Consider the following 113,861-nt stretch of genomic DNA (forward strand, 5'->3'; position numbering starts at 1 on the left):
ACCACGATGTCCTTGCCGACCTTGCGGAAGATGCCGGCGCCGGTCTTCTGGCCCAGTGCACCCTTGGCAATCAACGCATCCAGCCACTTCGGCGACTTGAAGAATTCATGCCACGGGTCGTTGGGCAGGGTGTCGCCCATGGTCTTGATGACGTGGGCCATGGTGTCCAGGCCGACCACGTCGGAGGTGCGGTAGGTGGCCGACTTCGGGCGGCCGACCAGCGGGCCGGTCAGGCCGTCCACTTCATCAAAGCCCAGGCCGAACTGCTGGGTGTGGTGGATGGTGGACAGGATCGAGAACACGCCGATGCGGTTGCCGATGAAGTTCGGGGTGTCCTTGGCGTACACCACGCCCTTGCCCAGGGTGGTGACCAGGAACGCTTCCAGGCCTTCCAGCACGCTGGCGTCGGTGGTGGTGGCCGGAATCAGTTCGGCCAGGTGCATATAGCGCGGCGGATTGAAGAAATGCACGCCGCAGAAGCGGTGGCGCAGCTGTTCCGGCAGCACGTCGGCCAGCTTGTTGATGCCCAGGCCCGAGGTGTTGGAGGCCAGCACCGCGTGGTCAGCCACGAACGGGGCGATCTTCTTGTACAGGTCCTGCTTCCAGTCCATGCGCTCGGCGATGGCCTCGATGATCAGGTCGCAGTCCTTCAGCTGTTCCAGGCCGGTCTCGTAGTTGGCCGGGGTAATGGCCTCGGCCAGCGACTTGCTGGCCAGCGGTGCCGGGCTCAGCTTGCCGAGGTTGGCGATCGACTTCAGCACGATGCCATCGGCCGGACCTTCCTTTGCGGGCAGGTCGAACAGCACGGTGTCGACGCCGGCATTGGTGAGGTGGGCGGCGATCTGGGCACCCATGACGCCGGCACCCAGCACGGCGGCGCGGCGGACTAGCAGGGAATTGGACATGGTGTAGGGCCTTTGTTGGTCAGCAGTTACTGGGTGGAATCAATGGAGGCGGGCAGGGTGCTGCCGCTGCGGGCGGCGGCGCGGAATCCGGCCTCGGCGAAATGGATCAGTTCATGCGCGGCATGGGCACGATGCGCCGTTTCGGTGACACCGGCGGGTCGCTTGATCAGCCCGAAATCGGCCATGGCATAGGTCAGCGAGCCGGCCAGGAAATCCAGGCGCCAATAGAGCTCCTCTTTGCTCAGGCTGGGCACGCAGGTGGCAATCGCCTTGCCGAACTCACGCAGCACGTGGCCATAGTGGTCGGACAGGAACTTGCGCAGGTTGTCGTTCTTTTCAGCGTAGGCACGGGCGATCACGCGGACGAAGGCGCCGCCGTTCTGGCGGTCCTGGGCCAGCGCCAGGGCCGGCTCGACGAAGGCGGCCAGCACCGGCCGCAGTTGCCCGGGGTGTTCGTTGCGGGCGCGCTCGAGCTGGGCCAGGCGGGCGCCGGTCATCTCGTCCATGCGGCGGCGGAACACCTCGTTGACCAGGTTTTCCTTGGAGCCGAAGTGGTAGTTCACCGCAGCGATGTTGACGTCGGCCTGGCTGGTGACCTGGCGCAGCGAGGTGCCGGCAAAGCCGTGCTGGGCGAACAGCTCCTCGGCGGCGCCGAGGATCCGGTCCTTGGTCGAGAAGTGGGCGGGCTTGGCCATCGGGCGGGCGGACCTTAATCAAACGATTGTTTGATACTAGAACCAGACGGTAGCGTATGGCATTTTGCAGTGCAGCAAAAATGCCTGGGCGGTTACAGGGGATTCAGTAGTGCCAGCCCATGGCTGGCAGCTCGCAATCCTGAATGGGAGCCCCAGGCCCGAAACGACCGGCATGAGGCCTGCCAGCCATGGGCTGGCACTACTGAGTGGGATCTTTTACAATCCGCGCACGTTTATCAGGCTAAGCCCGCGTTTCGACGCGGCTTTTTTTTTGTTACCCTTCGGGCCATCAGCGGCCCGATTCCATTGGAGACATCCCATGGCGCTGGAGCGCACCCTTTCGATCGTCAAGCCGGACGCCGTTGCCAAGAACGTCATCGGCGAAATCTACGCCCGCTTTGAAAAGGCTGGCCTGAAGGTCGTGGCCGCCAAGTACAAGCAGCTGTCGCGCCGTGAAGCCGAAGGCTTCTACGCCGTGCACCGCGAGCGTCCGTTCTTCAACGCACTGGTCGAGTTCATGATCTCCGGCCCGGTGATGATCCAGGCCCTGGAAGGCGAGAACGCCGTCCTGGCCCACCGCGACCTGCTGGGCGCCACCAACCCGAAGGAAGCCGCTGCGGGCACCATCCGCGCCGACTTCGCCGAATCCATCGATGCCAACGCCGCCCACGGCTCGGACTCGGTCGAGAACGCCGCGATCGAAATCGCCTACTTCTTCGCCGCCACCGAAGTCGTTTCGCGCTGAGAGTGATGCCGTGAACGAGGTCGTACAGCCAACCGCCATCCCTTCCGTACTCGTTGCGGGTCCGGTTGTGGCAAAGCAGAATCTGCTCGACCTCGATCGCGAGGGTCTGGAGCGCTTCTTCGCCGAGACTCTCGGCGAAGCGCGCTACCGCGCCCATCAGGTGATGAAGTGGATCCACCATCACTACGTCACCGATTTCGATGAGATGACCGACCTGGGCAAGGCGCTGCGCGCCAAGCTGCACCAGCACGCCGAGGTCCGCGTCCCCAACATCGTGTTCGACAAGCCCTCCGCCGACGGCACCCACAAGTGGCTGCTGGCGATGGGCACCGATGGCAAGAACGCCATCGAGGCCGTCTACATTCCGGACAAGAACCGCGGCACCCTGTGCGTGTCCTCGCAGGTGGGCTGCGCGCTGAACTGCACGTTCTGTTCAACCGCCACCCAGGGCTTCAACCGCAACCTCTCCACTGCCGAGATCATCGGCCAGGTGTGGGTCGCTGCGCGTCATCTGGGCAACATCCCGCACAAGCAGCGTCGTCTCACCAACGTGGTGATGATGGGCATGGGCGAGCCGTTGATGAATTTCGACAACGTCGTGCGCGCCATGAGCGTGATGCGCGACGACCTGGGCTACGGCCTGGCCAACAAGCGCGTGACCCTGTCGACCTCCGGCCTGGTGCCGCAGATCGACCGCCTGTCCGCCGAAAGCGACGTGTCGCTGGCGGTGTCGCTGCACGCGGCCGACGATGCGCTGCGCGAGACGCTGGTCCCGCTCAACAAGAAGTACCCGATCGCCGAGCTGATGGCATCGTGCGCACGCTACCTGCGCGCCAACAAGCGCCGCGAGTCGGTGACCTTTGAATACACCCTGATGAAGGGCATCAACGACCAGCCCGAGCATGCCCGGCAGCTGGCGCGGCTGATGCGCCAGTTCGACAATGCCGTGCAGGCGTCGCACTCGGGCAAGGTCAACCTGATTCCGTTCAATCCGTTCCCGGGGACGCGCTACGAGCGTTCCGAAGAAGCGCATATCCGTGCCTTCCAGAAGATCCTGCTCGACGCGAAGGTGCTGACCATGGTCCGACGGACCCGTGGCGACGACATCGACGCTGCCTGTGGCCAGCTCAAGGGCCAGGTGATGGATCGCACCCGCCGCCAGGCAGAGTTCAACAAGACGTTGCAGGCAGGGAAGGGGAGCGATGCGGCGGCCTGATCGCCTGCCGGTGGCCCTGTTCGCAGGCGCGCTGGCACTGGCAGCGGGCGGTTGCACGACCACAAGTGAGATTCCGATCGGCCCGGGCGGGGTCGCGCCGATCCACACCGTCCGCGATGCGCCGGGCGTACGCCAGAAGTTCCACTACGAGGATCTGCTGGCGCTGGCCGCCCGCGACATGCAGGTGGGCAATCTGGACGAGGCCGAGCGCAAGGTGCGCCGTGCGCTGAAGCTCCAGCCCAACGGGGTGGATGCGGTGATGCTGCTGGCCGGAGTCGAAGACCGCAGGGGGCGCGAGCAGCAGGCGGGGGATGGTTTCCGCCGCGCTGCGGAGCTGGCGCCGAAACGCGGTGACGTGCTCAACAATTACGCGGCATGGTTGTGCCAGCACGGCCACTCGGCCGAATCGCTGGTCTGGTTCGATCGTGCCCTGGCTGCCCCGGACTACGCCACGCCCGCCGCTGCCCTGGCCAATGCCGGTGGTTGCGCGTTGGACGCTGGCCAGCTTGATCGCGCCGAACGCAACCTGCGTGCCGCCCTGTCCCAGGTGCCTGGCAACCCGGTCGCGCTGGAGGCAATGGCCCAGCTGAGCTTCCGTCGCGGCCAGTTCATGGAGGCCCGCGCCTTCGCCGAACGTAGGATTGCGGCTGCACCGGCCACGCGTTCCGTGTTACAACTTGCGTCTGAAATCGAGGCGCGGCTGGGTGATCAGGCAGCATCTGATCGCTATCTTCAGCGGATTCGACAGGAATTTCCGCAGGACGCGGGCTCCTAACTCCAGGGTTGATGCATTGTGATTGATGACCAGACTGTGAGCGATCTCGAGACTGTGGCCGGCTGCGGCACCCGCCTGCGCCAGGCCCGCGAGGCCGCCGGACTGACCCTCGAAGACGTCGGCCAGCGCCTGCGCATGCCGGTTCAAGTGGTGAAGTCGCTCGAGCAGGAGCAGTGGCAGAAGCTGGGGGCGCCGGTGTTCGTGCGCGGCCAGCTGCGCAGCTACGCCCGCCTGCTCGGGGTCGATGTCAGCGAACTGCTGGAACAGGCCCAGGTCGGCCCGGTGGTTCCGCCGACCCTGGTCAGCCACACCCATACCCCGCGTGCGCGCCGCATCGCCGAGAATCTCGGCCGTCGCGTGCTGTATGTCGGTATTACCGCCGTGCTGGCGGTGCCGGTCTGGTTCGCCACCCGTGGCCACTTCGATGGCACCGCGCCTTCGCCGAACACCGCCTCGCTGGACGTGATCCCGGCCGCCGTACCGGTTACCCCGGCCGGTCTCGGGTCCGCCGCTGCCGCGCCCGCCGAAGTGGCGGCCGCGCCCGTCATCAAGCCGACCGCTACCCCCTACGTCGCCTCGCTGGCCCCGGTGCCGCGGGCTGCGCCGGCGCCAGCCGCCAACCTGGACATGCAGTTCAGCGGCGACAGCTGGGTCGATATCGGTGGCCCCGATGGCGCCACCGTGGAGAAGGCGCTGATCAAGTCCGGTGAGAGCCGCAGCTTCACACCGGGCCAGGTTGCCCGCGTCACCTTGGGCAATGCTTCGGCGGTCCAGGTTCAGCAGAACGGCGCTATCGTCGATCTGACGCCCTATCAGCGAGCCAACGTGGCACGCTTTCAGGTATCCTCTGAAGGCTCCGTTGTCCCGGTTTCACACTGAGGCGCGGTTTCACCACCTTCGATAATCCCAATGGTCCCTCCCGACGGGCGGGGCGAGAGTACGCATGGCGATCGACGACCTGCTCGACGAGCACGAACAAAGTGAACGCGTCCGCAGCTGGCTGCGGAAGAATGGTGCCAGCATCCTCGGTGGCGTAGTCATCGCCATCGGTGCCATTGCCGGCTGGCAGTGGTACCAGAAGGACCAGGGCGGCAAGCTGGCCTCGGCCAATGTCGAGTACCAGAAGGCCCTGGTGGGCCTGCAGCAGAACAAGCTCGACGACGCGGCCAAGGCGGTCAAGGCGCTGGAGGCTGGTCCGTCCAGCATCTACGGCGACCTGGCGGCGCTGCAGCTGGCCAAGGCCCAGGTCGATGCGGGCAAGAATGAAGAAGCGCTGGCTACCCTGCGCGCGGTGAAGGTCGAAGGCGACCTGCAGCGCGTGGTCGACCAGCGCGTGGCACGCCTGCTGGTGGCTACCGGCAAGGGCGATGAAGCGATCAAGCTGCTGGGCAGCGCCACCGACAGCAGCAGCCTGGAAATCCATGGCGATGCGCTGATGGCGCAGGGCAAGCGTGACGCGGCCCGCGAACAGTATGAGAAGGCGCTGAAGACGCTGGACGTGGCAGCGCCGCAGCGGCGACTGCTGGAAACCAAGGTTATGGACGCCGGCGGCACCGTCGCCGCCCCTGCGGAGTCGGTTTGATGAGTCAGAAGGTCATGATCACGCGCGTCGCCACCGTACTCCTGCTCGGTATGGCGCTGTCCGGTTGCAGCACCATGAAGGGCTGGTTCGCCGGCAAGGACGCAGCAGCGAAGAAGGCACAGGAGCCGGCTGAACTGGTGAAGTTCGAGCCGACCCTTAAGGTCAACAAGGCCTGGTCGGTCAACCTCGGCAAGGGCGAGCGCCGCATCGGCGTGCGCCAGGGCCCGGCAGTGGCCAACGGTCACGTGTTCGCCGCGGCGATCACCGGTGGCGTGCACGCCATCGACCTGCAGACCGGCAAGAAGGTCTGGACCTGGGAGCCGAAGAAGGAAAAGAAGAAGGCCAAGCTGCGGCTGTCTGGTGGTCCGGGCGTCGGCGAGAACCTGGTGGTCATCGGTACTCTTGATGGCCAGGTGATCGCGCTGGACATCAACGATGGCAGCGAGAAGTGGCGCGCACGCGTGCCGAACGAAGTCATCGCCGCGCCGGCCATTGCCCAGGGCATGGTCTTCGTGCGCAGCAATGATGGCCGCGTCACCGCCTTCGATGCCGGCAACGGCACCCAGAAGTGGTTCAACCCGAGCGAGCTGCCGGCGCTGACCGTGCGTGGCAACGCGGCGGTGGTGGCCGGTCCGGGCGTGCTGTTCATCGGCAAGGACGAGGGCAGCGTTGCTGCGCTGGCCATGCAGGACGGCCGCACGCTGTGGGACCAGAACGTCGGCACCGGCGAAGGCCGTACCGAGCTGGACCGCATGGCCGACGTTGATGGCGCCCCGGTGCTCGACGGCAATACGCTGTTCGTGAGCAGCTTCAAGAACCAGACCATGGCCATCGAAGGCCCGACCGGTCGCCCCCTCTGGGCGCGCGACCACGGCGGTGCCGGCGGTGTGGCGGTGTCTTCGGGCAATGTTTTCGTTACCGACAACAAGGGCGGCGTGTTCGGCCTGGACAAGGCCAGCGGCGCGGCGATGTGGTCGCAGACCGCACTGGCCCGGCGCTCGCTGACCGGTCCGGCGCTGCACGGCGACTACGTGGTGGTCGGTGACTACAAGGGATACCTGCATTGGCTGCAGGCCTCCGATGGCGCGATGGCGGCGCGGGCGAAAAGCGGCGGTGATGCGCTTCTGGCCCAGCCAATCGTCGTCGATGGGGTGCTGCTGGTGCAGAACGTTGATGGCAAGCTGACCGCATTCCGGTTGGCAAATTAATACGGAGTAATCGCGATGCTGCCTTTGGTCGCCCTGGTTGGACGGCCGAATGTCGGCAAGTCGACCATATTCAATGCACTGACCCGTACACGTGACGCCCTGGTCCATGACCAGCCCGGCGTCACCCGGGACCGCAACTATGGCGTCTGCCGGCTTGACGAGGACAACCATTTCCTCGTCGTCGATACCGGCGGCATCGCAGAGGAAGAAGAAGGCCTGGCTGGTGCTACCACGCGCCAGGCCCGCGCTGCCGCTGGCGAAGCTGACCTGATCCTGTTTGTCGTTGATGCCCGCGAGGGCACCTCGGCGATGGACGATGAGATCCTGGCCTGGCTGCGCAAGCTGTCGCGCCCGACGCTGCTGCTGATCAACAAGATCGACGGCACCGACGAGGACACCGTGCGTTCGGAGTTCGCCCGCTACGGCTTCAGCGAGATGCTGACCGTGTCGGCCGCCCATCGCCAGGGCCTGGACGACCTGCTGGACGAGGTCATCCAGCGCCTGCCGGAAGAGGGCAGTGGCGAAGAGCTGGACAACGATCCGAACCGCGTGCGCATCGCCTTCGTCGGCCGCCCGAACGTGGGCAAGTCGACCCTGGTCAACCGCATCCTCGGCGAAGAGCGCATGATCGCCTCGGACGTGCCGGGCACCACCCGCGATTCGATCTCGGTGGACCTGGAGCGTGACGGTCGTGAGTATCGCCTGATCGACACCGCCGGCCTGCGTCGCCGTTCGCGCGTGGACGAGGTCGTCGAGAAGTTCTCGGTGGTCAAGACCATGCAGTCGATCGAGCAGTGCCAGGTGGCCGTGCTGATGCTCGACGCCACCGAAGGCGTGACCGACCAGGACGCCACCGTGCTCGGCGCCGTGCTGGATGCCGGCCGCGCGCTGGTGATCGCGATCAACAAGTGGGACGGCCTGACCGACTACCAGCGCGAGCAGGCGGAAACGATGCTGTCGCTGCGTCTGGGCTTCGTGCCGTGGGCCGAATCGGTGCGCATCTCGGCCAAGCATGGTTCGGGCCTGCGCGAGCTGTTCCGTGCGGTGCACCGCGCGCACGAGTCGGCGAACAAGACCTTCACCACCAGCGAAGTGAACAAGGCGCTGGAAGTGGCCTACGAGACCAACCCGCCGCCGACCATCCGCGGCCATGTCTCCAAGCTGCGCTACGTGCACCCGGCCGGCGCCAACCCGCCGACCTTCATCGTGCACGGCACCCGCCTGAAGGAACTGCAGGAGTCGTACAAGCGCTACCTGGAGAACTTCTTCCGCAAGCGCTTCAAGCTGATCGGTACGCCGGTGCAGTTCATCTTCCGCGAGGGTGCCAACCCGTACGAGGGCAAGAAGAACGTGCTGACCGAACGGCAGGTCAAGGCCAAGCGGCGCTTGATGAAGCACGTCAAGGGCAAGTGATTCACAGGAAGGCGGCCGCAGGGCCGCCTTTTTCGTTGTGGCGCGTTACGGCGCACTTTCTCAGGCGCTGCCCCACGGCAGCAGCACCCCGCGGAACCTCATCCTGCCCGATGCCAGGCGGTCATAGGCCTCGGTCGCGTGGTCCAAGTCAAACGTCTCGACCATCGGCTTGACCTTGCCGGTGGCGGCAAGCGCCAGCACTTCGCCAAGGTAGTGCTGGCCACCATGGGTGGCGCCGATCACGCGCTGGCGCATCATGTGGAACGGTACGCCGTCGGACGAGATCGAGAAGGGCTGGCTGAAGTCCAGCCCACACAGCACGACGCGTCCATCGACACGCAGGCCGGTCATGGCTTCTTCGGCCGAGCTGAATTCGTTGGTGGTCACCAGCAGCACGTCGGCGCCGCCGATCGCCTTCAGTTCCTTGCCACTGGCAACGACCTGGTCGGCGCCCAACTGCAAAGCAAGTGCATGCTTGTCCGCAGAATGCGTGATGGCGATGGTCTCGAAGCCACAGGCTCTGGACAGCTGCAGGGCGACGTGGCCAAGCCCGCCGATGCCAAGTACCGCGATCTTTTCCCGTGGCTGGGGTGCCGCATCGCGCAGCCCGCTCCAGGTCGTGTAGCCGGCACACATCATCGGCGCCGCATCCACGTAGGAGAGTCCGTCAGGCAGCAGTACCGTGCCTTCGGCGGAGATCGCGATGTACTGGGCATGGCCGCCCTGCGCGGCGAAGCCGGTGGTGCGAGGTGCATCGCAGTTCATCGCCGTCTGTCCGGACAAGGGACGGTTCTCGCGGCAGTAGGGACAACGCCCGCAGGAGGACTGGACCCACGTGGTGCCCACGCGATCGCCCACTCGGCGCGAGTGCACGCCGGCGCCCACCTCCACCACTTCTCCGACTACTTCGTGCCCGGGCGTCTGGGGATAGATGTCGCCACCGTAACCCTGGGTTGCCCATACATCGGTGTAGCACATGCCGGACGCGTGAACCTTGACCAGTACCTGGCCCGCTTCGATCACGGGTACCGGGACGTCCTGTACCTGCCACGGCTTGTTCGGCCCGGTCATCACAACCGCCTTCATCATCTTCATCGTCTTGATCCTGTCTCGGTGGATGAGCGCCGAGGGCCTGCGCCCGCGACAGCGCTGAGCGTAGAATCCGCTGACTATCAAGACAATCGCTTCAATATCTGACGATATGGTGAATCTCATTCAGCAATCGGGTGGGGGTGATCTGGCGGCCTTCACCGCGTTCCTCGCAGTGGCAGCGCACCGCAGCTTCCGCAGTGCGGCGGCGGAGTTGAACATCACCCCGTCGGCGATCAGCCATGCCATCAAGACGCTGGAGCAGCGGCTGGGCGCACGCCTGTTCAATCGCACCACGCGCAGCGTCTCGCTGACCGACGCCGGCGAGCGCCTGGCGGAAAAGCTGCGGCCGGCAATGGCGTCCATTGAGGAGGCGCTGCAGTCGGTGGATACCGAAGCGGGCACGCCGCGTGGCACCGTCCGCATCAATGCCAGCGAAGGGGCCATACGGCTCGTGCTGAAACCGGTGCTTGCACGGTTCCTGCGCCAGTACCCGCAGGTGCATCTGGACATCGTCAGTGACGGCAGGTTGGGCGATATCGTTTCGGACGGTTTTGATGCGGGTATCCGCCTTGCCGAAGCCGTGCCGCGGGACATGGTGGCGGTAGCGGTGACGCCCCCCATGCGGTTCGCGGCGGTTGCCTCACCGGCGTACCTGCACGCGCGTGAACGGCCACTGCGGCCGCTGGATCTGCATCAGCACGACTGCATCCGCTTCCGGTTCGAGAGCGGGGCGATCTATCGCTGGGAGTTCGAGCGCCAGGGCGTCACCGAGCGGGTGAACGTCTCCGGGCCGATCACGCTGACGGACCAGCCGTTGATGGTCGACGCCGCCGTTGACGGCATCGGTATTGCTTTCGTTCCCGAGCATCTGGCGCTGGAGCCGTTGGCCGATGGTCGCCTGCTTCGGTTGCTTGAGGACTGGTGTCCCGAGTTCCCCGGTCTTTCGCTGTACTACCCGGGCCATCGGCATGTTCCTCCCGGGCTGAAAGCGCTCATCGGTGTTCTTCAGCAGCAGGTTGGAAGCAGGCAGCCGGCATAGCGCCGGGCAGGGGTCAAGCCAAGGCAGGGCCGGGCGGCCTGCGCGATAATGCGGCCATGAGCATTCCAGAGCTTTCCCCCGAACAGGCGCGTGCGCGCGTGGCCCATGGCGCGGTGCTGATCGACGTGCGCGAGGCGCATGAGCGGGCCGGCGGCATGGCCGAAGGCGCGCGCGGCGTCGCCAAGGGCGAGCTGCTGGCTGACGCGACCGCGTACCTGCCGCGGCCGGAACAGGAGATCCTGCTGATCTGCCAGAGCGGCAAGCGCTCGGCCGATGCGGCGCAGGCGCTGCTGGATGCGGGCTACACGAATGTGAGCTCCGTCGCTGGCGGCACCGTCGCCTGGCGCGAGCTGTCGCTGCCGCTGGTGCAGCCGCTGACCAGCGCCGCCGACCGCGATTTCTACGACCGCTATTCGCGCCATCTGCTGCTGCCGCAGGTAGGCGAGGCCGGCCAGCGCCGCCTGCAGCAGTCGCGGGTGCTGGTGCTGGGTGCGGGCGGGCTGGGTGCACCGGCCGGCTTCTATCTGGCGGCGGCCGGGGTAGGGCACCTGCGTTTCGCCGACCACGACCGTGTCGAGCGCAGCAACCTGCATCGGCAGATCGTGCATACCGAGGCCAGCGTTGGCCAGCTGAAGGTGGATTCGGCGCGCGAGCGTCTGCTGGCATTGAACCCGTCCATCGAGGTCGAGGCCGTACCCGAGCGGGTGACCTCGGAGAACGTGGATCGCCTGCTGCAGGATGTCGATGTAGTGCTGGACGGTTCGGACAACTTCCCGCTGCGCTACCTGCTCAACGACGCCTGCATCAAGCACGCCACGCCGATGGTCTACGCCGCCATCGAACGCTTCGATGGCCAGGTGAGCGTGTTCGATGCCGGCCGCCAGCGTGGCGTGGCACCGTGCTATCGCTGCCTGTTCCCGGAGCCGCCGCCGCCGGAGTTCGCGCCGAACTGCTCCGAGGCGGGTGTGCTGGGCGTGCTGCCGGGCTTGGCTGGGGTGCTGCAGGCCACCGAGGTGCTGAAGCTGCTGCTGGGCATCGGCGAGCCACTGGTGGGGCGCCTGCTGCGCTTTGATGCGCTGGGCATGCGCTTCCGTGAGACCGGCATCGGTCCGGACCCGCAATGCCCGGTGTGTGCGCCGGGTGTGCCGTTTCCGGGGTATATCGACTACGCCGCGTTTTGTCGGGACGGGTGAGCCGGTCGGCGCGTCATCCACGCATGGCGTGGATCTACTGGGGTGGGCGAACCCGGTTGGGCCTCATCCACGCATGGCGTGGATCTACTGTAGAGCCGAGCCTGCGCTCGGCTGCTCTTCGCGCTGAGGCCAGAATCAGCCGAGCGTGGGCTCGGCTCTACAGGTCATGGCTTCGGGATTGTGCCAACCAAGGTTGGCACCTACCGAAGCATGTGCATGGTTTCGGGATGATGCCAGGGGCTAGTCCGGGCATCGTTCCATCTCCAAGACAATAAAACGCAACGTACATGCTATTGCCGTCATCGGTGTTGCTCTATCGTTAAGTCCGATTTCGATTTCCGGGGAACCCACCGCATGGCGGTAGAAGCAGCGACCAGCGAGCTGGTCAAGGTCGTCGCCCTCTTGGGCGCAGCGGTGGTGATGGTGCCGCTGTTCCGTCGGCTCGGCCTGGGCTCGGTGCTGGGCTACTTTGCCGCCGGCCTGGCGATCGGCCCGTTCGGGCTGGGCTGGTTCTCCGACCCGCAGGCGATCCTGCATACCGCCGAACTCGGCGTGGTCATGTTCCTGTTCGTCATCGGCCTGGAAATGCGGCCTTCGCACCTGTGGAGCCTGCGCAAGGAAATCTTCGGGCTGGGCACGCTGCAGATCGTCACCTGCGCGCTGGTGCTGACCAGCATCGCCAAGCTGTTCGGGCTGCCGTGGCAGATCGCCTTCATCGGAGCCACCGGTTTCGTGCTGACCTCCACCGCGGTGGTGATGCAGTTGCTGGCCGAGCGCGGTGACATCGCGCTGCCGTCCGGGCAGAAGATCGTCTCGATCCTGTTGTTCGAAGACCTGCTGATCGTGCCGTTGCTGGCGCTTGTTGCATGGATGGCGCCGGCTGCAGGCAGCGCCGATGGCGAGGGCTCGCGCTGGATGTCGGTGGCGATCGGCGTGGGCGCCATCGTCGGCCTGGTGCTGGTGGGCCGCTTCCTGCTCAATCCGCTGTTCCGCGTACTGGCCGAATCGAAGGCGCGCGAAGTGATGACCGCCGCCGCACTGCTGGTGGTGCTGGGTGCGGCGCTGCTGATGCAGCTGTCCGGCCTGTCGATGGCGATGGGCGCGTTCCTGGCCGGCGTGCTGCTGAGCGAATCGACCTTCCGCCACCAGATCGAGGCGGACATCGAGCCGTTCCGCGGCATCCTGCTGGGCCTGTTCTTCCTCAGCGTGGGCATGGCGCTTGACCTGGGCGTGGTGGCCGGCAACTGGCCGATGATCCTCGGCCTGGTGGTGGCGCTGATGGCGGCCAAGGCGCTGTGCATCTACGTGGTGGCGCGACTGATGGGCAGCGACCATGCGCAGGCGCTGGACCGTGGCGTGTTGATGGCGCAGGGCGGCGAGTTCGCCTTCGTGCTGTTCTCGGCCGCTGCGAGCGCCGGCGTGATCAGCCTGGACATCAATGCCAACTTCACCGCCGTAGTGGTGCTGTCGATGGCACTGACGCCGCTGGTGGTGCTGGTCTACAAGCGCGTGGCGCCGAAGCCGACCGTCAGCATGGAAGGCGTGGATACCGCCGATGGCCTGTCCGGCAGCGTGCTGCTGATCGGCTTTGGCCGCTTCGGCCAGGTGGCCAGCCAGTCGCTGCTGGCCCGCGACGTGGACGTGACCATCATCGACAACGATGTGGAGATGATCCATAACGCCGAGCGCTTCGGTTTCAAGATCTATTACGGCGACGGTACCCGCTTGGACGTGCTGCATGCCTCCGGTGCGGGCAGTGCGCGGGCGGTGGCGGTGTGCGTGAACAATGCCGAGGATGCCGACCGCATCGTCGAACTGGTGGCCCATCAGTTCCCGCAAGCCAAGCTGCTGGTGCGCTCGTTCGACCGCGAGCATTCGCTGCGGCTGATCCATGCCGGCGTGGACTTCCAGATCCGCGAAACGTTCGAGTCGGCGCTGCTGTTCGGGCAGGCCGCGCTGGTAGAGCTGGGCGCGGAGGAAGACGACGCCCGCGAGATCGCCGAGCAGATCCGCGAGCGCGACGCCGAGCGCTTCGAACTGGAAATGGCCGGCGGCAATCTGCGTGCCGGCGCGCACATGGTGTTCGGCACCGCGCTGCCCGGCGTGCCGACACCGACGCCGTTCACCGCGCCCAAGCGCAAGGCGCGCACGCTCAATGCGGATGACGTGCCGGAAGAAGAAGAGGAATGATCGCCACGCGCCGCGCTTCGCGCTCGCCGGGCATGGCCCGGCGCTACCGGGGTGTCGCGCGATTCGTGGGTAGCGCCGGGCCATGCCCGGCGAGTGCAGCGGGCGATCGCAGCGGTGGGCGAGGGGGCGTGAATCGGGGACAATAGCGTCCCCGCCGCCCCACGCCCGCACCCGATGACCGACTCCGCCCCCCAGCTTCCTGCCCGCATCCTCGATGGCCGCCGTATCGCCGAGGACCTGCTCGACAGCCTGAAGGTGCGGGTCGACGCCCGTGTCGCGGCTGGTGGCAGCCGCCCGGGCCTGGCCGTGGTGCTGGTGGGTGGCGACCCGGCCTCCACCGTGTACGTGCGCAACAAGCGCCGCGCGGCAGAGAAGGTCGGTATCGAAGCCTATGACTACGATCTGCCGGCCGGCACCACCGAGGCCGAGCTGCTCGACCTGATCGACCAGCTCAACGCCGACCCTAAGATCAACGGCATCCTGATCCAGCTGCCGCTGCCGGGCATTCCCGATGCACGCCGACTGATCCAGCGCATCGACCCGCGCAAGGACGTGGACGGCTTCCACCCGGAAAACGTCGGCCACCTGGCCCTGCGCGAGTTCGGCCTGCGCCCGTGCACCCCGCGCGGCATCACCACGCTGCTGGGCCACACCGACCAGCCGGTGCGTGGCCGCAACGCCACCATCGTCGGCGTCAGCAACCACGTTGGCCGGCCGATGGGCCTGGAGCTGCTGATTGCCGGCTGCACCGTGACCAGCTGCCACAAGTTCACGCCCAAGGACGTGCTGGAACAGGCCGTGCGCAACGCCGACATCCTGGTGGTGGCGGTGGGTCGCCCGGGCATCGTGCCGGGCGAGTGGGTGAAGCCGGGCGCCGTGGTGATCGACGTGGGTATCAACCGGTTGGATGACGGCCGGTTGGTGGGTGATGTCGGGTTTGAGGCCGCTGCCCAGCGGGCCAGCTGGATCACCCCGGTGCCGGGCGGCGTGGGCCCGATGACCGTGGCCACGTTGATGCAGAACACGCTGGAAGCGGCGGAAGCCGGGGCCTGACCGGGCTGGGGTGCTTGCGGTGGGGCGTGGTAGCGCCGTGTGTCTTTTGTGGGTGGGTGCCGACCGTTGGTCGGCACAATGCCAGAGGATGGGATTCCTGCTGGGGTATAGGTGTCTGATGGATAGTGCGGACCAACGGTCCGCACCCACCAAGGGCGGTGGTCCGCACCCACCAAGGGCGGTGGTCCTCACCCGCCAAGGGCGGTGGTCCTGGGGCCCTGAACAGATCTTCGCCCGCGCGACACTGCGTCGCATCTACCCCCTGCCACAGGCCGCCAAAACAGGGTAAAATGTCGCGCTTCCCCACATCTCGGGTATGCCGATGCTGCGCATCCAGGCTGAAGCTCTCACCTACGACGACGTCTCGCTCGTCCCCGCTCATTCGACCATCCTGCCCAAGGACGTCAACCTCGAAACGCGGTTGACGCGCGACCTGAAGCTCAAGCTTCCGATCCTGTCCGCCGCCATGGATACCGTCACCGAAGCACGCCTGGCCATCGCCATGGCACAGCTGGGCGGCATGGGCATCATCCACAAGAACCTGAGCGTGGAGCAGCAGGCCGCTGAAGTGGCCAAGGTCAAGAAGTTCGAGGCCGGTGTCATCCGCGACCCGATCACCGTCGGCCCGGAAACCACCATCCGCGACGTGCTGGCCCTGACCCAGGCGCACAACATCTCCGGCGTGCCGGTGGTGGGCAGCGACGGCCTGCTGGCCGGCATCGTGACCCATCGCGACATGCGCTTCGAGACCGAGCTGGACGATCCGGTCCGCCACATCATGACCAAGAAGGATCGCCTGATCACGGTCAAGGAAGGCGCCGCGTCGGATGAAGTGCTGCAGCTGCTGCACCGCAACCGCATCGAAAAGGTGCTGGTGGTCAATGACGAGTTCGCCCTGCGTGGCCTGATCACCGTCAAGGACATCCAGAAGAACACCGACTTCCCGAACGCTGCCAAGGACATCGCCACCCGCCTGCTAGTCGGCGCGGCCGTCGGCGTCGGCGGCGATACCGATCGCCGCGTGGAAGCGCTGGTCGCTGCCGGCGTGGACGTGATCGTGGTTGATACCGCGCACGGCCATTCGCAGGGCGTGCTGGACCGCGTCAGCTGGGTCAAGAAGAACTTCCCGAACGTGCAGGTCATCGGCGGCAACATCTGCACCGGTGAAGCCGCGCTGGCGCTGCTGGACAGCGGCGCGGACGCAGTGAAGGTGGGCATCGGCCCGGGCTCGATCTGCACCACGCGCGTCGTTGCTGGCGTGGGCGTGCCGCAGATCACCGCGATCGACCTGGTGGCCGAAGCGCTGCAGGACCGCATCCCGTTGATCGCCGACGGTGGCATCCGCTACTCCGGCGACATCGGCAAGGCGCTGGCCGCCGGTGCCTCCACCATCATGATTGGTGGCCTGCTGGCCGGTACCGAGGAATCGCCGGGCGAAACCGAGCTGTTCCAGGGCCGTTCGTACAAGAGCTACCGCGGCATGGGCTCGCTGGCCGCGATGGAGAAGGGGTCCAAGGACCGCTACTTCCAGGACGCCGCCACCGCCGACAAGCTGGTGCCGGAAGGCATCGAAGGCCGCGTGCCGTACCGCGGCCCGGTGGGCGGCATCATCCACCAGCTGATGGGCGGCCTGCGCGCCACCATGGGCTACGTGGGCTGCGCCACCGTCGAGGACATGCGCAGCAAGCCCAAGTTCGTGAAGATCAGCGGCGCCGGCCAGCGCGAGAGCCACGTCCACGACGTGACGATCACCAAAGAGCCGCCGAACTACCGCTCCTGATGCGGGACGAGCAAAGAGGAACGAGGAAGCTGATTCCCGTTCCTCTTTCTCCATCTGCCGCTGAAAAATTCTGACGTTTTCGTTTTCCCTACTGCATTGCCGGGGCGCCATGACCAACATCCATAACGACAAGATCCTCATCCTTGATTTCGGCGCGCAGTACACGCAGCTGATTGCCCGCCGCATCCGCGAGCTGGGCGTCTACTGCGAAATCTGGGCGTGGGACCACAACCCGGCCGAGATTGCCGGCTTCGGTGCCAAGGGCATCATCCTGTCCGGTGGCCCGGAATCGACCACGCTGCCGGGCGCGCCCGCCGCGCCGCAGGAAGTGTTCGACAGCGGCCTGCCGATCTTCGGCATCTGCTACGGCATGCAGACCCTGGCCGCGCAGCTGGGCGGTGCCACCGAAGCGGCTGACCAGCGCGAATTCGGCCATGCCGAAGTGAACGTCATCAACCCCGATGCACTGTTCAAGGGCCTGAGCGACCACGGCGGCGAGCCGAAGTTGAATGTCTGGATGAGCCACGGCGACCACGTCTCCGTTGCGCCGCCGGGCTTCACCATCACCGCCACCACCGACCGCATTCCGGTGGCCGCCATGGCCAACGAAGAAAAACGCTGGTACGGCGTGCAGTTCCACCCGGAAGTGACCCACACCCTGCAGGGCCAGGCGCTGCTGCGCCGCTTCGTGGTGGATGTGTGCGGCTGCCAGACCCTGTGGACCGCCGCCAACATCATCGACGACCAGATCGCCCGCGTGCGCGAACAGGTGGGCGATGACGAAGTGATCCTGGGCCTGTCCGGCGGCGTCGATTCGTCCGTCGTGGCCGCGCTGCTGCACAAGGCCATCGGCGAGAAGCTGACCTGCGTGTTCGTGGATACCGGCCTGCTGCGTTGGCAGGAAGGCGACCAGGTGATGGCGATGTTCGCCGAGCACATGGGTGTGAAGGTGGTGCGCGTGAATGCCGCCGACCGTTACTTCAACGCGCTGGAAGGCGTGAGCGACCCGGAAGCCAAGCGCAAGATCATCGGCAACCTGTTCGTTGAGATCTTCGACGAAGAGTCGAACAAGCTGAAGAATGCCAAGTGGCTGGCGCAGGGCACCATCTACCCGGACGTGATCGAGTCGGCCGGCAGCAAGACCGGCAAGGCGCATGTGATCAAGAGCCACCACAACGTGGGCGGCCTGCCGGAGCACATGAAGCTGGGCCTGGTGGAGCCCCTGCGCGAGCTGTTCAAGGACGAAGTGCGCCGCCTCGGCGTCGAGCTGGGCCTGCCGCGCAGCATGGTCTACCGCCATCCGTTCCCGGGCCCGGGCCTGGGTGTGCGTATCCTGGGCGAAGTGAAGCGCGAATACGCTGAGCTGCTGGCCAAGGCCGATGCCATCTTCATTGACGAGCTGCGCAAGGCCGACCTGTACGACAAGACCAGCCAGGCGTTTGCCGTGTTCCTGCCGGTGAAATCGGTGGGCGTGGTGGGTGATGCGCGCGCTTATGAGTGGGTGATTGCGCTAAGGGCGGTGGAGACGATTGACTTCATGACCGCGCATTGGGCGCATCTGCCGTATGAGTTCCTGGGGACGGTGAGCAACCGGATCATCAATGAGTTGCGGGGGGTGTCGCGGGTTGTCTATGACATCTCGGGGAAGCCGCCGGCGACTATTGAGTGGGAATGAGTTGAAGAACGAGGGCGCCGAGAGGCGCCCTTTTTGCTTTTGAATCGTTGGCTCCGCCGAGCCGGAGGCTAAGCCGTTGTGGCTCGCATCGCGCTGGCTTTCGCTGCGCGATGGATCGAAGAGCCCCGCAGTTATTCGTTGGTCGCGAGGCGATGCCAACCTGAGGCGCACAAAGACCTTGCTTTGCAAGTCGAGGCGTGACTTGAATGGAAAGATTGGGTCTATAAATTGCTCTAATCTTGAATTCCCGAATTATGTCCGTCATCTTGTGAAGTTTTGCTCGTCCGACTAGTATTCGCGTTGGCTGGATGACACGGATGAATTCTTTGTTGCTCTTGCCGCGTGGCCGAGCCGCTGGATTCGGCATTTTTTGAATGGGGGGAGTATGTGGGAGTCGCTTGGTTTTAGGGAAAGTCCATACAATACCAATCCACTTAAGGCTCGTGCTGAAGATGTTGAGCTCTTGGTTGGTCGATCAAATGAGACGGTTGAGTTTTGCACGACGTTGGATACGGCAAATCAGGGTCTTTTGATCCTATCTGGCGTTCCCGGAGTTGGTAAGACCAGTTTCTTTAATGTGCAGCAGTATTTGCTTGAAAATGACCTGTCGCTCTTTGGCCCAAAGCTTCTTGCGGCTCGAAATTTGTGCCCTGTGCAGCCCTCCGATTCGGTGAGAGAAATCGCGCTGCGCGCTCTGGATTCGTTGCATAGATCTATTCTTTCTTACTGCAATGAAAATAATCATCAGATTCCTTCCGAAACCAAGAAGATTGGGAAGTGGCTTCGTGGCGAAGACAAAGGCTTTGAGCTCGGTCTGCAGATAGCAGGGTTTGGGGGCAATATAGGAAAGTCTGTAACTTTGCCCTCTGTCAGTGATGCGACTTTTGAGGCAATTGCTGACGCTATACATGTCCTTGGTGCTGAGGTCTGTAGCTACCTTCATCGTGATTGCGCCATAATCACTCTCGACAATGTCGAGAACTTGGATCAGGACAAGCTCGGAGAGCTTCTCATCAGCTTCCGCGATACGCTTTTTAGTATTCCTAATATCTGGTGGGTAATCATCGGCCAGAGTGGACTTGGAAGCTTGGTGCAGTCACTTGATCCTCGTGTTTTTGAGCGTACTTCTGGCTCAGGGATCGAAATAAAACCTATAGAACTTGAGGAGCTGCACGAGGCAATCTCGGTTAGAGTTAAGCGGTTTCATAAGAGTGGAGATGGTGTCGCTCCGTTGAGTAAGAAAGTGCACGAGCGCCTTTTTGAAGCATCTCATGGAGAAATGAGATTTGTTTTCAAGTATAGTAATAGTATATGTATGAAGCACGTTGAGGATACTAGGAAGGATATTCTTGATTTTCCGGCAATTAAGGAAATGCAGAGAAAGCCAGGTTTGAGGGCGGCTTTTGATGCGGCGCTAAATGATGCTATCGCGCGTATGATGATAAATTCTCATATCCCGGACATTAAGTGTGATTCATATCTGCGTAGAATTGTTGAGAGTGAATTGTCTGGATTGCAGTTGAAGCCAAAAGAGAAGGGTGTCCTGAACGCGATTGGAGATAGGCAGCAGGCTCGGCCCAGCGACTTCAAAGAGTTTAGTGTGAAGTCGATGCAGGACTTCTCTAGTAATTACCTATTGAAGCTCTATCATCAAAATTTGCTCGCTCGAAAGCAGGAAGGGAAGGCGGTCAACTACAGGTTGAGAGGGATTAGTTATATCGCTCATGCCTGCGGGTTGCTTAAGTAGTTTATTTTTGGTTAATTGGACGGTCGCGTGGAGATAATTTTGCTGTCATCTTCGGCCTTAGATAACATGGTTGCTGTTTTTTAAGGTTCAGAATGAATGGTGTCCCTCAGTGTTCCTCATGGGAATTAGCCCCGGCCCTGTTGGAGATTCATTCTGGGCGAACCTCCCGACAAGCCCACTCAACCAAGCCCCGGCAAGCTAAAAACAGCCCATCCACAACCCCCTCATCTAAATGCCGCTCCGGCTCCGCTGCCACCCGGCAGCGGTCCGCCGAATGAAGCACCTCCAGCACTGTCAGCAGGCCCACCAACGCGCGCTCGGTCCTCGCCAGGCTCACGCGGCGTCCGGGTGATACATCGTTCTCCGGCCAGGGCAACCCATCAGCCCCTTCGCAGTCGCGCATGCGCTTGAGGATGCCGAGCAGGGAGTTCAGGTCGGGCAGCGGCGTGTCGTCGTTGATGGGCTCAACAACGGTGTACGAAGAGAAGGTCTCGGATTCATTCATGACGTCGGTTTCCTTGGCTGTGCTTAACAGCGCCACCGCGTAAGCGGGGTGGCGGACGATGCGTGGCTGCAAACCGGACGTCAGTTGTCAGTACCCGGCGGGCCCGAAGGCCCCCACGCACCGCCCGCCATAAAGGCCGACGGATTACCCGCCGGCACCGGTTAAGGGCGGTGCCGACGGGTAAGCGTAAACAACTAACAGTTCGGGTTTGCAGACCCGGCCACCCGTTGTCGGTGACGCGCCATGGTGTTTACGCCGTCACTCCGAATGCAAATTGAAATTCGCGAAGAAATCGCGGAATTCGAGAGCGAAGATCTATTGTTACATGCACCATTCGTGCAGCACGCGACCCCACAAGACGTATTCGTGCAGACGCCCTGCTGATTGCGAATCAAAGCGACGCAATCGCCGATATCGCAAGCGAATAGCGCGACGGTGTTCTTTGCAACAGTTCTTAGTCCGCATCGGGTGGCCACGCCGCGTGATCTGCCGCGTGGTCCGAAAATCGGTTCAAACCCGACACCGTAAGCAGGCATCGCATCCTTAGCAGACGCCGCCCTCAACCCCCGCCGCATTCCCCACCAACAACTCGATCATCGCCCGCGCCGCCGCCGACTGCCGCCGATGCGGCGCATAGATCACCGAAAACGGGCGCGACCGCCCCCGCAGCTGCGGCAGCACTTCCACCAACTGCCCACGCTGCAACCGCTCGCGCACGATGAACTCATAGCTCTGGCAGATGCCGATGCCCTGTTCTGCCAGCTACACCACGCCCAGCACATCGTCGGAGGTCTCGATGGACGAACGCGGCAGCCAGTCCACGTCGCGCCCGCCGTCGCGGAAGATCCACGGTGCAAGCCGCCCGGTGCGCGGCATCACGAAGGGCAGGCACATGTGCTGCTGCAGGTCGTCCAGCAGCAGCGGGGCCTCTTCCAATGTACGCGCTACCAGCCCGCTGTCCGGCAGCTGGCCCAGGCGGATGGCCAGGTCGAAGCCTTCGGCCACTAGGTCCACGTTTCGGTTGGTGATGTTCAGTTCCACCTGCACCTGTGGGTACTGCTGCGCAAAGCACGCCAGCACGGGCGGCAGCCGGTAGTGGCCATAGGTGGTGGGCACGCTCAGGCGCACGCGGCCGGCCAGCGCACCGTCCTGGGCCGGCACGTCACACTCCGCAAAGTGATCGTGCTTGCGTAGCGCAGTTGTCGCGTGCTAGCATTTTGCTACATCGGTGAGGTTGGCCGACTAACCGCCTTTCGGCAAGCTAAAGGGGGGCCTTATGGCTCAGTTGAATATACGCATTCCGGATGCGGAGAAGCAGGTCGCTGAGGAGGTGGCAAAAGCTGCTGGATTCAGCCTAGGTGAGTACCTCGGAACGGTTGTGTCATACATGGCAACGCACCGAACGTTGCCAGTTGTGATCAGGTTTAAGCCAGTAGCAATTAAGCCTGAGGAGATTTTTCAGCAGGCAATTGTGAACTTTCGCAATGCGTACATGAAGATCGATCATCTCTGTGAGCACGTCCTGCGCGAAGGTGAATTCACTCCGCTCGATGAGGTTCGGCATCTCACGGGTGATATTGATGCCGCAAAGGACTTTTACGAGAAGTACGAAGCCCAAATTGCATTAGCAGCAGGGCAGCTGGAGATGCTGCCGATCTCGTCGACCGAGTATCACAATTTTGCTCGGTGCCGAGAGCATTTTCCCTCCATTCCGGGATTGTTGAGGTCGGCAATTCGCCATGTGTTCATGGATAATCGTCCTGTCAATGGCCAGGACATTGCCGAAATGCGGACCTTTCTGCGGCGGGCTGCAGAACAGATCAATATTCTCCAGGATATGGCTGGAAATGAAATTACGTCCGAAGCACTCAGTGCCTTCTTTATTCGTGATGTTGAGGATGCCGCACTTTGCGCGCTGAGGGCGACCCGTGAGCGGGAAGCATACTTAGTATGTGTCGCTTGGAGTAGACGAATGACAATCCATGTCCGACAAGCTGAGGCCCATTTTCAGAGTTTGGGTGTTGTCGAAGATCTCGCGGAGTTGTCGATAATCTGGACCAAGCTTCGGGAGCTTGCTAAGGCTGTTCATGACTATATCGAGCGCAAATCTGAGCCGATGGGTGGCTTCGATATGAGTCTGCTCGATGAATTGAAGATGCTTACCTCTGCCTACATTCAGCGTGTTTCCCCTCCTGAAAAGTAGGCCGGTAAAAGAGGGGGGCGCGGGTGAGGACCAGCTGCGGCGCGTATGTGCTGAAGGCCAAAGCATGGCATCACGAGCCGGAGGGCCTGAGCTGAAACCAACGAGACTTTTCATCATCCGGATCCAGCATCAACCGATTTGTCGGCTCACGGTCACCCTTCCACTGCTGTTGTAGCCGAACTCGCGGGAAGGCAGTACGGTCTTCAAATGGCCTTCCCGTTGGCAAATGTCGTCTTCAGTGGCAGACAAATTGGCGATCTTGATGATGGCAAATCGCGAAGAATTGCGGCGCTCATCCATGGCCTGAAGGTCAAGATCTTTACGCAATGCCACGTTGCCCCACGGGGCTGTTTGCCGCATAGACGCACCAGCGCCCCCACGTGCCTTCAGCATTCGGATGCCTTGCTCACGTAGAGGCGACTGCTGTCCGCGTCGGTGGCGGAGTAGATCTTTTTCACTGACGACAATGCCGTACGCCGCGCCACTGTCTGCTCGCGAGAGCTTTTGCTCGTACTCGTTCTGCTCTGAGCGCCCCTGTATAGCTGTGCCATGCCTACACCGATCGCACGCACGTCCAAAGCGTTCTCAACCAATTTCGTCCTCAGCCGCATTCCCCACCAGCAACTCAATCATCGCCCGCGCCGCCGCCGACTGCCGCCGATGCGGCGCATAGATCACCGAGAACGGCCTTGAGCGCCCCCGCAGTTGCGGCAGCACTTCCACCAACTGCCCACGCTGCAGCCGCTCGCGCACGATGAACTCATAGCTCTGGCAGATGCCGATGCCCTGATCGGCCAGCGACACCACGCCCAGCACATCGTCGGAGGTCTCGATGGACGAACGCGGCAGCCAGTCCACGTCGCGCCCGCCGTCTCGGAAGATCCACGACGCCAGCCGTCCAGTGCGCGGCATCACAAACGGCAGGCACAGGTGCTGCTGCAGGTCGTCCAGCGTCTGCGGCGTACCGCGACGCTGCAGGTAGTCCGGCGCGGCCACCAACAGCAGCGGTGCGTCTTCCAGCTTGCGCGCCACCAGCCCGCTGTCCGGCAGCTGGCCCAGGCGGATGGCCAGGTCGAAGCCTTCGGCCACCAGATCCACGTTGCGGTTGGTGATGTTCAGTTCCACCTGCACCTGCGGGTACTGCTGCGCAAAGCGCGCCAGCACGGGCGGCAGCCGGTAGTGGCCATAGGTGGTGGGCACGCTCAGGCGCACGCGGCCGGCCAGCGCGCCGTCCTGGGCCAGTACGTCGCGCTCGGCGTCGTCCAGCAGGCCGAAGGCGGTGCGCACCTGTTCCCGATAGAGCCGCCCGGCGTCGGTCAGGCCCACGCGGCGGGTGGTCCGCTGCAGCAGCTGCCGGCCCAGCCGCGCTTCCAGCCGGGTGACCGCGCGGCTCAGCACCGAGGGCGTGGTGGACAGCGCCACCGCGCCGGCCGTGAACGAGCCGTGCTCGACCACCGCCAGGAACACCTCCACATCGCCCAGGTAGTCGAACTTGCGGCTCATTTAGCTCTCCGGCGAACAGATGTTTTGCAATGGGGCCAATTTATCGCCGCAGGGGCGATGAATAAAGTGGCGGCCATTCCCCAATAGGAGCTCCCCATGAACCTGATGACCCGGCTGGCCGCAGCGCTGGCCCTGACCCTGGCCGCAACCAGCGCGCATGCCGCCAACGTGCTGGTGGTGCTGTCCGACGAAAACCACCTGGACCTGAAGGACGGCAAGGTGCTGTCCACCGGCTTCTATCTCAACGAGCTGATGCAGCCGGTCAAGCTGTTGCTGGACGCGGGCCACGAGGTGACCTTCGCCACGCCGCAGGGGCAGGCGCCGACGGTGGATGCGTCCTCGGTGACGCCGGCGTACTTCGGTAACGATGCCGCGCAGCTGACGCTGCACAAGGAGCTGCTGGAGAAACTGGCGTTGACCTCGCCGACCGCCTCGCCGGTGGTCAGCCTGGCGCGCGTCGAGCAGCAGGGCTACGCGCGTTTCGATGCGGTCTACATTCCCGGTGGCCACGCGCCGATGCAGGATCTGCTGAAGAGCCCGGCGCTGGGCCGGCTGCTGGCCGACTTCCACCAGCGCAACAAGACCACCGCGCTGGTCTGCCACGGGCCGATCGCGCTGCTGTCCACGCTGCCGGATGCGGGTGGTTTCGTGGCGAAGCTGGAAGCGGGTGCGACGCCGGCAACGCCGATGTGGATCTACAGCGGCTACCAGATGACGGTGATCAGCAACCAGGAAGAAGAGCAGGCCAAGCCGCTGCTGGGCGGCGGTGAGATGAAGTTCTACCCGCAGACCGCGTTGCAGCGGGCGGGGGCGCGGTTCAGCAGCAACACTACGCCGTGGACCGGGCATGTGGTGGTGGACCGTGAGCTGATTACCGGGCAGAACCCGGCGTCGGCGCTGGAGGTGGGGCAGCGGTTGGTGGAGCGGTTGAAGTAAGTCGGTTTTTTCATCGAATGCTTCGCCGTGGCACCATGGTGGACTGGCTTCGCTCCTTTTGGGCGGGGCCGGTTTTCCAGGGAAGCCAATCACCACGACATGCGTACGTCCGTCCTCTTCATTCTCTCCGTCCTGTGCTTGACCCTGCTGTCTGGCTGCGCCAGCGGGCCGGACTACCACCATTCCAATCGCGAGATCACCGGCGCGTTCGTGGCCGACGACGGCAAGCTGTATCTGCTGCCGGTCTATGACGAGCCGATGCGCTTCGAGGCCGCGCCGTTCCGTGATTACCGCGCCCTGATGGACAGCCCGCTGCGCGAGGCCGTGGTCTGCGCGCAGCTGTATTTCCGTGAGGACTGGCGCGTGCCGGCCGACAGGACCAAGGTGCATGGCAGCTACGCGCTGCTGCTGCGACCGGAGCAGGTGACGCCGGAACAGGCGGCGCAGTTCAAGCTGGAGCGGTTGGAGATCAGCGCGCGGGTGGCCAAGGCCATCGATGGATTGACGCGCCGGCCGTACATTCTTGAAGCCCGGACCCGTTACGAGCTGGCGGCCAACCCGGACTGCAATCTTTCCAGGCAGGGCGGCAGCTATTACAGCGCGCTGTTCGAGAGTGATGGCGAGCGGGTGACGTTGCCGGACGCTGCTGCGCTGGCGGCGAAGGCGAAGCTGGAGCAGTCGATTACCGCGCGGGCTGAGAGGATTCGGCCGGACGATATGGACAAGCCGGGTGTGGCGACGGCGGCTGGGAAGGTGCTGGGGGCTGCGTTGGTGCCTGTGGCAGTGCCGGTGTTTGTGTTGAGCCTGCCATTCCTGGGGCCGGATCATTGGAAGTGATGGGGCGTTGAGGGAGAGCCATCCACGCATGGCGTGGATCTACTGAGGCAGCGCTAGGCAGTAGGTTCGCTCAGCCCACGCTGGCGGCGCGGATCTGGATATCGTGCTGCACGCGCTGATCTTCCAGCTGCTGCTCAAGCTGGTTGGCGATAGCGCGCTGCTGCGCTTCGCGGCTGACTGCGTCGAATTGCTGCATTGATTCCTCAACGGATGTCTGCGCGGCCAGCTCGGTCGGCATTGCGGCGCGCTGGTGTGCCGGGTCGCTGGGCTCGCCCTGGACCACGAACAGGGTGTGACCGGCGGGCTTGTCTGCGGTGGCGTTGCTCAGCAGTACGTGGTCGACGCGTTGCAGGTCGTTGTCTTTGGCAAGTACCAGCAGGCTCGCGGTCATGCGCTCGCTGGCTTCGTCGTAGGTGCGACCGTGCTTGACGTCCAGCGCGGCGACGCCTTCGCGGACCTGTTGGTAGAGGGCGTGATCGGGATGTTCGGGCTGGGTAGGCAGCAGGGGGGCGGGCGGTGCTTGGGACTCTTGTGAGGCCGTTGCGCTTGAGGGTGGAGCTGCCGGCGCCTCCACTGGCGGTGGCGTGTAAGGACGCGCGTGCTCCGAGACCTTGGGCGCGGAGTCTGTTGTCAGCGGAGCCGCAGCCGGCTCGACTGCTGTGAGGCTGGCCGGAATTTCTGGCTCCGGCTGGATCGGCGCCGGCTTTGCTTCGGCTTCGTGGAGGCGAGCAATTATTGGCGCGGCGTCGACCACTTCGGTCTGGATCGACGGGACCGGGGAGGGGGTGTCCGTTGCAATGGGAGCCTGCGTGGAAGCGTGGCGCTCAATGCCGGAAGCAGACAGCGCAATCGCTTCGGGCTGGGCGCGAGATTGCTCAGCCGGGGGAATGCCAGGTGATGACGCGGGTGGAGAGGGCGTCTGGTGCGCAGGGGAGTCTGCATCCGCACGCGCTTTCTGCTCGCTCGAATCTTCTTGTGTTGGGGGCACTTTAGCCGCGGTTGGCTCGGATCGTGGCGCTTCCGGGCGCGCCGGCTCCTGTACCGGTTCGGCGCGCTTCGGGGGCGTCGGTGCTGCAGGCACAGGAGTGCGATGCTCCTGCACCAGAGGCGGTGCGCTGGGCGCCGGTGCAGCTCGCTCCTCGGCGTGCGCATCGATTACAGCCTGCGGCGTCAGTCGCTCGTCGGCGTGCTCGCCGCGCACCTCGGCTATCGCTGCTGCGGCCAGTTGCTGCGCCTGGGGAGCAGCGACGCCCAGCCGGTTGGCTTCCTGCGTGGCCTGTTCGTAGGCGTCGCGCTCGTTTGCGGTCAGGGCCTCGATACGTCGCTCATGGGAGCCGGGTGTGGGAGCCTCCTGCTGCTGGATCGCCCGGATCTGCGGGTAGGTGTCGTTCAACTCGTCGCGGATATTGCCCTCGGCCAGCGAATCGTAGATCCAGCCGTCATGCAGCCATTCGCCGTCGTTCTGGCGCTGATAAGTGCGTCCATCTGACGCCAGGACGTGATCGGGATGGTTTCGGGCCCAGACCACTTCCTCGGGAATCTCTCCATGCTGGGACCAGCCCTGCGTGGCATATACCTGCTCGTACTGCTTGGCGAAGGCGGCAGAACTACGAGCAGCGTTGAAGGCCATGATGCCTTGAGCGGTCTCATCGAGATGGGCCGCCTTGGCGGCATCGGCCACTTCCACCGTAGTGTTCTTGATGCCGTGCTCAAGGAGCTGATGGACGACTTCACGCCGCCATTCTCCGGTTTCCGGATTGCGCTCCCAGGAGCGTGGCAGTGCGCTGGGTGTGTCGGTGACGTCGCCGGCAATGCTGAAAGGATTGATCGGTTGATCAGGCTCCCGCATCCGCAGGGCAACGGCCAAGCTTGAGGCTTTGTAGTTCAGTTGCTGGGTCAGTTCGGCATCGGCTGTCAGCAGCGTGGTCGCGCCATAGATCGGGCGATCCGCCAGGGTGCCGACGGTGCCTAAGATTTCCCTCTCGCTGTGCGTCCAGCCCTTTTCGGGATGCTCGGGATCAAACGTCCAGACCCTGCGGGTGCTGTCGGCTTGGTTGTTGATCTGGTATTTCTCGATCCATTCGACGATCTCGCTGCTGCCCCAGGCGCCTAACCCGGCACCGATGATGCCGGTGACAATCGCTCCGGGGGCCGACTCGATGCCCAACAGTGTGCCGGCCTTGGCGCCCACGGGTGCGCCGGTCCAAGCGCCGACACTGCGTGCGCCGAAGTCCAATATTGCGGCTTCCGCGCCTGTGCGGTTGTCGCGCGCGTACAGGTCGGCAATCTTTGTCCCTTCCGTGGCGGCTTCAACGACGGTCGCTGCTGCGCCGCCGATCACGGCGCCTCGCACCATGTTTGGACGCACACGGATGGTGTGGTCAATGGTTTGCGCTTGGCGAATGTTGGACGCATTGGCTTCAACAACCTTGAGTGCCGCGCGCTCATCGAAAACGGCTGCCGCTGTGGGCGGACTGACCTTGTCGTTGTAGGGCAGGGTGTCCGCAAGCTCGGCGTGCCAGCGCCCTTGTGCGCGCCAGCCATCGCGCAATGATTGGGTGATTCGAGGGTCTTTCAGTCGAGCTTCGCGTTCGGCTACCAGTGCTGCGCCCGGTAGGCGGGTATCGCTATGGCTGTCGTAGACCTGAGCGCCTTCGCGTCCGTAGAGCCGGATCTGGATGCCGGTCTCGGCCTGGACCTTGTCCAGATTGCCGGGCAAGGCTTCGTAGACGTGTTTGCGCACGTCTTCGGGGACGTAGCGGCCGAAGCCAACGCTATCCAGAGAGTCCGCAAAGCGGGCATCCACGCCAAGTTCACTTTCCAGTCGATGTGCGACGACGCCTCGAATCTCTACGTCGTAGCCTTTGGCCTGAAGGTCCTTGATAAGTGTGACCGCACTATCACCGTTGCCGAGCGTGGTATCGAGGATGAGATTCCTACGACCTTCTACTGCTACCGAACGCAGCTCTTTAGCCCATTGGCTAGCGTCTTCGTGGGTATGACCAGCCCATGTGTAAGGATGTTTTTGACTTAGGCCTACAAAGTCGGAGTGCGTCCTACGCAGTTCGTCGGGGTCCACTAGCACCACATCTCCGTCGAATTCGCGAAGAAGCGCCCCGCTCACTTTGCTCTTGCCGGCTCCCGGCTGGCCAGCTAGAACGACCGCCTTGGGGTGAACCTGAGAGCTGGTTTCATTCACGCCACCTTTGGGGATCACCTTCTCTCGAAGCAGCCGAGCATGAGTTTCATGATCCAAGCGGCTGTCCGGAGCGCTCATTTCTCAGCGGTCTCAAAAAACGCGTGAAGCGATTCATCTCCCAACCAATGGCGCTTGAAGGAGGCGGTGAACATCAGCTGTTCTTTTTCCTTTGCTCGGGCAATGACCTGCGGATCGTTAGTTGCCTCGGCATCGGCGAGCTCAATGCGAGCTTCGCGGATGAACCCATCAAGCTTGTCTTCCAAAGCCCAGGCTGCGGCCTCAAAGGGAGGGGTGGACTTAATCCTTCTGTCCTCTACCGAATTCAGAGCCTCCTGCAACTGTTCGATATGCCCCGGATAATCCTTGAACATTTCCCTGAGCTTGGTCGGAACGGGCGGGGAGGGCAGCGTCATGACTTTCACCTTTTCGTCAGATCCATGCAGATTTGAGAGTACCCGCACATGGCTTGGCGGGTCCAATGTCTTTTGCGACATCGGGTCAGCCGCGTTGTCTGAGCCATCTTGGCCCCGGAACCGGCTCATTGGGGTAAGACCGCGTTGAAGGAGAGCATCCACGCATGGCGTGTATCTACTGAAGCTACACTGGCTGCCTACGCCCGATGGAAGCTCGCCCATGTTCAATGGAAAAGTCGCGGTAGTTACCGGCTCCACCAGCGGTATCGGTCTTGGCATTGCCACTGCGCTGGCGCGGCAAGGCGCCGACATCGTGTTGAATGGATTTGGCGATGCGCAGGAGATCGAACGCATCCGCTCCGGCCTGGAAGCAGAGTTCGGTGTACGGGTGGCGCATGATGGCGCCGACCTTTCCCGTGGTGAGGCGGTGCGGGACATGATCGCCCGCGCCGTTGCGACAATGGGGCGTATCGACATCCTGGTGAATAACGCGGGCATCCAGCACACCGCGTCGATTGAGGAGTTTCCCGTAGCGAAGTGGGATGCGATCCTCGCGCTGAATCTCTCGGCGGTGTTCCACTCAACTGCGGCGGCCTTGCCTTACATGAAGCAGCAGGGAGCCGGTCGCATCATCAATATCGCGTCAGTGCATGGGCTGGTTGGGTCAGTGAACAAGTCGGCCTATGTGGCGGCGAAGCACGGCGTGGTTGGATTCACCAAGGTAACGGCGCTGGAGAACGCGGGTACGGGCATCACCGCCAATGCCATCTGCCCGGGGTGGGTGCGAACGGCGCTGGTCGAGCAGCAGATCACCGCATTGGCGGAGCGCGAGGGAACGGATCAGGAGTCCGCTGCTCGCGCGCTGCTGGCTGAAAAGCAGCCTTCGTTGCAGTTTGTGACGCCCGAGCAGCTGGGAGAAATGGTGGTGTTCCTGGCCTCGGATGCTGCGGCGCAGATCACGGGTACAGCGCTGCCGGTGGATGGAGGCTGGACGGCCCGCTAGCTGCTGGCCGGCTGAGCCTTACGTTGCAGCATCGGCAGCGCCACCAGCGTTACCAGGATGGAGAACAACACCAGCGATGAGCCCACCGTGCCGAAGCCAAGGCCACCTTTTTCCATCGGCTTGGTCAGCAGGTCGCCGAAGGTCGCTCCGAACGGACGCGTGAGCACGAAGGCGATCCAGAACAGCACCACCTGGTTGATGCCCTTGATGCGGCTGGCCAACGCGGTAAGGGCGATGAGGCTACCGATCAACAGCGCGCCGCCGGTGAAGCCCAGCCCGGAATCATCGGCGAGGAAATCACCCAGTGCGGTGCCGAGGGTGTTGGAGAACAGCACGGCGGTCCAGTAGAAGCCTTCGGCGCGGCGCGATTCAATGTTGCTGACCGAGATCGATTTTTCCGACAGCCGCCAGGCCAGCAGCACGAGCGCCAGGCAGCCGGCCAGCAGGCTGGCGCCAGTGGCGTAGCCCAACCCCAGCGTGCGGTCGATCAGGTCGGATAGGGTGGTGCCGGCGGTGCTGGTGGCCAGCACTACCGACCAGAACAGCAGCGGGTGGAAGTGCCGTGCCGACAGCTGCAGGGCCAGCAGGCCGGCGAAGATGGTCAGCAGGATGGCCGAACTGGCCACATAGCCCAGGTTGAGCGTCATCGACAGCAGGTCGCCGGCGGTCTCGCCCAGGGTGGTGGCGGCGATCTTCATCACCCAGAAGCCGAGGGTGACCGCCGCCACTTTGCTGTGCAGGGAACCTGTGTCTGAGGCGCTCATCGAACGTCGCCACGGATGCCTGTGGGCGATGCTGTGCGGGGCGGCGTCAGAGTACGGTCGGAACTGGGTTCGGCGAGGGTGAGCGTGGGTTGGCGTTCAGACGCCGGCCAGCCGATATCATAGGCAATCGTGTAAGCGATTCATCCGCACAGAATCACCGCTTCAGGAGTCAAGGATGTCCGACGTATCGCTAAGGTCCAGCATAATTGTTGCAGTTGTCTCTTCCGTACTCAGCTCTGTCCTGACTCTGGGGGGCGGTCTGATGCTGCAATCGTACATATCAGAGAAGAGCGAAGCTGAAAGGTTCGCTGAAGGCGCCCAGCTTACCTTCCAGGAAACGGTAGTTCTCCTCAATGAAGGCTACTTGGCCTTGAAGCAGCTGCAATGGGCGACGGACGAAAAGGGATGGGAGGAAGTGAAAGAGGGCCCTTGGCTGGATTACATGGAGTTCAATCGCCAATGGAATCAGAAGTTGATTGCCCATTACTTTAAGACTGAGCGGTACTTTGGGACTGGTGCAGCAAAGAAGCTGGTTGATCTCAGTGGGGCGCCTGAGTCGAATGTGCTAGCGGCCGATGCCGAAAGCTATAACTTCAAGGATCATGCGGACGCTATCGAGTACTCAATACGGCGCGCTACGATAAGCAGGATGGTCTTCAACAAGGAAAGCGCGAAAGTTCTGGAGGTTGATTTAATTGATCACCTTGAAGATAGTCGTCAGAACAAAGAGAAAATGTCGGATCTGATGGGGGCGTACCAGAAGAACGTGGTTGGCTACAGCCGTGGATTGGATAGGACTCTTGATCAGTTGGGTGTCAAACGCGTTGTGGCCAAAGCGCCTCAGTAGGCGTGGCGGGCGAATCACCAACGGAAGGAACGTATTTGCTCGCTCAACTCGGCTTCGCAAACACATCCAGTCCCTTACCGGTTTCCAGCAGCGACTTCAGGCTCGACAGCACGATCGGCCAGCCCTGACGGATGCCGGTATCCATGCCGCTGCCCGGTTCCAGCTCGTCATGGGTCACCGTCAGCTTGACCATGTCCTCATATGGCACGATCTCGAACGTCACCCGGCTGTAGGCCTTCGGGTTGTCCGCCTGCGAGGCGGCCGCCCAGGTGATCACCAGCCGCGAGGGTGGGGTGTTTTCCACCACGTCGCCTACCAATTCAACCTTGCGTTCGTCATTGGCGCGCACGTGCTGCCAGCGCGAACCGGGCTTCCAGTCCGATACGTTTTCATGGCCCCAGTAAGTGCGGGCAATCTCCGGCCGGGTGATGGCTTCGAACACCTTCTGCGGCGTGGAGGCAATATAGATCACGTGGATGAAACGGGTGGATTCAGTGCTCATCGTCATTCTCCTTCCAGTTCCTGTTTGAGGTCATGCAGCAGGCTCAGGCGCTGCTGCTCGAACTTGCTTACCCAGCGCGTATAGACGTCGTGCAGCGGCACCGGGTTGATGAAGTGCAGCTTCTCGCGGCCACGCCTGACGGTGCTGATCAGGTTGGCGTCTTCCAGCAGCCCCAGGTGCTGGGTGACCGATTGCCGGGCCATCTGCAGGTGCTCGCAGAGCTGCCCGAGCGTCTGCCCGTTGCGCTCGCACAGCAGGTCCAGCAGCGTGCGGCGCGTGGGGTCGGCCAGTGCCTTGAACACCTTGTCTGCATCCATGGGGGGGGCTTCAGTTCCAGTTGTCGATCTTGACGTCGTGCGGGCTGGGCTGACCGCGCCCGGTTTCCAGCAGGGATTTCAGGCTCATCAGGAAGATGGCCCATTTGGTGCTGCAGTGGTGCATGAATTCCACGCGTTCTTTCCAGCCTTCGTGGGTGAACAGCACGATGCAGTAGTCGCCGTCCTGGTGCAGGGCGAAACGCGCGGTGGTGCCGATCCATTCCGGTGGGCCATCGATGAATTCCCACAGCACCAGCTCGTTGGGCTGCAGTTGCAGCAGCTTCATCTGCATGGCGCCGATTTCCTGGCCGTTGGCGGTGAAGCGGGCGGTGACGGTACCGCCGGGGTGGCGGTCGCCGGTGGTGTCTTCGGCCCACCAGGCGGCGATGCCTTCGGGGGTAGCCAGGGCCTGGTAGACCTGGGCCGATGGGGCGTTGATGCCGACTCTGTGTGCGATATCCACCATGACTGCGGCTCCACGGTGGGCGGCGGGGTGCCGTCCGTGGGATCACAATAGGCAGGTAAATGCCTGCATGTCAACTCCGCCGCCGTGGAGCCTGGGCCGGTGGATGCGGCGCCATGGATTTTCGCTGTGGTAGTGCCGGCCGTTGGCCGGCAGCCAGGGGGGGCATTGCAGCTGCCGGCCAGCGGCCGGCACTACCGGTTAGCAGCGCGCAATGGACTGTTGGCCGTGGTGATGGCGGCTGCGCGGCGGCATTCTGGGCGGAGCTGGGTGATTGCAGTCGTTCGGGTTCGTTGAATGAAGGGAGCACTACGCGTGACTGATGCAGGAAAAGAGGCGCTGACGATCCGTCGCGCGAGTGTGGCCGATGCGCCTGCGGTGCTGGGTTTGTTCGATGAGGTGATTGCGTGGTTCGTGGCCATCGGCAATCCGCAGCAGTGGGGCACCGAGGCGTGGTCGTCCATTCCACGCCGCATCACCCAGGTGACCGATACCTGCGCGCTGCCCGGCGCGTGGGTGGCGGAAACCGCGCAGGGCGAGGTGCGTGCATTCCTGGCGCTGGGCGAGGCCATGCCGTATGTGCCTGCGGCGACCGAACCCGAGTTGTACGTGCGCGTGCTGATTGCTTCGCGCGATGCGCGGGTGCGTGGTATCGGCCGTCGCTTGATGACATTCGCCGACGAGCAGGCGCGCGCGGCGGGCTTGGATTACCTGCGCGTGGATTGCTATGGCGGTGGCAATGGTGAGCTGGTGCGCTTCTACGAATCGTGCGGTTACGAACGGCTGTCGACCTTCAACGTGGATGGCTGGCCGGGACAGGTGCTGGGTCGCCACCTGTGAGGTAGCTGCGTCACTGCGTCGCAGTCTCTCTGCAGGATGCGGTACATCGGTTCAGCGCTAGAGTGGGCATACCCATCCAGGAAGGAGACGCGCATGTACTACAGCAGTGGCAACTACGAGGCCTTCGCACGCCCGCGCAAACCGGCGGGCGTGGACAACAAGACGGCGTGGTTCGTGGGTTCGGGCCTGGCCTCGCTGGCCGGTGCAGCGTTCCTGGTGCGCGATGGGCGCATGCCAGGCGAGCGCATCACCATTCTGGAGCAGCAGCAGATTGCCGGTGGCGCGCTGGATGGCCTGAAGGTACCGGAGAAGGGTTTCGTGATCCGCGGCGGCCGCGAGATGGAAGATCACTTCGAGTGCCTGTGGGATCTGTTCCGCTCGATTCCGTCGCTGGAGATCGACGATGCCAGTGTGCTGGATGAGTTCTACTGGCTGAACAAGGATGACCCGAACTATTCGCTGCAGCGCGCCACCGTCAACCGGGGCGAGGACGCGCATACCGATGGCCTGTTCACCCTGAGCGAGCAGGCACAGAAGGACATCATCGCGCTGTTCCTGGCCACCCGCCAGGAGATGGAAAACAAGCGCATCAACGAGGTGCTGGGCCGCGATTTCCTGGACAGCAATTTCTGGCTTTACTGGCGCACGATGTTCGCGTTCGAGGAATGGCACTCGGCGCTGGAGATGAAGCTGTACCTGCATCGCTTCATCCACCATATCGGCGGGCTGCCGGACTTCTCCGCGCTGAAGTTCACCAAGTACAACCAGTACGAATCGCTGGTGCTGCCGTTGGTGAAGTGGCTGCAGGAGCGCGGCGTGCAGTTCCAGTACGGCACCGAGGTGACCGACGTGGAATTCGCGCTGCAGGAAGGGCGCAAGCAGGCCACGCGCATCCACTGGACGCGGGATGGCCAGGCCGATGGCGTGGATCTGGGCGCGGACGATCTGGTGTTCATGACGATCGGTTCGCTCACCGAGAATTCCGACAACGGTGACCACCACACCGCTGCGCGCTTGAATGAAGGCCCGGCACCGGCGTGGGACCTGTGGCGACGCATCGCGGCCAAGGACGCGGCGTTCGGGCGCCCGGATGTGTTCGGCGCGCATATACCGGAAACCAAATGGGAATCGGCGACGGTGACCACGTTGGACGCGCGCATTCCGGCGTACATTGAGAAGATCGCCAAGCGCGATCCGTTCAGTGGCAGGGTGGTGACCGGCGGCATCGTGAGCGTGCGCGATTCGCGCTGGCTGATGAGCTGGACGGTGAACCGCCAGCCGCACTTCAAGAACCAGCCGAAGGACCAGATCGTGGTGTGGGTGTATTCGCTGTTCGTGGATACGCCCGGCGATTACGTGAACAAGCCGATGCAGGATTGCACGGGCGAGGAGATCACCCGCGAGTGGCTGTACCACCTGGGCGTGCCGGTGGAAGAGATCGACGAGCTGGCGGCGACCGGGGCGAAGACGGTGCCGGTGATGATGCCGTACATCACCGCGTTCTTCATGCCGCGCCAGGCCGGTGACCGGCCGGACGTAGTGCCGGAAGGCGCGGTGAACTTCGCCTTCATCGGCCAGTTTGCCGAATCGAAGCAGCGCGATTGCATCTTCACCACCGAGTATTCGGTGCGTACGCCGATGGAAGCGGTGTACACCCTGCTGGGCATCGAGCGTGGCGTGCCGGAGGTGTTCAATTCCACCTACGACGTGCGCACGCTGCTGGCGGCCACCGGCCGCTTGCGCGATGGCAAGGAACTGGACATTCCAGGGCCGGCGTTCCTGCGCAACCTGCTGATGAACAAGCTGGACAAGACCCAGATCGGCGGGCTTCTGCGTGAGTTCAAGCTGGTGCAGGACGACTGAGCGAGCGCGGTGTAGGTAGCGCCGGGCCATGCCCGGCGGTTTCTTTTGGCGCCGCTTCGCTCGCCGGGCATGGCCCGGCGCTACCGCCTGTACTTACAGCCCGCCGTCGGTGGATAGGCTGAGGCTTTCCCAGGTATCGATGCGCTCTGCCATGGCAGCCAGCTTGCCGCGTACCAGTTGCAGGGCATCGCTGCCCAGAAGCAGGTGCGTCGGTGGGTTTGGGGTGTCGATCACCTGCAGCATGGCCTGCGCGGCCTTGATCGGGTCGCCCAGCTGATGGCCACTCTTTTCCTCGCGTGCGCGGCGGATCGGGTCGAACAGCGCGTCGTAGTCGCCGATGCTGCGCGAGGCCCTTACCATCGAACGACCGGCCCAATCGGTGCGGAACGAACCCGGCGCGATAGCGGTCACGTGGATGCCGAACGACGCGACTTCCTTGCCCAGCACCTCGCTGATGCCTTCCAGCGCGAACTTGCTGCCGCAGTACCAGGCGATGCCGGGCAGGGTGATGAAGCCGCCCATGGAGGTGATGCTGAGGATGTGGCCGCGGCGGCGCGCGCGCATGTGCGGCAGCACGGCCTTGATCAGCGCGGCGGGGCCGAACACGTTCACTTCGAACTGATGGCGCAGCTCGTCCAGCGTGGATTCTTCGAGGATGCCCTCGTGGCCGTAGCCGGCGTTGTTGACCAGCACGTCGATGGCGCCGATGTCGGCTTCGATGGCGATCACCAGTGCATCGATGGCGGCGTCGTCGGTGACGTCCAGCAGGCGGCCGAACGCGCGACCGGGGGCGAGGGCTTCGAAATCCTGACGGGCGGTTTCGCTGCGCACGGTGCCGACCACGCGATGGCCGGCCAGCATCGCTTGCTGTGCGAGGGCGCGGCCGAAGCCGCTGCTGACGCCGGTGATGAGGAGGAGGCGGGATACGGTCATGGACAAGGGCTCGTGGCTGGGGTCTTGCACGTTAGTGGTTGAGTGCGGGGCGGCCCAGGCCTAAGCTTCGGTCGTTCTTGCCTATTCCTATGGGGCACCCGATGCAATTGACCGATGATCCGCTGCAGCATCCCGCACAGGCGCGCATGATCGGCCTGTTGCAGGCGCTGGCGGTGGACGAGGGCTACACGCTGACGGCAGTGCCCGGTGTGCGGCTGCTGCGCTCGAACCGGCCATTGGCGCGCACGCCGGTGCTGTACGACCCGGGCATCGTGATCGTCTGCCAGGGCGTGAAGCGCGGGTATCTGGGCGGGCAGGTCTACCAGTACGACGCGCAGCACTACCTGGCGGTGTCGGTGCCGGTGCCATTCACCATGGAAACCGAGGCCACGGCGGAGGCGCCGCTGCTGGCGATCTACCTGCATCTGGACCTGCAGCTGGCGGCGGATCTGCTGATTGAACTGGGCGAGCGCGCCGCCAGCGCCGAAGCGCCGGCACAAGGCATGATGTCCAGCCCGATGCACGGCGCGATGCAGGCCACCGTGCTGCGGTTGCTGGAGGCGCTGGCCGATCCGTTGGAGGCAGACGTGTTGGGCCCCTCGCTGGTGCGCGAGCTGTATTTCCGGGTGCTGACCGGCGTCCAGGGTGGGGCGATGCGCGAGGCGCTGGCCATGCGTGGGCGCTTCGGCCGCATCGGCAAAGTGCTGCGACATATCCACGCGGCCTATTCGACGGCGCTGGATGTTGATGCGCTGGCAGCGCAGGCGGAGATGAGCGTGGCCACGTTCCATGATCACTTTCGCAGCATTACCGGCACCTCGCCGATGCAGTACGTGAAGTCCACGCGGCTGCACCAGGCGCGGCTGCTGATGCTGCGGCAGGGCATGACGGCTGAGGCGGCATCGTTGGCGGTGGGGTACGCCAGCCCGTCGCAGTTCAATCGGGAGTTCAAGCGCCTGTTCGGGTTGCCGCCGGCGGCCGAGGTGGCGCGCATGCGGCGAATTTTTGCGGTGCCGCCGGCGCCGGTCGACGCGGTGTATGTGTCTTCCCATTGACCGCTGCGCTCGCCGGGCATGGCCCGGCGCTACCAGGGAAGCCCGTGTCAGGTAGCGCCGGGCCATGCCCGGCTAACGAGCCGGTTGACAGGGAGTCTACCTACTAGTAGGTTTGCATCCATGAAAGAGTCACTCTCCCCCAAGGCCCACGAGATCCTGGCTCAGGCCCGTTCGCTGCTGGAAGCCGGTGGCTACAACGGTTTCAGCTATGCCGACGTGTCGGCGCGGGTGAACATCAGCAAGGCCAGCATCCACCACCATTTCCCCAGCAAGGCCGACCTGGTGCGCACGGTCGTGGAGTTGTACCGCGCCGAAGCCCGCGAGGGCCTGGCGCTGCTGGACCGGCAGCTGGGCGATCCGTTGCAGGAGCTCAACGCGTACGTGGACTACTGGTCGGCCTGCATTTCCGGTGGCACGGCGTCGTTCTGCATCTGCGCGATGCTGGCCGCCGAGATGCCGATGATTCCGCTGGAAGTTGCCGACGAAGTGCGCGGGCACTTCGAGGATCTGACCAGCTGGTTGACCGCGACGCTCGAGAAGGGCGTGGCCCGCGGCCAGCTGCGCCTGCAGGGCACGCCTGCCGACGAGGCCAAGGCCTTCATGGCGTCGGTGCATGGCGCGATGCTGGCGGCGCGCGGTTTTGGTGATGCAGCGACGTTCGCGGCGCTGGCACGGTTGTCGATTGCCCGGGTGAGTGCGGCGGTCTGAGTGATTCCCGGAAGGCCTGCGCGAAGCGGGTCTTCTTTTTGTCCACTGAATCTACCTACTAGTAGGTTCATAACTCCAGCAGAGGTTGCCATGAGTCATCCGCTTTCTCCCTTGGGCGTCGTACACACCGCGATCAGCCTGGTTCCCATCGTCGCCGGCATTTACGGATTCATCCGCTACCGCGCCATTGCTCCGGCTACGCGCGCGGGCAAGCTCTATCTGCTGGGATTGGTGCTGTCGGTGGTGACGTCGTTCACCGTCTCCAGCACCGGGGGCCTCAACCCTGGTCATGCATTTGGTGTGGTGATCCTGCTGATTGCATTCGGTGGAGTGCTGGCGGCGCGGCTGCGGTTCCTTGGCCGGTTGGCGCCCTATCTGTCCACGTTCGCGCTGTCTTTCAGCTTCCTGCTGTCGCTGGTGCCGGGCGTGAATGAAACGCTGACGCGACTGCCGGTGGCGCATCCGATTGCGGCCGCGCCGCTGGCGCCGGTGATCCTGCAGACGTTGCTGGGGTGTGCGGTGGTGTTTGCGATCGGCTTCGTGGCGCAGTGCTGGCGGATACATGCGCGCAACACACGCGCACGTGGCTGACGCTGCGCGGGACAGTCCAGGTGATCAGTCTGCCAGCGGTGCTGGTGCGTCTTCGCCGTAAGTGGCGTTGGCGCTGCCGCACGTTGCGTACGCCGCCGCGTTGGCAGGCAGGCCGGTGGCCTTGATGGCACGCCGCGAATCGCCCGCGGACACTTCCACGTAGCGCTCTGCTGCCAGCGTGTCGTCGGGCAGAACGTAAAGCAGCACGCGCTGCAGGGTGGACTGGCCGTCCAATGGCTGCGGCTGGCGGAATGCAGGAACCTGCACGCGCGCGCTGTGCCATTCCTGCGGTGCGGCGGCGGTCTGCCAGCGAACCTGCAGCGGCTGGTCGAGATTCAACAGCGCAACACCGGTGGCGTGGTTGGACGCCGTGCACGCAGCGGGGGGCGCAGCAATGGGCGCGATGGCTTCGTCGCCGATGTCCAGCGTCGCGCCGTTGATTTCCAGGCGCACGATCGGCGCGGCGCCGTAGTTGTGCGTCCTGAACTGCACCAGCCCTTCCACGCGGCTGCGCTCGAGCTCGTATTCGGTAGCGCCGGCCAGACGCGCCAGCGCGGGGGCAACCTCGACGTGGTCCGCATAGTGGTAGTAGAGGTGGACGATGTCTGGCCCCCCCGATGTGCCCCACACGGGGGTGAGCGCTGTGGTATCCGGATAGGACTGGCGACGCAGTGGCAGGCGGGTGCCGGTGCCCCCGGGTGGGGCGCCGTAATGGTAGTGCTCGATGCCTGGTTTCAGTCGTGCGTTGCCGTAGGGGAAGGCGCTGTCTGCATCGGACTGTGCGTTCGGGTAGCGGTGGAAGGCAACGAAGCGATCGGGTGTCTGCCCATTCATGGGCAGGTCGGGCCCGGCACCGGAATAGGTGGATGCGTAGGGTGAGGTGTCCAGCCACAGTGCATTGCCACTGAGGTTGATGTGCGTTTCGGCGATGGCTGCGCGTGAGCCACCGGTGGCGGTGTCCACGGTACTGTGCAGCGCTTGCCCCAGCGGAACGATGAGCAGGGCGAGGACAGTGGGCAGGAACATCAGGGCATGCACAAGGCCTGGCACATGCCCGCGCTCGCGCACCATGTAGCGAACCCAGGCCAGCAGGAGCAGCACCAGCAGCGGCACGCCAACCCACAGCGCGAGGGTGACCAACGCCACTACGCCCCAGCCGAGATTCGGGGTGCAGACTGCGATCAGGCCGAGCGCGGCAAGGAAACTGGCCAGTACCAGCGAAACGCCGATACCGAAGCGGTAGTTCCTGTACGGGGTAGCAGTCATCACCGTTCCATCGGCAGGCCGGGTCGTGCCTGCATCTTGCCGGGTGGATGGCTGCGTGGAAAGACAGGGGGGCTGTCAGCAGCCCACCAGCCGGTCGGCGCTGATGCCACTGCGATGCTGGTTGCGGTATTCGATGGGGCTGGCGTCGACCATGCCGCGGAAGTGCCGACGGAACGATTCCTGCGAGCCGAAGCCCGCCTGTTCGGCCACCCATTGCAGTGGCCGGTCGGTGGTTTCCAGCAGTTCGCGTGCGTAGGCCACGCGTTCGCGGATGAGCCAATCGATGGGCGACAGGCCGGTGGCTTCCAGGAACTGCCGCTGCAGGGTGCGCTGGCTGAGTGCGGCCTGTTCGGCCAGGCTGCCCAGTGAATGCGGCTCGCGCAGGTTGCGGCGCATCCATTCCATCAGTTTCGCCAGCCGCGTGGGCTCGCCCAGCGGGATCGCGCGGCTGACGCGCTGGCTGCGTTCGGCATCGCGCCAGGGTGCCAGTACCAGGCGTTCGGCCACCAGATTGGCCACGCGCGCGCCGTAATCCTTGCGCACCATGTGCAGCATCATGTCCATGCCGGTGGCCGACCCGGCCGAGGTGATGATGCTGCCGGCGTCCACATACAGCACGTCGTCGCGCACGTGGATGCGTGGGAATTCGCGGGCCAGCGTTTCGGTGAGCCGCCAGTGGGTGGTGGCCTGGCGGCCATCGAGCAGACCGGCCCAGGCGAGCACGAACGCGCCGGAGCAGATGGACGTGATGCGGGCGCCGCGCGCGTGGGCGCGGGTGAGGGCATCGAGCAGCGCCTGCGGTGGGCGCTCGCTGGGTTCGCGCCAGCCGGGAATGACGATGATGTCGGCGTCGTCGACGGCGCTCAGATCGTAGGGCAGCTGCACCTGTGCGCTGCCGAGCATGCGCAGCGCACCGGGCTCGCCAGCGCAGAGCTGGGTGCGGTACCAGGCCACGCCCAGTTCGGGGCGGATGGGCGCGAACAGGCCGACCGCGCAGCCGAATTCGAACAGGCCCTGGCCGTGGCAGGCCACGATGGCGACGGTGGGCGCGTTCGGTTCAGCAGGCAGGGTGGGCATGGCTTGATGCTACCGACGCCGGCACGTGCCGCTGAGTGGCGCGCGGGCATGAGGTGATGCCCGCGGGGTATATGGAGCGGTCGCTCCCTTCTTGTAGAGCCGAGCCCACGCTCGGCTCAATACCGGAAGGGGTGGATGCATTCTGACGCGGTCGCGAAGAGCAGCCGAGCGTGGGCTCGGCTCTACAGACAGTAGTGCACCGGCGCGGCTGCCTAACCTCATTACCAGCAGTCATGTGGCTGGCGCGATGTGACGGTCACATGACGCGATATCCGCTGTCGCGCGTTGGGCGTGGGCCCTTGAATGGAGGCGTGTCTCCGGCCCACCCCCACGAGCCCCCATGCCTGCTGCCCACATTCCTGCGCTGTCCACGCTCTCCCTTCTGATTGCCGCCGCCCTGGCCGCTGCCCCGGCGTATGCGGCTGAGGCCGATGCACCGTCGGCGACCACTGCCACTTCTGCGAACCTTGCCGCGTCCACGCTGGATGCGGTGGTGGTGACCGGTTCGCGTACCAGTACGCGCACGGTGAAAAACAGCTCGACACCGATCGACGTGATTTCCGCCGAGGACCTGGCAGCTACTGGCCAGGCCAATCTGCTTGAAGCCCTGCAGCGCAGCCTGCCGTCGCTCAGCCAGATCGGTGGCTATCAAAGCGACCAGGAAAGCCTGATCCGCGGCTACCAGCTGCGCAACCTGTCGCCGGGTTACACGTTGGTGCTGGTGAACGGCAAGCGCCGCAACGCCAGTGCGTACGTCAGTGGCGCCAACGGCGGCGGCTATCCGGGCCACGCCTGGGCCGATCTGGCGCTGATTCCGGTATCGGCCATCGACCACGTAGAGGTGCTGCGTGATGGCGCATCGGCCATCTACGGTTCGGACGCGATCACCGGGGTGATCAACGTGATCCTGAAATCGCAGGCGCACGGTGGCGATGTGTCGGTGGAGAGCGGGCAGAGCACCGACGGTGACGGCAGCCGCACCAGCGTGCGCGCCAACATCGGTCTGCCCTGGGGCGTGGATGGCTTCATCAACCTGTCCGGCGAGAGCACGCGCCAGCATCATGCGATCCGCACGAGGCGCTACATCGATGGCTACCTGAGCTATCCGGCGGTGGACGGCAACGGCAACCTGGTGGCGCTGCGACCGAACAACCGGCTACCGGCCGGGGCGGCGCCGAACCCGGCCGAGGCCGGACGCGATGCCGAGGCCAACATCATCCTCAGCTCGCCGTCGTATGCGTTGAAGGCCTTCGCGCTGAACGTGGGCCATGGGCTGGGCGAGAACGCGCAGTTCTACGCCAATGCCACCGCCAGCGACCGTACCGCGCAGGCGATCCAGAATTTCCGGCTGCCGGCGACGATCTTCACCACCTACCGGGCGCCGGGCGTGCTGAGCGCATTTCCCGACGGCTTCCTGCCGGTGCTGGAAACCAAGGAGAAGCAGTACACCGGCACGGCCGGGGTGAAGGGCCAAGTTGCGGGCTGGGACTACGACGTCAGCCTCACCGGCAACCGCAACACGGTGCGTACCTACACCCGCAATTCGGTGAACTACTCGCTGCCGTACCCTGGCTCGCCCACTGACTTCTACGACGGCAAGCTGGACTACCAGCAGGGCATCGCCAACCTCGACCTGCGTCGCAGCTTCGAGGTGGCGGCCTTCGCCTCGCCGCTGGAAGTAAGTGCCGGTGCCGAGTACCAGCACGAGCAGTACGAGCGCGGGGCAGGGCAGTGGGAGTCGTACACCGGCTTCGGTGCGGCCGCCTTCGTGGGTTATTCCACCGCCGATGCGGTGAAGGCCACCCGCAACAGCAAGGCGGTGTATGCAGGTGCGGCGACCAACATCACCTCGCGCTGGTACCTGGATGCGGCCGCGCGCTGGGAAGACCATTCCGACTTCGGCACGGTGTCGACCGGTCGGTTGACCACGCGCTTCGACTTCACTGATGCACTGGGTGTGCGCGCCACGGTCAGCAATGGCTTCCACGCGCCGAGCCTGGGGGCGCAGTTCTATCAGGCCACCGGCAGCTGCCCGTGCGGTACCACGCTGGTGGCGCAGGTCGCTTCGCCGGCAGCGGTGGCGCTGGGCGCTACCCCGCTGAAGCCGGAGAAGGCCACCAACTACAGCCTCGGTGTGACCTGGGACCCAAGCCCGGCCTTCCATCTGGCGGTGGATGCGTACCAGATCGACATTCGCGGGCAGCTCGGCCAGTCCAGCCAGATCGGCTATAACGCGCAGGACCCGGCGCGGGTGACCGACAACAGCGGCACCGTGCTGACCGCCGCACAGAAGAACACGATTGATGCGCTGCTGGGTACGGCCGGCATCAGCATCCTGCCCGGTGATGCGTTCTACGCCAGCTATTTCACCAACGTGGGCGACACCCGCACGCGCGGTGTGGAGCTGACCCTGGAAGCGAACCAGGAAACACAGTGGGGCAAGCTGCGCTGGACCTACGCGGCCAACGTGGGCCGCACCACCATCCAGAAGGTGAGCGCGATTCCGCAGGCGTTGCAGGGGCTGCCGAACATCAACCTGCTGACCAAGTCGAGTGAGTATGCGCTGCGCTTCCGCACGCCGTCGTACACGCAGGTGGCGGGGCTGGGCTGGCAGAACGGGCGCTGGCGCTCGAACGTGGACTTCACTTACTACGGCCCGATCAAGCGCCTTAACAACGGCGTGGAGTACAAGCAGCCGCCGGTGCTGGTGACCAACCTGTCCGGTGGGGTGGAACTGGGTGCGGGTTGGAGCGCGGCACTGGGAATCAACAACCTGTTCGACAAGCGCACACGCAAAGTGCCCGCATACGCACGCAGCGCCACCGATGTGGCCAGCATCGAGACCACTTGGGATAGCGGTGATGTGCTGAGCAACGTCGGCACCTTCTGGTACGGGCGCGTTAATTACCGGTTCTGAGGTTCATGCCACACGCAGCCGAGCGTGGCTCGGCGCAACATGGGAGCGTTTCATGTCATCTGCATTGAATGTGGTTGCGTTGATTGGTTCGCCGACGGCATCGGCCAACTCGCGCACGTTGCTGCTGGTGCGGCATCTGCTGGAAGAGCTGCGCGAGCGGGTCAACATCAGCGTGGAGCTGGTCGAGCTGGCGCCGATCGCGCGCTCGCTGGGGCAGGCGCTGCAGCGTAGTGAAGTGGAGCCGCAGGTTGAGCGGGCGCTGGCCACGATTGAATCGGCGCAGCTGCTGGTAGCGGCCACGCCGGTATATCGCGGATCCTATCCGGGCTTGTTCAAGCACCTGATCGACTTCATTGAACTGGACGCGCTGGTGGATACGCCGGTACTGCTGGCCGCGACCGGTGGCAGCGAGCGCCACGCGCTGGTGATCGACCATCAGCTGCGGCCGCTCTTCAGCTTCCTGCAGGCGCATACGTTGCCGATCGGGGTGTATGCCACGCCGGCCGACTTCGACGGCGACCGCATCAACAGTGCTGCACTGCAGGCGCGCATCCAACTGGCGGCCGAGCGTGCAGCCGGACACGTGGCACCACTGGCGGCGGCGCTGCCGGCGCCGCTGCGCAGGATCGCCTAGGACGTGGCGGTGCAGCTGCGGCACCTGGCGTTCCTCACGCCCGGAAGCTATCTGCCGGAACAACCACGCGCGGGCCTGGACGCGACGCTGGCGTTGATCGCGTTTGCCGAACAACTGGGCTATGACGGCGCGTGGGTGCGCCACCGCCACCTGGAACCGGGCATCAGCTCGGCAGCGGTGTTCCTGGCGGCGGCCAGCCAGCACACCACCCGCATCGAGCTGGGCAGTGCGGTGATCCAGCTGGGCTATGAAACACCGTTCCGCCTGGCCGAGGATCTGTCGTTGCTGGACGCGCTGGCGGGTGGCCGGCTGCAGGTGGGCGTCAGTACCGGCGCGCCGCCACACGGGGACCTGGTTGGGCCCTTGCTGTACGACAGCGACCCTGCGCGCATCGACTTTTCCCATGGCCGGGTGACGCGGTTGCTGGAAGCGCTGCGGGGTGAGCCGTTGGGTGCCGCCGATGCCGAGGTTGGCAATGCGGCCACGCGCTATCGCCCGCGACTGCAGCCGCATGCACCGGGGCTGGTGGACCGGGTCTGGTATGGCGCTGGCTCTCTGCAGTCGGCGCGTTCGGCGGGGGAGCAGGGGCTGCATCTGCTGCTGGGCAACGTCAACCGCGCCGAGTTGAGTGATGACTTCTTCGTCGCGCAGCTGCAGCACCTGCAGGCCTATCGCGCGGCACTGCCGGTGGACAGCCCGCGCCGCGTGGCGGTGGGGCGGGTGCTGGTTCCCACCGATGGTGTTGATGCGGCCACGCGCCAGCGGATCGAGACCTTCAGTGTGCAGCGACACGCACGCACCCTGGCCCCGCAAGGGCCACGCCGCACCATGTTCGCGCCCGACGTGGTCGGCAGCACGGCGCAGATCATCGCGCGGTTGCAGGCCGATCCGCTGCTGCAGCAGGTGGACGAGCTTCGCGTGGAGCTGCCGTATGAGCTGCCCGAGCAGGACTACCGGCGCATCCTCAGCACGGTGATCGAGGACATCGCGCCGGCACTGGGCTGGCGCGCGCCTGCGCAAGCGGCGTGACGCTAGCAGCGCCCATAACGGCCGGCAGTCTGCTTATTGCCAACCTGCATCTGCATGGCCGGATCCGACCGTGGATTGTCGAGTTCTGGCGCTGGCATCCGGCCGTCCTTCTCTAGCATCGATATCGAAGCGGCAGTGCATTGCCGGCCCCTACGAGGACGATTCCGTGGCTGTAGACGCAACCCACAAACCCATCCTGTTCCTGCTGGACCGCGAGTTCGAGGACGGTCAGCTGCCCGGACAACGCTTCTTCTGCCGGCACAGTCTGCTGCTGGAAGGTGCGCTATCGAGCATCGACGGCCTGGACGCGCAACTGGACGTGCGCCGCATCGGCTTCAGCCGGCCGCGCCGCGAGGTGATCGCCGAGATCGGCGAGCAGGACCAGTCGCTGCCGAAGCTGGTGCTGCCGCAGGGCGTGGTCAATGAACACGCCAGTGGTGAGTACCAGCAGCGCCAGTACATCTCCGGTGCCGAGCCGATCCTGGCGGCACTGAATGGCCTGCTGGGCATTCCCGTGGCCCATCCCTGAGCGAGGACGTGACGATGAGCTACCTCACCAGCGTGTTGGACAAGAGCCCGGTGGCCGACGGCAGCACGCCGGAACAGGCGTTGCGCAACAGCCTGCAACTGGCGCAGCGTGCCGAGCAGCTGGGCTATCACCGCTACTGGTTTGCCGAGCACCACGCAGCGCCCACGCTGGCCAGCCCGGCACCGGAAGTACTGGCGGCGTGGGTGCTGGCGCAGACCCGGCGCATCCGCATCGGCAGTGGCGGGGTGATGCTGCGCCACTACGCACCGTACAAGGTGGCCGAGAACTTCAATCTGCTGGCGGCACTGGCGCCAGGGCGCGTGGATCTGGGCGTGGGCAAGGCACCGGGCGGTCTGCCGGCATCGACTGCCGCACTGGCCGCCGGTCGCCCGGCATTCGCCGATTTCGACCAGCAGCTGCGCGACCTGGAAGGATATCTGTCCGATGCACAGGCTGATGCGCAGGCGCGGCCGATTCCGCAGACGGCGCCGGAGCGCTTCCTGCTGGGCGCAAGCCCGCAGAGCGCGCGGCAGGCGGCCGAACTGGGCTGGCGCTTCGTGTATGCCGCGCACTTCGACGGCGACCCGAAACACATCGAGGCCGCCTTCGAGGCGTATCGCGCGGTGTCCACGCACGCGCCGCTGCTGGCAACGGTGGCCTTCGCCGCGCCCACCAGCGAGGCTGCTGCGCGCCATATCGGCGCGTTGCGGGTCTACAAGCTGCACCTCGGCCCCGGACAAACGGTGAACCTGCCCAGCCCCGAGGCCGCTGCCGAGTACGCACGGCAGGTGGGTGTCACTGACTTCCGCGTCGAAGAAACACGCCCCAGCGTGCTCTCTGGCGACGCGCAGCACGTACGCAGCGAGCTGGATGCGCTGCACCGGCGCTTCGGCGTGGGTGAATTCATCCTCGACGCGCCGGTGGCCGACCTCGACGCACGCCTGACGTCCCTTGAACTGCTGTCGCCCGCTCCCCGCGCGGCGGTGGCCTGACTGCTGGAGCGACCCCATGAGCACGACCCCGCGTCCCATCCCGTTCGGCATCATGCTGCAGGGCCCCGGCAGCCACATGCATGCCTGGAAGCATCCGTCCAACGCGCCCGATGCCAGCGTCAACCTGGGCTATTACATCGATATCGCGCGTACCGCCGAGGACAACGGCATCGCCTTCGGCTTCGTTGCTGACGGCCTGTACATCAACGAGAAGTCGATCCCGCATTTCCTCAACCGTTTCGAGCCGATCTCGCTGCTGTCGGCACTGGCGACGGCAACGAAGAAGATCGGTCTGGCCGGCACGCTGTCCACGTCGTACAGCGATCCGTTCACCGTAGCCCGCCAGTTCGCCTCGCTGGACCTGCTCAGCGGCGGCCGCGCCGGCTGGAACGTGGTGACCTCGCCGCTGGAAGGTTCGGGCCGCAACTACGGCCGCCCGCATCCGGAACACGCGCTGCGCTACCAGATTGCCGATGAGTACCTTGAAGTAGTGCAGGGCCTGTGGGATTCGTGGGATGACGATGCATTCGTGCGCGACCGCGACAGCGGTACGTTCTTCGCACCGGAGAAGTTCCGTCGCCTCGACCACAAGGGCCGCTTCTTCCAGGTGGAAGGGCCGCTCAACATCCAGCGCTCACCGCAGGGGCAGCCGGTGATCTTCCAGGCCGGTTCGTCCGACGATGGCATTGCGCTGGCCGGCAAGTACGCCGATGCGGTGTTCACCCACGCGCCGTCGCTGGAGGAGACCCGTGCGTTCACCCAGAAGGTGAAGAACTCGGCGATCGCCCATGGCCGCAGCGCCGCTGACGTCAAGATCTTCCCGGGTATCGGCCCGATCGTCGGCCGTACGGCGGAAGAAGCCGAAGCCAAGTACCAGGCAATTGCTGCGCTGGCCGGGCTGGACGATGCATTGGCGTATCTCGGCCGTTTCTTCGACCACCACGACTTCAGCCAGTACGACCCTGACGCGCCGTTCCCGGAGCTGGGCGATATCGGTGCCAATTCCTTCCGCTCCACCACCGACCGCATCAAGCAGGACGCGCGTGAGCAGGGCCTGAGCCTGCGCCAGGTTGCACTGCAGGCGGTCAGCCCGCGGCCGAACTTCATTGGTACGCCGGAGCATGTAGCCGACGAACTGATCCGCTGGTTCGACGCCGGTGCCAGCGATGGCTTCATCCTCGGCTTCGCCGCGCAGCGCGAAGGCCTGGATGATTTCGTGACCCTTGTGCTGCCCTTGCTGGAAGCGCGCGGCTACCACCGCAGTGAGCTCGAAGGAGAGACTCTGCGCGACCACCTGGGCCTGCCACGCAAGGCGAGCCGTTATGCGACCGACGCCGAGCCGGCGCGGAAGGTGGGATAAGGCGATGAGCGGAGATACCTCGGTAGCGCCGGGCCATGCCCGGAGCAATTCGCCGGCAACGGGCGTACTGCCCGAGATCGCGGCACGTGCCGACGAGGCCATCGCGATCCGCCATGACCTGCACCAGCACCCGGAACTGGCCTTCGAAGAACACCGCACCAGTGCCCGCGTGGCGGAACTGCTGCAGCAATGGGGCTACGCGGTCAGCACCGGCATCGGTGGCACCGGCGTGGTCGGTACGCTGCAGCGCGGGCAGGGCAGCCGCCGGTTGGGCCTGCGCGCCGACATCGATGCGCTGCCGATCCATGAAGAATCCGGGCTGGCCTATGCCAGCCAGCGCGAAGGCCTGATGCACGCCTGCGGCCACGATGGCCACACCGCCATCCTGCTCTCGGCCGCCCACTACCTGGCACACCACGGGCGATTCGATGGCACGTTGCAGCTGGTGTTCCAGCCGGCCGAGGAAACCGGGTCGGGTGCTTCGAAGATGATCGCCGATGGCCTGTTCGAGCGCTTCCCGGTCGATGCCATCTATGGCCTGCACAACTGGCCGGGCGTTCCAGTAGGGCACTTCGGCTTCGTCGACGGACCGGCGATGGCTTCGGTGGACTGGGCGCGGCTGCGGGTGATCGGCAAGGGTGGCCACGGCGCCGAGCCGCAGGGCAGCGTCGACCCGATCCTGGCCGCTGCACACATCATCACCGCGCTGCAGAGCGTGGTGTCGCGCAATGTCGATCCGCGGCAGATGGGCGTGGTCACCGTCGGTTCGATCCACGGTGGGCAGGCCGCCAACGTGATTCCCGATGTGGTCGAGCTGAAGCTGACCGTGCGTGCGTACCTGCCGGAGGTGCGCGATACCCTGCGCCGACGGGTCACCGACATTGCCGAGCAGACCGCCGCTGCGTTTGGCGCGCGTGCCGAGATCGAATTCCCGCGCGGCTTCCCCAGCGTAATCAATCATCCGGAGCAGACGGCGTACATCCGCGAGGTGGCGGTACAGGGCTTCGGCGCCGGGCAGGTGGTGGAGGCCTTCGCACCGCGTACCGCCAGCGAAGACTTCGCCTTCCTGCTGCAGGCGCGGCCGGGCAGTTTCGTGTTCGTCGGCAACGGCGACAGCGCGCCGCTGCACAGCCCGCGCTATGTGTTCAATGATGCGGCCATCGCCCCCGCGGCCAGCCTGTGGGCGCGCCTGGCCGAGCACTACCTGGTGGAGGACGTGGCATGAGCGTGCGGTACGACAACGATCGCTTCCTGTACACCGCGGTGGATGACCCGCTGGCGCGGCCGCTGTTTGACGGCCTGGAACAGGAATACGACAACCGCTATGCAGACGTGCGCCGGCGCATTGGTGGCAGCGCCCGAGAAGAGCTGCAGCGCTACCCGGCAGAAGCGTTCGCGGCCCCGGTGGGTGCGTTCGTGCTGCTGCTGCGCGATGGTGTAGCAATCTCCGGCGGCGCGTTCATGCCGCATCGCGACGATGATACCGCCGAGTTCAAGCGGATCTGGACGCTGCCTGGTCTGCGCCGGCAGGGCATCGCCCGTCGCGTACTGCAGGAACTGGAAGACCAGGCTGCGCGGCAGGGCTATCGGCGCGTTTTCCTGACCACTGGCTTCCGCCAGCCGGAGGCGGTTGGCCTGTACCTCAGCCACGGCTACACCGCGCTGTTCGACCTGGATGCAGACCCGGAAACCATCGCGCATCTGCCGTTCGAAAAACAGCTGGTGCCGCAGCCGCAGGTGGGCGTCGCGCCCGCCATCGCACTGCACGGAGCGGTGGCATGAGTACGCCATCCACCGCTATCGAGGGCATTCCCCGCCAGCCGGCCACGGCGCTGAAAATCGTGCCGGCGCGGCACCCGCTGCAGGTGATCGGTACGGTGCTGGCACTGGCGTTGATCCTGATCGGGTTGCAGTCGGTGCTGGGCAACCCGCGCTGGGGCTGGGGCACGTTCGCCGAATGGTTTTTCGCCCGCCCGGTACTGGAAGGGTTGGGGCGGACCTTGCTGCTGACCGCGCTCGGTACCGGCCTCGGCTTCGCGCTGGGCACACTGCTGGCCTTGGCCCGCGTCTCTGGTTCACCGCTGCTGTCGGCGGTGTCGTGGGGCTACGTGTGGCTGTTCCGTTCGATTCCGCTGCTGGTGCTGTTGCTGCTGCTGAACAACCTGGGCTACCTGTACAGCACCATCGAACTGGGCGTGCCGTTCACCGGCATCAGCCTGTTCTCGTACCCGACCACGCAGTTGATCGGCGTGTTCACTGCGGCGGTACTCGGCCTCACCTTGAACCAGGCGGCGTTCTCGGCGGAGGTGATCCGTGGCGGCATCCTGTCGGTCGACCACGGCCAGTACGAAGCAGCCGCCGCGTTGGGCCTGCCGCGCGGCCGACAGGTGCGCCGCATCATCCTGCCGCAGGCGATGCGTTCGATCCTGCCGGCGGCGTTCAATGATGTGATCGGCCTGGCCAAGAGCACCTCGGTGGTCTACGTGCTGGCGCTGCCGGAGCTGTTCTACACCGTGCAGGTGATCTACCGCCGCAACCTGGAGGTGGTGCCGCTGCTGATGGTGGCCACGGTCTGGTACCTGGTGATCCTGACGGTGCTGTCGCTGCTGCAGCGGCGGGTAGAGCAGCGTTTCGCGCGTGGCCAGCTGCAGCATGAGCGCAGCGTGTCGCGGGTACCGTCGACGTCACCGCGCCCGGTGGTGCCGGCCATTGCACGCGTACCCAGCCGCGCGGCTTTTGCCGTGCCGATCGAGGCGGGCACGGGCGCCGCCGTTTCATTGCAGGGTGTGGGCAAGGCCTTCGGCGAGCAGACGGTGCTGGATGACGTGCACCTGGAGCTGAAGGCGGGCAGCGTGACCGTGCTGATCGGCCCGTCCGGTGCCGGCAAGTCCACGCTGCTGCGGCTGATCAATCATCTTGAACGCGCTGACAGTGGCTTCGTCACCGTGGGAGGCCAGCTGATCGGCTACCGCCGCGACGGTGACACGCTGTATGAGCTGCCGGAAGGCGAGATCCGCCGGCGCCGCGCGGAAGTCGGCATGGTGTTCCAGGGCTTCAACCTGTTCCCGCACATGACCGCGCTGGAGAACATCATCGAAGCGCCCATCGCCGTGCGTGGCATATCGCGCGCACAGGCCGAGCAGCAGGCGCGCACCCTGCTGGAGCGGGTGGGGTTGGCCGACAAGGCCGATGCCTTCCCGCGCCAGCTGTCCGGTGGTCAACAGCAGCGCGTGGCCATTGCCCGCGCGCTGGCGCTGCAGCCGAAGGTGCTGCTGTTCGACGAGCCGACCTCCGCGCTGGACCCGGAGCTGGTGTCCGAAGTGCTGAGCGTGATCGAGGAGCTGGCCAGTTCCGGCACCACGCTGGTGATCGTCACCCACGAACTGGGCTTCGCCCGCCGCGTGGCCGACCACGTGGTGATGATGGACCAGGGCCGTGTGATCGAACAGGGCACGCCGGACGCGCTGTTTGAACACCCGCGCCAGCAACGCACCGCCGATTTCCTGGCCAAGACCCTGTAACCCCTTTCGAGAAACCCCATGAGCCCAGCATCGCAGCGACGTCCCGCACGCAGCACCCTGTTGATCGTCGGTGTGCTGGTCATCGGCATCGCCGGCATCGTCTACTCTCGCGTACGCCAGGGCCCCGATGGCGTGCCTGTTGCGGCGACATCGCTGGCAGCCAGCAACGCGGAGATACTGAAGGGCACGCCCGATCCGAAGGCACAGGCGCTGATTCCGGCCGGCTACCGTTTCGTCACCCCGGGTGCCTTCACCATCGCCACCCATCCTGGCCAGCTGCCGTTGGCCGACTACGGTGCCGACAGCAAGGAAGTGGTGGGCGTGGAGCCCGATATCGCACGATTGATCGCCGATGGACTCGGCCTGAAGCTGGTGGTGGTGCCGGTGGCGTGGGCCGATTGGCCGCTGGGGCTGGAATCGGGCAAGTACGATGCGGTGCTGTCGAACGTGACGGTCACTGAAGAGCGCAAGAAGAAGTTCGATTTCTCCAGCTACCGTTTCGACCTGCTGGGCATCTACACCCGCACCGATGGACCGATCCAGAAGATTGCCACGCCCGCCGACGTGGCCGGGCTGAAAGTGGTGGTGGGCGCCAGCACCAACCAGGACCAGATCCTGCGCCAATGGGACAAGCAGAACATCGCCGCTGGCCTGAAACCGGTGGAGTACCAGTACTTCGATGACGCAGTGATCGGGCGGCTGGCAGTGATCACCGGTCGCGCCGATGTGTCGTTCGAGCCGAATGCCACCGGCGCCTATTCGGCACGCGATGGCAAGGTGCGCCGGGTTGGCCTGTTCCCGGGCGGCTGGCCGGATGCGGCGGCGATCTCGGTGACCACCCGCAAGGGCAGCGGCCTGGCCGATGCGGTGACCCAGGCGCTGAACACGCAGATCGGCAGCGGTACCTATGCGAAGGTACTGGCGCGCTGGAACGTGGCCGAAGAAGCGGTGCCGCAATCGCAGACCAATCCACCGGGGTTGCCGGGGTTCTAGCGATGCCGCCTGGTAGGCGTCGAGCTTGCTCGACGGACGGCGTGCCGACCAAGGTCGGCTTCAACCGGGGTCAGGACTGCCACTCGATGTGGTCCGGGCGGGCGCCTGCATTGCCGTGAAAGAAACTGATCGCAGCAAAGCACGCTTCGACGTCGATGCACCATGCCAGCGGATAGCCGTCCACCTGGCCGTTGTCGAGCCGGAAATAGGCATTGCCGGCGCGATGTTCGTTTCCGCAGGAATGGAAGCCGCCGTCGCCCGGCTCGTGCAGGTACATCAGCCACGCGTGTTCCGCATTGCGCAGCATGCACAGCGTTGGCCCATCGGGCACCGATGCCCACAGCTCGAACTGAGGCATCGATGCGGCCAGCGCCAGTGCGCTGGCCAGCTGTTCGTCGGTAGTGGCGGCGACCTGGCCGCCATTGAGTAGAAGTTCGATCACTTCGGTTCCTGCAGGGGCGTCATTACCAGCGTGCCTCAAGCATACGGAACGGGCCATCGAGCAGCACCCCGTCCTTGTCGAAGTTCTGTACCGATCGCCCGTCGACACGCACATCCTTCGGCAGGGTGCGGCTCGGCCACCACACACGTACCGGCGTGCCCTTGCGCAGTCCCTTGCCGAGCGAGACCTGCAGCGTTCCATCGCGTTGGTGCGCCTGCATCTGCAGGGTGCCATAGGCAGTGGGCAGGCGGTCGACGGCCAGGCCTTCACCGGCCACCCAGGAAGGCGGCGTACCTGGCAGCAGCGACAGCGCATCATCGTCCTCGCGCATCAGCATGCCGAACAGGGTGCGGCCGTATTCGGCGCCGATCCAGGTGTGCGGCATGTCGCCCAGATAGCGTGGGAAACGCAACCGCGAATGCACGACCTCGGCCAGCACCTGCCACTCCAGCGGCCTGCGATCGTGCAGCAGGCCCTGCAGCAGTTCGTCGGCCGCTTCAGGTTGGCCCAGGTGCACGTAGCTCAGCACGTTGCGGATTTCATACGGCGTGTAGGCATACAGCGCCCCGGGCTGATTGCGCTTGCGCACATCGTCCAGGTAACGGGCGAAGGTGGTGCGCAGTGCCTCGGCGGGCAGCACGCTCTGTGCGCCGGTCGGGTCCAGTGCGATCGACACACCGGTCGGGTCGCCGTCGCCGAGGTCGGCCGACGAGGGAATGAAATCGATGCCCTTCCATGCCATGGTCGCGCGGATCGAGGCATGCAGGGCGTCATACAACGCCTTGTACTGTTCGCGCGCCCACTTTGCGGTTTCGTGGTCGCCCAGTGATTCAGCCAACCACGCGCCGTCATGCCAGCCCTTCAGGCCCCAGTAGTCGTCCCAGTAGCTGTGGGTGGGCGAGGGGTAGCCCTCGTGGCTGATCGACGGCGCAAGAATGCCGGCGAAGCGTTCCGGTGCGGGCTGGTCGGCCATGTAACCCGGCACCAGCGTGCGTTCGCGCAGTTCCTGCAGGAAGCGCAGCGCGGCCTTCACCTTGGGCAGATAGATGCGCACGCTTTCGGGCCCGCCATCCAGCCGTGCAACGTCGGCCACCAGGGTGACGTACTGGCCTTGGCTGTCGTACTCGATGTCCGAGCCGAAGCCGGTATTGACGCTGCCATCGTCGTTGAGGATGGGCGACACCAGGCCGTTGCCGTGCACGCCATGTTCGCTGTACCAGGCCAGGTAGTCGCGCGCGACCTTGGCTTCGCCCATGCGCAGCAGCACGGCCGAGGTGGCCATGCCGTCGCGGATGAAGGAACGGTTGTAGTTGCGTGGGCCGGGCTGCATTGCCGGGCCGGTCTGGTTGATCAGCATGTACGCGGCCTGCGCGCGCAGCATGTCCACCAGCGAAGGATCGGGCAGGCGCAGGCCGACCTGGCCCAGGCGTGCCTGCCAATCGGCGGAGGCACGGCTGGCCAGCGTGTCGAAGGCCTTGTCGCCATCGCGCGGCAGCGATGCGAGGTCGAGGGTCGGTGCTTGCGGCAGCACGCCATTGGCATCGGCGGTGGCGGTGCCAAGTGGGAAGGCCACCACCACCGCATCGCTGGCACCGGGGGCCAGGCTGACGCGATAGCTCAACGCCGCCGCTGCCAGGCCTGCGCCGTCGCTTGCCTGCTGTGCGGCAGGCAGTTGCCCGCTGGCGATGGCCGACGTGATCTCGGTGTCGCCTTCGTTGCCGAAGGGCGCGGCGCCGGCGGCATCCACCGCAGTGACTGACTGCAGCAGCGTGCGGCCATTGACGCGCACGGCATTACCCTCGACGGCCACTTCGTGGATCGGCGACAGCCCGCCGTTCTGCCACGGCGGGTTCATCTGCATCGGTCGCACCGCCAGGGTCAGCGTGCCTTCGATCGCCGTGCTGCCGGTGTTGCGCAGGCGATGGCGCACGAAGGTGACCGGTTGCCCGTCGCGCTCGATGGCGAAGGCCTCGCTGCGCAGCTCCAGCCCCGGTTGCGGTGACCAAGTGGCCGATGGCATCGGCTTCCAGCCATCGCGAAGGGCGTGCTGCACCGGTTGTTCGGCGGCACCCGCCGCGCGGCCATCGGCACTGCGCCAGATCGGCTGCACCAGCGGTGCGCCCTTGTAGGCCTCGATGTTGCCGTATTCGTCGAAGATCGATTTCTGCCGGCCGGCATGCACACCCACCGCGGTCCAGTAGGTCTGCTGCATATGCAGCGACGCGGGGAACAAAGCGCGCTGCGCGCCGCTGGCGGCGATCTGGTAGCGCTTCATCGGCGTCATCACCGCCTTCGGGCCGAGCAGGCGGAGGCGCTTGATCTGCGGTGCATCGCCTTCCACGGTCAGCCGCAGTGCCTGCAGGTCGAGCGGTGCATCGGCCGCCAGCCAGCTCTGCTGCCGGCTCGCTGCCTGCGCATCGCGCGCCAGTTCGTGCCAGTGGCCCTTCGCATCCTGTGCCTGCAGGCGTGCAGCGCCGTGCACGTTGGCCCAGTCCACCGCCAGCCCGGTGCTCGGCTGCGCGCGGGGCAGGGTGATGTCGAGCGTGTGGATGCCGCCCTTGCCAGCGGGTATGGCCACCGTTCCGCTGCCCTGCCACAGCGCAGCGGACTGGGTGGCATCCAGCCCCGCCACCCTTGCAGTGAGCGCGGTGTCGAGCGGTTCCATTTCGAAGATGGAGACGCCCCAGTCGGAGGTGCGCTGCGGGCTGGCCAGGCGCAGGTAGCGGGCCTGGCGCGGTGCGAAGTACAGGGTCTCGATGCCGCCCAGCGAATCGGCCATGACATAGGCCGTCTGCCACTGCTTGCCATCGAGCGAGGTCTGCAGCGAATAGCCTTCGGGGTTGGAGACATCCCAGGTGAGGCGGGTACCGGCCAGCATCGCCGGTTTGCCGAGATCGATCTGGAACCAGTGGCCGGGACTGAACGCGCCACCGGTCACCGTCTTCGGATCGTTGTCGATCAGGTGGCTGATCGCCATCGCCGGAACTTGCTGCGATGACGCGCTGGCCTGCCATTGCGCACGCGGTGGCAGGTTCTGTGCGCTTACGGCTGCAGCCAGTGCGAGGGTCGGCAGCAGCAGGGCCAGGGCAAGGCGCCGGTTCGGCGGGCAGGGGGCGATCCAGCGGTCGGCGCACAACGTCATTGCGAAGGCCTCACATCAGCAGGGCCCGGGAACGGGCGGGCCTACGCTAGCAAGGGATGTAACCGGTTACATGACGCGTCGCAATATTTCCCGGACATGCTCCAGCCCGACGTTTCATGAATGCGCACAGATCCGCTCGCGCAACCATCGATGCGCCGGATCGCGATGCACGCGCTCATGCCAGAGCATCACCATCTCGAACCCCGGCACATCGAGGGGCGCTTCAACGGCCTTCAAGGCCGGGTCCTGCGCGACCAAGCGCGACGGCATCATCGCCACCAGATCCGTGCGCAGCAGCACGCTGCGCAGGAACAGGAAGTGCGGCACCGACAGCACCACGTTGCGACGCGCGCCGGCATGCGCCAACGCGCTGTCGGTGCCGCCATGGAAGCCGCCGCCATCCGGTGACACGATCACATGGTCCAGTGCGCAGAACTGCTTCAGCGTCGGCCGCCGCTTGAGTCGTGGATGATCGCGGCGCCCGGCCAGTACGTAGCGCTCCTGGAACAGCGGGCGATGATGCAGCGAGGGAGGCGCGTCGGAGGTGATGTGGAGCGCGAGATCGATCTCGCCGCGTTCGCTCTGCGCCACCATCTGCGCTGGTGCCAGGCTGACGACCGCAATGCGGGTGCCGGGTGCACGCTGGCGCAGGTCGGCCAACGCCGGCAGGACGATCGTGGTTTCGCCGAAGTCTGACGCCATGATCCGCCAGGTCTGCGTGGCCTGGGCAGGATCGAACGCCTGTACCGGCGCGACCGCGCGCTGCACTGCGGCCAGTGCCTCGGCCAGCGGCTCTCGCAGTGCCTCGGCCCGCGCGGTGGCACGCATGCCGCGTGGCCCAGGCAGCAGCAGTGGATCATCGAACAGGTCGCGCAGGCGCGCCAGCTGCACGCTGACGGTGGGCTGGGCCAGATGCAGGCGCTCGGCCGCGCGGGTGACGTTCTGCTCTTCCAGCAAGGCCTGCAGGGTCACCAACAGGTTGAGGTCGATACGGCGCAGAGTATTGTCCATGGCAATGCTGGGGATTGCAGGAATTCATTTCAACTATAGCGCGGGGACGCCTAACGTGGCCGGCAACCCCTCCCTGGTACCACCATGAACGTCCTGCTTGTCTACGCCCACCCCGAACCCACTTCGCTCAACGGCACCCTGAAGGCCTTCACGGTCGAGCGCCTGCAACGTGCCGGCCACACCGTGCAGGTGTCCGATCTGCATGCCATGCAATGGAAGGCGCAGATCGATGCCGACGATCACATCGGGCGGGATCCTTCCCTGCCGTTCCACGCTTCACTGGATTCTCGCGAAGCCTTCAGGACCGGCCGTCAGAGTGCAGACATCGCCGCCGAGCAGGAAAAACTGCGCTGGGCCGACGCGGTGATCCTGCAGTTCCCGCTGTGGTGGTTCTCGATGCCGGCCATCCTCAAGGGGTGGGTGGACCGCGTGTACGCCTATGGTTTTGCGTATGGCGTCGGCGAGCATTCCGATCGGCACTGGGGCGACCGCTATGGCGAGGGCGCGATGTCCGGCAAGCGCGCGATGCTGGTGGTGACCACCGGCGGCTGGGAGTCGCATTACGGTCCGCGCGGTATCAATGGGCCGATCGACGATGTGCTGTTCCCGATCCAGCACGGCATCCTGTTCTATCCCGGCTTTGACGTGCTGCCCGCGCATGTGATCTATCGCAGCAGTCGTATCGATGAGGCGTCGCTGCCTGCCGTGCTGGAAGGTCTGGGTGCGCGGCTGGATGGGCTGGCGAGCGATCCGGTGATTGCCTACCGGCGGCAGAACGGCGGTGATTATCTGATCCCGTCGCTGGAGCTGCGGCCTGGAATCTCGGCGAAGGAGAATGGGTTGGGAATTCACCTGCAGAAACAGGTACGCCCGGATCACTGACGCGGATGGCTCCGGATCCATGGCGGAGAGGCTGTAGGGTCGAATCGACTGGTCGCACTCACCATGGGTTGTCACTTGACAACCGTTGCGATCGTATCCAGCCTCCGAGGGAAGGGAATGCCCTCGTTCGCGCCATCCAGACAAAGACATTGAAGCTGCCTTCCGTTTCGCCGAGTCGCGTGGATGGTGGCTGCGGATCGGCGGCAGTCATGCCTGGGGACGAATGTACTGTCCCTACAACGACAAGGACTGCCGATGTGGCGAATTCTGTGTGGTGAGCATATGGAGCACGCCCCGGAATGCCTTGAACCATGCGCGAGCCTTGTGTCGCGTTGTCGAGAACTGCAGCCGTGAGCGATGACGCACCCGGCATCCTCCCAAGGACACGTAGATGATGGAATTCACCTTCATTCTCAAATATCGTCTGGCGGATTCAGGTACCGACGCTGGCTCGCTTGAGCAACGCCTTGCCGATGCCGGCTGTGATGATGCGCTGCTGGGCATTGGCAGGCCGGGCAGGCTGGCGCTGGAATTCTGTCGTGAGGCGAGCAGTGCCGCTGAGGCGATGCGCTCCGCGCTGGCAGACGTCCAGCGTGCCGTACCCGATGCAGAGCTGATCGAAGTCAGTCCCGATCTGGTGGGTCTGACGGATGTTGCTGATCTGCTGGGCATGTCACGGCAGAACATGCGCAAGTTGCTGCTCGCGCACCCGCAGACGTTTCCGGCACCGGTGCACGAAGGCAGCGCGTCGATCTGGCACCTGGCCGATATTCTTTCGTGGATGCAGGCGCGCGGCAGCCAGAAGGTCAGCAGCGAGCTGGCGGAGCTCGCTGCTGCGGCGCTTCAGATCAATGTGGCGAAGGAGCAGGAACGGCTGGTTAGCCATCCCGGCTGAGGGTCGCTGCGCGACAGGCCGTTACAGTTCCACCCGCTCCCACCAGCGCGTTCCCGCGGTCGGTGCCTGCATGTCCAGTGCCTCGCCCATCATCGGCGTGGCCACCGGCACGTTCTTCGCCGCAGCCAATGCGCTGATGCGTTCGAACGGCTGCTGCCACTCGTGCAGGGCCAGGTCGAAGGTGCCGTTGTGGATCGGCAGCAGCCACTTGCCGCGCAGGTCCAGGTGCGCCTGCAGGGTCTGTTCGGGCTGCATGTGCACGAACGCCCAGCGCTGATCGTAGGCGCCGGTTTCGATCATCGTCAGGTCGAACGGACCGTACTTCTCGCCGATGGCCTTGAAGCCATCGAAGTAGCCGGTGTCGCCGCTGAAGAAGATGCGGAAGTCGCCGTCCTGGATCACCCACGAGGCCCACAGGCTGCGATCGCTGTCACCCAGGCCGCGGCCGGAGAAATGCTGGCCGGGTGTCGCGGTCAGGCGCAGGCCAGCGGCTTCGGTGGACTGCCACCAGTCCAGCTGTTCGACCTTGGCCGCATCCACGCCCCAGGCAATCAGCTGGTCGCCCACACCCAGCGGCGCGATGAAGCGCGCGGTCTTGCCGGCCAGCTTCATCACGGCCGCGTGGTCGAGGTGGTCGTAGTGATTGTGCGAGAGGATGACGCCGGCAATCGGCGGCAGTTCGTCGATGCTGATCGGCGGTGCATGGAAGCGCGCCGGGCCCATCCATTGCACCGGTGATGCGCGTTCGGAGAACACCGGATCGGTCAGCCAGTACTGGCCGCGCAGCTTCAGCAGGATCGTCGAATGGCCGAGCCGGAACAGGCTGCGGTCAGGCGCTGCGTCCAGCGTGGCGCGGTCCAGCGTCTGCACCGGAATGGGGTGGTTGGGCACGGTGCCCTTGGGCTTGTTGAACAGGAAGGTCCACCAGATCTCCAGGCCATCGCGCAGGCCCATTGCCGGCTTCGGCAGGGCATTGCGGAACTTGCCTTCGCGGTACTGCGGCGAATCGGGGAAGTCGGGGAGGGACCAGGATTTGCAGAAGGTATAGGCGGTCACGGCGAGGATTCCGAGCAGGAGGACAAGGAGCAGGCGCTTCATGGGTGACGTCCGCAGGGTACACTGCACAGTGTAGTTTCCGATTTCTGGAAAGTACACTGCCGGGTGTAAAATGGGGGCATCCGTTCAGCTGTCTGGTCCCGCCATGTCCCTTGCCCCGCAACGCCTTACCGACCGCAAACGCGAGGCCATCGTCCGCGCGGCGGTGGAGGAGTTCCGGTCAGCCGGCTACGAGGCGACCAGCATGGATCGCATCGCGGCGGTGGCTGGCGTCTCCAAGCGCACCGTCTACAACCACTTCCCGAGCAAGGAAGAACTGTTCGCGCTGATCCTGGAAGAGCTGTGGCACAGCAGCGTGGCCAGCGTCGAGCTGCCATACCGCGCCGACCAGTCGCTGGAGGTGCAGCTGCTGCAGCTGCTGCGGCAGAAACTGGACCTGCTGGGCGATGCCAACTTCATCGATCTGGCGCGGGTGGCGATGGCCGAGATCATCCATTCGCCCGAGCGTGCGCAGGCGATCGTCTGCCGCATGGGCGAGAAGGAGAGTGGCGTCAGCGCGTGGATCCGTGCGGCGATTGCCGATGGGCGGCTGCGCGAGGTCGATCCGGAATTTGCCGGCCATCAGCTGCAGGGGCTGGTGAAGAGCTTCGCGTTCTGGCCGCAGGTGACGATGGGTCAGGCGCCGCTGGCACCGGCCGAGCGCACGCGCGTGGCCGAGTCGGCGGTGGCCATGTTCCTCGGTTTCTACGCGGTGTAGAGCTCGGCCTGCGCGATCAGTGCGCGCCCAGATGCCGGAGGTAAGCGCAGAACATGTCGGCCACCGCATCGGAGTAAGTGCGTATCTGCGCTGCGGTGCGCGGTTCACTGGAGAATTCGCGGCCGGTGGCACCCAGCGTGGTGTCGATCAGATCAACCGCCAGCTGGCGCGTGCCCACCGAGGCCTGCGGCAGCACTTCGGCCATGAACGCGAGCATCGCATCGTCGGACTCGCTGCGTGCTTCCTGCGCTTCCGGCGCATCGCGGTACAGCGGCGCGGCATCGTTCAACGCGCCACGGGTCTGCGCTTCCTCGCATTCCGACACGATGAAGGCATGCACCAACGTGCGCAGGCGCTGCAGGTGCGGTTGCCGTGTGTCCTGCAGGATGTCGCGCAGCATCGCGCCGGTCTGCTGCCACTCATCGCGCTGCAGACGGAACAGGATTGCTGCCTTGTTGGGAAAGTACTGGTACAGCGAACCGACGCTGACGCCGGCGCGTTCGGCCACTCGCGCGGTGGTGAACCGAGGAGCACCTTCATGCTTCAAAACCTGAGCAGCGGCTTCGAGGATGGCCGCGACCAGGTCGTTCGATCGTGACTGGCGAGGCTGTTTTCTCGAGGAAATCTGTGGCGGGCGGCGCTCGGACATGGCGGTTTTCCAATGCGAATAGGCGGAACGGGGGATCGTCCGTATTCTTGATTGCGACGAATCATTCGCATTCTAACCCCGCCGCCGAAAGGAACACCCGTCCATGTCCACCCTGATCTCCGCCCCGGTTGCGCCCCTGCTGGCGCGCCTGTTCACCGAAGCCGACAGCGCGCTCAGCCCGGCCTTGACCGCTGTTTCCGCCGAAGAGCGGCAGCGACTGCTCGGCAGCCGTACCGAATACCGGCGCCTGTACGGCGAGCTGCTGAAGGACCTGTGGCTGCCGGTGTCGCAGGAAACCGGCAACCTGCTGTACCTGCTGGCGCGCAGCAGCGGTGCCCGTACCATCGTCGAGTTCGGTACGTCGTTTGGCATCTCCAGCATTCATCTGGCCGCTGCGTTGCGTGACAACGGCGGCGGCCGCCTGATCACCACCGAATTCGAGCCGGAGAAGGCACGGCGTGCCGCCGGCCACCTGCGTGAAGCGGGTCTGGACGACCTGGTGGAGATCCGTGTGGGCGATGCACTGGAGACCCTGGCAGTGGACTTGCCCGATACCATCGATCTGGTGCTGCTCGATGGCGCCAAGGTGCTGTACGACGATGTGCTGGACCTGCTGCAGGAGCGGCTGCGTCCGGGCGCGCTGGTGGTGGCCGACAATGCAGACGACAGCCCGCGCTACCAGCAGCGCATGCGCTCGGGCAGCGCCGGCTATCTGTCGGTGCCGTTCGCCGAGGATGTGGAAGTGTCGGTGCGCCTCGCCTGAGAGATGCTCATGCCAGCTGCCGGAACTGTTCCGGCGGCAGGGCGTGTGCATACAGATAGCCTTGGCCGACATCCACTCCCAGCGCACGCAGCAGTTGTTCCTGTGCCGTGGTTTCGGTGCCTTCGGCGACGACGATGGCACCGCAGCGGTGCGCCACCTCCACGATGAAACGGACGATGGACTGCGACTTGGCATCGGCCAACGTGGCGATCAGCGCCCGTTCGATCTTGACCTCGGCCACCGACAGCTGCGACAGCAGGATCAGCGTCGAGTAGCCGGCGCCGAAATCGTCCAGTGACAGGCTCATGCCGGCGGCCAATAGAACCACGACGTTGGCGTCGACGACGTCGCGCTCGACGATCTCGGTCCACTCGACGATCTCCAGCCGCAACATTGCGCCGGGTATGCGTTGCTGCTCCAGCAAGGTGCACAGCCGCACGCCGAAGCCGGGTTGGCGCAGCGATTCGGCGGACACGTTTACCGCGATCGTCAGCGTGTGCCCGTCATCCCGGCAGTGGCCAAGGAAGGCGGTGGCCGCCTGCAGCGTGGCCCATTCCAGTTCGGCCAGACGGCCGCGGCGGCGCAGCAGTGAAACCACCCGCATCGGCGCAATCAGGTGACCATCGCCATCGCGCATCCGCAACAGCGCTTCGGCGCCGACCAGGTGGCGGTCATGCAGGCGGAACTTGGGCTGGTAATACAGCGGTGCATCGGCGTGCCGCAGCCAGTGGTCAAGCGCGGTCTCGATCAGTGCATCCACCTCGCTGTCGCGCTGGATGGGATCGTCGAAGAACACCACGCCGGATTCGATCGTGTTCAAGGCCAGGGTGACGGCGCGGAACGGGATGGAGTTGTCGTCGTGCATGGGTGGGGTCAGCTCGACCACCGCACAGCGGAACACCGGGCGGAAGCCCGGCCAGTCATCGCCGATCACCGTGGACAGGCGGTCGGCCAACGCAGGCAGCTCGGCATCCGCGCGGAGATCGGCAAGGCTTGCGTCGAACAGCAGGATCGCCAGCGCGTTGTCTCCGAACTGATAGACCTCCATCGTGCCGGCCGGCCTTGCATGCAGCAGGGTACGGCGCACGGCTTCGGCAGTGTGTGGGTTCCACAGGCCGCTGTCATTCAGGGAGCCATAGCGCAGCAGCAGATCCTGCAGGTTGCCCATCTCGGTCACGATCAGGCACGCGTTGCCACGGTCTTCGCTGCTGCGCCAGTGGCGTTGCAGACGCTCGTCGAGGGCGCGCAGGTTGGGCAGGCCACTGATCGGATCGATGCGCATCCAGGCATGTTCACGTTGGCGCTGGGCATCGATCTGCGCGTCGTTGTAGACCAGTGCGAATACCGCCGCCAGCACCAGCAGCGACACCGGCAGGGCCAGCACCCGCTGGGTGGCCAGCTCCAGCAAGGGCAGCTGCGCGCTGCCGATGATCGCCACGCCCAGCGCCAGGCCAAGCAGGGTCACCGCAATGCGCACCCCCCAGGCCTGCAGGATCAACCGCAGCGAGAGGTGGGTGAGCATATGCGGGTACATCCGCCCACGCAGCCAGATGCCTGCAAGCACCTGCAGCGCCGCTTCCAGGCCGGCGGGCAGGAAATACTGGGTGCCGGAGAACTGATAGCGCGCCAGCAGGCTGGCCAGCAGGCAGGTGACGCCGCCCCGCCAGCCGCCCAGCAGGCCGCTGATCAGCAGGATGTCGATGCCGAGGTTGAGCTTGACCACGCCTTGCGCGTAGCCGGCCACGAACCAGGAGTTGAACAGATAGATCAGGCCAAGAATCGCGCCGATGTAGACGCGGCGCCCTTCGATGGCTTGACCTTGGCGGCGGGTGGCGATCAGGAACACGCCGATCATGCCGATCACTGCGGTGGCCTGCAGCAGGTACAGCGGCAGGCTGGGCAGGGCGCTGTCCAGGATCCGGGTCGAAACCCTTGATAGCGCATCCATAGCCATAGCCGGTCCTGTGTGCGGCCAACTGCCAGTTGCCGCAGGGTAAACCACGGCCGCGTGTGCGGCCAAACCGGGGATGCCAGCGCGTGCTGAGCGTCAGTAACGTGGATCGGCGATCGCAGGCAGTACCAGCTCGCGGACGAAACTGGAGGGCGAGAGCTGCAGCAGGGCGCGCACCATCGCCACCACGTCGTGCACCGGCACGTACTCGCCATTGCCGCGTGCGGCGGCCTGCTGCAGGGGCACCGACAGTGCATCGTCGGTATTGAGGTAGCCCAGCTGCAGCGTCGTCACGGCCAGCCGCTGCTGGCGGAAGCCTTCGCGCAGGGCATCGGCGATGCCGTTGAGCGCGAACTTGGACGCGCCAAAGGCCACCTCGGGGTGGCCACTGCGCGGTAGCGCCGAGGTTGAGCCGGTCAACACCAGCTGCGGGCGGCGTCCGCCGAGCACGCGCGGCAGCAGCTGCTTGAGCAGCAGCAGGGTGGCGGTGATGTTGACGTCCACCAGCTGCGCCAGCGCGCTGTCACTTTCGTTGAGGAAATCGTAGTCGTCACTGAATGCGGTCTCCTCCCAGATGCCGAGATTGTGGATGAGCACATCGAGATCCGGCGGCGCCTGCGCTGCGATGCTGGCGGCCGCCCGTGCCGGCTGGCTCAGGTCTGCTTCAATCCAGTGCAGGTCCACGCCCTTGCCGCAGTCCAGCTGCGTGGGGCGTGTACGCGACACACCGATGACGGTATCGCCGGGCTGGCAGAGGCCTTCCACGAAGGCGCGGCCGAGGCCTTTGCTGGCGCCGATGACCATGAGTTTCATGCGATGTCCTTTGCTGTGAAGTGTCCGCTTCGGAGAGAATCCAGGCTGTGACCGGGGCCGGAGCGGTGGAGATGGAAGCAGGATCGAGCGATGGCGGTGTCATGCCCTTGCCGTCGCAGTGGTGCATCGCGCTGCGCGATGCAGAGATCGAGATGCAGAGCATCGGCGTGTCGCGCGCTGATGTAGCGCGGGTGCGACGCCCGGGGTTGCCGGATGCGTTCCTGAAATCGGAAGTGATCGATGCCTTCAGCGAGCTGGATGGCGAGATCCTTCGTCTGCGCTGGCTGCGGGCACAGGGACAGCCGGCGCCCAAGGTGCTGGATACGGCGGAGGAGGGTGGTCGGCGCTGGCTGCTGATGAGCGCGTTGCCCGGCCATGACCTGGCATCGTCGCCGACGCTGCAGCCCACACAGGTGGTCGTGCTGCTGGCCGATGCGCTGCGCGATCTGCATGCGCTGCCGGTCGCCGCTTGCCCGTTCGATCATCGCCTCGCTTCGCGCCTGCCAGCGGTAGCCGCGCGCGTTGCCGCGGGGCAGATCGATGCGGATGATTTCGACGATGAGCGCCTGGGCAAGAGCGCGGAACAGGTCTATGCCGAACTGCTGGCAACCCGTCCGGCGGATGAGTATCTGGTGGTAGCGCACGGCGATGCGTGCCTGCCGAATCTGCTGGCGGTCGACGGCCGCTTCAGCGGCTTCATCGATTGCGGCCGGCTGGGCGTGGCTGATCGTTGCCAGGACCTGGCGTTGGCCGCTCGCAGCCTGGTCCACAACTACGGCGACACCCGCTGGGTCGCGCCACTGCTTGCCCGTTATGGCATCCGTGCCGATGAGGATCGGCTGGCCTATTACCGCCTGCTGGACGAGTTTTTCTAGGAGCATGCGCAGTCCGCTGGTGTTGCATGGCGCGTCAGGATCGGCCCTCAACAGCGGTTGAGGTCAAGCGCAGCGGCCTGAACGGCGACTGGCCGATAGCCTCGGTGGATCTTTTAAAAGGACGAACGTTCGTTCATTGTTTGCCGCATGAACCGTACCGACCGCAACGAACAGCGTGCCTCGCAGATCCTGCAGGCTGCCCTGCAGTGTTTTCTGGTGAAAGGCTTCCACCAGACCAGCATGCGCGACATCGCGCAGGCGGCCGGCGTCAGTCTGGGCAATCTCTACAACCACTTTCCCGGCAAGGAGGCGCTGATCCTGGCCACGGCCGAAGTCGAACAGGATGAGCTGCAGCCCCTGTTGCAACGCTTGACGGACTGCAATGGCGAACGTGCGCAGGTGCAGGTGTTCCTGCAGGATTTCCATGCCCTGTGCCGGCAGCCGGAATGGGCGCTGCTGAGTGTGGAAGTGCTGGCCGAGAGCGCGCGCAATCCGGCGGTGGCGGCGGCATTTGCGGGCAACCGCGCGCAGTTGCAGCGCGGTCTGGCCGAGGCCCTGCAGGAGGTTGCGCGGCGTGAGCGCCGGCGCCCGGCACTGGCGGCCGCGCTGCAGGCACAGGTATTGCTGGATGCGATTGAAAGCGATGCGCTGCGGCAGGGGTTGGGCGAGGCGCGCGAGGCGGATGCCGACGTGCTTGATCCCGGCCTGCTGGCAGCGCTGCTTGGGGGGCGTTCGTGAGCAGCGACGATCGACGGTTGCATGGGCTGGACCTCGCACGCTATCTCGCGCTGGCCGGCATGGTGCTGGTCAACTTCCGTCTGGCGATGGCCGTTGAAGCCGACGGTGGCGGGGTGCTTGCTGGATTTTTCCATCTGCTGGAAGGCAAGGCCTCGGCAACCTTCGTGACGCTGGCCGGGGTGGGGTTGATGCTGGCCACGCAGCGACAAGCGTGGTGGCAGGCGAGCATGCAGACCTGGCGGCGGGCAGTGTTCCTGGCCGTACTCGGTCTGCTCAACCTGACCGTGTTTCCCGCCGATATCCTGCACTACTACGCGGCGTACTTCGCGGTGGCGGTGCTGTGGCTGCGCGCCTCGCCTCGTGTTCTGCTCGGCAGCATGGTTGCTCTGGCGACGGTCTCGTTCTGGGCCCTGCTGCGCTGGGACTACAGCCAGGGATGGAACTGGCAGACGCTGGCTTACGAAGGTCTGTGGCAATGGCCGGGTGCGATGCGCAACCTGCTGTTCAACGGTTTCCATCCCGTGTTGCCGTGGCTGTGCTTCTTCCTGCTCGGCATGCTGCTGGCGCGGCTGCCGCTGTCGCAGCCACGGGTGCAGCGCGCCCTGCTGCTGCTCGGCCTGTTGTTGATGGGCGCCGGCCAGGCGTTGCAGCAGTGGGGCCACGGCACGGCGTGGCAGCTGTGGCTGGCGACGCAGCCGATGCCGCCCGGTCCGGCGTATCTGCTGACCGGCGCAGGCGCGGCGTGTGCACTGATCGCCGCGTGCCTGTGGCTGGTGCGCCTGCATCCCGGCGATTGGCTGGAGCCGTTCACTGCGGCCGGACGGATGACGCTGAGCCTGTACGTGGCGCACATCCTGATTGGCATGGGCGTGCTGGAATCGCTCGGCCTGCTGGACGGAAGCGCCAGCCTGTCGTGGGTGTTGATGTCCGCATTGCTGTTCGTGATGCTGGCTACCGCAGCAGCCTGGTTGTGGTCGTGGCAGTTCGCACGTGGTCCGCTGGAAGCGGTCATGCGACGCGTCGCCGGCTAGTTCTTTTGTCGCAGGACACCGATGTTGTGACCCGTTAGCCTGTGCGGATGCAGGGTCATCTGCGATAGTAGGTGTCGTCACCAAAGCACGCCTGCATCCATGTCATTCGCTTCGGCGCAGCAGATCGTTGAGGTCCTGCAGCAGTCCTACGACATCAACGCGACAGCGGTGGTGCCGCGTCCGGTGGGTGCCGACGCCAACGCGTGCGTCTTCCGCATCGATGCCCGCCACGACCACTGGTGGTTGAAGTGCCGCAACTATCAGGTTGCCCCAGCGGTCTGGGACAGCCTGCATTGGCTGCGTGGCACGTTGGGCATCGAAGAGATCGTTGCGCCCTGGCCGGCATTGACCGGCGGTGCCTCGGTGCAGCGCTGGGGCCTGCAGTTCACGTTGTTCCCCTATATCGAAGGGCAATCGGGCTTCGAGGCCCCGCTGAGCCGTGCGCAATGGCGCCGGCTGGGCGAGGTGCTGCGGCGCCTGCATGAGGCGGAGATTCCGACGGCGCTGCGCCAGGCTTTGCCGACGCTGCGGCTTGAAACCGCGGCCGTCGATACGGTGGGGACGTGGTTGCAGGATCCCGCAACGCTGGCGCAGGCGCAGGATCGATCCGGCAGTGCATTCCTGGCGCTGTGGCAGCAGCAGCGGCCGCGTATCGCGGAACTTCACGAGCGTGCCGAAGCACTGCGTCGTGCGTTGCAGGACGAAGCACCCGCGCTGTGCCTGTGCCACACCGACCTGCACGCTGGCAACCTGCTGATGGGACAGGACGACGCGCTGCACCTGATCGACTGGGACGGCCTGGCACTGGCCCCGCGCGAGCGCGACCTGATGTTCGTTGGTGCTGCGGTGGGAGGCCGTTGGGGGCGCGAGCATCCGCTGGGCTTTGCCGAGGGATATGGCGACGACCTCGGCGATCCGCGCTGGATTGCGTGGTACCGGCACTGGCGCATCCTGCAGGACCTGATCGAGTTCGAGCAGATGCTGTTGGGGCCCGGCGCGGCGCAGCGCTCGCTGCAGCAGCACCGGCAGTCGCTGCATTACCTGGGCGAGCAGTTCGCGCCGGGCAATGTATTCGATGCGGCCGAGCGCGCGTATCGGGTGCTGTAGGGGGTGCGGCCGGGCTGCGCCAGGCACCCTGCGGTAGTGCCGGCCGCTGGCCGGCAACCGCAGCAACAACAGCAACTGCCGAAGCAACAGCAACCGCGGGCGTTCCGTGGGAGGGCGGGGTGGGTCCGGTTGCGGGGGACGCCGTAAATACGTCCCTGTAGGCTTGGGCGCGCCATCCATGGCGCTTACACCCCCGCAACCGGACCCACCCCGCCTTCGACAGATTTCTGCTGCTGTTGGTGGGTGTCGACCTTGGTCGACACGTAGATCCACGCCATGCGTGGATGCTCTTCATTCAATTGTCGAAATATTCGATTTCGATGGAGATTCATCCACGCATGGCGTGGATCTACCAGATCGCGGAGATCTGTCAGAGGTGGGGTGGTGTCGGATTGCGGGGTGTCAGCCGCATGGATGCGGCTGCCAAGCCTCCATGGACGGATTCACGGCGTCCCCGCAATCCGACACCAACCCGCCATCCCACGGAATGCCGCTGTTGAAGTTGCTTCGGCTGTTGCTGTTGCCGTTGCTCCGGCCTCTGCAGGTGCCGGGCGCAGCCCGGCCGGAACCCTTACTCTGCCGGCTTGGCAGCCGCGCTCGCGGCGACGCTCGCTGCACGCCGTGACAGCACCGCTTCGCGATGGGCGATGTAGGCGTTGGCGGCGAGGATGATGCCGGCGCCAATGATCGTCCAGCGATCAACCGTCTCGGCGAACAGCAGCCAGCCGCACAAGGTCACCAGCGGCAACTGCAGGAAGCTGATCGGGGTCAGCGCGGAGACTTCGCCCAGGCGCAATGCACGCGTCCACAGCAACTGGCCGATGGTACCCAGCACGCCGGTGGCCAGCAGCCAGACCCAGGCGATGCCTGCGGGCCAGACCCAGACGAACAACGCCGGTATCAGTGACAGCGGCACCCAGAATACGTAGGTGTAGAGCACCACGGTGTCGGCGCTGTCGATGCGGGTGAGCTGCTTGATCTGGATCGCTACCAGCGAGCTGAGCACGGCGGCGGCCACGGCGATCAGGCTGCCGGACGTGAAGCCGGCGGTGCCCGGCCGCACGATCACCAGCACGCCGATGAAACCGACCACCACCGCCGCCCAGCGCCGTACGCGGACCTTTTCGCCCAGCCACAGCACCGCAGCGATGGTGACGAACAACGGGGTGGAGTAGGACAGCGAAACGGCCTGCGCCAGCGGCAGGTGCCCCAGTGCCCAGAACGCGCACAGCATCGACCCCAGGCCGATCGCGCTGCGGACGAAATAGCGCGGCAGCTGCTGGGTCTTCAATGGCGCATGGCCCGGGCGCAGCAGCATCGGCAGCAGCGCAAGCAGGCCGAAGGCATTGCGGAAGAACGCCACTTCCTGGGTCGGCACGTAGCGGGTGGCATAGCGGATCGCCACCGCCATCAGGCCGAACGCCATGGTGCTGCCGAGCATCAGCAGCGCCGCCCGCAACGGGGTGGCGCTGGCGGGTAGGGCCGGTGTGCTCACCACTGTGCGCCGAGCAGGCGGGGCTCCGGTTCGATCGGCACGCCGAATTTCTCCAGTACCGAGGCGGAGATCCGCCGCGCCAGTGCCAATAGTTCGGTGCCGCTGGCGTTGCCGTGGTTGACCAGTACCAGCGCATGGCTGGCGGCAACGCCGGCATCACCCTCGCGGAACCCCTTCCAGCCGCAGGATTCGATCATCCATGCGGCCGAGACCTTGCGGCGGTCGTCACGGTCTGCGGGGAACACCGGCAGCTCGGGGAAGTGCTGCAGCAGCACTTCCACCTGTTCCAGCGGCAGCACCGGGTTCTTGAAGAAGCTGCCTGCATTGCCCAGCACATCCGGGTCGGGCAACTTGCGGCGACGGATCGCGATCACCGCATTGGCGACGTCCACAGCGCTGGGCAGTTCCACGCCCTGTGCCTGCAGTTCTTCGCGGATGCCGGCGTAGCCCATGCGCAGGTCATGCAGCAGAGGCAGCTTCAGTTCAATGGCGGTGATCAGGTAGCGGTCCGGCTGCTGCTTGAACACGCTGTCGCGGTAGGCGAAGCCACACTGTTCGTTGTCCAGCCGTACCCAGGTCTTTTCCTGGCAGTCCCAGGCCTCCACGGTCTGGATGAACTCGCCGACCTGGGCGCCATAGGCGCCGATGTTCTGGATCGGCGACGCACCGGCCGTGCCGGGAATCAGCGCCAGGTTTTCCAGCCCGGACAGGCCTTCCTGCAGCGACCACATCACCAGCCCGTGCCAGGACACGCCGGCTCCGGCGCGGATCACGGCGTGGTCCGCACGGTGTTCAAGGAAAGTGATTTCGCGGTTGCCGAACACCAGCACGGTGCCGGGCAGGTCGTCGGCGATCAGCACGTTGCTGCCGCTGCCGAGCACCAGCAGCGGGCCGTCGGCCACGTCCGGCAGGGCCAGGACCTCCGGCAGCAGCGCGGCATCGTGCAGTTCCAGCAACTGCGCGGCGCTGGCCTGTACGTGGAAGGTGTTCAGGGCCTGCAGCGGTGCGTTGCGGGTCAGGGTCCAGCGCAGCGGGGCTGCAGCGTTGTTGGTGTCGTCCATGGGGGTACTCACAGCGGTGCCACCGCGCCGCGGCTGGGCGCCTCGCGTCGGCGCCGGATCGCCTCCACACAATCGGCGACCAGCGCCGGGCCCTTGAAGATCAGACCGCTGTAGCACTGCACCAGCGCCGCACCGGCGGCCATCTTGGCCACGGCGTCGGCGCCGGACAGGATGCCGCCGACACCGACCAGCGGCAGCGATTCGGGCAGGCGCGCGCGCAGGCGGCGCAGCACCAGGGTGGACTGCTCCAGCACCGGTGCACCGGAAAGCCCGCCGGCTTCATTGGCCAGCGGATCGCCAGCAACCCGGCTGTGGTCGATGGTGGTGTTGGTGGCGATCACACCGTCCACCTGCAGTTCGCCCAGTACACGTGCGGCGGCATCGATGTCGCGCTCGTTGAGGTCCGGGGCCACCTTGACCAGCATCGGCACGCGACGGCCGTGCTGCGCGGCCAGCGCTTCCTGGCGCTCACGCAGCTGGCTGACCAGCTGCCGCAGTGCGGTCTCTTCCTGCAGTTCGCGCAGGCCGGCGGTATTGGGCGAGGAAATGTTGACGGTGATGTAGTCGGCCAGCGGGTACACCTTGTCCATGCAGGCGATGTAATCATCGGCGGCCTGTTCGTTGGGGGTGTCCTTGTTCTTGCCGATGTTGATGCCGAGCAGGCCGCGCCGGTTGCGCGCGCGTTCGACGTTGCGCACCAGCGCATCCACGCCTGCATTGTTGAAGCCCATGCGGTTGATGATCGCGTTGTGCGCCGGCAGCCGGAACAGGCGCGGCTTCGGGTTGCCGGCCTGCGGCCGCGGCGTGATCGTGCCGATCTCCACGAAGCCGAAACCCAGCGCGAACAGCGCATCGATGTGCTCGCCATTCTTGTCCAGGCCAGCAGCAAGGCCGACCGGATTGGGGAACGTCAGCCCGAACACCGTGCTGGGCATCGGCGCGATGCGTGCGGCCACCAGCGGCGTGGTGCCGGTGCGATAGGCCAGGTCCAGAGCGGACAGGCCGAGACCGTGGGCGCGTTCGGCGTCGAGCGAGAACAGGAAGGGGCGGGCAAGCGAATACATGCGTTGGTTTCAGTCCAGCGTGCCGAGGAAGGCTCGGGTTCGATATTCAAAAGCGACCTGGCCGTCGACCGCGTGGGCGGCGAACAGGTCCTGCAGCGCAGCCAGCATCGGCGCGTGGCGCGGATGGCCGGGCTGCGGCGCGTAGGAAGAGGACAGCAGGCGTCCGCTCAGGGCGTCCAGGTCCAGGTGCTGCACGTTCGGCAGTTGCACCATGCCGCGCAGGCCGGAGCCGAACCAGGCCTGCATGGTGGCGTCGTCCTGGTAGCGTTCGGCCACCGCGGTGTAGTCGGTGCCGTAGTCCAGCAGCAGTTGTTCGTAGCCGACCAGGAACGGGCTGGCATCGAGCAGGCGCGAATTCCAGTAGATCAGTGCCAGGCCGCCGGGGCGCAGGATGCGCTGCCACTCGGCGCGCACGGCCACGGTGTCGAACCAGTGGAAAGCCTGCGCGGCACTGACCAGGTCAACGCTGGCATCGGCCAGGCCGGTGGCCTCGGCGCGGCCATCGACGGCGGAGAACTGCGGATACTGCGGCGCCAGCCAGTGTTCGGCGGCGGCGCGCATCGCCGCGTTGGGTTCGACGGCGACCAGTGGATGGCCGGCGGCCAGGAACTGCCGGCTGGAGATGCCGGTGCCTGCGCCGATGTCAGCAACCAGCGCGCTGGTTGCCACGGCCATGGGGCCATGCAGCCAGTCCATCAGCGCGACCGGATAGTCGGGGCGGTAGCGGACATAGTCCGCGACGCGGCTGCTGAAGCGTTCAGTGCTGTCCGGGGAGGTCATCGTGCTTTCACCAGCGCAGTCCAGGTTTGGCGTCGGCACCGGCCGCCACCATCGCGAAGATCAGGATGGCCACCAGGCCCACCGCAGCGAGGATGTTGAGCCAGCCCATGATCAGCCCGGCCAGGGCCATGCCATCGCCGTCCTGTTCGCCAGCACGGCGGCGGATCTCGGCGCGGGCCAGGTGCCCGGTGATGATCGCAACGAGGGCGGCGACACCCGGCAGCACGGTCCAGCTGCAGATGCCCGCGATCAGGCTGACCACGGCCAAGGCGTTGCTCTGTCGGGGTGGCACGCTCATCGAGTCCTCCGTGGCAGTGCCGACATGATAGTGCCTCTGCTCCGGCAATCCCATGGGCAGTGCCCTGTAGAGCCGAGCCCGTGCTCGGCTGACGCTTCGGCTGGTACGGCATCGCCCGCGCTGCGCGCGCAAGCCGAGCGTGGGCTCGGCTCTACAGATTCAGCCCATCAACACCTGGCCGCCATCGACGTTGAGCACGTGGCCGGTGATCCAGCGCGCCAGCGGCGAGCACAGGAACAGCGCGGCATCGGCGATCTCGCGCGGCTGCCCGAAGCGGCCGAACGGAATCTTCGCCAGGGTGCCGTGGTACAGGGCGGGATCTTCGACGCGACGTCGATCCCAGAGACCATCGGCAAATTCGATCGAACCCGGGGCAATGGCATTGACCCGGATCCGGTCCGGGGCCAGAGCCAGCGCCTGCGAGGTGGTGTAGTGCGAGAGCGCGGCCTTGGCCGCCGCATACGGTGCGCCGCCGGGACGCGGCTGCTGCGCGGCGATCGAAGAAAGATTGAGGATGCAGGCATCGGACGAGGCGCGCAGCCACGGCAACGCAAGGCGCGATGCGCGGACAGCGGCCATCAGGTCGATCTGCAGGCTGGCGGCCCAGCCGTCTTCGTCATCGGCCATGCCGTAGCCGGTGGCGTTGTTGACCAGCACATCGATGCCGCCGAGCGTGTCGGCAGCGGCCTGCAGCCAGGCGCTGATCCGGGCAGGATCGCCCAGATCGGCGGCGTAGGTGTGCAGCTCGGTGCCCTGTGCCCGTGCATCGGCCTGCAGGGCGTCAAGCCCGGTCTGGCCGCGTGCACAGGCCGAAACCTGCGCACCGGCGCCGGCAAACGCCAGCCCCAGTTCGCGGCCAATGCCCTTGCTGCCACCGGCAATCAATACCCGGCGGCCGGTGAAATCGAGGGTCGGAGCCCCTGTGGGGATCCGACCCTGAGTGGTCGGCACGGCGTGGGTCGGATCCCCGGAGGGGCTCTGACCCATGTGCATGGCCGGACCGTTTGCCATCACAGGTCGAACTTGATGCCCTGGGCCAGCGGCAGCGAATCCGAATAGTTGATGGTGTTGGTCTGGCGGCGCATGTAGACCTTCCATGCATCCGAACCGGATTCGCGACCACCGCCGGTGTCCTTCTCGCCACCGAAGGCGCCACCGATTTCCGCGCCCGAGGTACCGATGTTGACGTTGGCGATGCCGCAGTCCGAACCGGCCGCCGACAGGAAGCGCTCGGCGGTCTTCAGGTTGGTGGTGAAGATCGAGGACGACAGGCCCTGCGGCACGCCGTTCTGCATGTCAATGGCTTCGTCCAGCGTGCTGTACTTCATCACGTACAGGATCGGCGCGAAGGTCTCGTGCTGCACCACTTCATCGCTGTTCTTCAGGCCGGTTACGATGGCTGGCAGCACGAAGTTGCCGGCGCGGTCGATGCGCGTGCCGCCGGTTTCGATGGTTCCGCCGCTGGCCTTGGCCTTTTCGATCGAGGCCAGGAACTGCTGCACGGCACCGTCGCTGTTCAGCGGGCCCATCAGGTTGGCCGGGTCGGTCGGATCGCCGATCTTGCCTTCCACCTGCTTGTACGCCTTGACCAGCGTGGCCAGCACGTCGTCATGGATGGATTCGTGCACGATCAGGCGGCGGGTGGTGGTGCAGCGCTGGCCAGCAGTGCCGACCGCGCCGAACACAATGCCGGGGATCGCCAGCTTCAGGTCGGCGGTTTCGTCGAGGATGATCGCGTTGTTGCCGCCCAGTTCCAGGAGGCAACGGCCGAGGCGGTGCGCGACCTTCTCGGCAACGGTGCGGCCAACCTGGGTCGAACCGGTGAAGCTGATCAGCGGCACGCGCTTGTCGGCCACCATCTTTTCCGACAGCGCGGTGCCGGCGTCATTGATCAGGAAGAACAGGTCCGGGAAACCGGCATCGCGCAGCGCTTCATTGCAGATGCGCATCGAGGCGATGGCGGTCAGCGGGGTCTTGTTGGACGGCTTCCACAGGCAGATATCGCCGCAGATGGTGGCCAGGAACGAGTTCCATGCCCACACCGCGACCGGGAAGTTGAACGCGCTGATGATGCCGACCAGGCCGAGCGGCTGGTACTGCTCGTACATGCGGTGGCCGGGGCGCTCGGAATGCATGGTGTAGCCGTACAGCATGCGGCTCTGACCCACGGCGAAGTCGGCGATGTCGATCATCTCCTGCACTTCACCATCGCCTTCGGGCTTGCTCTTGCCCATTTCCAGCGCGACCAGCGAACCGAGGGCATCCTTGTGCTTGCGCAGCGCTTCGCCGCACAGGCGCACGGCTTCACCGCGACGCGGGGCCGGGGTGGTGCGCCAGACCTTGAAGGCTTCCTGCGCACGCGCGATGACGGTTTCGTACTCGGCTTCGGTGGTGGCGCGGACCTGCGCGATCGGCTCGCCGGTGGTCGGGTTGATCGGGGTGATCAGCTCACCGCCGGTAGCGCTCGACCACTCCCCGTTGCCCAGGTAGGTGCCAGCGTTGATCGCGTCCAGACCAAGGGACTTGAGCAGCTCGGAAGACATGCAGACTCCTGTGTTTCGTTACGTTGTGTTTGGTGCCGTCGCGGGCAGGTGGGGGCGCGACGAACTGAGCCGACGATGGTAGCAGAGGGGCAAGGACGGGCTTTGATGCGCTGCGGGGTTGACTGTCGCCGTGCAGTGGGTCAGGCGCCAAGCGCCTGTTCAGGCTGGCAGGGCTTCGTCCATCGCGCGGGCAGCTTTGCGGGCGACCGGTTGCGGCGACCATGGGGGCGGGCTGCGATGCCACTGCCAGGCGCTTTCGATGATGGGCGCCAGTTCGGTCCACTTGGGTTGCCAGCCCAGGATCTCGCGGGCGCGGGTGGAAGAGGCAACCAGACTGGCTGGATCGCCCGGACGGCGCTCGGCCATTTCAAATGGAATCTCGCGCCCGGTCACCGCTGCGGCAGCGGTGATCACCTCGCGGACCGAGAATCCGTGACCGTTGCCGAGATTGAAGGCGTGCGCGCCGCGGGTGTGTTCCATGTACTCAAGGGCAAGCGCATGGGCCTGGGCCAGGTCCTGCACATGCACGTAGTCGCGCACGCAGGTTCCATCGGGCGTTGCATAGTCTTCACCGAACACTTTCATGGCTGCGCCAATGCCCAGCGCGGCACGCAGGACATTGGGAATCAGGTGGGTTTCGCAGGCATGCGCCTCGCCGATGCCGTGGTCGGGCAGAGCGCCAGCAGCATTGAAGTAGCGCAGGCAGGTCGAGCGGAGGCCGTAGGCCGTCGCTGCATCCGCGAGGATCCGCTCTGCCATCAGTTTGCTGGCGCCGTAGGGGTTGATGGGCGCCTTGGGATGGTCCTCATCGATCACATCGGCCTGCGGATTGCCGAAGACGGCGGCCGTGGACGAGAACACGATCCGGTCGACGCCATGGCGGCGCATGGCCTCCAGCAGGTTCAGGGTGCCGGTGACGTTGTTGGCGTAGTACGCGTAAGGATCGGTAACGGATTCGCCCACCAGCGAGCGCGCGGCGAAGTGCATCACAGCGTCGAAGTGGCGACCCTGAAACGCGCGCTTCAGTGCTTCGGCATCCAACAGGTCTGCCTCAAGCAGTTCACCCCAGCGGACGGCACCACGGTGGCCGGTGGAGAAGTTGTCGAGCACGGTTACGGTGTGGCCGGTTTCGGCGAGGTACTGGGCCATGTGGCTGCCGATGTAGCCGGCGCCGCCGCAGATGAGGATGTCCGACACGCATCTTCCTTGTTGCAGAACTGGGCGCGAGTCTATCAGTGGCGTCGAATCCAAGGCGGATCTGGCACGGCAATAAGTGCGGATCGCGACGCGAAATGACGCAGTTTGAAACAATTCGTTACATTTAAAATTCTTAATATTTTCAGTTAGTTGGGCTGGAGCTTTGGTCTGGGATGCGGATTCCCCTGGCTTTAGGTTCCTATCTTTTGCCGCGGACATCATTCACAATTCAGTCACGCCTGATTGACAAAACCTTGACAATCACGTGCTGGCTGGGGAGTCCATGCGCGTGAAGACGAACAATTCGGCATTCAGTCGAGTCGTGAATGGAGAAGTGCTTTGCTACATGGATCAGTACAAGACCTTCCCGCAGAGCGGGCCCGGGCGGGCCGCCGCCGCGTTGAAGCCCGGGCCGCCCTTGAACTAGGGCTGCGCTTGGGCGACTTGCTGCTGTTGCCGGCCATGGCGGTCCTCTCCCACATCCTGCTGTATGGCGCAGGCGCACCGGATTCGTCCCAGCGAATCGTCTTCGGTGCAGTGATTCTCAGTGCCATCGTCTGCTTCTCCATCGCGCCGGTGTATCGCAACTGGCGGATCCGTGGCCTTCTGGCTGATCTCTGGCTGCTGCTGCTGGCATGGTCTGGCACGTTTGCGCTGTTCTCTCTTTATGTCGTCTTGGTCGGACTTGCCGATTCGGTGCCCTCCGCGTGGCTTGTCGGTTGGTATGCCTTCGGATTGGTTGCCATGGCGGCCCTGCGTGTGCTGTTGAGAGTGCAGTTGCATCGCTTGCGCGCCCGGGGAATGGATCATGAGCGGATCCTGCTGGTCGGGCTGCGGGCGCCTGCTTTGAGGCTGCATCGCCTGCTTCGCGGAAAGCCGGAACTGGGCAAGGATGTCATCGGCTATTTCGCCAGTGTCGGCGATATCGCCACCCGTCGCGGTGGAGATTCGCCGCGGCGGCTGGGCATCCTGGAAGATGTCCCGAAGTACATGGATCAGCATCGGGGTGAGTTCGACCAAGTCTGGGTGTCGATGCCAATGGGGCATGCGGCTGCGGTCAAGGACATGCTCAAGCAGATCGAGCGATTCCCGGTGCCGGTACGCCTGATCCCGGACACCACGGGGTTGGGAGCGTTGAACCCTGGCCTGCACCAGGTGGGCGACGTGCCGATGATCGGTGTGCGCCAGGGTTTGGTGGATCATCGGTTCCGCCTCTTCAAGCGGGTCGAGGACATCATTGTGGCTGGCATTGCGGTGATTCTGCTGGTACCGCTGTTTGTCGTCCTTGCCATCGGCGTGAAACTGAGTTCGCCGGGGCCAGTACTGTTCCGCCAGAAGCGTCATGGGCTGGGCGGCAAGGAATTCTGGATGCTCAAGTTCCGCTCCATGCATGTGCATGCGGAGCGTGCTGGCCAGATTGACCAGGCGACGCGCGGTGATCCGCGAGTGACCCGGTTTGGCGCGTTCCTGCGCCGCAGTAGCCTGGATGAGCTGCCGCAGTTCTTCAATGTGCTGGGCGGAAACATGTCGGTGGTGGGGCCGCGGCCCCACGCGATCCAGCATAACGATCACTACGAGCGGGTGATCGAGCGCTACATGCATCGTCACTACGTCAAGCCGGGTATCACCGGCTGGGCGCAGGTGCACGGATTGCGGGGTGAGACCCCGGAGCTGCGCTCGATGAAGAAGCGCGTCCAGTACGACATCGACTACATCCGCCGCTGGAGTCCGACGTTGGACGTGCGGATCATCGTGCTTACCGCGTTGAAAGTGCTCGGTCAGAAGTCGGCGTACTAAGTTGGCCGATTTCCGGAACTGCGATGTAATTCCATGAATCCGCTGGCGATTTCATCGCCTGTAATGCGGTTGTAAGGTATGCTGTGCGGCTGCCGCCGGCCCGGGATGGTCTGGTCGCGTACGACGCAAGGAATGCCACAGGATCCAAGTCAGTGTTCAAAAACGTTCTTTTTGTATGTGTGGGCAACATCTGCCGTAGCCCTTCAGCGGAGGTCATGCTGAGAGAGGCTGTCGCGGGCAAAGGCATCAAAGTGTCTTCGGCCGGCCTTGGTGCGCTGGTTGGGCACGGCATTGATATCACTGCACAGGAGTTGCTGGTGGAGCAGGGCATGGATGGTCTGGCCCATCGCGCCCGCCAGATCGATGACGCGATTCTGGGTGCCGCTGATCTGGTGTTGACCATGGAGCGCAAGCACGTGCGCCGCATCGCCGAGATCGCCCCGCAGGCCTCTGGAAAGACCTTCTTGCTTGGCAAGTGGCAGCAGGATCGGGAGATTCCCGATCCGTACCGACAGCAGCGCCCGGCCTTCGAGCATGTTTACAAGTTGATGGCCGAGGGTGTGGAGAGCTGGGCGCGGCACCTCTGAAGTCCCGCTGCGCGATCCAGTCCTGCAACACTTTTTCCGCATTGAAGATCCCCAATTCATGACCACTGAAGCCCGTACCTCCGCACCGGAAGACAGCGACGAGATCGACCTGCGCCAGCTGCTTGGAACCCTGATCGACTACAAGTGGTGGATTGTCGGCATTACTGGGCTGTTCTTCGTGGTTGCAGTGGCTTATGCACTGCTGGCCACGCCGATCTATCGTGCGGATGCGATCGTCCAGGTTGAATCGAAGGTGCCTTCGTTGCCGGGCCTGTCTGATATCAGCCAGTCGCTGGGCATAGGGGCCGGGTCCGCGGAGGCGACTACCGAAATCGCGCTGATCACCTCGCGCGCGGTGGTGGGGAGCGCGGTCGACGCGCTGAAGCTGGATATCGCCATCGAGCCGAACCGCTTTCCGGTTCTAGGGGGATATTTCGCCCGCAAGGCGGAGCGCGCCGATCCGGACGCGTTGGCTGACATACGTTTTGGCATGAGTCGTTTCGGCTGGGGCGGCGAGAAGCTGGACATCTTCCAGCTGGACGTGCCGCGCACGCTGCTGGCGCGACCGATGACCTTGGTCGTCGGCGAGAACAGCAGCTATGAATTGTTTGACGAGGACGACAACCTTTTGTTGGAGGGCCAGGTTGGCAAGGTTGCAAGCGGAAGGGGTGTGACCGCTCAGGTTGCCGAAATGCGTGCGCATCCCGGCATGCGTTTCGAAGTTGCGCGCCAGCGCCATCTGACGGTGATCAATGATCTGCAGAAGGATATTGCGGTGAGCGAGTCCGGCAAGGACTCCGGAATCCTCACGCTGGTCTATGAAAGCGCCGACCCGATCCTCGCGCAGAACTTCTTGCAGCAGGTGGCCCAGGCTTACGTCCGGCAGAACGTCGAGCGGAATTCGGCCGAAGCGTCCGCGCAGCTGACCTTTGTCAAAGAGCAGTTGCCAAATATCCGCAACCAGGTGGACGCGGCGCAGAAGGCGCTGAGTGCCTATCAGACGCGTGCCAACTCGGTGGATCTGACCCTGCAGACCAAGGGCCTGCTGGATCAGGAAGTAGCGGTGGAAACCAGCATCCAGCAGCTGCGCTTGCAGCAGGCGGAGATGGACCGGAAGTTCACTCGCGACCACCCGGCCTACCAAGCGCTGATGCGCCAGATCGGTGAGCTGGAGGGCCGCAAGAGCAATTTCCAGGGCCAGGTTAGGCAGCTGCCGGAAGCACAGCAGGAACTGCTGCGTCTGACCCGTGACCTACAGGTCAGCAACGAAATGTATACCGGCATGCTGAACCAGGCCCAGCAGTTGGATGTGGCCCGTGCTGGCACCGTTGGCAATGTTCGCATCGTCGATGCCGCCGAGGTTGATGCCACCACACCGGTCAAGCCGCGCAAGGCGGTGGTCGTTCTGATCGGTACAGTCTTGGGCGCGTTCCTTTCGGTGGCGCTGGTGTTGCTGAAGCAGATGCTCAACCGCGGCGTGGAGGATCCATCGCAGATCGAAGAGCTTGGCCTGCCGGTGTACGCATCGATTCCGGTGAGTGCGCAGCAGCAGACGGACTCGGTGCGTGGCAAGTTCCGCGCCGATGGCAAGTTGCATCTTCTGGCGGTGAAAGATCCGGCCGATCTGGCCATTGAGGCGGTGCGCAGCCTGCGTACAAGCCTGCACTTCGCGCGTCTGGAAGCCAAGAACAATATCGTGCTGATTTCCGGCGCGAGCCCGAATGCAGGCAAGACTTTCGTGTCCTCGAACCTCGCTGCGGTGATCGCGCAGGCCGGTCAGCGCGTGCTGATCATCGACGCCGACATGCGCAAGGGCACCCTGCACAAGGCGCTGGGTGCAGCGCAGACGCCGGGGCTGTCGGATCTTCTTGTTGGCAAGGCCGAACGTTCCCAGGTGGTGCGAAGCCTGCCGGGCCTGGACAACTTGAGCTTCATCGCGCGCGGAGACGTTCCGCCGAACCCGTCGGAACTGTTGATGCATGCCAACTTCACAGCGCTGCTGGAAGAGTTGGCGCCGCAGTACGATCTGGTCATCGTTGATACGCCTCCGATCCTCGCTGTTACCGATGCAGCGATCATTGCCCATCACGCCGGTACCTGTCTGATGGTGGCGCGTTTCGGCCTTAACCAGGCGAAGGAGCTGGCGCTGGCCAAGCGCCGGTTCGAGCAGAACAACGTGCGCATCAAAGGGGCGATCTTCAACGCGGTGCAGCGTCGCGCTACGGGCTATTACAGTTACGGGTACTACGAGTACAAGTCGACAGCGTCCTGAGGCCAGGGAAGCGGGTTGGCGCCATGAATCGTTCCATGAAGCATGCATCAGTCATCAGCCTCTTCACCCTTGCAGGGGCCGGCCTCGCGTTCCTTACGCAGATGCTCGCTGCACGTGTGCTGGGGCCGCGTGAGTACGGGATCTTCATGGCAGCCTTCACGACGATCAATATCGTCTCGCCGCTGACGGCCTTTGGCTTGCAGGCATTCTGGCTGAAGGTTTTCGGGCGGGAAGGCTGGCGTGCGATGCGCTGGATCCGGCCCACCTTCGTGTTCTGCCTGCTCAGCACCGTGTTGACCATGTTTGGCGTGGCGGCTTGGGCGCTGTTGGGCTTGGGCACGGAAAATCCCGTTGCGTGGTGTCTGTTGATCCTGTCCACCAACCTGCTGTCCGTTGCCAGCATCGAGGTGGTGACGACACGTTTCCTGCTGGAAGAGAAGCCATTGCCACTGATGATCTGGCAGACCCTGCCACAGGTAGTGCGCTTTCTTGTCGTAGTGGGTGTGCTGATGGCGACCGCAGCTTCCGACGCGGTGACTGTCGCTTGGCTCTATGCGTTCGTGGGAGGGGCTCTCGTGCTTGCCAGCATTCCCAGCATGCTGGCGTTGGCGAGGGGGCGGATGGACGTGGTCGGGCACCAGAAGTCCGAGGTCATGTCCAACAATGTCCGCCCGGGCGTTCTGTCTGTCGCCAGGGAGACGTGGGCATTTGGTCTCGGCAACCTGTTCTTCCTGGTCTACTTCCAGAGCAGCGTCATCTTCATCAGTCATTATATGGGGGCGGAAGCAACCGGTACGTTTGGGGTGGCGGTGACGCTGCTGGCGGCGCTGTATCTGCTACCTACCACCCTCTACCAGAAGTTGCTGATGCCACGGTTTCATCGCTGGGCCTATCAGGATCCAGTCGCGTTCCGCAGCGCCTATCACACGGGCAACAGATACATGCTGTTGCTGGGTCTGGCGGCCGCAGCCTGCACGGCGATGCTCGCGCAGTTCCTGGTTCCGTTGCTGTTCGGGCAGGCCTATGTGCAAGCGGCTTGGTTGCTGGTCTGGTTGGCCCCCTGCATCCCCATGCGATTCGTTTCGACCAGTGCCGGGGCAATTCTGAGCACGGGTGATCGCATGCGGGTGAAGATCCGCATCATGGGCGTCGTCGCGGTGTGCAATCTGGTCATGAACTTCCTGTTCATTGGCTGGGCCGGTCTGAACGGTGCGGTCGTTGCGGCCATCGCAACCGAAGCACTGTTGATGGGGCTGTACCTCTTCACCGCCAATCGTTCCTTCCGCACGGATGCCCAGGCATGAATCAGGCTGTAACTATCGGGAAGGTCGTCCGCGGGGGCTATTGCGTTGGCTGTGGTGGATGCGTGTCCGCGAAGTCGGGCGCCACTATGCGCATCAACGACATCGGCATGCCGGAGCCCACACATCCGAAGCTGGATGACATTGCGGCAGAATCCTGCCCGTTCGGCGACGGTCCGGACGAGACGCGTCTGGCCCAGTCGCTGTTCGCTGGTATTCCTGGAATCGAACATCACCCGTCTACCGGATTCTATTCGTCACTCCATGCAGGGCACGCCATTGTTGGCCCGCACCGGGCCGCGGGAAGCTCCGGTGGCCTGACGTCCTGGGTGCTGGAAGAACTGTTGAAGCGCGGTGAGGTCGATGCGGTCATTCATGTCGGCCGCGGGCCCGGCGATGGCATCTTCGAGTACGTGATCTCCAGTTCAATCGAGGAGATGCGGCCGCGGGTAAAGTCTCTCTACTACCCCACCGGGTTCCATGACGTACTCGAGCAGGTACGTGGAGCGCAGGGCCGGACCTTCGCAATCACCGGCGTTCCCTGTCACATCAAGGCATTGCGTCTTGTCGCCGATTCGGATCCTCTCCTGCGGGGCAAGATCAAGTTCTTCGTCGGGATCTTCTGCGGCCACATGAAGTCGCGTGGGTTCGTCGAGTCATTCGGCTGGCAGTTGGGGATCGCACCGGGCGAGGTCACGGACGTGGACTTCCGGGTGAAGGATGAGACGCGGCCGGCCAATGATTATTCCATCCAGGTGAGCTCGCCAAGCCGGGTCGAGCGCACGGAGAACTTCCGCCTGTACGGTTCGGATTGGGGGCTAGGTCTGTTCAAGCCCCTAGCGTGCGACTTCTGTGATGACGTTGCCTGTGAAACCGCCGACGTGGTAATGGGGGATGCCTGGTTGCCCGAATACGTGAAGGACAGCCTGGGGACGAATGTGGTGATAGTGCGCCATCCGATGATTGCCGGCCTTCTTGCGGCAGCGCGTGACCGCGGCGACATCGCTTTGGATGCGATCGATCCCGCGAAGATCCACCAGTCCCAGGCCGCTACCTTCCGCCATCGTGGAGAAGGCCTGCAGGTGCGACTTGCACACATGGACGCACGCGGGATCTGGCGCCCACGCAAACGGGTGCAGCCGGGCGATGCTGGGCTGCCCCGTATGCGCCAGCGCCTCTACATCACCCGCATGCGCCTGTCGCAGGCTTCCCATCGTGCATTGCGAGACGCAAAGAAGCGCGGTGGATTGGCGTGGTACTTCCTGCGCCTGTTGCCCTATGACGTGCTCTACAACTACCAGAATCACCAGCTCCTGCGCAGGAGCTACCGTACTTTGAGGGCGATGTTGCAGTCAGTCGTCCTCCGACCCTTGGGAAGGAAGCCATGACTCGACGAATCGGGCTGCTGACACTGCCCCTGCATTCCAACTACGGCGGCATCATCCAGGTCGCCGCGCTCAATGCCTGCGTCCGTGCACTGGGTCTGGAGCCGATACTGCTCCGCAAAGAGCACCAGAAGGCAGCCTGGAAGCGGCTCGTCATCGAGGTGCTCAAGCGGCTCCCGGGGCAGAACATCGCCAACTATCGCAATCAGCATCTCAAGCTGGGGCGGCACGCTGCCTTCATGAAGGCGTTCCTTCCAGAGCAGTCCAGAGTCAGTCGCTCGCCTGTGCAGCTTCGTACGGAGTGTGATCGGCTTGGTCTGGATGCGGTCGTGGTTGGAAGCGATCAGGTCTGGCGCCTGGACTACATCGATGACGGCGGCTACGACGCCTATTTCCTTTCGTTCCTTGAGGGGTCCTCGATTCGCCGCGTGTCCTACGCAGCTTCGTTTGGAACCGATCGTTGGCCCGATGACGGCAAGGTCGACGATGTGACCCGCCTGCTGGCCGGCTTCCAGGCGGTGTCGGTGCGCGAAGACAGTGGCAAGCTGCTATGTGCAGATCGCTTCGATCGCACTGATGCCGTGCACGTGCTTGATCCAACCCTGCTGGTCGATCGCAGCTTCCACGAGGAAGTGATCGCAGCGCTGGCCCCCGGCCATGGTGAGGGCGGCTTGTACGCCTACGTGCTGGATCGCTCGCCGGCCAAGAAGGCCATCATCGATGCTGCCGAACGAGTGGGGAACCTGTCGAAGGTCACCATCGCCGAGCCGGAAAACGACCTCGCTGGGTACGTGAACCTTGGTGAGTGGGTGCGCCGCTTCCGCGACGCGGATTTCGTGGTTACCGACTCCTATCACGGGATGATCTTCTCGATCATCTTCGAGAAGCAGTTCGTGGCAATCGGCAATGCGGGCCGTGGACTGACCCGGTTCAAATCCCTACTGACCCAGCTGGGCCTGGAGGATCGCTTGGTCGAGGCGGGGAATGGGCAGCAGCAGTTGCCTGGTACGCGGATCGACTTCGGCCGGGTCAATCGATGCATTGAGGAGCTGAGGACAAAGTCACGTGCTTTTCTGTCCGGCGCACTCGCAATGGAGGCTCGGCCATGATCCCCAAGACCATTCACTATTGCTGGTTTGGTGGGAATCCATTGCCGCCGCTCTATCAGCGTTGCGTCGATAGCTGGGCCGAGAAGCTCCCAGACTATCGGGTCGTGCGCTGGGACGAGGCGAGCACGACGTTCGATACACCGTTCCTTCAGGACTGCCTGCGGAAGAAGCACTGGGCGTTCCTTTCCGACTACATCCGTCTGCGCGCGATTGCAGACGAAGGCGGCATCTACCTGGATGCCGACATCGAAGTGGTGAAGTCATTCGATCCACTGTTGGGGCACCAGTGCTTTGTTGGGATGGAAGCCCCGGCGCGGCCGACCACGGGTGTCATCGGCTCGGTTGCCGATCACTGGTTTCCGCATGCCTGCATGCGTCTTATCGACGAACGCCACGCATCGCGCAAGCCGTATCTGATTGCGCCGGAAGTGGCCATGGCCTGCGTCAAAGCGGGTGATGCGGCCACCATTGCGGTGCTGTCCGAAGCGCACTTCTATCCCTACAACCCGTATGACGCGTCGCGACAAGTGAAGGAACTCATGTTCAGCAGCATCACGCAGGACACCTACGCGATCCACCATTGGGGAAAATCCTGGCGACAGAGCCTCCTTGCTCGCGCTCTCAAGAAACTGAGTTTCTGACCATGTCAGTCAAGGCCACAACGCTTCTGTGCGAGCTTGCAGGGTTGCTGGACCGCCCAGCGCCGGATTGGCGTGATTTCCGCGCCGGCCAGCCCGAGGCCTGGCTGATAACGTTCGCCAATCCACACGCGGTGCGGTTGATGATGGACTGCGCGGACTACCCGGCAATGCTGGCTCAGTTCAATGTACTGCTTCCGGATGGCAATCTGCTGGCCGCGACTGCGTCGCGATTGCGGGGCCGGACGATCGTACGACAGTCGTTTGACGGAAACTCCCTGGCGCCCCAGGTGCTTTCGTTCTGCCAGCGTAATGCGCTGCGTATTGCGCTGGTCGGTGGGGTTGAAGGCGTAGCGGCGGCGGCAGCGTCGCTGTTTCGCAGAGAGTTTGGCGTTGATGTGGTGTTCTCCCGCTCAGGCTTCTTTGCCAGCGAAGAACAGCGCCATCAGTGCTTCAAGGCATTGCGTGAGCAGAAAGTCGACGTGGTGATCTGTGGAATGGGGGCGCCGCACCAGGATTGGTTCCTGCTGGAGCTGAAGGCCTCGGGCTGGAACGGCCTCGGCTTTACCTGCGGTGGCTACCTGGACCAGGCGCTTGCATCGGGCGTGAAGTACTACCCGGAGTGGGTAAATCGCTTCAATCTGCGCGCGCCGTATCGGCTGCTGCGGGAACCGCGTCGGCTCTGGCGACGTTATCTGATCGAGTACCAACCCTTCCTGCTTGCCGATGTCCGGCTCCGCCTGCGGACCGTTCGTTCCCGGCAGGAGCGGCGCTCATGACAACACTTTCGATCGTGGTGCCTGTCTATAACGGGGTTGCATTCCTGCCCTCGTTCCTGGCCTCGGCGCAGAGCCTGCTGGATGAAGGCGATGTGGAACTGGTTCTGGTCAATGACGGCTCCGTCGATGGAACTGCGGAGATGCTGGATACGAGTGCTTCGTCGCACCCATCCATCCGTGTCCTGCACTTGGAGAACGGAGGGCAGGGCCGCGCCAAGAATCTGGGGGCTGCGACTGCCGTCGGCCGCTACCTCTGGTTTGTGGATGTGGATGATGTTTTTGAGCCCTGCACGCCCGCGCATTTGCTGCAGCAGCTGCGGTGGGGGGGCTGTGATCTTGTCGTCACAGGTTTCCGCCGCGTGAACGTAGCAACGGGTATCGAGCTGGATCGCTATCAGCCCGCGCGAACTTCCGAAAGCGTTGCTTCGCGTTCAGTGCAAAAGATCGACGCGATGGGCCACAGCGCATGGAACAAGATCGTCAGCCGTGAGCTGTTCATGTCCGAGGGCATGCAGTTTCTCGAGGGCGTCATTCATGAGGATCTGGCGGTAGTACCGCTTTGGATTGTTAATTCCCGGTGCATCCATCTTGATGCGGATGTCCGCTACTGTTACGGCGTGCGAGAGAGCTCAAGCATCCACGGGAATTTCAGTCGAGGTTCGGACCTCTTGGTCGCGTTGTCCCACCTGGCTCAGCACGGTGTCAGCGATGGTGATCGGATCGGGCGCTGTATTGCCAAGGAGGTCTACTTCTACACGCTGCCGCGTTGGGCGAATGGAGTGCGCGCTGCTAGCGTTGGACGGGCGGCGTACCGCGACTACCACGGACGATTGACGTGCTTCTATAGGCAACTGCCAGCCACGCTTAGGGACCGGGGAGCGCAGGGCTTCGGAGTTGTTGCTCGACTCTACATGGAGATGGTCCAGCGTGGGGCGATGGTGCTGCCGCTTGTCTACCACGATGTGCGTGGCAGGGTTCAGGAATTCAGGGGTAGGAAGGCGTCTGCATGAGTACGGTAATCAAGGCAAAACTATCCGACCGTGTGCTTCTCTACGCGTGGATTCCGCTGTCGATCGGGCCGATGGTCTGGGGGCTGGAAAGTATCGGCGGTCTGCAGCTTCATCACGTAGCGGTGCTTCTTGTGTATGGCTACGCCTTCATTCTGTCGTGCATGCGCGGAACGATCCTGACGGTCAACAGGTATCTTCTGTTCCTTCTTGCCTACATTCTCATTCTTGGACTGGCACTCAATGCGGAGTCGCTGGACTTCTGGCTAAAGTACGCGTCCTTCATTGGCGTCATCATCGTTGCCAATCACCTGGTCAAGGCGATGCCGTTCGAAGTGTTTGTCGGACAGGTGACTGTTGCCATGAAGGTGATTCTTGCCATATGCCTGGCTCTTGCCCTGATTGTTCCCGTGCTGGCGTTCCACGTCATTGATGGACAGAACTCCCTCAATGGCATCTATGCACAGAAGAATACATTCGGCCGCCTGATCTATTTCCTGCTGTTCTTCATTGGGTTGCAAGCTGTCATGCAGGTGCGCCGACTGACGATCCGCGACATGACGTGGATGGTGCTCTGTGCTGTCAGCCTGTTCTTGTCGAACTCACGGACTTCTCAGGCAATGGGGTTGATGCTTGCATTCGTGCCGTTTGCGTTTCAGTGGAAGATCATTCGACTGTCGATGGTGCCCGTCCTAGCCTCCGTTGTGGGCCTGATACTACTGGGATTTGCAACCAGCCAGATCTCGTTTGGTGAAGTGGGCAGCAATCACGACTACATCCAGGTCCTTGGTGTGGAGATACCTTTGACCGGTCGTGCAACAATCTGGCAGGGCGCTTTGGATGGAATCAACAAAGAGGGGCGTTGGCTGTTCGGGTTTGGACTGGATGGATTCTATGGGGGTAGCTACAGGTCCTATGTTTCCAATATCGGGCTCGGCGTTTTCGTGCCCGAAGACTCCCACAATGGCTATGTCGACCTGCTGCTGAATCTCGGAGTCATCGGCGCAATCATCTTCTTCGTGATTGGCGTCAAACTCTATGTGAACGCTTCCCGGTTCCCGGTCAGCGGAGAGAAGATTGCCATCCTTTCCTTCTTTGTTCTCTATCTCGGCTCGAATCTAACCGAGTCCTACTTCGTGAAGACGTCGAACATCACCTCATTCATGTTCTTGGTGATGTTCATGTATTCCTATTCCTATCGAAGGTTTCAGAGGGGGCCAGGATGATTCTGTTTGCGGACCTATTGGCGTGCCGGCGCGTTGGTTGCAGCCGCGGAGAGCGGCGCCGGTTGGATGCTGATAGTCGGCGCACCTGCCGCGCAGGCGCAGGCGCATCCGCTGCACGCAGAATCTGAAGTCTGAATCCCGCGGAACGTCGCCTGTGGTTGTGCGATGTGCAGACGGCGGCAGATCCTGCTCTCCAGGCGGCAATGGTCGTCGGAATGTTCGGCGACCAGTTGCCGTGCGGGGCACTTCAGTCGGACATCGACCTGATGTTGTTGTAGAACGAACGTTCGTCGCGCTCCCCTGTGATGCTGTAGAGCGGGTACTTGCGGCCGAGCATCGCGCCGCCGTCACGGATCAGCGGTGCCCAGTTGATCGTCGCGCTGCCGCGGGTGGAGCGGGGCAGGACGCTGTCGAAGGGGATGCTGAAGTAGATTCCCTTGTCGAAACTGCCTTCCCCGAAGTCCTTGGCCGACATGTCGGTCTTGGTGACGTAGGCGCCCATGCTCATCCCATTGTCAAACACGCGCGCGACATTGACAGTGGCGCCATAGTCGCCTGCGAGGTAGCGGCCGACGGAAAGAGAGCCCACGATCCGTTCGCGAGCATCGAACGAGTAGTAGAGTGAGGCATGTCCGGTTGTTACTCGGTAGTCGCGAAGACCGAAGTGCTGATCGAAATCGCGCTGCTGCACGTGATTGAGGTTGGCGCCGACGGCCCATGACTGGCCCATGGGGCGGTAGAGAAGTTCGCCACCGACGCCGGCAAACATCCATTCCAGGTAGCCGGCATACGCGATGCCGTAAAGATCCTTGCCCAGCCTTCCTGCAACATTGAACTGCAGGTTGGGCATGGTGACTTCCGAGGTGCTCAGATACTTTCGGATGTCCGTGCGGACCCGGTGTACCCTGCTGGGCGCATCGTATCGGAACTTGTCGTAGTTGTTGATGATGTCCGCGCTCAGTGCGCCGGTCAGCCAGATGTTCGGGCGCAGGAAGGCGCTGCCGCTGGCGTTCGCGGATATCTGGTAGAGGATGAATCCGTCGGGGCCGCCGAGGTTCTGTCGGTAGCCAAGGCTGAAACCACCTCCCCAAGGGCGATTGGTTGCCTTGTAGAGGCTGTCGGTTCGGATATCTGCGGGCGCGCTGATCTCCGTGGCGCGTCGCAGATCGTCCTCGCTTGCGCGTCCCAGGAGATAGGCCTCGAACGTCTCGCGCTTGAGCGACATATCCACGGTGGACATGCCCAAGCGTGTCGTGCGGAACGTGTACCAGTCGTAGCTGTCGTCGAGGCTGTTGCCAAGGATGCGCGCTGCGCGCCCCATTCCCTTTGGGGCGCTTGCATGGAGATTCTGGTAGCCCTCGATGATCAGTTCGCTTCCGCGTCGGGAAATGCTGTCGACGCGGAAACCCGCATTCTCACCAAGCTGTCCAGCAATTTTCTGCCAATCGGATTGTGTATCGGCCGACGGAATTTGAGTAACAGTGGTACTTCGTTCGAGTTTGAACGGTGGCGGGTCGAAGGGTTTTGGTGCGGCCGGCGCATGGCCGGGATTGCCCCGCAGCGTCAGCGAGAACATCGCGGCTTCACCGCGCTCCCAAGCTGCCGTCAACTCCACGTTGCGGTTGGGGGCATAGACCAGGCCGACGTTGACCGGCGAGCTCTGCTCCAGATGATTCCAGCGCGGCTCGCGCTTGTAGTCATTGCCGTCGTATTCGATCTTGACGAGCAGCGGGTCCCAGGGGGTCTGGTAGGTGATGCCGCCGAAGATGCCCACGGGCCCCTTGAACATGTTGCTGAGGCCAAACTTGCCCGCCTGATTGATGTCACTCCCCGGAATCGGTCGACGGTCCTTGAACCTGTCGTCGACCGCACCCAATGGGTTCGAGAAATCACCTCGATTGCCGATGTAGCCGGTCGCAAGGCCCACCGATGCATCGATCGGTCCAAATGTCTTGTTGGCAACGAGGTATTCGCTTGAGAAGAAGCCCGTACCACCAAGATCCCGGACACCGAATGCCAGGTCGGGCGTCCAGCGCGTTTCGCGCCAAAGACGGACCTTGAAGTCGATCGACTTGTCCTTGTAGTTCTGGTTCCCGCTGAAGTCTGAGGCGCCGTAACGGATGTTGGAAACGTTGATGTAACGGAACGAGCTCTCCAGCCACGGGAATGGCTGCAGCGTCAGGTTGTAGCGACTGTAGGGCGAGTTGTGCGAAGCAGTGAATGCAATGTCTCCGTCCTCGGCCATGCGTGCGGTCGGCGTTTGCAGCAAGCCGATGCCACCCCATTCGCTGGCGGTTGGGGGCGGAGCCTGTTGCGCATGCAGTTCGGTCGCCAGTGAAAGCGCTAGCAACGACAGAGCGAATGCAGCTGGGCGCGTAGCACAGACGGGCTTGTGGGTGGAACGGATCACGGTTGCAGGGCCTGGGTAGCGATGAATGCCGCGAACTCGGCATTGAAGGCGCTGTCGACTGCATCGATGGCATGCTGGCGCAGCGGTACGAAGATGACGCCGCCGGGTGCGACTGCCTGCGGGCCAGCGCGGTTCCATGGCGCGATGCCGATCCTCTGCACAGTCATGTCCGGCTGTACGACATAGAGATCATTGCGGTCGGCAGCACTCGTGACGATGCAGTCGCGCAGGTAGTCATGCACGTCGCGCAGCGACTGGTGGGGGAGTTCGCAGGCTGAATCGACTGCGCCCAGTACGGTGATCGTCGTCGGTCGACGGGGCACACGCAGCGCGTCTCCCTGTTCAAGGATTGGATCGCTGTCCATCTGAACCTGCATCAGGCGCATATCGTTGATGGGGAGCGGCCTGCGACCCGTTGCAGGATGATCCTGCAGCCAACGCGACAACGCTGTCGCGGCCTCTACGATCTCCGGATCCTGGTGCTGCTCCAACATGTCCAGGTCGTGTTGCAGGCCCGCCCGCAATCGAACCTGCTGCAGGCGCGTACTCTGCCGATACAGGGCCATTCCGGGCAGATATGCGTTTCTGGTGGGCTGTGTGGTTGCGAGAAGCTGGGACAGGCGGGTGCCTGCAGTCATTGAGTAGCCGCCCGGCGCTTGCAATGCACCTTCGGCGACAACCTCGAGATTGCCCTGCGCGGCAGATCCGCTTGCGAGGGCAGCGCCCGGAGCAAGCAGCGTTGCCAGCAGGAGCAAGAGTCGCAATGCCATGGTCAATCCTTTGCGGGGCGGTATGGCTTGAGCTGCACCAGCTCCACGGCGTAGGACGGGCCCAGTTGCTGCCTGCTCTTCCAGATGAAGCCTGTGACGGGATCTGCCCAGTAGATGTTGTGTGCGCGTAGGCCGCCTTCGATGCGCTCGTCAAAGCGCACCAGGGATCGTTCCTTACCCAGGATGCTGATCGTCTCCATGTCACCGCGGGTCAGTGTGCCCGTGGCTTGCACCCCCATGCGATAGCCGGGAATCCAGTCGTACTCCCGCTGGACGGTGGTGCTCGCGCTGAGCGCCTGCAACCGGGCAAACGGCGACGCTCCGATGATGCGGGCCTGGAGCTGCCGGTCCGGGCTCGAAACGCCTGTTACCAGCCCAGTGCTGTCGAGTTGGAACACTGCCTTGCTTCCGGCATACCAGCTCTGGCGACCCTCATCGACGTAACCCAACACCATCACTGCTGACAGATCGGGCGCTTTCAACTGCGCCTGTGGAAAGCGGTTTGCGCCGACCTGTTCCGGAGTGGCCACCACCTGCTGCTTGAACAGCAGGCGGAAGGAGTTGCTGGTTGCACGGCTGGCGGTGGTGCAACCTGCCATCATCACCAGAACGGATAGGGCCATCATCCAGTGAAGGGCGCGCCACATGCTGCCGCGCGCCGAGAGCACATCCATGCGCGTCATGTCACTTGTTCCCGACTTCGTTCTCCGTGCGGGCGGCGGTGTACAGGATGTTGGTGAACGGCAGCAGTTGGTTCACGAAGCGGTTCCAACGGGTGACGCCGGCCGCACCGACGAAGACCACATCGCCCGGTTGGAGCATGAACTGGCTGCCCACCGCGAATGCAGTGGGGGACCGAGCTTCCAACTGGTAAACCGTGGAGGGAGCTGTTTCCAGATCCTTGCTGCCGCGGATCACATAAACCGCGTTGCCCGCGGACGTTTCCTGGGTCAGGCCACGGGCGCGGCCCAGGGCCTGGTTCAGCGATACATCACCGGTGCGGAAACTGTACGCCCCGGGAAGATTGACTTCACCCACCACGAAGATTTCCTTGCGATCCAGGTAGGGGATGAAGATTGAGTCCCCGTCCTGCAGGAACAACTGACGACCGCCATGCTGGGTAGCAAGTGTTTCCAGATTGATCGTATAGGTAGCGCCACCGCGGCTGAGGCGCACGCCGGATAGGTCAGCCTGATTGACGTTCAGACCGCCTTGACTGATAGCGTCAGCCAGGGTCAACGGCGAGGTGCCCAAAGCGATCGGTGCCGAGCGTTCGGCAGCGCCGGTGACCCATACGCGCTGACTGCCGTAGGTAAGAATGGAGACATCGACCTGGGGTGATTCGATGTACTGGGCCAAGCGCCGGCTTATCTCTTCGCGCAGGACGACCGGCGTCTTGCCCTTGGCTTGTATCTTGCCGATGTAGGGATAGAACAGTGAGCCGTCGCTCTGCACCAAGCGGCCTGCCAGGTTGCCCTGCTGCTGCGACCCGGCCGGCACGGTCAGCTCTGGGTGATCCCAGACGGTGATGTAGAGAATGTCACCGATGCCGACGGTGTACTCCGGCGGTTGGTAGTCGAACAGTTCGGAGGGAAGGACCTGCTCGCCCTGCGTCGCTCGATCCATGGCGATGAGCTTGGGCGTGATGGTGATCAGCTCGAGCTGGCGGTCGTCGCTCTGTTGGCCGCGTGAGACGTCGCTGTGACGCAGGTGCTGGCCGGGGGCCAGCAGGCAGCCGGGCAGGGTAGCGGTTGCCAAAAGGGCAGCCGCGAGACAGGTCAACTTCTTGGTCATTGGAGTAAGGAAATTCGACACGCATAAAAAAACCCTCGCCAAGCTACTGCCCGGCGAGGGCTTGAGGCCGGCAACGGCTGGATCAGCGACCAGTGCCGCCGGTACCACCCGTACCACCCGTACCACCGGTGCCACCGGTACCCGGCTCTTCCGGGTTACCCGGATTGCCACCCGGATCGCTCGGGCTGCTGGTGCTGTCGCCGGCAACGCTGTACAGCACGGCGCCAGCAGCAACTGCGATGACGCTCGTGCCGACAATCGCGGCGGTCGAGAGGCCCGCGGCCTCGGTGCCGGCTACGGTCGCGGCGACGCCTTCAGAGGCGACTTCCGTTGCCGGAACTTCCTGGGCAAACACTGGCGAGGACAGGCCCAGGAGGGCCAGAGCGGCAATCATCTTCTTCATCTACGGGGTCTCCTACTCCGTGAGGGAAATTTTTCCACCGCTATGTTGGCTGCTATTCATTTGCCCTGTCAAGGAAAGTGAAGGAAATGTGTAGTTGCGTTGGCAGTTTTCACGGATGCGGGTCGATCTCCGCTCTTCCGGAGATGAGTTTTGCCACTGCAATCACTGCTTGGTGGGAATGAATGTCGGGCAGAGCGAGGGGCAGAACCACGCCGACAAGTGCGGCGGCGGCGATGGCCAGCACGCTGGCACGACGAGAGGGCGGGGCGGTGTACAACACTGCTGTGCTGCAGCCCAGCCCCAGCGTCAGCCCGGCAACGATCTCGGACAAACTGTGGGCATGCAATGGAATTCGTGACCAGGCAATCGCCGCTGCAAGAGCGCATCCCGCCGCCAGGCCGATTCGTCGGTGGGCGCGGTTGGGGCCTGCCAGAATCGCACCCACAACAGGATAGACAACGCTGGACATGGCCGCATGTCCTGAAAAACCGGTGAAATGCAGGCTCTTGATGCCCACCCCCCAACCCATGAAAGCCAGCTTGGAAGCGAGCGTCACGGTCGCAGTAAGCACGATGGCGATCAGCCACCGGCATTTCAAAGCCCTGTCGGTGGGTGGCAGGGTAAACAGCAGCACCAAAGCCATCGGCAGCAGCCAGCGGCTGTCGCCCAGGGTGGAGAGCGTTCGCCAGACGTCGGACATCCAGTTCACAACGGGTCGCGGCGGGCCAGCATATCCACTCTGAATCCCGTGCAGAACATCCTCCGCTTGGTCCATTCAGCTGGACACGGTATCCTTTGCCGCTGCCGATGGCCCCGTAGCTCAGCTGGATAGAGCGTCCCCCTCCTAAGGGGAAGGTCGCCCGTTCGAATCGGGCCGGGGTCACCATAAATCAGGCACTTACGCTGATTCCTGTGCGGCCGATTTTCTGTATTCCTCGGCATTTCTCAATGCTTTGGTCACAGTGGTCACAACGGCAAATCAATAGGTTAGCTTCGCCACGGCTCCGTCATCGCCCTCAGGGGTCAGATGCGCGTAGTACTTCTCTGTAGTGGCGTAGTCGGCATGCCCTGCCAGGATCTGCACCCGGCGAAGCGGTACGCCGGCCATGACCATGTGGGCGCAGAAGGTGTGCCGCAGCCGGTGGAGGCTCACGCCGATTCCTGCCGCCTTGGCATCGGTTGAGAACCAGTCGCTCACGGTGTCCTTGTGCGCGGCTACAAGCGGATCTGGCCGCCCACCTGCCTCAAGCAGGTGCCGCATGACGGCGATGACCGCAGCAGCGAGAAAGATCCGCACGAAGCGGGCCAGCCGGCCCATCTGCGCCACGTGCATGCGCCTGGTCGACCCGGCAACGGGCGAGGAGATCGGCGCGTTCGCCCCGAGCAACGACATCGATCGCAGGCTGGCGAAGCACCGCGGCTACCGCGTCGGCCATGAGTACCGGCTGGAAATCAAGGCTTCCCGCAATGCGACCTTCCACCGCCTGGCCCACGTCATCGGCCACCTGCTGGTGGACAACGTCGAGGCCTTCCGCGAACTGGACGCGCACGCCGCGCTGAAGCAGGTGCAGCTGGAGTCGGGCATCTGCTGCGAGATGGTGGAGATGGACGCGAGCCCGGTGGTGAAGGCGCTCCTGGGTGCCGCAGAGACGGTGCTGGGTGCGGGCGCGCGAAAGGTGCTGGCGGCGGTGCTGCCGGAGATCCGCACCATTCCAGTGAAGGTGGCGCAATCCCTGGCATTCGATTCGATGGAGGAGGAGGACTTCGCTGCCTTCTTCAAGGGCATCACCGCATGGATCGGTGACCACTACGCGCACGTCATGCTGGACGACGTGCGCGCGGACTACTGGCGGATGGTCAATGGCCGGCAGCAGCCGGGGAGGGCGGCGCGAAACATCTTTCAACCATGAAAAGCGAGCGCCAGCCGATGCTTGCTGCCCCATTTCTCGAGGAGATCATGGGCCTGCTGGTGGGCGCTGGAGAGATCAGCATAGTGCTTCTGCACCGCATTCCATTCTCTCCTCGGCTCCACAAATCCCGATGCGATGCTCTCCCAAATTTGGAGCATTGCTCTAGACGTTTCTATAGCCTCTCCCAATGGTTTCAAGAAAACCGCATCCGTGTTGACATCTTTTATCAGCGCATCGCACGCGCTTCTGGCTGTTTCAACATCCACCCGTGGCACAGACTCAATCTTCGCGCTGGATTGGACAGCGCCACACAAGGTGGAGCCAAACGCTTTGAGCACGGCCAGTCTTGCCACTACGGATCGCATGCGTTCCAGATCGTCTAAACGCTTCATGCGAACTGGAATATAGAGGGCAAGGGCTATGCCCACTATCGCGGCAGCCACCTGAATCCACGAAGCCCATTCCGACTGAGTCAGGCATGGCCACCCAAAGGGTTCAAGCTGCCAGCAATACGATTTCAGTCCTTGCATATCTGCCTCCTTGATGCGAGGGCGCAAGCATGAAGCGCGGCCGCTCAACCGGCAAGCCGACTGTTGCTCAGCAGCAGCGGATGGACGCCATCGCCGAGATCGGCTGCATCGTGGCCCACAGCCATGGCATTGACCTCGGCGACATGCCGATTCCCGCCGAGGTACATCACCCCGCGGTCGGCGGAAAGTACGGCGCCAAGCGCCGGGGTCACGACTTCACCATCAGCCTTAACCCATGGTCCCATCGCAGCGAGTCTTTCGGGGGCATGTCGGCCGCCCGCTGCGAAGAGCTGTTCGGCCCGGCACGACAAACCTTCACGTGTGCCGCTACATCAACGATTCGGTCTCGACGGTAACCGGGTTTTCGATCGTCCAATCTGGCCTAAGCTATTTCGTGTTTGCGTCCGCTGGCGCACCGAACAAGGTGTTTGAGTACTACGCATTCAGTGATGAGACCCGCGCAGCTGCCGGACCGGTTGGCCTAAGGATGCGAGACGAAAGCGGTGGCGTCTTCTATGGCTCAAGACGCAAGGCGCTCCGCGTGCTGCAGGTGATTTCTCTGCCTTCGGTGGCTGGCCCACCAATCGAGATCGGGCAGTTCTTCCCGGGCGTCAAGATCGGCATTGCAATCCCATTACCACGGTTCTACTAAAACTCGGCGTCGTAGGATCGATGCACGATGACGGCCGACTACTTCCACATGACGAGCGACAACCGGGTGTTCATCTCCCGGCTGCAGGTCATGCAGCAGACCCTGATCACCAATACGTTCCCCGTTGGTGGGGTAACGATGGGGCCGCAGAACGCCACGATCTTCATCGTGGACCTGACCGAGGTGCCGCTGGGGTTCGGCTGATGAGGTTATAGGTCACAGATCAGACCCTCTCATCTATGTAGCATAGTCGTGCGGGCAAGACGCTCGCATGGATAGAAGGGAAATCATGAAAAAGTTGTTTGTTCTACTCGCTATGAGCATGGCAGCGTCTGGTGCCGTCGCGAATGAGCCGACGGCGTTGCCGATGGATGAGAGCTCCATGGTAAGCGTACTCGCCGCGCCGTTGTCTGACCGTCCCGGCGGTTTTACCGGCCGAGAGGTTTTTCGACTTTTCAACAACAAGACGAAAAACCATCTTTCCTACCACGAGATGCCGAACAACTGGGAGGACCTGGGGTGGAGGAAAGAGGGTACGCTGGGCTTTGTGTCCACCACTTACTTCGCAGATGCTCGGCCAATGTACGTCTGCTACATGTGGAGCAAGGACACCAACTGGGATCACAAGTACTTCAGCACGAATGATCCTGGCTGTGAAGGGCAGAATCAGCCGAACTATTTTGGCTACTTCGAGGGCTATTTGGCATCGACTCAGTTGCCAGGAACTGTGCCTCTATATCGCTGCTACATTGAGTTGACGAAGGATCACTTCGATACCCTGTCTTCGAACTGTGAGGGCGAAGCTTTGGCGCAATTCGAGAAGCTCTTGGGCTACATATTCCTGTAACTCTCTTGCAGTCCGGCAAAGTGTCGGGCTGCATCACCGTTCATACACGGGCCTTGGCGTCAGATGTCGGCCATGTGCTATTCCGGCTATTTCTACTAGGTCGATGGCTGTCCTGAGTTTGGTCAGCACTGGCCTTTCAGGACTTTGCCCGAAAGAACGCCCGGTAACGTGCAGCCCCGGACGTCCTGGATTAGGGCTAGGTTCTTCGACTAGCGATCAGCCGAATCCGCAATCGACATAGCTGCTATCGATCGTTTGGCAGTGGGTGATGCCATTTGAGCTGGTGCAAGCGTTGCCAGTTTTAGGAACGACTGAGCACTCATCACCTCCGAAGCCACCGCCAGGTCCGCCGCCGGAGCCGCCGCCGCCACCCATCCCGCCTCCGGAGCCTGCACCATCGCCTTCATCGATGGGCTGGGGAAGCTCGCCTTGTCGCACGGTCTGGCCTTCACCTACCCAGTTGCCTTCGAAATTTTCATGATAGACAGTGCAATGGGTTGGGTTGCAGATCTGGTATGTCGTTCCCGTCGCCCATGCGAAGAGCGGCACATAGTCAATCGGAGCACGCGAACGCTTTAGGGTCTCTAGCGTTCTTGCATCCGGAACGGGCGAAGCTACTGCGCAGTCAGTACAGAGGTATGGGCCGCGTTCGAAAGCAAGAGTGCTAGCGGCAAGGGCCAGTCCAGCGGCAGTAACTAGAATGAATACCGCTTTCCTTCGAGGAATTCGAAATGAAAATCTATCGGCAGCACGAATCATATATTTGATTTCCTTTTCTTAGAGCCATTGATAGCTGTTGTGCGCTCAGTGCCTTGTCCAAAGTGCTTACTTGCAAAGCTGGGACTATCGAAGGATCAGCTAGGCGAACGGCTTCGAAATATGCTCGGCTTGCGACGGGGTCGCCGTCGACAAGCACCCCAGCGTGGTAGGCATTCCCAAGTTGTAGCAGCGCATCTACGTTGCCTTGGGATGCCATCTCTTGCAGATAGCCAGCGGCTTTCTGCTTGTACTCTTTAGTGCGATCCGGATCTCGCAGCAGTTCAGCGGGTCCGCCAAGAGCTGACTCGGAGTCGGCTGAATAAAGCAGACGTGCTCCGATGTTCCCTTGCTCTGCCGCAAGGGATAGCCATTTGCTGGAACTTTCGGCAGTCTCTTGCGAGATATCCAAGCAGGCCTTGGCGACATCGGCAGCTACACCTAGATCGGCTCCTCGGGACGCGCGTCTGGTTACGTCCGTGCACTGATTGAGTTTGAGGAATACTCCATAAGAAGCCGTGGCATCGCCAGCGAGGGCCAGTGGGGAAAGTTCCGCTATCACGCTGTCGACAGTGCCACTTGGAATGGGGCCAAAGTCTTCTACCGCGAAGGCCTTTCCAGATAGTTGCCGGACCCGGATTGCTCTGTTAGCTGGGGAGCTTGGTGCCGAGGCCGCGGTAGGGCTGGTGCGGGAGGGTGCTTGATCCGCAGCGGCTTGCTCATGATGGCTTGGTGGATCCAATGAGAGTGAGGTCTCATTCTGGTTTTTTACCATTGAAGTCCACCCGTACCACATCCCCGCTCCGACCACGATGATCGACGCAGAGAGAATTAAGACTCTGCTTCTCTGATTCATTTCTTTCCTTTGCATTAGCGCGAGAGCGAGGTCACAGCATTCACATCCTGTCGCTGTTCATGAATATTTCATGTTTCCAACCTTCCCAACTCTGTGCGGCTAGGTCGATAGTTGTTTGCCTCGCAGAAATGTAGGAAAAGCCCTACAGGCGCCACTCTCTTCCGGATAGAGCGCCAAGCGCAGGTGGACCCTTGAAGGTGGGCCGCCTGAGCAGCGCCGCCCCGGCCCTTCCCTGAGTTGCTTAGCGGCCACGGACTTCGCCCACTTGCTCGGTCAATACGGTTAGAGACTGCTGAAAGGCTGCGGTGAAGAGAGCGCTACTGTCATCCATATGCTTGGCGGCAATGGTGGGAAGAAGCTGTCGCCAGGCATCGGCTAGGTTGTCGGGTGCGGGGTGGGTCAGTACCACCTCGTTGTCGCGGTGGATACCTTGGCTGAAGATGCCCGCACGGGTGCTCATTCGGCAGGTGCAAAGCTGTTGCTGATCCCTCAGCACAACCTGGTGCTGGCCACGCGCGGCTCTACCCAGTTCTTCCTCCGCATCTACGAGTTGGCAGGCCAGTTCCCGCGCCGACTTCACGATGGAGCAACTCTCCGCAGAGCTGGGTCTGGTGATTGACCAGCTTTGGCCGAACTGCGAGAAGGCGGTGGCCGAGGCGAGTCTTCCGCTGGAGAATCTCGGGACCGAGTTGGTGCTTGGGGGCTGGTCGCCAAAGAACGGCCGGATGGGGGCCACGGCCTATGCCAAGAGCGACAGTTCCCGCAGAACTGTGCAAACATTGGATGGGGGCTAGGCTTCGCCCGGAGAGCCGTTGGCAGGTAGGCCGGACAGCTTCGCCGCAGCTGATTTGCTCGCAGCGGGAAAGAGCCAAGCTGCTTGGCTCAATAATCAGGAGGGACGTCAGGTGCCTGGGGGCCGGCTGCTGGCTAGCTTCCTGCAGAAGAACCAAGCCGTCGTGAAGGACCTCGGAGCCATATGAAATTGCCGGGGGCTATAGGCAATTGTCCCCGCTTGCGCGGGGACTGTTGGTTCTGAATCGGTCAGGCGTCCTGCTTCAGCCTACTGCTGGCAGTAGAACTCGGCAGAGACTTCGTTGGTTCGGTCGTAGTAGTCATTGGGCATGTTTCCGTTGCCGGAGTAAACGAGTTCCGCGCGCCGCATGTAGCTGATGGCGTAGGTCCCAGGCACGTTACACGTTGCCGGAATTGCTCCCGTGTAAGTTTGGCCGCCGAATGTGTGCGAGTACTCGGTGCAGGAGTAGCCCCCGCCAAGATTTTCGGGTTCGGGTCTGCAGTAGCCAAAGCTTCCCCCCATATTTTGCGCCCAGCCCGTGTTCGCGTCAGAGGGGCACGAGCCAAGACCCTCTGGACCCCAATCCCCGTAGGTGTAGAGGCCGGAGGGTCCTTCCACTCCGCCTTGGCACGTGTTTGTCCACGAGACGATGTAAGGCGCGATACCCTCGGTATCTAGCAGGAGCACGCGGCCAGTTTGAACCCACTGGCCTGCGAAGGCATTTTGTGCAACGCCGGCTGACATGAGAAGAAGAGATGCGCACAGTAATCGGTGACGCAACGTTGGGCGGGCAGTTCTACGATCGTTTCGCTTCGAATTCACTTCCGTCTCTCCATGAGTAGGGTAGTGCTGCACAGCACGCGAACAATCTCAGTGCGCCGGGTGGCTAGCAATCAGATAATTGCCTATACGGCTGTAGGTCGATTCCTATGGCGAAGTGCGAGATGTGCTCTGTAGGCCAGTCTGAGCGGTTAAGACTGACGATTGAGCGAATCGCAGCGGTTGAGACGTCCGGCCGTACCCTTCCGGCCATGCTTCTATCGCACGGCTATCAAGGTTTCCGCTCAGCGCCACCACCCTCTGGTTGGGTCCAGACGGGGGGCGGCTGGTTGCTGTGGTGGAGCGGCCGGCAGGTCGCGCATGTGTCGCCATCTCAGGATGGCGGCGCGCGCGTGTACATGGACGTCAAGAAGATGTGGCAGACCAAGGACGTGCGTGCGGCCAACATCCAGCAGGGCAAGCGCTATGCCGAGCGGTGGTGCGCGGCCAGGCTTTACCCCGAGCTGAGGCTGCGGGAAGCGGTAGCCCGGCTGGTGGACAGTACGCCCACCGAACTGCCGCCGCCGATGCCCGGATTGCCACCCACCCCAGAGCAGCTGCAGCAGGCTCGGCGTCTGGCCGAGGCGGGCACAACGGAGCTGGAGCGGGTCAAAGAAGCGCTCGAGCCGCGCAAGCCGCCGGCAGCGACCAAGCCCAGGGCGAGGGATCCGCAGAAACCGCGGGTGAGGGCAGGGCTGCAGCAGCTGCGGCGGGGCGTTTGAGCGAAATGGCCCCGAGCCGGTCCCCGGCCACCTCTAAGCTATTGATTGATAGATAGGTGGAAGGGCCCTCCTAAGGGGAAGGTCGCCCGTTCGAATCGGGCCGGGGTCACCACAGTCGATCGTGAAAGTCCTCATGGTTCCGGCTTGCAGGTGGCAGCGCGGATCGGGGCGGGTCACGGCCTGCCTTCTTTGCTGGTAGCTGCCCTGGGCTAGAGTGCGGAGTGACATCCCTTCGCAAATGATCATGTCCGAGCACCTGCAGCCTGTGCAGTCATTGCACTACGCCACCATCGTCAGCTGGCTTGATTCGGCCGCGGCCACCCAGCGTTGGGCAGGGCCCGGCGTCGCATTTCCGCTGGCGCCGGATCGCCTGGCCCACGCCCTGGAACTGGAAGTCCGCCCTGGCTGGGTATTGCTGGACCCGCAGGACAACTGCCTTGGCTTCGGCCAGTACTGGCTGACCGGAGCGGATACCGCCCATCTCGGTCGCATCATTGTTTCTCCGCAGGCGCGCGGGCGTGGCCTTGGGCGTGTGCTGATGCAATCCTTGAGCAGGCAGGCGCTGAAGGAAGGCGTCCGGCGGCTGACACTGCGCGTGTATCGCGACAACGTGGCCGCGGTGGCCTTGTATCGCAACCTCGGATTCGTCGCGATTGAACAGGAATCTACGGCGGAGCTGCTGTTCATGGCCTGTCCCGCCGATTGAGCGGAGGGTGCCGGGCTCTGCACTCGCGGTGCACATCACCTGCACGCGCTGCTGCAGCCGGACTCGGCAGTCTGGTGGCGTCCCCAACGGTTGCCTAGGAGCGCCCCCATGAATACCCCCGGCACCCCCAAGCCTTCCTGGCGCCAGCGCAACGTGCTGCTGACCGTCGCTGCAGTGCTGCTGGTGATCGTGCTGATCCTGCTCTTCGTGCCCTGGTAGCAGCGCGGCGGCCGCCACGCGCGGCGCGATTCCCCTTCCACTTCAATGCCGCCGGTAGCCCATGGCCCGGCGGCATTTTTGTTGCGCGCGTCCACCAGGCATCTCGCCCGGGCTCCGAAAATGCGTGACGAATTGCCGGAAAGGGCGGTCGGGCTGCCGGATCCGTGCATGACGGCCGAGGGGGCGGTTGCTACAACTGTGCATGTGAGGCCGGGACGGAAATCGAAAGACCCCCGGGCTATCCACTGAGCAGCGGCCCTCGGCGGGCCGACGACGGGGAAAACAGACATGTGGCAGTCGACGACGTCGCGCATCAGCGCGGGCGGTGAATCCGTTCATCCTGGAAAAAGTGCACGCCCCGGCCGGACCGGACGATGCCTGGCCGCGGGCCTGCTGTTGCTGCTGTCGGCGATGCTGCCATCGCTGGCCTGGGCTGCAGCCTACGCGACCGGCGGCAGCAGCCCGTACCGCAACACCGTGCTGTGGCTGACCTGGGGTGGCGGCACCGACCTGGGCACGCACGGGGTGACGCTGAACAACGGGGACACGTCGTCGATTTCCATGCCGATCGCCTCCGGCATCGACCTCAACGTCACCTGCAGCCTGGCCAACATCAGCGGTGGTGGCCTCCTGCAGAGCTATCGTCCAGGCAATTTCAGCGGTGACAGTCTGGATGACCTGTACAACGTCGGTGGTACCGGCGGCGCCAATCAGCTGATCGCGGGGATATCGCGCAGCAGCGGTACATCGTCTTTCGAGATCAACTGCGTCTCGACGCTGGGCGGCACGCCCTACCGCCTGCGCGGCGTGGTGATGGCCGATGCCGAGTCGATCAACAACAGCGGCGAGTTCGTCGAGGCCACCGCGCGCGGTACCTGGAACGTGGTCGAAGTGCGCAAGAACGTCGGTGCTGGCCCATACAACGTCACCAAGTCGATGATCGGTGCGAACAGCGTGGTCCGCTTTGGACCAGGCAACGACAACAACACCGCTGCGGTCACCTTCCTCAATTTCGACAATGCCGCGCATGCGCCGGGCAGCTTTGCGGTGAACATGGGCTTTTCGATGCGCGGCAGCGGCACCACCGCCATCGCCATCGGCCTGCTGGTGCCGTACGCCGACTTCGGCGACGCGCCGCAGAGCTATGGCGATGCCATGCACGTGGTGGACGACCTGCAGTTCCGGCCAGATGGCCTGCCGGTCAACGCCACGCCCACCAACATCAATACCGCCGGCTATACACCGGGTGGCCTGGCACCGCCGCTGACCGACTTCCTCGGCACCGTTGGGCCCGATACCGAACAGCGCAGCAGCTACAGCGTCGATGCGAAGGGCGACGACAACTTCCCCGCAGGCAACCCCAACGAAGAAAACGCCTGGCCGACGACGTACGCGCTGACGGTGATGCAGGCCGGGACCCCAATCAATCAGTCGGTGGCGTGTGTGGGCACCGGCAGCGTGGCCGGCTGGATCGACTTCAACCGCAACGGCACATTCGACACGGGCGAGCGCAGCAACATCGCCACATGCAGTGGCGGCGGCGCCAATCTGAGCTGGACCGTGCCCACGCAGGTAAGTGCGGGTACCAGTTACGTGCGCCTGCGCTATGCGACCAATGCGGCGCAGATCCAGCAACCGACCGGCGTGGCCGATGACGGTGAAGTGGAAGACCACCGGATCACCATCACCGCACCCGCGCTGAAGGTGGTGAAGGGCAACAATGCCACCGGCGGCATCTGGAACTACGGCCAGGCTGGCACCCAGTACACGCTGACGATCAGCAACACCACCAATGTGCCGACCGGCAATCCGCCGAACGTACCGGCAGGTGCGATCACCGTGCGTGACCAGCTGCCGGCCGGCATTGTGCCGAACTGGACCGGCACCCTGACCAGCGGCAGCTGGAGCTGTACTGCGAGCGGCCAGGCGGTGACCTGCACCAGCAGCCAGGTGTTGTCGGCAGCCGGCACCCCTGGTGACAGCAGCAGCTTCACCCTGCCTGTGATCGTGTCCGCATCGGCAAGCGGCCTGTTGCGCAACCACGCCAGCGTCGGTGGTGGCTACGATCCGTTCAACGGTGGCAATCCGCCCGCACCGGGCGAGGCCTGCACCGACGCCAACCACTGCACCCGCAGCGATGTGACCGTTCCGGTTACCCGGGTGAGCTATGCAAAGCGCTCCAACACCACCGGTCCGGTGGCGGTGGGGGCGACGGTGAGCTACACCGTCGATGTCACCATTGCCGACGGCAACAGCCGCGACGTGCTGACCCTGACCGATACCCTCGGCACCGGCCTGGACTTCGGCAGCGTGACCAATGCCGGCGCCTTTACCTGCAATGCAGCCAATCCGCTGGTGTGCACGCTGCCAGCGGGCACCGTGCCGGGCACCTACAGCCTGACCTATGCGGCCACCGTCAACGCGCAGGCCAGTGGCCAGGTGGTCAATGCGGTGGTGGGCACCGGTACCGATACTCCCACCTGCAGCAGCAACTGCACCACCACCACGCCGGTGGCGGCGCCGCGCATTTCGGTGTCCAAGGCCAGCGCTACGGCCGGCCCGGTCGCGGTGGGCGACAGCGTTGCCTACACAGTGAGCGTGGTCGTTGCCGATGCGCGCACCACCGCGGTGACCACGCTGACCGACACCCTGGGCACTGGCCTGGACTTCGGCAGCATGACCAATGCCGGCGGCTTTACCTGCGTGCCCGGCAATCCGCTGGTGTGCACGCTGCCAGCCGGCACCGTGCCGGGAACCTACGCGTTCTCGTATACCGGCATCGTCAATGCGCAGGCTGTTGGCCAGGTGCGCAATGCTGTTGTACCGAGCGGTCCTGACAATCCGACGTGTGTCGGCGCCTGTGATACCACCACGCCACTGGCCAGCCCGCAGGTGACCTACGCCAAGCAGGCCTCCACCGGTGGACCGGTGCGGGTGGGCGACAGCATCGGCTATACGCTCAGCGTGACCGTTGCACGTTCGCGCACCACCGATGTGGTCACCCTCACCGATACGCTGGGCAGCGGCCTCGATTTCAGCAGCGTGACCAGCGCGGGCATCTTTACCTGCAATGCGGCCAACCCGCTGGTGTGCACGCTGCCCGCCGGCACGGTTCCGGGTACCTACAGCCTGAGTTACACCGCCACGGTCAACGCGCAGGCCAGCGGCACGGTACGCAATGCCGTGCTCGGCACCGGCCCCGACACGCCTTCGTGCACGACCAACTGCGATACCACCACACCGGTGGCGACGCCGGGCGTGAGCTATGCCAAGTCGGTGAACAGTGCCGGCCCCGTGTCGGTGGGTGACAGCCTGGCCTACACCTTGACCACGGTGGTAACCAACTCGCGCACCACCGACGTGGTGACGCTGACCGACACGCTGGGCATCGGCCTGGATTTCGGCAGCGTGACCAGTGCCGGCGCCTACACCTGCAATGCGGCCAACCCGTTGGTGTGCACATTGCCGGCCGGTACCGCACCGGGCAGCTACAGCCTGTCGTACACCGCCGTGGTCAACGCCCAGGCCACCGGCCAGGTGACCAATGCGGTGCTCGGCAGCGGCGGTGACAACCCGAGCTGCACCGTCAACTGCGATACCACTACGCCGGTGGCAGGCAGCCAGATCGATTACCGCAAGACCTCGGCCGCCGCCGGCCCGGTCAAGGTGGGTGACAGCATCGCCTACACCCTGACCACCGTGGTCAGCCGCTCGCGCACCACCACTGTGTTCAGCCTGACCGACAACATGGGGCAGGGCCTGGACTTCGGATCAGTCACCGCCAGCACCGGCTTCACCTGCAATGCGGCCAATCCGCTGGTGTGTACGTTGCCGGCCGCCACCGCACCGGGCACCTACACGGTCAACTACACCGCAACGGTGAATGCACAGGCCAAGGGCAGCGTCAGCAATGCCGTGCTTGGCAGCGGCACCGGTACCAATACCTGCACCACCGACTGCACCACCACCACGCCGGTGCTGGCGGCGACGGTCACCTACCGCAAGTCCTCCAGCACGGCATCGCCGGTCAACATGGGGGATGCAGTGGACTACAGCGTTGAGGTGGTGGTCGCCAACTCGCAGACCAGCGATGTGCTCACCCTCACCGATACCCTGGGTGCGGGCCTGGACCTGCAGTCGGTGACCCAGCCGGGTTCCTTTACCTGCAATGCCAGCAATCCGCTGGTATGCACGCTGCCTGCGGGAACCGCACCCGGCACCTACACGCTGGGCTACCGCGCGCTGGTCAATGCGCAGGCCAGTGGCAGCGTCCGCAACGCGGTGCTGGGCAGTGGTGGCGATACCCCGACCTGCATCGGCACCTGCAGTACCGAGCACGTGCTGGCCGAGCCGCGCGTGGTGCTGGAAAAGCTGTCCGGTCCCGCCAGTGGCAGTGAAGTGCGCCCGGGTGACCGGCTGCGCTATACCCTGCGGGCCACCGTCGAGCGTGCTTCGCTGCGGCAGCCGTTGCAACTGGTGGATACGCCCGACGCAGGCCTGAGCGTGGATACGCTGCCGGCCGGCTGCGCGCAGCAGGGGACCGACATCGTCTGCACGCTGCCGACCGGTACCCCGCTGGGACAGCATGAATTCGTCTACCAGGCCATCGTCAACCAGGAGGCACGCACCGAGGTGCTGAACCGACTGCGTGGCCAGTACCCGGATGGTTCGCCGCCGCCGGAGTGCACCACCTGCGAAACGCGGCACAAAGTGATTTCGGACTTCGCGCTGCGCATCACCAAGACCGCCAACCCGCGGCTGGTGAAAGTCGGCGACCTGGTGCGCTACCAGTTGGTGGTCGAGAACGTCGGCAGCAGTCATTGGCGCGACGGCGTGGTGGTCGATACACCGCCGCCGGGCTTCAGCTACGTGGATGGCTCGATGCGCGTGGCCGACGACGACGGCGCGTTCTCGCTGGGCGGCAGCCAGACCCCGCTGCGCATCGGCGCGGTCGACATTGCCGTGGGCCGCAGTGCCACCATCACCTACCTGCTGCGTGTCGGTGCGGGCGTGCGTGCAGGCCACCACATCAACCAGGCCGTGGCCACTGCCGACGACGGCACTCCGCTGTCGAACGTGGCGACCGCTGAAGTGCGCATGGACGCCGATCCGCTGCTGGAAGACAGCCTGGTGTTCGGCACCGTGTTCGATGATCGTGATGGCGACGGCTGGCAGGACAGCGCGGAACTGACCGGTGTACGCGTGCAGGGCGGATTCGCGCCCGACGCTTACGTGCCGGGTTCGACAACGCTGGATCGTGGCGATGGCCCGCAGCCGTTGGCCGATGCCAGCGCGCCGCTGCTGCATGGCGTGCAGGTGGGCGTGGTGCATGGGCTTGCGTCTACCTCGGACACGGTCGAGAGCCACCAGGTGGTGATCCGCCAGCGTCTGCGCGAGCTGTCCTTCACCGATGATTTCGTGCTGGAAAGCGCACAGGGTCATCGCCTGCAGCTGGATGCGAAGGGTGTCACAACCGTGCAGCGCAGTGGCGAGGCGGCCAAGGGCCTGACCGCGGCCGAGCCGGTCGTGCATCGCGAGATCGCGCGGGTGGCCGAGGGCTATGAGGTTGCCTACGTGATCGGCAACCACGGCATCCAGGAGCAGGGCATTCCCGGCGTGCGCCTGGCCACGGTGGAGGGCCTGCTGATCGAGACCGATCCGTTCGGTCGTTACCACCTGGCCGATGTGCACGGTGGCGATGCGCGGTTGGGCCGCAACTTCATCGTCAAGCTGGATCCGGCAACGGTACCGGGTGGTTCCGAGCTGACCACCGAGAATCCGTTGCTGCGTCGGGTCACCCAGGGCGTGCCGACCCGCTTCAGCTTCGGCGTGCGCCTGCCGCCGTCGCCGCAGGCGGCTGCCGAGCGCGCCGAGTTGGCCTTGGGCGAGGTGTTGTTCGCCTCGGGCAGCAGCGAACTGCGCGCCAGCTATCGCCCGGTGCTGGCGAAGATGGCCGAGGCGGTTGACCGTTACCAGGGCGGTGACGTGGTGATTGCCGCCAACGGCGAAAGCCAGGCATTGGCCTTCGCCCGTGCGGTGGCCGTGCGTGATGCGCTGCAGGCCGAGGTGGCCGAAGGGTCGCGCGCTGGCCTGAGCGTGCAGTTGCGTACCGATGTGCGCGATCCGCACTCGCTGGTTGCTGGCGTTGATGCCGGTGGTGCGTTGCTCGGCAACGTGCTGTTCGACACCGACAAGGCGGTGATCCGCGAGGAGTTCAAGCCGCTGCTGGCTGCGATCGCCGCGCGCCTGGAGCAGATGGGAGGCGGCCAGGTCAGCCTGGTCGGCCATACCGATGTACGTGGCAGCCATGTCTACAACCAGGCGTTGGGCCTGCGCCGTGCCAACGCCGTGTTCGAAGCGCTGCGCGTCCAGCTCAGCCCCGCCGTGCAGCAACGTCTGCGTGTGCGCAACGAGGAGACCGCCGCCACCCGCGCGGCGGCCCGCCAACAGGAGGCCCGCCGATGAGCGCCCATCACTCTGTTGCCCGGCGTTCTGCCCCCCTGCACCGCGCTGTGTTGTACCAGGCGCTGCTGTTGGGCCTGGCAGCAACCGCGCAGGCGGCGCCACCGCCGGCCAACGCCGCGTCCAGCGACGCCGCGCCGATCCACTGCGAGAGCAACCAGTGCAGCGCAGACGGCGACCTGCTGTTCACCCTGCGCTCGCGCAGCTTCGATGAGCCGGTGACCGAAGGTACGTCGACGCGTTCGTCGTCGCAGGTACTGCAGCCGGACCGCCGCGTAAGCATCGCGCTGGATGAGCCGGGCAAGGCGGCCGTGCGTGGTGAGTTCATGATCCGCTTGCCGGAAGGCGGCGCGATCTGGGCCACCGAAGACCCCGCCATGGGCCAGCCCGAGCTGTCGATCTCGGCGCCGGGGATGGTGGCCTTCGACCAGGGCCGCATCGTGCGGCCGGTCGAATTCTTCGTGCGTGGCAACTACACCGCGTTCATCAAACGCCTGGAAGTGAGCATCTACCGCGGCAGCGACAGCGACCGGGTCGCGCCCCTGGCGACCTTTGAACTGCCGGTGGCTGCGGTCGGGCAGGGCAGTTGGGACGGTACGCTGCCGGCATCCACGCCGCTGCGTCGTGGCGACCGCCTGGTCTATGTGCTGCGCGCGTACGATGCCGAAGGCAATGTCGATGAGACCTCGGCGCAGTCCATGCAGTTGGTGACGCTGGCCGAAGTGGAGCGTGGCAACCAGCAGCTGCGTGACGCCCTGGAAGATCGCCGCGGTACGGCCGTCGATGCCAATCAGGCCGCCTCGTTGTCGCTGCTGGAGCAGGTGTTCGACAGCAACGGCCTGCGTCAGCAGAACATTCCGGTGTACGGATCGCGCGTGCGCCTGCGGGGCCGCGACCTGCCACTTTGCGCGGCACTGAAGATCAATGGCGAAAGCTACCCGTTGGACCAGGACCGCAAATTCGCCGCTGAATACCTGATGCCGATCGGCCACCACGCGTTCGATGTGCGGGTCGAGCGCCCCGATGCACCAGCGATCGCGCGCACGCTGGAGGTGGATGTCAGCGGCCGCTATCTGTTCGGTGTCGGCCTGGCCGATGTCACGGTGTACCAGAACAAGGCCAGTGGTGCGGGCCGCGACGTCGCCCGTGGCGAGCGCGATGATGATGTGCTCAGTGATGGGCGGCTGGCGTTCTACCTGAAGGCCAAGACGCGCGGCCGCTATCTGCTGACGGCACAGGCCGATACGCAGAACCGGCCGTTGGACGAACTGTTCACCGGCTTCACCACCGCCGATCCGCAGGACCTGTTCCGCAGCCTGGACCCGGACCTGTATTACCCCACCTATGGCGACGATTCGCTGACCCAGCGTGACGTCGACAGCATGGGCCGCTTCTACCTGCGCATGGACTGGGACAAGAACCAGGCACTGTGGGGCAACTACAACACCGGTCTGAGCGGTACCGAATACGCCCAGTACGTGCGTTCGCTGTACGGTGCTGCGCTGTCGTGGCGTTCGCGCGGCGCCAATGCATGGGGCGATGCGCAGACCGAACTGCGCCTGTTCGGCTCGCAGGCCGAGACCGCGCCGGGCCACAGCGAGTTCATCGGCACCGGCGGCAGCCTGTACTACCTGCGCCACGCCAGCATCCTGCGCGGCTCGGACCAGGTGGTACTGGAAATCCGTGACCGCACCACCGGCCGTGTCGAGCAGCGGGTGTCGCTGGTGCGCGGTGCCGACTACGAGATCGACGCACTGCAGGGACGCATCCTGCTGACCCGGCCACTGGCCCAGGTCAGCCGCGAGAACCTGCGCCGGATCAGCCGCGACGTGCCGCTGGACGGCTACGAGCAGCGCCTGATCGTCGACTACGAATGGGTACCGACCGGCTTCGACAATGACGACATCACCGCCGGCGTGCGTGGCAAGCACTGGTTCGGCGATCACGTGGCGGTGGGGGCTACCTATGTGGACGAACAGCGCGCCGGGCAGGACTATTCGCTGCGCGGTGCGGACCTGACCCTGCAGGCCGGGCGTGGCACCTACCTGAAGGTCGAGCACAGCCGCAGCGAGGCGACCAGTGCGCCGGTGTTCTTCTCCGACAACGGTGGCCTGAGCTTCACCCGCCTCAACCCCGAGGGGCCGCGCGAAGGCGAGGCGACGGCGGTGGAGGCACGGGTGAACCTGCGCGAGCTGGGCTGGACCCAGCGCGACTGGAGTGCCGGTGCCTGGTGGCGGCAGGTCGAGGGAGGCTATTCGGTGGGCCGCTTCGATACCGGCCAGCGCGTGCGTGAGCAGGGCGCCGAGCTGCTGGGCTACGTGACCGACGATTTCAGCCTGTATGCGCGATACAGCGAAGCGCGGCGCGGCAATGAATCGTTGATCCAGGCCCAGGCCACCGTCGAGTGGCGGATCGGCGACAACGACCGCGTGTCGGCCGAGCTGCGCCGGGTG

99 protein-coding genes, 2 tRNA genes and 1 pseudogene (2 of these 102 running past the window's edge) are annotated in these 113,861 nt (G+C 64.2%); 62 read left to right on the forward strand and 40 right to left on the reverse strand.

Features of this window, described 5'->3' with window-relative positions; translation table 11 throughout:
* Both AC27VL_RS05265 and AC27VL_RS05270 read right to left on the reverse strand, forming a co-directional pair.
* On the reverse strand, positions 1–905 hold the 5' end (the start) of the coding sequence (locus AC27VL_RS05265; RefSeq protein WP_089240532.1) for a 3-hydroxyacyl-CoA dehydrogenase/enoyl-CoA hydratase family protein. The gene continues 1,468 nt to the left of window position 1, outside the view; the window shows 905 of its 2,373 coding nt (coding positions 1–905); it begins with the start codon at positions 903–905; its stop codon lies beyond the left edge, outside the window.
* Positions 906–931: 26 nt separating this feature from the next.
* Positions 932–1,600: a TetR/AcrR family transcriptional regulator gene (locus AC27VL_RS05270; protein WP_100552312.1), complete on the reverse strand. Its 669-nt coding sequence runs from the start codon at positions 1,598–1,600 to the stop codon at positions 932–934.
* Positions 1,601–1,919: 319 nt separating this feature from the next.
* Here AC27VL_RS05270 and ndk point away from each other — a divergent pair, with 319 nt between their 5' ends.
* The 7 genes from ndk (at position 1,920) to der (ending at position 8,539) form a co-directional block, all read left to right on the forward strand.
* A complete protein-coding gene (gene ndk, locus AC27VL_RS05275) occupies positions 1,920–2,345 on the forward strand; it encodes a nucleoside-diphosphate kinase (protein WP_089240536.1) in 426 nt (141 codons plus the stop codon).
* Positions 2,346–2,355: 10 nt separating this feature from the next.
* Complete coding sequence (rlmN, locus tag AC27VL_RS05280; protein WP_089240538.1) at positions 2,356–3,561, forward strand: dual-specificity RNA methyltransferase RlmN; 1,206 nt, start codon at positions 2,356–2,358, stop codon at positions 3,559–3,561.
* A complete protein-coding gene (gene pilW, locus AC27VL_RS05285; RefSeq protein ID WP_488765724.1) occupies positions 3,548–4,336 on the forward strand; it encodes a type IV pilus biogenesis/stability protein PilW in 789 nt (262 codons plus the stop codon). Before rlmN ends, pilW begins: the two co-directional genes overlap by 14 nt.
* Positions 4,337–4,354: 18 nt before the next feature.
* Positions 4,355–5,215 carry a RodZ domain-containing protein gene (locus AC27VL_RS05290; protein ID WP_488765725.1) on the forward strand — a complete coding sequence of 287 codons (861 nt, stop codon included), beginning with the start codon at positions 4,355–4,357 and terminating at the stop codon, positions 5,213–5,215.
* Between the two features lie 64 nt (positions 5,216–5,279).
* Positions 5,280–5,918, forward strand: a complete 639-nt coding sequence (locus AC27VL_RS05295) for a YfgM family protein (protein WP_025874997.1) — start codon at positions 5,280–5,282, stop codon at positions 5,916–5,918.
* Positions 5,918–7,126 carry an outer membrane protein assembly factor BamB gene (gene bamB / locus AC27VL_RS05300; RefSeq protein ID WP_140227102.1) on the forward strand — a complete coding sequence of 403 codons (1,209 nt, stop codon included), beginning with the start codon at positions 5,918–5,920 and terminating at the stop codon, positions 7,124–7,126. Before AC27VL_RS05295 ends, bamB begins: the two co-directional genes overlap by 1 nt.
* Before the next feature lie 15 nt (positions 7,127–7,141).
* The gene (gene der / locus AC27VL_RS05305; protein ID WP_025874993.1) at positions 7,142–8,539 is read left to right on the forward strand and encodes a ribosome biogenesis GTPase Der; all 1,398 of its coding nucleotides are present in this window, start codon (positions 7,142–7,144) and stop codon (positions 8,537–8,539) included.
* Positions 8,540–8,599: 60 nt separating this feature from the next.
* On the opposite strand, the gene AC27VL_RS05310 is transcribed toward der, so the two are convergent.
* Positions 8,600–9,754, reverse strand: a complete 1,155-nt coding sequence (locus AC27VL_RS05310; RefSeq protein ID WP_488765726.1) for an alcohol dehydrogenase catalytic domain-containing protein — start codon at positions 9,752–9,754, stop codon at positions 8,600–8,602.
* On the opposite strand from AC27VL_RS05310, the gene AC27VL_RS05315 reads away from it, so the two are divergent.
* The 7 genes from AC27VL_RS05315 to AC27VL_RS05345 all read left to right on the forward strand — a co-directional run bounded on the left by AC27VL_RS05315 (position 9,753) and on the right by AC27VL_RS05345 (position 20,308).
* Positions 9,753–10,670 (forward strand): LysR family transcriptional regulator, encoded by a 918-nt coding sequence (locus tag AC27VL_RS05315; protein ID WP_488765825.1) that lies wholly within the window; start codon positions 9,753–9,755, stop codon positions 10,668–10,670. The two genes, AC27VL_RS05310 and AC27VL_RS05315, sit on opposite strands and share 2 nt — an antisense overlap.
* Positions 10,671–10,726: 56 nt before the next feature.
* Positions 10,727–11,863, forward strand: a complete 1,137-nt coding sequence (moeB, locus tag AC27VL_RS05320; RefSeq protein WP_488765727.1) for a molybdopterin-synthase adenylyltransferase MoeB — start codon at positions 10,727–10,729, stop codon at positions 11,861–11,863.
* 354 nt (positions 11,864–12,217) lie between these two features.
* Complete coding sequence (locus AC27VL_RS05325; RefSeq protein WP_488765728.1) at positions 12,218–14,053, forward strand: monovalent cation:proton antiporter-2 (CPA2) family protein; 1,836 nt, start codon at positions 12,218–12,220, stop codon at positions 14,051–14,053.
* 174 nt (positions 14,054–14,227) lie between these two features.
* On the forward strand, positions 14,228–15,106 hold the full coding sequence (gene folD, locus AC27VL_RS05330; protein WP_488765730.1) for a bifunctional methylenetetrahydrofolate dehydrogenase/methenyltetrahydrofolate cyclohydrolase FolD: 879 nt from the start codon (positions 14,228–14,230) through the stop codon (positions 15,104–15,106).
* A gap of 322 nt (positions 15,107–15,428) precedes the next feature.
* A complete protein-coding gene (guaB, locus tag AC27VL_RS05335; RefSeq protein ID WP_140227099.1) occupies positions 15,429–16,886 on the forward strand; it encodes an IMP dehydrogenase in 1,458 nt (485 codons plus the stop codon).
* A 109-nt stretch (positions 16,887–16,995) separates the two neighbouring features.
* Positions 16,996–18,561 (forward strand): glutamine-hydrolyzing GMP synthase, encoded by a 1,566-nt coding sequence (gene guaA, locus AC27VL_RS05340; protein ID WP_087803572.1) that lies wholly within the window; start codon positions 16,996–16,998, stop codon positions 18,559–18,561.
* 385 nt (positions 18,562–18,946) lie between these two features.
* The gene (locus AC27VL_RS05345; protein ID WP_488765732.1) at positions 18,947–20,308 is read left to right on the forward strand and encodes a hypothetical protein; all 1,362 of its coding nucleotides are present in this window, start codon (positions 18,947–18,949) and stop codon (positions 20,306–20,308) included.
* A 148-nt stretch (positions 20,309–20,456) separates the two neighbouring features.
* Here AC27VL_RS05345 and AC27VL_RS05350 read toward each other — a convergent pair whose 3' ends face one another.
* Together AC27VL_RS05350 and AC27VL_RS05355 are read right to left on the reverse strand one after the other, a co-directional pair.
* The gene (locus AC27VL_RS05350) at positions 20,457–20,813 is read right to left on the reverse strand and encodes a hypothetical protein (RefSeq protein ID WP_488765734.1); all 357 of its coding nucleotides are present in this window, start codon (positions 20,811–20,813) and stop codon (positions 20,457–20,459) included.
* Between the two features lie 543 nt (positions 20,814–21,356).
* Positions 21,357–21,986, reverse strand: a pseudogene (locus AC27VL_RS05355) (substrate binding domain-containing protein); the annotation flags it as partial.
* 103 nt (positions 21,987–22,089) lie between these two features.
* On the opposite strand from AC27VL_RS05355, the gene AC27VL_RS05360 reads away from it, so the two are divergent.
* A complete protein-coding gene (locus AC27VL_RS05360) occupies positions 22,090–23,016 on the forward strand; it encodes a hypothetical protein (RefSeq protein WP_488765735.1) in 927 nt (308 codons plus the stop codon).
* A gap of 129 nt (positions 23,017–23,145) precedes the next feature.
* Here AC27VL_RS05360 and AC27VL_RS05365 read toward each other — a convergent pair whose 3' ends face one another.
* Together AC27VL_RS05365 and AC27VL_RS05370 are read right to left on the reverse strand one after the other, a co-directional pair.
* Positions 23,146–23,409 carry a GIY-YIG nuclease family protein gene (locus AC27VL_RS05365; protein ID WP_488765736.1) on the reverse strand — a complete coding sequence of 88 codons (264 nt, stop codon included), beginning with the start codon at positions 23,407–23,409 and terminating at the stop codon, positions 23,146–23,148.
* A gap of 192 nt (positions 23,410–23,601) precedes the next feature.
* Positions 23,602–24,519: a LysR family transcriptional regulator gene (locus AC27VL_RS05370; RefSeq protein WP_488765738.1), complete on the reverse strand. Its 918-nt coding sequence runs from the start codon at positions 24,517–24,519 to the stop codon at positions 23,602–23,604.
* A gap of 96 nt (positions 24,520–24,615) precedes the next feature.
* Between AC27VL_RS05370 and AC27VL_RS05375 the strand changes: the two genes are divergently transcribed.
* Positions 24,616–25,455 (forward strand): type 1 glutamine amidotransferase domain-containing protein, encoded by an 840-nt coding sequence (locus AC27VL_RS05375; protein ID WP_488765740.1) that lies wholly within the window; start codon positions 24,616–24,618, stop codon positions 25,453–25,455.
* Positions 25,456–25,554: 99 nt separating this feature from the next.
* Positions 25,555–26,292 (forward strand): hypothetical protein, encoded by a 738-nt coding sequence (locus AC27VL_RS05380; RefSeq protein WP_488765741.1) that lies wholly within the window; start codon positions 25,555–25,557, stop codon positions 26,290–26,292.
* 70 nt (positions 26,293–26,362) lie between these two features.
* Here the strand turns inward: AC27VL_RS05380 and AC27VL_RS05385 are convergent, their stop codons facing one another.
* Positions 26,363–29,548, reverse strand: a complete 3,186-nt coding sequence (locus tag AC27VL_RS05385) for a zeta toxin family protein (RefSeq protein WP_488765742.1) — start codon at positions 29,546–29,548, stop codon at positions 26,363–26,365.
* Between the two features lie 17 nt (positions 29,549–29,565).
* Positions 29,566–29,904 carry a hypothetical protein gene (locus tag AC27VL_RS05390; protein WP_191078924.1) on the reverse strand — a complete coding sequence of 113 codons (339 nt, stop codon included), beginning with the start codon at positions 29,902–29,904 and terminating at the stop codon, positions 29,566–29,568.
* Positions 29,905–30,124: 220 nt separating this feature from the next.
* Here AC27VL_RS05390 and AC27VL_RS05395 point away from each other — a divergent pair, with 220 nt between their 5' ends.
* Entirely contained in the window at positions 30,125–30,907 is a 783-nt protein-coding gene (locus AC27VL_RS05395; protein WP_191078925.1) for a 3-hydroxybutyrate dehydrogenase, read from the forward strand.
* Here the strand turns inward: AC27VL_RS05395 and AC27VL_RS05400 are convergent.
* On the reverse strand, positions 30,904–31,671 hold the full coding sequence (locus AC27VL_RS05400; RefSeq protein WP_191078926.1) for a COG4705 family protein: 768 nt from the start codon (positions 31,669–31,671) through the stop codon (positions 30,904–30,906). The two genes, AC27VL_RS05395 and AC27VL_RS05400, sit on opposite strands and share 4 nt — an antisense overlap.
* Before the next feature lie 175 nt (positions 31,672–31,846).
* On the opposite strand from AC27VL_RS05400, the gene AC27VL_RS05405 reads away from it, so the two are divergent.
* The gene (locus AC27VL_RS05405) at positions 31,847–32,518 is read left to right on the forward strand and encodes a hypothetical protein (protein ID WP_488765743.1); all 672 of its coding nucleotides are present in this window, start codon (positions 31,847–31,849) and stop codon (positions 32,516–32,518) included.
* Between the two features lie 43 nt (positions 32,519–32,561).
* Here the strand turns inward: AC27VL_RS05405 and AC27VL_RS05410 are convergent, their stop codons facing one another.
* From AC27VL_RS05410 to AC27VL_RS05420, 3 genes are read right to left on the reverse strand one after another with little or no spacing between them, the layout of a single operon-like run.
* Positions 32,562–33,020 (reverse strand): SRPBCC family protein, encoded by a 459-nt coding sequence (locus AC27VL_RS05410; RefSeq protein ID WP_488765744.1) that lies wholly within the window; start codon positions 33,018–33,020, stop codon positions 32,562–32,564.
* Positions 33,021–33,022: 2 nt separating this feature from the next.
* Complete coding sequence (locus AC27VL_RS05415; RefSeq protein WP_100436164.1) at positions 33,023–33,337, reverse strand: ArsR/SmtB family transcription factor; 315 nt, start codon at positions 33,335–33,337, stop codon at positions 33,023–33,025.
* A 10-nt stretch (positions 33,338–33,347) separates the two neighbouring features.
* Positions 33,348–33,803: an SRPBCC family protein gene (locus AC27VL_RS05420; protein ID WP_191078929.1), complete on the reverse strand. Its 456-nt coding sequence runs from the start codon at positions 33,801–33,803 to the stop codon at positions 33,348–33,350.
* 312 nt (positions 33,804–34,115) lie between these two features.
* On the opposite strand from AC27VL_RS05420, the gene AC27VL_RS05425 reads away from it, so the two are divergent.
* Positions 34,116–34,640 (forward strand): GNAT family N-acetyltransferase, encoded by a 525-nt coding sequence (locus tag AC27VL_RS05425; protein ID WP_488765746.1) that lies wholly within the window; start codon positions 34,116–34,118, stop codon positions 34,638–34,640.
* Between the two features lie 93 nt (positions 34,641–34,733).
* Positions 34,734–36,503 (forward strand): oleate hydratase, encoded by a 1,770-nt coding sequence (locus tag AC27VL_RS05430; RefSeq protein ID WP_488765747.1) that lies wholly within the window; start codon positions 34,734–34,736, stop codon positions 36,501–36,503.
* A 93-nt stretch (positions 36,504–36,596) separates the two neighbouring features.
* Here AC27VL_RS05430 and AC27VL_RS05435 read toward each other — a convergent pair whose 3' ends face one another.
* Positions 36,597–37,436, reverse strand: coding sequence for an oxidoreductase (locus tag AC27VL_RS05435; protein WP_488765748.1), 840 nt, complete (start codon positions 37,434–37,436; stop codon positions 36,597–36,599).
* Between the two features lie 101 nt (positions 37,437–37,537).
* Here AC27VL_RS05435 and AC27VL_RS05440 point away from each other — a divergent pair, with 101 nt between their 5' ends.
* From AC27VL_RS05440 to AC27VL_RS05450, 3 genes are all read left to right on the forward strand, one after another.
* A complete protein-coding gene (locus tag AC27VL_RS05440) occupies positions 37,538–38,491 on the forward strand; it encodes an AraC family transcriptional regulator (protein WP_223880372.1) in 954 nt (317 codons plus the stop codon).
* 120 nt (positions 38,492–38,611) lie between these two features.
* Positions 38,612–39,199, forward strand: coding sequence for a TetR/AcrR family transcriptional regulator (locus AC27VL_RS05445; protein ID WP_488765750.1), 588 nt, complete (start codon positions 38,612–38,614; stop codon positions 39,197–39,199).
* 90 nt (positions 39,200–39,289) lie between these two features.
* Positions 39,290–39,790, forward strand: a complete 501-nt coding sequence (locus tag AC27VL_RS05450) for a hypothetical protein (RefSeq protein ID WP_488765751.1) — start codon at positions 39,290–39,292, stop codon at positions 39,788–39,790.
* Positions 39,791–39,814: 24 nt separating this feature from the next.
* Here AC27VL_RS05450 and AC27VL_RS05455 read toward each other — a convergent pair whose 3' ends face one another.
* Together AC27VL_RS05455 and ftrA are read right to left on the reverse strand one after the other, a co-directional pair.
* Positions 39,815–41,056, reverse strand: coding sequence for a hypothetical protein (locus tag AC27VL_RS05455; RefSeq protein WP_488765752.1), 1,242 nt, complete (start codon positions 41,054–41,056; stop codon positions 39,815–39,817).
* Positions 41,057–41,131: 75 nt separating this feature from the next.
* Positions 41,132–42,133, reverse strand: coding sequence for a transcriptional regulator FtrA (ftrA, locus tag AC27VL_RS05460; RefSeq protein WP_100552342.1), 1,002 nt, complete (start codon positions 42,131–42,133; stop codon positions 41,132–41,134).
* A gap of 340 nt (positions 42,134–42,473) precedes the next feature.
* On the opposite strand from ftrA, the gene AC27VL_RS05465 reads away from it, so the two are divergent.
* The 10 genes from AC27VL_RS05465 (at position 42,474) to AC27VL_RS05510 (ending at position 54,108) form a co-directional block, all read left to right on the forward strand.
* Positions 42,474–45,050, forward strand: coding sequence for a TonB-dependent receptor plug domain-containing protein (locus AC27VL_RS05465; protein WP_488765753.1), 2,577 nt, complete (start codon positions 42,474–42,476; stop codon positions 45,048–45,050).
* Positions 45,051–45,102: 52 nt separating this feature from the next.
* Entirely contained in the window at positions 45,103–45,684 is a 582-nt protein-coding gene (gene msuE, locus AC27VL_RS05470; RefSeq protein WP_108266023.1) for an FMN reductase, read from the forward strand.
* A 9-nt stretch (positions 45,685–45,693) separates the two neighbouring features.
* Entirely contained in the window at positions 45,694–46,713 is a 1,020-nt protein-coding gene (locus tag AC27VL_RS05475; protein ID WP_488765755.1) for an LLM class flavin-dependent oxidoreductase, read from the forward strand.
* A gap of 166 nt (positions 46,714–46,879) precedes the next feature.
* Positions 46,880–47,242, forward strand: a complete 363-nt coding sequence (locus AC27VL_RS05480) for a DUF3088 family protein (RefSeq protein ID WP_089240600.1) — start codon at positions 46,880–46,882, stop codon at positions 47,240–47,242.
* 14 nt (positions 47,243–47,256) lie between these two features.
* Positions 47,257–48,234: an LLM class flavin-dependent oxidoreductase gene (locus AC27VL_RS05485; protein ID WP_251477910.1), complete on the forward strand. Its 978-nt coding sequence runs from the start codon at positions 47,257–47,259 to the stop codon at positions 48,232–48,234.
* Between the two features lie 16 nt (positions 48,235–48,250).
* A complete protein-coding gene (locus tag AC27VL_RS05490) occupies positions 48,251–49,594 on the forward strand; it encodes an LLM class flavin-dependent oxidoreductase (RefSeq protein WP_488765756.1) in 1,344 nt (447 codons plus the stop codon).
* Between the two features lie 4 nt (positions 49,595–49,598).
* A complete protein-coding gene (locus tag AC27VL_RS05495) occupies positions 49,599–50,819 on the forward strand; it encodes a M20 aminoacylase family protein (RefSeq protein ID WP_191078943.1) in 1,221 nt (406 codons plus the stop codon).
* Complete coding sequence (locus tag AC27VL_RS05500) at positions 50,816–51,376, forward strand: GNAT family N-acetyltransferase (protein WP_108266027.1); 561 nt, start codon at positions 50,816–50,818, stop codon at positions 51,374–51,376. Before AC27VL_RS05495 ends, AC27VL_RS05500 begins: the two co-directional genes overlap by 4 nt.
* A complete protein-coding gene (locus AC27VL_RS05505; protein ID WP_488765757.1) occupies positions 51,373–53,115 on the forward strand; it encodes an amino acid ABC transporter permease/ATP-binding protein in 1,743 nt (580 codons plus the stop codon). The genes AC27VL_RS05500 and AC27VL_RS05505 overlap by 4 nt, the downstream gene beginning before the upstream one ends.
* An 18-nt stretch (positions 53,116–53,133) precedes the next feature.
* Positions 53,134–54,108: an ABC transporter substrate-binding protein gene (locus tag AC27VL_RS05510; protein ID WP_180166876.1), complete on the forward strand. Its 975-nt coding sequence runs from the start codon at positions 53,134–53,136 to the stop codon at positions 54,106–54,108.
* A gap of 70 nt (positions 54,109–54,178) precedes the next feature.
* Here AC27VL_RS05510 and AC27VL_RS05515 read toward each other — a convergent pair whose 3' ends face one another.
* From AC27VL_RS05515 to AC27VL_RS05525, 3 genes are all read right to left on the reverse strand, one after another.
* Complete coding sequence (locus AC27VL_RS05515) at positions 54,179–54,550, reverse strand: Imm1 family immunity protein (protein WP_346558966.1); 372 nt, start codon at positions 54,548–54,550, stop codon at positions 54,179–54,181.
* A gap of 22 nt (positions 54,551–54,572) precedes the next feature.
* Positions 54,573–57,692: a galactose-binding domain-containing protein gene (locus AC27VL_RS05520; RefSeq protein ID WP_488765758.1), complete on the reverse strand. Its 3,120-nt coding sequence runs from the start codon at positions 57,690–57,692 to the stop codon at positions 54,573–54,575.
* 114 nt (positions 57,693–57,806) lie between these two features.
* Entirely contained in the window at positions 57,807–58,703 is an 897-nt protein-coding gene (locus tag AC27VL_RS05525) for a LysR family transcriptional regulator (RefSeq protein WP_488765759.1), read from the reverse strand.
* Between the two features lie 84 nt (positions 58,704–58,787).
* On the opposite strand from AC27VL_RS05525, the gene AC27VL_RS05530 reads away from it, so the two are divergent.
* Both AC27VL_RS05530 and AC27VL_RS05535 read left to right on the forward strand, forming a co-directional pair.
* Positions 58,788–59,585: an NAD(P)H-dependent oxidoreductase gene (locus AC27VL_RS05530; RefSeq protein WP_488765760.1), complete on the forward strand. Its 798-nt coding sequence runs from the start codon at positions 58,788–58,790 to the stop codon at positions 59,583–59,585.
* Positions 59,586–59,979: 394 nt separating this feature from the next.
* Entirely contained in the window at positions 59,980–60,480 is a 501-nt protein-coding gene (locus tag AC27VL_RS05535; protein WP_488765826.1) for a helix-turn-helix transcriptional regulator, read from the forward strand.
* 21 nt (positions 60,481–60,501) lie between these two features.
* Here AC27VL_RS05535 and AC27VL_RS05540 read toward each other — a convergent pair whose 3' ends face one another.
* The gene (locus AC27VL_RS05540) at positions 60,502–61,578 is read right to left on the reverse strand and encodes an MBL fold metallo-hydrolase (RefSeq protein ID WP_108266033.1); all 1,077 of its coding nucleotides are present in this window, start codon (positions 61,576–61,578) and stop codon (positions 60,502–60,504) included.
* 103 nt (positions 61,579–61,681) lie between these two features.
* Here AC27VL_RS05540 and AC27VL_RS05545 point away from each other — a divergent pair, with 103 nt between their 5' ends.
* Entirely contained in the window at positions 61,682–62,293 is a 612-nt protein-coding gene (locus AC27VL_RS05545) for a TetR/AcrR family transcriptional regulator (protein ID WP_488765762.1), read from the forward strand.
* Positions 62,294–62,309: 16 nt separating this feature from the next.
* Here the strand turns inward: AC27VL_RS05545 and AC27VL_RS05550 are convergent, their stop codons facing one another.
* Positions 62,310–62,942, reverse strand: coding sequence for a TetR/AcrR family transcriptional regulator (locus AC27VL_RS05550; RefSeq protein ID WP_428706176.1), 633 nt, complete (start codon positions 62,940–62,942; stop codon positions 62,310–62,312).
* A 103-nt stretch (positions 62,943–63,045) separates the two neighbouring features.
* Between AC27VL_RS05550 and AC27VL_RS05555 the strand changes: the two genes are divergently transcribed.
* Complete coding sequence (locus AC27VL_RS05555; RefSeq protein ID WP_488765763.1) at positions 63,046–63,705, forward strand: O-methyltransferase; 660 nt, start codon at positions 63,046–63,048, stop codon at positions 63,703–63,705.
* Positions 63,706–63,712: 7 nt separating this feature from the next.
* Here AC27VL_RS05555 and AC27VL_RS05560 read toward each other — a convergent pair whose 3' ends face one another.
* Both AC27VL_RS05560 and AC27VL_RS05565 read right to left on the reverse strand, forming a co-directional pair.
* Positions 63,713–65,653: an EAL domain-containing protein gene (locus tag AC27VL_RS05560; RefSeq protein ID WP_100552359.1), complete on the reverse strand. Its 1,941-nt coding sequence runs from the start codon at positions 65,651–65,653 to the stop codon at positions 63,713–63,715.
* Positions 65,654–65,752: 99 nt separating this feature from the next.
* The gene (locus AC27VL_RS05565; protein ID WP_488765764.1) at positions 65,753–66,469 is read right to left on the reverse strand and encodes an SDR family NAD(P)-dependent oxidoreductase; all 717 of its coding nucleotides are present in this window, start codon (positions 66,467–66,469) and stop codon (positions 65,753–65,755) included.
* Between the two features lie 101 nt (positions 66,470–66,570).
* Between AC27VL_RS05565 and AC27VL_RS05570 the strand changes: the two genes are divergently transcribed.
* From AC27VL_RS05570 to AC27VL_RS05585, 4 genes are all read left to right on the forward strand, one after another.
* A complete protein-coding gene (locus AC27VL_RS05570) occupies positions 66,571–67,344 on the forward strand; it encodes an APH(3')-II family aminoglycoside O-phosphotransferase (RefSeq protein ID WP_488765827.1) in 774 nt (257 codons plus the stop codon).
* Between the two features lie 147 nt (positions 67,345–67,491).
* Positions 67,492–68,082: a TetR/AcrR family transcriptional regulator gene (locus AC27VL_RS05575; RefSeq protein ID WP_191078945.1), complete on the forward strand. Its 591-nt coding sequence runs from the start codon at positions 67,492–67,494 to the stop codon at positions 68,080–68,082.
* Positions 68,079–69,113: a DUF418 domain-containing protein gene (locus AC27VL_RS05580; protein ID WP_488765765.1), complete on the forward strand. Its 1,035-nt coding sequence runs from the start codon at positions 68,079–68,081 to the stop codon at positions 69,111–69,113. Before AC27VL_RS05575 ends, AC27VL_RS05580 begins: the two co-directional genes overlap by 4 nt.
* 99 nt (positions 69,114–69,212) lie before the next feature.
* The gene (locus AC27VL_RS05585; protein ID WP_488765766.1) at positions 69,213–70,220 is read left to right on the forward strand and encodes a phosphotransferase; all 1,008 of its coding nucleotides are present in this window, start codon (positions 69,213–69,215) and stop codon (positions 70,218–70,220) included.
* 571 nt (positions 70,221–70,791) lie between these two features.
* On the opposite strand, the gene AC27VL_RS05590 is transcribed toward AC27VL_RS05585, so the two are convergent.
* The 8 genes from AC27VL_RS05590 to galE form a co-directional block, all read right to left on the reverse strand.
* Positions 70,792–71,679 (reverse strand): DMT family transporter, encoded by an 888-nt coding sequence (locus AC27VL_RS05590; protein ID WP_100465731.1) that lies wholly within the window; start codon positions 71,677–71,679, stop codon positions 70,792–70,794.
* Between the two features lie 32 nt (positions 71,680–71,711).
* The gene (gene murB / locus AC27VL_RS05595) at positions 71,712–72,776 is read right to left on the reverse strand and encodes a UDP-N-acetylmuramate dehydrogenase (protein WP_488765767.1); all 1,065 of its coding nucleotides are present in this window, start codon (positions 72,774–72,776) and stop codon (positions 71,712–71,714) included.
* A gap of 8 nt (positions 72,777–72,784) precedes the next feature.
* Entirely contained in the window at positions 72,785–73,840 is a 1,056-nt protein-coding gene (locus tag AC27VL_RS05600; RefSeq protein ID WP_488765768.1) for a quinone-dependent dihydroorotate dehydrogenase, read from the reverse strand.
* A gap of 9 nt (positions 73,841–73,849) precedes the next feature.
* Positions 73,850–74,620 carry a class I SAM-dependent methyltransferase gene (locus AC27VL_RS05605; protein WP_205405632.1) on the reverse strand — a complete coding sequence of 257 codons (771 nt, stop codon included), beginning with the start codon at positions 74,618–74,620 and terminating at the stop codon, positions 73,850–73,852.
* A 7-nt stretch (positions 74,621–74,627) separates the two neighbouring features.
* Positions 74,628–74,918: a DUF4190 domain-containing protein gene (locus AC27VL_RS05610; RefSeq protein ID WP_025874887.1), complete on the reverse strand. Its 291-nt coding sequence runs from the start codon at positions 74,916–74,918 to the stop codon at positions 74,628–74,630.
* A 159-nt stretch (positions 74,919–75,077) separates the two neighbouring features.
* Complete coding sequence (locus tag AC27VL_RS05615; RefSeq protein ID WP_488765769.1) at positions 75,078–75,929, reverse strand: SDR family NAD(P)-dependent oxidoreductase; 852 nt, start codon at positions 75,927–75,929, stop codon at positions 75,078–75,080.
* Entirely contained in the window at positions 75,929–77,461 is a 1,533-nt protein-coding gene (amaB, locus tag AC27VL_RS05620; RefSeq protein ID WP_025874884.1) for an L-piperidine-6-carboxylate dehydrogenase, read from the reverse strand. The genes AC27VL_RS05615 and amaB overlap by 1 nt, the downstream gene beginning before the upstream one ends.
* Positions 77,462–77,620: 159 nt before the next feature.
* Positions 77,621–78,658, reverse strand: a complete 1,038-nt coding sequence (galE, locus tag AC27VL_RS05625; RefSeq protein WP_488765828.1) for a UDP-glucose 4-epimerase GalE — start codon at positions 78,656–78,658, stop codon at positions 77,621–77,623.
* A 435-nt stretch (positions 78,659–79,093) separates the two neighbouring features.
* Between galE and AC27VL_RS05630 the strand changes: the two genes are divergently transcribed.
* The 10 genes from AC27VL_RS05630 (at position 79,094) to AC27VL_RS05675 (ending at position 90,759) form a co-directional block, all read left to right on the forward strand.
* A complete protein-coding gene (locus tag AC27VL_RS05630) occupies positions 79,094–80,455 on the forward strand; it encodes an undecaprenyl-phosphate glucose phosphotransferase (RefSeq protein WP_488765770.1) in 1,362 nt (453 codons plus the stop codon).
* Between the two features lie 152 nt (positions 80,456–80,607).
* The gene (locus AC27VL_RS05635; RefSeq protein ID WP_488765771.1) at positions 80,608–81,042 is read left to right on the forward strand and encodes a low molecular weight protein-tyrosine-phosphatase; all 435 of its coding nucleotides are present in this window, start codon (positions 80,608–80,610) and stop codon (positions 81,040–81,042) included.
* A 58-nt stretch (positions 81,043–81,100) separates the two neighbouring features.
* The gene (locus tag AC27VL_RS05640; protein ID WP_488765772.1) at positions 81,101–83,314 is read left to right on the forward strand and encodes a polysaccharide biosynthesis tyrosine autokinase; all 2,214 of its coding nucleotides are present in this window, start codon (positions 81,101–81,103) and stop codon (positions 83,312–83,314) included.
* A gap of 23 nt (positions 83,315–83,337) precedes the next feature.
* Entirely contained in the window at positions 83,338–84,618 is a 1,281-nt protein-coding gene (locus AC27VL_RS05645; protein ID WP_488765773.1) for an oligosaccharide flippase family protein, read from the forward strand.
* A gap of 86 nt (positions 84,619–84,704) precedes the next feature.
* Entirely contained in the window at positions 84,705–86,003 is a 1,299-nt protein-coding gene (locus tag AC27VL_RS05650; RefSeq protein ID WP_488765774.1) for a Coenzyme F420 hydrogenase/dehydrogenase, beta subunit C-terminal domain, read from the forward strand.
* On the forward strand, positions 86,000–87,109 hold the full coding sequence (locus AC27VL_RS05655; protein WP_488765775.1) for a polysaccharide pyruvyl transferase family protein: 1,110 nt from the start codon (positions 86,000–86,002) through the stop codon (positions 87,107–87,109). The genes AC27VL_RS05650 and AC27VL_RS05655 overlap by 4 nt, the downstream gene beginning before the upstream one ends.
* Entirely contained in the window at positions 87,106–87,750 is a 645-nt protein-coding gene (locus tag AC27VL_RS05660; RefSeq protein WP_488765776.1) for a glycosyltransferase family 32 protein, read from the forward strand. Before AC27VL_RS05655 ends, AC27VL_RS05660 begins: the two co-directional genes overlap by 4 nt.
* 2 nt (positions 87,751–87,752) lie before the next feature.
* Positions 87,753–88,526 carry a WecB/TagA/CpsF family glycosyltransferase gene (locus AC27VL_RS05665; RefSeq protein WP_488765777.1) on the forward strand — a complete coding sequence of 258 codons (774 nt, stop codon included), beginning with the start codon at positions 87,753–87,755 and terminating at the stop codon, positions 88,524–88,526.
* Complete coding sequence (locus tag AC27VL_RS05670; RefSeq protein ID WP_488765778.1) at positions 88,523–89,536, forward strand: glycosyltransferase; 1,014 nt, start codon at positions 88,523–88,525, stop codon at positions 89,534–89,536. Before AC27VL_RS05665 ends, AC27VL_RS05670 begins: the two co-directional genes overlap by 4 nt.
* Positions 89,533–90,759 carry an O-antigen ligase family protein gene (locus AC27VL_RS05675; protein ID WP_488765779.1) on the forward strand — a complete coding sequence of 409 codons (1,227 nt, stop codon included), beginning with the start codon at positions 89,533–89,535 and terminating at the stop codon, positions 90,757–90,759. The genes AC27VL_RS05670 and AC27VL_RS05675 overlap by 4 nt, the downstream gene beginning before the upstream one ends.
* Before the next feature lie 247 nt (positions 90,760–91,006).
* Here the strand turns inward: AC27VL_RS05675 and AC27VL_RS05680 are convergent, their stop codons facing one another.
* The 6 genes from AC27VL_RS05680 to AC27VL_RS05705 form a co-directional block, all read right to left on the reverse strand.
* A complete protein-coding gene (locus AC27VL_RS05680; protein ID WP_488765780.1) occupies positions 91,007–93,169 on the reverse strand; it encodes a YjbH domain-containing protein in 2,163 nt (720 codons plus the stop codon).
* Positions 93,166–93,939 carry a capsule biosynthesis GfcC family protein gene (locus tag AC27VL_RS05685; protein WP_488765781.1) on the reverse strand — a complete coding sequence of 258 codons (774 nt, stop codon included), beginning with the start codon at positions 93,937–93,939 and terminating at the stop codon, positions 93,166–93,168. Before AC27VL_RS05685 ends, AC27VL_RS05680 begins: the two co-directional genes overlap by 4 nt.
* Positions 93,940–93,941: 2 nt before the next feature.
* Positions 93,942–94,622 (reverse strand): YjbF family lipoprotein, encoded by a 681-nt coding sequence (locus tag AC27VL_RS05690; RefSeq protein ID WP_488765782.1) that lies wholly within the window; start codon positions 94,620–94,622, stop codon positions 93,942–93,944.
* 1 nt (position 94,623) lies between these two features.
* Positions 94,624–95,733, reverse strand: a complete 1,110-nt coding sequence (locus AC27VL_RS05695) for a polysaccharide biosynthesis/export family protein (protein WP_488765783.1) — start codon at positions 95,731–95,733, stop codon at positions 94,624–94,626.
* 82 nt (positions 95,734–95,815) lie between these two features.
* Positions 95,816–96,136, reverse strand: coding sequence for a hypothetical protein (locus AC27VL_RS05700; RefSeq protein WP_488765784.1), 321 nt, complete (start codon positions 96,134–96,136; stop codon positions 95,816–95,818).
* Between the two features lie 109 nt (positions 96,137–96,245).
* Positions 96,246–96,836 (reverse strand): phosphatase PAP2 family protein, encoded by a 591-nt coding sequence (locus AC27VL_RS05705; RefSeq protein ID WP_488765786.1) that lies wholly within the window; start codon positions 96,834–96,836, stop codon positions 96,246–96,248.
* A 109-nt stretch (positions 96,837–96,945) separates the two neighbouring features.
* Here AC27VL_RS05705 and AC27VL_RS05710 point away from each other — a divergent pair.
* Positions 96,946–97,022: transfer RNA gene (locus AC27VL_RS05710), tRNA-Arg, on the forward strand.
* A 93-nt stretch (positions 97,023–97,115) separates the two neighbouring features.
* Here AC27VL_RS05710 and AC27VL_RS05715 read toward each other — a convergent pair.
* Positions 97,116–97,469, reverse strand: a complete 354-nt coding sequence (locus tag AC27VL_RS05715) for a tyrosine-type recombinase/integrase (protein ID WP_488765787.1) — start codon at positions 97,467–97,469, stop codon at positions 97,116–97,118.
* Between AC27VL_RS05715 and AC27VL_RS05720 the strand changes: the two genes are divergently transcribed.
* Positions 97,468–98,046: a hypothetical protein gene (locus AC27VL_RS05720; RefSeq protein WP_488765788.1), complete on the forward strand. Its 579-nt coding sequence runs from the start codon at positions 97,468–97,470 to the stop codon at positions 98,044–98,046. The two genes, AC27VL_RS05715 and AC27VL_RS05720, sit on opposite strands and share 2 nt — an antisense overlap.
* Here the strand turns inward: AC27VL_RS05720 and AC27VL_RS05725 are convergent.
* Positions 98,037–98,576 (reverse strand): hypothetical protein, encoded by a 540-nt coding sequence (locus tag AC27VL_RS05725; protein ID WP_488765789.1) that lies wholly within the window; start codon positions 98,574–98,576, stop codon positions 98,037–98,039. The two genes, AC27VL_RS05720 and AC27VL_RS05725, sit on opposite strands and share 10 nt — an antisense overlap.
* Before the next feature lie 29 nt (positions 98,577–98,605).
* Here AC27VL_RS05725 and AC27VL_RS05730 point away from each other — a divergent pair, with 29 nt between their 5' ends.
* From AC27VL_RS05730 to AC27VL_RS05740, 3 genes are all read left to right on the forward strand, one after another.
* Positions 98,606–98,932, forward strand: coding sequence for a Ref family recombination enhancement nuclease (locus AC27VL_RS05730; protein ID WP_488765790.1), 327 nt, complete (start codon positions 98,606–98,608; stop codon positions 98,930–98,932).
* A gap of 323 nt (positions 98,933–99,255) precedes the next feature.
* Entirely contained in the window at positions 99,256–99,432 is a 177-nt protein-coding gene (locus tag AC27VL_RS05735; RefSeq protein ID WP_488765791.1) for a hypothetical protein, read from the forward strand.
* 85 nt (positions 99,433–99,517) lie between these two features.
* A complete protein-coding gene (locus tag AC27VL_RS05740; protein WP_488765792.1) occupies positions 99,518–100,075 on the forward strand; it encodes a hypothetical protein in 558 nt (185 codons plus the stop codon).
* Positions 100,076–101,928: 1,853 nt separating this feature from the next.
* Here AC27VL_RS05740 and AC27VL_RS05745 read toward each other — a convergent pair.
* Positions 101,929–102,147 carry a hypothetical protein gene (locus AC27VL_RS05745; protein ID WP_488765793.1) on the reverse strand — a complete coding sequence of 73 codons (219 nt, stop codon included), beginning with the start codon at positions 102,145–102,147 and terminating at the stop codon, positions 101,929–101,931.
* Between the two features lie 1,364 nt (positions 102,148–103,511).
* Between AC27VL_RS05745 and AC27VL_RS05750 the strand changes: the two genes are divergently transcribed.
* The 5 genes from AC27VL_RS05750 to AC27VL_RS05770 all read left to right on the forward strand — a co-directional run.
* Positions 103,512–104,021: a hypothetical protein gene (locus AC27VL_RS05750; protein ID WP_488765794.1), complete on the forward strand. Its 510-nt coding sequence runs from the start codon at positions 103,512–103,514 to the stop codon at positions 104,019–104,021.
* Between the two features lie 7 nt (positions 104,022–104,028).
* Positions 104,029–104,133, forward strand: a tRNA-OTHER gene (locus AC27VL_RS05755).
* Between the two features lie 132 nt (positions 104,134–104,265).
* A complete protein-coding gene (locus AC27VL_RS05760; protein WP_488765795.1) occupies positions 104,266–104,727 on the forward strand; it encodes a GNAT family N-acetyltransferase in 462 nt (153 codons plus the stop codon).
* A 507-nt stretch (positions 104,728–105,234) separates the two neighbouring features.
* Positions 105,235–111,411 carry a CshA/CshB family fibrillar adhesin-related protein gene (locus AC27VL_RS05765; RefSeq protein WP_488765796.1) on the forward strand — a complete coding sequence of 2,059 codons (6,177 nt, stop codon included), beginning with the start codon at positions 105,235–105,237 and terminating at the stop codon, positions 111,409–111,411.
* Positions 111,408–113,861, forward strand: the 5' portion of a protein-coding gene (locus tag AC27VL_RS05770; RefSeq protein ID WP_488765797.1) for a TonB-dependent receptor. The gene runs 1,248 nt beyond the window's last position; the window shows 2,454 of its 3,702 coding nt (coding positions 1–2,454); its start codon is at positions 111,408–111,410; the stop codon falls past the right edge of the window. The genes AC27VL_RS05765 and AC27VL_RS05770 overlap by 4 nt, the downstream gene beginning before the upstream one ends.

The sequence above is a fragment of the Stenotrophomonas sp. 14P6.2.3 genome (assembly GCF_057799055.1).

Excerpts from the sequence above, each read along its gene's own strand:
- AC27VL_RS05560 (WP_100552359.1), bottom strand. The coding sequence starts at position 65,653 with ATGGATGCGCTATCAAGGGTTTCGACCCGGATCCTGGACAGCGCCCTG.
- AC27VL_RS05730 (WP_488765790.1), top strand. The coding sequence starts at position 98,606 with ATGAAGCGCGGCCGCTCAACCGGCAAGCCGACTGTTGCTCAGCAGCAG.
- AC27VL_RS05605 (WP_205405632.1), bottom strand. The coding sequence starts at position 74,620 with ATGACCTCCCCGGACAGCACTGAACGCTTCAGCAGCCGCGTCGCGGAC.
- AC27VL_RS05415 (WP_100436164.1), bottom strand. The coding sequence starts at position 33,337 with ATGGATGCAGACAAGGTGTTCAAGGCACTGGCCGACCCCACGCGCCGC.
- AC27VL_RS05410 (WP_488765744.1), bottom strand. The coding sequence starts at position 33,020 with ATGAGCACTGAATCCACCCGTTTCATCCACGTGATCTATATTGCCTCC.
- AC27VL_RS05405 (WP_488765743.1), top strand. The coding sequence starts at position 31,847 with ATGTCCGACGTATCGCTAAGGTCCAGCATAATTGTTGCAGTTGTCTCT.
- AC27VL_RS05610 (WP_025874887.1), bottom strand. The coding sequence starts at position 74,918 with ATGAGCGTGCCACCCCGACAGAGCAACGCCTTGGCCGTGGTCAGCCTG.
- bamB (WP_140227102.1), top strand. The coding sequence starts at position 5,918 with ATGAGTCAGAAGGTCATGATCACGCGCGTCGCCACCGTACTCCTGCTC.
- AC27VL_RS05400 (WP_191078926.1), bottom strand. The coding sequence starts at position 31,671 with ATGAGCGCCTCAGACACAGGTTCCCTGCACAGCAAAGTGGCGGCGGTC.
- AC27VL_RS05670 (WP_488765778.1), top strand. The coding sequence starts at position 88,523 with ATGACAACACTTTCGATCGTGGTGCCTGTCTATAACGGGGTTGCATTC.
- AC27VL_RS05455 (WP_488765752.1), bottom strand. The coding sequence starts at position 41,056 with ATGACTGCTACCCCGTACAGGAACTACCGCTTCGGTATCGGCGTTTCG.
- AC27VL_RS05640 (WP_488765772.1), top strand. The coding sequence starts at position 81,101 with ATGACCACTGAAGCCCGTACCTCCGCACCGGAAGACAGCGACGAGATC.
- AC27VL_RS05495 (WP_191078943.1), top strand. The coding sequence starts at position 49,599 with ATGAGCGGAGATACCTCGGTAGCGCCGGGCCATGCCCGGAGCAATTCG.
- AC27VL_RS05530 (WP_488765760.1), top strand. The coding sequence starts at position 58,788 with ATGAACGTCCTGCTTGTCTACGCCCACCCCGAACCCACTTCGCTCAAC.
- AC27VL_RS05510 (WP_180166876.1), top strand. The coding sequence starts at position 53,134 with ATGAGCCCAGCATCGCAGCGACGTCCCGCACGCAGCACCCTGTTGATC.
- amaB (WP_025874884.1), bottom strand. The coding sequence starts at position 77,461 with ATGTCTTCCGAGCTGCTCAAGTCCCTTGGTCTGGACGCGATCAACGCT.
- AC27VL_RS05535 (WP_488765826.1), top strand. The coding sequence starts at position 59,980 with ATGGAATTCACCTTCATTCTCAAATATCGTCTGGCGGATTCAGGTACC.
- AC27VL_RS05615 (WP_488765769.1), bottom strand. The coding sequence starts at position 75,929 with ATGGCAAACGGTCCGGCCATGCACATGGGTCAGAGCCCCTCCGGGGAT.
- AC27VL_RS05660 (WP_488765776.1), top strand. The coding sequence starts at position 87,106 with ATGATCCCCAAGACCATTCACTATTGCTGGTTTGGTGGGAATCCATTG.
- AC27VL_RS05520 (WP_488765758.1), bottom strand. The coding sequence starts at position 57,692 with ATGACGTTGTGCGCCGACCGCTGGATCGCCCCCTGCCCGCCGAACCGG.
- AC27VL_RS05545 (WP_488765762.1), top strand. The coding sequence starts at position 61,682 with ATGTCCCTTGCCCCGCAACGCCTTACCGACCGCAAACGCGAGGCCATC.
- AC27VL_RS05325 (WP_488765728.1), top strand. The coding sequence starts at position 12,218 with ATGGCGGTAGAAGCAGCGACCAGCGAGCTGGTCAAGGTCGTCGCCCTC.
- AC27VL_RS05725 (WP_488765789.1), bottom strand. The coding sequence starts at position 98,576 with ATGCAAGGACTGAAATCGTATTGCTGGCAGCTTGAACCCTTTGGGTGG.
- AC27VL_RS05565 (WP_488765764.1), bottom strand. The coding sequence starts at position 66,469 with ATGAAACTCATGGTCATCGGCGCCAGCAAAGGCCTCGGCCGCGCCTTC.
- AC27VL_RS05570 (WP_488765827.1), top strand. The coding sequence starts at position 66,571 with ATGCCCTTGCCGTCGCAGTGGTGCATCGCGCTGCGCGATGCAGAGATC.
- AC27VL_RS05360 (WP_488765735.1), top strand. The coding sequence starts at position 22,090 with ATGGCTCAGTTGAATATACGCATTCCGGATGCGGAGAAGCAGGTCGCT.
- AC27VL_RS05665 (WP_488765777.1), top strand. The coding sequence starts at position 87,753 with ATGTCAGTCAAGGCCACAACGCTTCTGTGCGAGCTTGCAGGGTTGCTG.
- AC27VL_RS05765 (WP_488765796.1), top strand. The coding sequence starts at position 105,235 with ATGTGGCAGTCGACGACGTCGCGCATCAGCGCGGGCGGTGAATCCGTT.
- AC27VL_RS05760 (WP_488765795.1), top strand. The coding sequence starts at position 104,266 with ATGTCCGAGCACCTGCAGCCTGTGCAGTCATTGCACTACGCCACCATC.
- guaB (WP_140227099.1), top strand. The coding sequence starts at position 15,429 with ATGCTGCGCATCCAGGCTGAAGCTCTCACCTACGACGACGTCTCGCTC.
- AC27VL_RS05395 (WP_191078925.1), top strand. The coding sequence starts at position 30,125 with ATGTTCAATGGAAAAGTCGCGGTAGTTACCGGCTCCACCAGCGGTATC.
- AC27VL_RS05375 (WP_488765740.1), top strand. The coding sequence starts at position 24,616 with ATGAACCTGATGACCCGGCTGGCCGCAGCGCTGGCCCTGACCCTGGCC.
- AC27VL_RS05380 (WP_488765741.1), top strand. The coding sequence starts at position 25,555 with ATGCGTACGTCCGTCCTCTTCATTCTCTCCGTCCTGTGCTTGACCCTG.
- AC27VL_RS05445 (WP_488765750.1), top strand. The coding sequence starts at position 38,612 with ATGAAAGAGTCACTCTCCCCCAAGGCCCACGAGATCCTGGCTCAGGCC.
- AC27VL_RS05600 (WP_488765768.1), bottom strand. The coding sequence starts at position 73,840 with ATGTATTCGCTTGCCCGCCCCTTCCTGTTCTCGCTCGACGCCGAACGC.
- AC27VL_RS05370 (WP_488765738.1), bottom strand. The coding sequence starts at position 24,519 with ATGAGCCGCAAGTTCGACTACCTGGGCGATGTGGAGGTGTTCCTGGCG.
- AC27VL_RS05365 (WP_488765736.1), bottom strand. The coding sequence starts at position 23,409 with ATGCTGAAGGCACGTGGGGGCGCTGGTGCGTCTATGCGGCAAACAGCC.
- murB (WP_488765767.1), bottom strand. The coding sequence starts at position 72,776 with ATGGACGACACCAACAACGCTGCAGCCCCGCTGCGCTGGACCCTGACC.
- AC27VL_RS05575 (WP_191078945.1), top strand. The coding sequence starts at position 67,492 with ATGAACCGTACCGACCGCAACGAACAGCGTGCCTCGCAGATCCTGCAG.
- AC27VL_RS05310 (WP_488765726.1), bottom strand. The coding sequence starts at position 9,754 with ATGAGATTCACCATATCGTCAGATATTGAAGCGATTGTCTTGATAGTC.
- AC27VL_RS05705 (WP_488765786.1), bottom strand. The coding sequence starts at position 96,836 with ATGTCCGACGTCTGGCGAACGCTCTCCACCCTGGGCGACAGCCGCTGG.
- AC27VL_RS05750 (WP_488765794.1), top strand. The coding sequence starts at position 103,512 with ATGCTTCTATCGCACGGCTATCAAGGTTTCCGCTCAGCGCCACCACCC.
- AC27VL_RS05685 (WP_488765781.1), bottom strand. The coding sequence starts at position 93,939 with ATGGCATTGCGACTCTTGCTCCTGCTGGCAACGCTGCTTGCTCCGGGC.
- moeB (WP_488765727.1), top strand. The coding sequence starts at position 10,727 with ATGAGCATTCCAGAGCTTTCCCCCGAACAGGCGCGTGCGCGCGTGGCC.
- AC27VL_RS05655 (WP_488765775.1), top strand. The coding sequence starts at position 86,000 with ATGACTCGACGAATCGGGCTGCTGACACTGCCCCTGCATTCCAACTAC.
- AC27VL_RS05650 (WP_488765774.1), top strand. The coding sequence starts at position 84,705 with ATGCGCATCAACGACATCGGCATGCCGGAGCCCACACATCCGAAGCTG.
- AC27VL_RS05505 (WP_488765757.1), top strand. The coding sequence starts at position 51,373 with ATGAGTACGCCATCCACCGCTATCGAGGGCATTCCCCGCCAGCCGGCC.
- msuE (WP_108266023.1), top strand. The coding sequence starts at position 45,103 with ATGTCATCTGCATTGAATGTGGTTGCGTTGATTGGTTCGCCGACGGCA.
- folD (WP_488765730.1), top strand. The coding sequence starts at position 14,228 with ATGACCGACTCCGCCCCCCAGCTTCCTGCCCGCATCCTCGATGGCCGC.
- AC27VL_RS05645 (WP_488765773.1), top strand. The coding sequence starts at position 83,338 with ATGAATCGTTCCATGAAGCATGCATCAGTCATCAGCCTCTTCACCCTT.
- AC27VL_RS05440 (WP_223880372.1), top strand. The coding sequence starts at position 37,538 with ATGCAATTGACCGATGATCCGCTGCAGCATCCCGCACAGGCGCGCATG.
- AC27VL_RS05450 (WP_488765751.1), top strand. The coding sequence starts at position 39,290 with ATGAGTCATCCGCTTTCTCCCTTGGGCGTCGTACACACCGCGATCAGC.
- guaA (WP_087803572.1), top strand. The coding sequence starts at position 16,996 with ATGACCAACATCCATAACGACAAGATCCTCATCCTTGATTTCGGCGCG.
- ftrA (WP_100552342.1), bottom strand. The coding sequence starts at position 42,133 with ATGCCCACCCTGCCTGCTGAACCGAACGCGCCCACCGTCGCCATCGTG.
- AC27VL_RS05430 (WP_488765747.1), top strand. The coding sequence starts at position 34,734 with ATGTACTACAGCAGTGGCAACTACGAGGCCTTCGCACGCCCGCGCAAA.
- AC27VL_RS05350 (WP_488765734.1), bottom strand. The coding sequence starts at position 20,813 with ATGAATGAATCCGAGACCTTCTCTTCGTACACCGTTGTTGAGCCCATC.
- AC27VL_RS05390 (WP_191078924.1), bottom strand. The coding sequence starts at position 29,904 with ATGACGCTGCCCTCCCCGCCCGTTCCGACCAAGCTCAGGGAAATGTTC.
- AC27VL_RS05500 (WP_108266027.1), top strand. The coding sequence starts at position 50,816 with ATGAGCGTGCGGTACGACAACGATCGCTTCCTGTACACCGCGGTGGAT.
- AC27VL_RS05485 (WP_251477910.1), top strand. The coding sequence starts at position 47,257 with ATGAGCTACCTCACCAGCGTGTTGGACAAGAGCCCGGTGGCCGACGGC.
- AC27VL_RS05345 (WP_488765732.1), top strand. The coding sequence starts at position 18,947 with ATGTGGGAGTCGCTTGGTTTTAGGGAAAGTCCATACAATACCAATCCA.
- pilW (WP_488765724.1), top strand. The coding sequence starts at position 3,548 with ATGCGGCGGCCTGATCGCCTGCCGGTGGCCCTGTTCGCAGGCGCGCTG.
- AC27VL_RS05540 (WP_108266033.1), bottom strand. The coding sequence starts at position 61,578 with ATGAAGCGCCTGCTCCTTGTCCTCCTGCTCGGAATCCTCGCCGTGACC.
- der (WP_025874993.1), top strand. The coding sequence starts at position 7,142 with ATGCTGCCTTTGGTCGCCCTGGTTGGACGGCCGAATGTCGGCAAGTCG.
- AC27VL_RS05695 (WP_488765783.1), bottom strand. The coding sequence starts at position 95,733 with ATGACCAAGAAGTTGACCTGTCTCGCGGCTGCCCTTTTGGCAACCGCT.
- AC27VL_RS05465 (WP_488765753.1), top strand. The coding sequence starts at position 42,474 with ATGCCTGCTGCCCACATTCCTGCGCTGTCCACGCTCTCCCTTCTGATT.
- AC27VL_RS05720 (WP_488765788.1), top strand. The coding sequence starts at position 97,468 with ATGCGCCTGGTCGACCCGGCAACGGGCGAGGAGATCGGCGCGTTCGCC.
- AC27VL_RS05525 (WP_488765759.1), bottom strand. The coding sequence starts at position 58,703 with ATGGACAATACTCTGCGCCGTATCGACCTCAACCTGTTGGTGACCCTG.
- AC27VL_RS05740 (WP_488765792.1), top strand. The coding sequence starts at position 99,518 with ATGAAAAAGTTGTTTGTTCTACTCGCTATGAGCATGGCAGCGTCTGGT.
- AC27VL_RS05735 (WP_488765791.1), top strand. The coding sequence starts at position 99,256 with ATGACGGCCGACTACTTCCACATGACGAGCGACAACCGGGTGTTCATC.
- AC27VL_RS05745 (WP_488765793.1), bottom strand. The coding sequence starts at position 102,147 with ATGAGCACCCGTGCGGGCATCTTCAGCCAAGGTATCCACCGCGACAAC.
- AC27VL_RS05675 (WP_488765779.1), top strand. The coding sequence starts at position 89,533 with ATGAGTACGGTAATCAAGGCAAAACTATCCGACCGTGTGCTTCTCTAC.
- AC27VL_RS05715 (WP_488765787.1), bottom strand. The coding sequence starts at position 97,469 with ATGCACGTGGCGCAGATGGGCCGGCTGGCCCGCTTCGTGCGGATCTTT.
- AC27VL_RS05270 (WP_100552312.1), bottom strand. The coding sequence starts at position 1,600 with ATGGCCAAGCCCGCCCACTTCTCGACCAAGGACCGGATCCTCGGCGCC.
- AC27VL_RS05550 (WP_428706176.1), bottom strand. The coding sequence starts at position 62,942 with ATGTCCGAGCGCCGCCCGCCACAGATTTCCTCGAGAAAACAGCCTCGC.
- AC27VL_RS05690 (WP_488765782.1), bottom strand. The coding sequence starts at position 94,622 with ATGACGCGCATGGATGTGCTCTCGGCGCGCGGCAGCATGTGGCGCGCC.
- ndk (WP_089240536.1), top strand. The coding sequence starts at position 1,920 with ATGGCGCTGGAGCGCACCCTTTCGATCGTCAAGCCGGACGCCGTTGCC.
- AC27VL_RS05490 (WP_488765756.1), top strand. The coding sequence starts at position 48,251 with ATGAGCACGACCCCGCGTCCCATCCCGTTCGGCATCATGCTGCAGGGC.
- AC27VL_RS05555 (WP_488765763.1), top strand. The coding sequence starts at position 63,046 with ATGTCCACCCTGATCTCCGCCCCGGTTGCGCCCCTGCTGGCGCGCCTG.
- AC27VL_RS05295 (WP_025874997.1), top strand. The coding sequence starts at position 5,280 with ATGGCGATCGACGACCTGCTCGACGAGCACGAACAAAGTGAACGCGTC.
- AC27VL_RS05700 (WP_488765784.1), bottom strand. The coding sequence starts at position 96,136 with ATGAAGAAGATGATTGCCGCTCTGGCCCTCCTGGGCCTGTCCTCGCCA.
- AC27VL_RS05435 (WP_488765748.1), bottom strand. The coding sequence starts at position 37,436 with ATGACCGTATCCCGCCTCCTCCTCATCACCGGCGTCAGCAGCGGCTTC.
- AC27VL_RS05585 (WP_488765766.1), top strand. The coding sequence starts at position 69,213 with ATGTCATTCGCTTCGGCGCAGCAGATCGTTGAGGTCCTGCAGCAGTCC.
- AC27VL_RS05420 (WP_191078929.1), bottom strand. The coding sequence starts at position 33,803 with ATGGTGGATATCGCACACAGAGTCGGCATCAACGCCCCATCGGCCCAG.